The sequence below is a fragment of the Daejeonella sp. genome (genome assembly GCF_030684675.1).
In the GTDB taxonomy this organism is placed as follows: domain Bacteria; phylum Bacteroidota; class Bacteroidia; order Sphingobacteriales; family Sphingobacteriaceae; genus Daejeonella.
In genome coordinates this window covers 1-115,343 of record NZ_JAUXXZ010000042.1, presented here as the reverse complement: position 1 = coordinate 115,343, position 115,343 = coordinate 1, and the positions used below count along the sequence as shown (strand labels likewise).

At 39.3% G+C, this 115,343-nt stretch carries 111 protein-coding genes (1 of these 111 running past the window's edge); 39 read left to right on the top strand and 72 right to left on the bottom strand.

Features of this window, described 5'->3' with window-relative positions; translation table 11 throughout:
* The 3 genes in view from pfkA to Q8M41_RS08840 are tightly spaced (at most 6 nt apart) and all read right to left on the bottom strand, a layout consistent with a single transcriptional unit that may run on beyond the window.
* A protein-coding gene (gene pfkA, locus Q8M41_RS08850) for a 6-phosphofructokinase (protein WP_305364895.1) crosses the window boundary here: on the bottom strand, nucleotides 1–843 show its 5' portion. It extends 141 nt beyond the left edge of the window; the window shows 843 of its 984 coding nt (coding positions 1–843); its start codon is at nucleotides 841–843; the stop codon falls past the left edge of the window.
* A 5-nt stretch (nucleotides 844–848) separates the two neighbouring features.
* A complete protein-coding gene (locus Q8M41_RS08845) occupies nucleotides 849–2,888 on the bottom strand; it encodes a thioredoxin family protein (protein WP_305364894.1) in 2,040 nt (679 codons plus the stop codon).
* 6 nt (nucleotides 2,889–2,894) lie between these two features.
* On the bottom strand, nucleotides 2,895–3,662 hold the full coding sequence (locus tag Q8M41_RS08840; RefSeq protein WP_305364893.1) for a biotin--[acetyl-CoA-carboxylase] ligase: 768 nt from the start codon (nucleotides 3,660–3,662) through the stop codon (nucleotides 2,895–2,897).
* A gap of 41 nt (nucleotides 3,663–3,703) precedes the next feature.
* On the opposite strand from Q8M41_RS08840, the gene rsfS reads away from it, so the two are divergent.
* From rsfS to Q8M41_RS08825, 3 genes are all read left to right on the top strand, one after another.
* Nucleotides 3,704–4,078 carry a ribosome silencing factor gene (gene rsfS / locus Q8M41_RS08835; protein WP_305364892.1) on the top strand — a complete coding sequence of 125 codons (375 nt, stop codon included), beginning with the start codon at nucleotides 3,704–3,706 and terminating at the stop codon, nucleotides 4,076–4,078.
* 46 nt (nucleotides 4,079–4,124) lie between these two features.
* Nucleotides 4,125–6,221 carry an ATP-dependent zinc metalloprotease FtsH gene (gene ftsH / locus Q8M41_RS08830; protein WP_305364891.1) on the top strand — a complete coding sequence of 699 codons (2,097 nt, stop codon included), beginning with the start codon at nucleotides 4,125–4,127 and terminating at the stop codon, nucleotides 6,219–6,221.
* Between the two features lie 80 nt (nucleotides 6,222–6,301).
* Nucleotides 6,302–6,937 carry a lactate utilization protein gene (locus Q8M41_RS08825; protein ID WP_305364890.1) on the top strand — a complete coding sequence of 212 codons (636 nt, stop codon included), beginning with the start codon at nucleotides 6,302–6,304 and terminating at the stop codon, nucleotides 6,935–6,937.
* 30 nt (nucleotides 6,938–6,967) lie between these two features.
* On the opposite strand, the gene Q8M41_RS08820 is transcribed toward Q8M41_RS08825, so the two are convergent.
* Entirely contained in the window at nucleotides 6,968–7,330 is a 363-nt protein-coding gene (locus tag Q8M41_RS08820) for a carboxypeptidase-like regulatory domain-containing protein (protein WP_305364889.1), read from the bottom strand.
* A gap of 192 nt (nucleotides 7,331–7,522) precedes the next feature.
* Here Q8M41_RS08820 and Q8M41_RS08815 point away from each other — a divergent pair, with 192 nt between their 5' ends.
* From Q8M41_RS08815 to Q8M41_RS08805, 3 genes are all read left to right on the top strand, one after another.
* Nucleotides 7,523–8,110 (top strand): radical SAM protein, encoded by a 588-nt coding sequence (locus Q8M41_RS08815; protein ID WP_305364888.1) that lies wholly within the window; start codon nucleotides 7,523–7,525, stop codon nucleotides 8,108–8,110.
* Nucleotides 8,111–8,205: 95 nt separating this feature from the next.
* Nucleotides 8,206–8,592, top strand: coding sequence for a hypothetical protein (locus Q8M41_RS08810; RefSeq protein ID WP_305364887.1), 387 nt, complete (start codon nucleotides 8,206–8,208; stop codon nucleotides 8,590–8,592).
* Between the two features lie 75 nt (nucleotides 8,593–8,667).
* Nucleotides 8,668–9,744: a 3-oxoacyl-ACP synthase III family protein gene (locus tag Q8M41_RS08805; protein ID WP_305364886.1), complete on the top strand. Its 1,077-nt coding sequence runs from the start codon at nucleotides 8,668–8,670 to the stop codon at nucleotides 9,742–9,744.
* Nucleotides 9,745–9,844: 100 nt separating this feature from the next.
* Here Q8M41_RS08805 and Q8M41_RS08800 read toward each other — a convergent pair whose 3' ends face one another.
* The 4 genes from Q8M41_RS08800 to Q8M41_RS08785 form a co-directional block, all read right to left on the bottom strand.
* Nucleotides 9,845–10,591, bottom strand: coding sequence for a zinc ribbon domain-containing protein (locus tag Q8M41_RS08800; RefSeq protein ID WP_305364885.1), 747 nt, complete (start codon nucleotides 10,589–10,591; stop codon nucleotides 9,845–9,847).
* On the bottom strand, nucleotides 10,591–11,688 hold the full coding sequence (locus Q8M41_RS08795) for a Nif3-like dinuclear metal center hexameric protein (RefSeq protein WP_305364884.1): 1,098 nt from the start codon (nucleotides 11,686–11,688) through the stop codon (nucleotides 10,591–10,593). Before Q8M41_RS08795 ends, Q8M41_RS08800 begins: the two co-directional genes overlap by 1 nt.
* A 126-nt stretch (nucleotides 11,689–11,814) precedes the next feature.
* Complete coding sequence (locus tag Q8M41_RS08790) at nucleotides 11,815–12,195, bottom strand: TM2 domain-containing protein (RefSeq protein WP_305364883.1); 381 nt, start codon at nucleotides 12,193–12,195, stop codon at nucleotides 11,815–11,817.
* A complete protein-coding gene (locus tag Q8M41_RS08785) occupies nucleotides 12,173–12,514 on the bottom strand; it encodes a DUF2752 domain-containing protein (RefSeq protein ID WP_305364882.1) in 342 nt (113 codons plus the stop codon). Before Q8M41_RS08785 ends, Q8M41_RS08790 begins: the two co-directional genes overlap by 23 nt.
* Before the next feature lie 148 nt (nucleotides 12,515–12,662).
* Between Q8M41_RS08785 and mfd the strand changes: the two genes are divergently transcribed.
* Complete coding sequence (gene mfd / locus Q8M41_RS08780; RefSeq protein WP_305364881.1) at nucleotides 12,663–16,028, top strand: transcription-repair coupling factor; 3,366 nt, start codon at nucleotides 12,663–12,665, stop codon at nucleotides 16,026–16,028.
* Here the strand turns inward: mfd and Q8M41_RS08775 are convergent.
* The 3 genes from Q8M41_RS08775 to Q8M41_RS08760 all read right to left on the bottom strand — a co-directional run bounded on the left by Q8M41_RS08775 (nucleotide 16,012) and on the right by Q8M41_RS08760 (nucleotide 19,106).
* Nucleotides 16,012–17,088: an energy transducer TonB gene (locus tag Q8M41_RS08775; RefSeq protein WP_305364880.1), complete on the bottom strand. Its 1,077-nt coding sequence runs from the start codon at nucleotides 17,086–17,088 to the stop codon at nucleotides 16,012–16,014. The two genes, mfd and Q8M41_RS08775, sit on opposite strands and share 17 nt — an antisense overlap.
* Nucleotides 17,089–17,173: 85 nt before the next feature.
* A complete protein-coding gene (locus Q8M41_RS08770) occupies nucleotides 17,174–17,980 on the bottom strand; it encodes a phosphatidate cytidylyltransferase (RefSeq protein WP_305364879.1) in 807 nt (268 codons plus the stop codon).
* Nucleotides 17,981–18,164: 184 nt separating this feature from the next.
* Nucleotides 18,165–19,106: a CPBP family intramembrane glutamic endopeptidase gene (locus tag Q8M41_RS08760; protein ID WP_305364877.1), complete on the bottom strand. Its 942-nt coding sequence runs from the start codon at nucleotides 19,104–19,106 to the stop codon at nucleotides 18,165–18,167.
* 63 nt (nucleotides 19,107–19,169) lie between these two features.
* On the opposite strand from Q8M41_RS08760, the gene dusB reads away from it, so the two are divergent.
* Entirely contained in the window at nucleotides 19,170–20,162 is a 993-nt protein-coding gene (gene dusB, locus Q8M41_RS08755; protein ID WP_305364876.1) for a tRNA dihydrouridine synthase DusB, read from the top strand.
* Between the two features lie 45 nt (nucleotides 20,163–20,207).
* Nucleotides 20,208–20,594, top strand: a complete 387-nt coding sequence (gene apaG / locus Q8M41_RS08750; protein ID WP_305364875.1) for a Co2+/Mg2+ efflux protein ApaG — start codon at nucleotides 20,208–20,210, stop codon at nucleotides 20,592–20,594.
* A 70-nt stretch (nucleotides 20,595–20,664) separates the two neighbouring features.
* Here apaG and Q8M41_RS08745 read toward each other — a convergent pair whose 3' ends face one another.
* Nucleotides 20,665–21,351: a zinc metallopeptidase gene (locus tag Q8M41_RS08745; protein WP_305364874.1), complete on the bottom strand. Its 687-nt coding sequence runs from the start codon at nucleotides 21,349–21,351 to the stop codon at nucleotides 20,665–20,667.
* 76 nt (nucleotides 21,352–21,427) lie between these two features.
* Here Q8M41_RS08745 and Q8M41_RS08740 point away from each other — a divergent pair, with 76 nt between their 5' ends.
* Together Q8M41_RS08740 and rmuC are read left to right on the top strand one after the other, a co-directional pair.
* Complete coding sequence (locus tag Q8M41_RS08740) at nucleotides 21,428–22,564, top strand: FAD-binding oxidoreductase (RefSeq protein ID WP_305364873.1); 1,137 nt, start codon at nucleotides 21,428–21,430, stop codon at nucleotides 22,562–22,564.
* 37 nt (nucleotides 22,565–22,601) lie between these two features.
* Entirely contained in the window at nucleotides 22,602–23,939 is a 1,338-nt protein-coding gene (rmuC, locus tag Q8M41_RS08735) for a DNA recombination protein RmuC (RefSeq protein ID WP_305364872.1), read from the top strand.
* Here the strand turns inward: rmuC and Q8M41_RS08730 are convergent.
* Genes Q8M41_RS08730 through nadA form a run of 6 tightly spaced genes read right to left on the bottom strand, consistent with a single transcriptional unit; the run spans nucleotide 23,936 to nucleotide 29,878 of the window.
* Nucleotides 23,936–24,286, bottom strand: a complete 351-nt coding sequence (locus Q8M41_RS08730) for a DUF6370 family protein (protein ID WP_305364871.1) — start codon at nucleotides 24,284–24,286, stop codon at nucleotides 23,936–23,938. The genes rmuC and Q8M41_RS08730 overlap by 4 nt on opposite strands.
* Nucleotides 24,287–24,308: 22 nt before the next feature.
* Nucleotides 24,309–25,766 carry an alpha-L-fucosidase gene (locus Q8M41_RS08725; protein ID WP_305364870.1) on the bottom strand — a complete coding sequence of 486 codons (1,458 nt, stop codon included), beginning with the start codon at nucleotides 25,764–25,766 and terminating at the stop codon, nucleotides 24,309–24,311.
* Between the two features lie 51 nt (nucleotides 25,767–25,817).
* The gene (gene thiL / locus Q8M41_RS08720) at nucleotides 25,818–26,867 is read right to left on the bottom strand and encodes a thiamine-phosphate kinase (protein ID WP_305364869.1); all 1,050 of its coding nucleotides are present in this window, start codon (nucleotides 26,865–26,867) and stop codon (nucleotides 25,818–25,820) included.
* Nucleotides 26,868–26,922: 55 nt separating this feature from the next.
* A complete protein-coding gene (locus Q8M41_RS08715; protein WP_305364868.1) occupies nucleotides 26,923–27,642 on the bottom strand; it encodes a L,D-transpeptidase in 720 nt (239 codons plus the stop codon).
* 6 nt (nucleotides 27,643–27,648) lie between these two features.
* Nucleotides 27,649–28,884, bottom strand: coding sequence for a dicarboxylate/amino acid:cation symporter (locus Q8M41_RS08710; RefSeq protein ID WP_305364867.1), 1,236 nt, complete (start codon nucleotides 28,882–28,884; stop codon nucleotides 27,649–27,651).
* 1 nt (nucleotide 28,885) lies between these two features.
* On the bottom strand, nucleotides 28,886–29,878 hold the full coding sequence (gene nadA / locus Q8M41_RS08705) for a quinolinate synthase NadA (RefSeq protein WP_305364866.1): 993 nt from the start codon (nucleotides 29,876–29,878) through the stop codon (nucleotides 28,886–28,888).
* Between the two features lie 408 nt (nucleotides 29,879–30,286).
* On the opposite strand from nadA, the gene nadB reads away from it, so the two are divergent.
* Together nadB and Q8M41_RS08695 are read left to right on the top strand one after the other, a co-directional pair.
* The gene (gene nadB, locus Q8M41_RS08700) at nucleotides 30,287–31,876 is read left to right on the top strand and encodes an L-aspartate oxidase (RefSeq protein ID WP_305364865.1); all 1,590 of its coding nucleotides are present in this window, start codon (nucleotides 30,287–30,289) and stop codon (nucleotides 31,874–31,876) included.
* 11 nt (nucleotides 31,877–31,887) lie between these two features.
* Nucleotides 31,888–32,409 (top strand): gamma carbonic anhydrase family protein, encoded by a 522-nt coding sequence (locus tag Q8M41_RS08695; RefSeq protein WP_305364864.1) that lies wholly within the window; start codon nucleotides 31,888–31,890, stop codon nucleotides 32,407–32,409.
* Here the strand turns inward: Q8M41_RS08695 and Q8M41_RS08690 are convergent.
* The 5 genes from Q8M41_RS08690 to Q8M41_RS08670 form a co-directional block, all read right to left on the bottom strand.
* Nucleotides 32,390–34,021 (bottom strand): Ig-like domain-containing domain, encoded by a 1,632-nt coding sequence (locus Q8M41_RS08690; protein WP_305364863.1) that lies wholly within the window; start codon nucleotides 34,019–34,021, stop codon nucleotides 32,390–32,392. The two genes, Q8M41_RS08695 and Q8M41_RS08690, sit on opposite strands and share 20 nt — an antisense overlap.
* A gap of 133 nt (nucleotides 34,022–34,154) precedes the next feature.
* Nucleotides 34,155–36,017 (bottom strand): tRNA uridine-5-carboxymethylaminomethyl(34) synthesis enzyme MnmG, encoded by a 1,863-nt coding sequence (gene mnmG, locus Q8M41_RS08685; RefSeq protein WP_305364862.1) that lies wholly within the window; start codon nucleotides 36,015–36,017, stop codon nucleotides 34,155–34,157.
* 44 nt (nucleotides 36,018–36,061) lie between these two features.
* Nucleotides 36,062–36,319, bottom strand: coding sequence for a hypothetical protein (locus tag Q8M41_RS08680; protein WP_305364861.1), 258 nt, complete (start codon nucleotides 36,317–36,319; stop codon nucleotides 36,062–36,064).
* A 10-nt stretch (nucleotides 36,320–36,329) separates the two neighbouring features.
* Nucleotides 36,330–38,183: an ABC-F family ATP-binding cassette domain-containing protein gene (locus Q8M41_RS08675; RefSeq protein ID WP_305364860.1), complete on the bottom strand. Its 1,854-nt coding sequence runs from the start codon at nucleotides 38,181–38,183 to the stop codon at nucleotides 36,330–36,332.
* Nucleotides 38,180–38,578: a hypothetical protein gene (locus Q8M41_RS08670; RefSeq protein WP_305364859.1), complete on the bottom strand. Its 399-nt coding sequence runs from the start codon at nucleotides 38,576–38,578 to the stop codon at nucleotides 38,180–38,182. The genes Q8M41_RS08675 and Q8M41_RS08670 overlap by 4 nt, the downstream gene beginning before the upstream one ends.
* An 87-nt stretch (nucleotides 38,579–38,665) precedes the next feature.
* On the opposite strand from Q8M41_RS08670, the gene Q8M41_RS08665 reads away from it, so the two are divergent.
* Nucleotides 38,666–39,376: a pirin family protein gene (locus Q8M41_RS08665; protein WP_305364858.1), complete on the top strand. Its 711-nt coding sequence runs from the start codon at nucleotides 38,666–38,668 to the stop codon at nucleotides 39,374–39,376.
* Nucleotides 39,377–39,378: 2 nt separating this feature from the next.
* Here the strand turns inward: Q8M41_RS08665 and ybeY are convergent, their stop codons facing one another.
* From ybeY to Q8M41_RS08635, 6 genes are all read right to left on the bottom strand, one after another.
* Nucleotides 39,379–39,810, bottom strand: a complete 432-nt coding sequence (ybeY, locus tag Q8M41_RS08660) for an rRNA maturation RNase YbeY (protein ID WP_305364857.1) — start codon at nucleotides 39,808–39,810, stop codon at nucleotides 39,379–39,381.
* Nucleotides 39,810–40,241 (bottom strand): ATP-binding protein, encoded by a 432-nt coding sequence (locus Q8M41_RS08655; RefSeq protein WP_305364856.1) that lies wholly within the window; start codon nucleotides 40,239–40,241, stop codon nucleotides 39,810–39,812. The genes ybeY and Q8M41_RS08655 overlap by 1 nt, the downstream gene beginning before the upstream one ends.
* Nucleotides 40,238–43,576 (bottom strand): DUF4175 family protein, encoded by a 3,339-nt coding sequence (locus Q8M41_RS08650; RefSeq protein ID WP_305364855.1) that lies wholly within the window; start codon nucleotides 43,574–43,576, stop codon nucleotides 40,238–40,240. The genes Q8M41_RS08655 and Q8M41_RS08650 overlap by 4 nt, the downstream gene beginning before the upstream one ends.
* Before the next feature lie 109 nt (nucleotides 43,577–43,685).
* Complete coding sequence (locus Q8M41_RS08645) at nucleotides 43,686–44,546, bottom strand: phosphodiester glycosidase family protein (RefSeq protein WP_305364854.1); 861 nt, start codon at nucleotides 44,544–44,546, stop codon at nucleotides 43,686–43,688.
* 90 nt (nucleotides 44,547–44,636) lie between these two features.
* On the bottom strand, nucleotides 44,637–47,144 hold the full coding sequence (locus Q8M41_RS08640) for a zinc-dependent metalloprotease (protein WP_305364853.1): 2,508 nt from the start codon (nucleotides 47,142–47,144) through the stop codon (nucleotides 44,637–44,639).
* Between the two features lie 92 nt (nucleotides 47,145–47,236).
* Nucleotides 47,237–48,487 (bottom strand): aspartyl protease family protein, encoded by a 1,251-nt coding sequence (locus Q8M41_RS08635; protein WP_305364852.1) that lies wholly within the window; start codon nucleotides 48,485–48,487, stop codon nucleotides 47,237–47,239.
* Nucleotides 48,488–48,660: 173 nt separating this feature from the next.
* Here Q8M41_RS08635 and Q8M41_RS08630 point away from each other — a divergent pair, with 173 nt between their 5' ends.
* From Q8M41_RS08630 to Q8M41_RS08620, 3 genes are all read left to right on the top strand, one after another.
* On the top strand, nucleotides 48,661–49,377 hold the full coding sequence (locus tag Q8M41_RS08630) for a D-alanyl-D-alanine carboxypeptidase (protein WP_305364851.1): 717 nt from the start codon (nucleotides 48,661–48,663) through the stop codon (nucleotides 49,375–49,377).
* A 73-nt stretch (nucleotides 49,378–49,450) separates the two neighbouring features.
* Nucleotides 49,451–49,762: a hypothetical protein gene (locus Q8M41_RS08625; RefSeq protein ID WP_305364850.1), complete on the top strand. Its 312-nt coding sequence runs from the start codon at nucleotides 49,451–49,453 to the stop codon at nucleotides 49,760–49,762.
* Between the two features lie 30 nt (nucleotides 49,763–49,792).
* Nucleotides 49,793–50,803 carry an aminotransferase class I/II-fold pyridoxal phosphate-dependent enzyme gene (locus Q8M41_RS08620; RefSeq protein WP_305364849.1) on the top strand — a complete coding sequence of 337 codons (1,011 nt, stop codon included), beginning with the start codon at nucleotides 49,793–49,795 and terminating at the stop codon, nucleotides 50,801–50,803.
* Nucleotides 50,804–50,862: 59 nt separating this feature from the next.
* Here the strand turns inward: Q8M41_RS08620 and Q8M41_RS08615 are convergent, their stop codons facing one another.
* The 4 genes from Q8M41_RS08615 to Q8M41_RS08600 all read right to left on the bottom strand — a co-directional run bounded on the left by Q8M41_RS08615 (nucleotide 50,863) and on the right by Q8M41_RS08600 (nucleotide 54,835).
* On the bottom strand, nucleotides 50,863–51,540 hold the full coding sequence (locus Q8M41_RS08615; RefSeq protein ID WP_305364848.1) for a M15 family metallopeptidase: 678 nt from the start codon (nucleotides 51,538–51,540) through the stop codon (nucleotides 50,863–50,865).
* Nucleotides 51,540–52,751, bottom strand: coding sequence for an alanine dehydrogenase (locus Q8M41_RS08610; RefSeq protein ID WP_305364901.1), 1,212 nt, complete (start codon nucleotides 52,749–52,751; stop codon nucleotides 51,540–51,542). The genes Q8M41_RS08615 and Q8M41_RS08610 overlap by 1 nt, the downstream gene beginning before the upstream one ends.
* A 75-nt stretch (nucleotides 52,752–52,826) precedes the next feature.
* Nucleotides 52,827–53,243, bottom strand: a complete 417-nt coding sequence (gene tsaE, locus Q8M41_RS08605; protein ID WP_305364847.1) for a tRNA (adenosine(37)-N6)-threonylcarbamoyltransferase complex ATPase subunit type 1 TsaE — start codon at nucleotides 53,241–53,243, stop codon at nucleotides 52,827–52,829.
* Between the two features lie 38 nt (nucleotides 53,244–53,281).
* The gene (locus Q8M41_RS08600; protein ID WP_305364846.1) at nucleotides 53,282–54,835 is read right to left on the bottom strand and encodes a bifunctional response regulator/alkaline phosphatase family protein; all 1,554 of its coding nucleotides are present in this window, start codon (nucleotides 54,833–54,835) and stop codon (nucleotides 53,282–53,284) included.
* Between the two features lie 96 nt (nucleotides 54,836–54,931).
* Between Q8M41_RS08600 and Q8M41_RS08595 the strand changes: the two genes are divergently transcribed.
* The 7 genes from Q8M41_RS08595 to Q8M41_RS08565 all read left to right on the top strand — a co-directional run bounded on the left by Q8M41_RS08595 (nucleotide 54,932) and on the right by Q8M41_RS08565 (nucleotide 61,490).
* Nucleotides 54,932–56,167: an HD domain-containing protein gene (locus Q8M41_RS08595; RefSeq protein WP_305364845.1), complete on the top strand. Its 1,236-nt coding sequence runs from the start codon at nucleotides 54,932–54,934 to the stop codon at nucleotides 56,165–56,167.
* 58 nt (nucleotides 56,168–56,225) lie between these two features.
* Nucleotides 56,226–57,263, top strand: a complete 1,038-nt coding sequence (lpxD, locus tag Q8M41_RS08590) for a UDP-3-O-(3-hydroxymyristoyl)glucosamine N-acyltransferase (RefSeq protein WP_305364844.1) — start codon at nucleotides 56,226–56,228, stop codon at nucleotides 57,261–57,263.
* Between the two features lie 30 nt (nucleotides 57,264–57,293).
* On the top strand, nucleotides 57,294–58,706 hold the full coding sequence (locus Q8M41_RS08585) for a bifunctional UDP-3-O-[3-hydroxymyristoyl] N-acetylglucosamine deacetylase/3-hydroxyacyl-ACP dehydratase (protein ID WP_305364900.1): 1,413 nt from the start codon (nucleotides 57,294–57,296) through the stop codon (nucleotides 58,704–58,706).
* On the top strand, nucleotides 58,703–59,488 hold the full coding sequence (gene lpxA / locus Q8M41_RS08580) for an acyl-ACP--UDP-N-acetylglucosamine O-acyltransferase (RefSeq protein ID WP_305364843.1): 786 nt from the start codon (nucleotides 58,703–58,705) through the stop codon (nucleotides 59,486–59,488). Before Q8M41_RS08585 ends, lpxA begins: the two co-directional genes overlap by 4 nt.
* Nucleotides 59,489–59,517: 29 nt before the next feature.
* Nucleotides 59,518–60,138, top strand: coding sequence for an ATP-binding cassette domain-containing protein (locus tag Q8M41_RS08575; protein WP_370870461.1), 621 nt, complete (start codon nucleotides 59,518–59,520; stop codon nucleotides 60,136–60,138).
* 131 nt (nucleotides 60,139–60,269) lie between these two features.
* Nucleotides 60,270–60,830: an elongation factor P gene (efp, locus tag Q8M41_RS08570; protein ID WP_305364842.1), complete on the top strand. Its 561-nt coding sequence runs from the start codon at nucleotides 60,270–60,272 to the stop codon at nucleotides 60,828–60,830.
* 87 nt (nucleotides 60,831–60,917) lie between these two features.
* Nucleotides 60,918–61,490: a 5-formyltetrahydrofolate cyclo-ligase gene (locus Q8M41_RS08565; RefSeq protein ID WP_305364841.1), complete on the top strand. Its 573-nt coding sequence runs from the start codon at nucleotides 60,918–60,920 to the stop codon at nucleotides 61,488–61,490.
* Between the two features lie 246 nt (nucleotides 61,491–61,736).
* Here Q8M41_RS08565 and Q8M41_RS08560 read toward each other — a convergent pair whose 3' ends face one another.
* Genes Q8M41_RS08560 through Q8M41_RS08550 form a run of 3 tightly spaced genes read right to left on the bottom strand, consistent with a single transcriptional unit; the run spans nucleotide 61,737 to nucleotide 63,560 of the window.
* Nucleotides 61,737–62,504, bottom strand: a complete 768-nt coding sequence (locus tag Q8M41_RS08560; protein WP_305364840.1) for an exodeoxyribonuclease III — start codon at nucleotides 62,502–62,504, stop codon at nucleotides 61,737–61,739.
* A gap of 5 nt (nucleotides 62,505–62,509) precedes the next feature.
* Nucleotides 62,510–63,211 (bottom strand): peptidylprolyl isomerase, encoded by a 702-nt coding sequence (locus tag Q8M41_RS08555; RefSeq protein ID WP_305364839.1) that lies wholly within the window; start codon nucleotides 63,209–63,211, stop codon nucleotides 62,510–62,512.
* Between the two features lie 10 nt (nucleotides 63,212–63,221).
* Entirely contained in the window at nucleotides 63,222–63,560 is a 339-nt protein-coding gene (locus Q8M41_RS08550) for a hypothetical protein (RefSeq protein WP_305364838.1), read from the bottom strand.
* Nucleotides 63,561–64,013: 453 nt separating this feature from the next.
* Between Q8M41_RS08550 and Q8M41_RS08545 the strand changes: the two genes are divergently transcribed.
* Nucleotides 64,014–65,042, top strand: a complete 1,029-nt coding sequence (locus Q8M41_RS08545; protein WP_305364837.1) for a Gfo/Idh/MocA family oxidoreductase — start codon at nucleotides 64,014–64,016, stop codon at nucleotides 65,040–65,042.
* 18 nt (nucleotides 65,043–65,060) lie between these two features.
* On the opposite strand, the gene Q8M41_RS08540 is transcribed toward Q8M41_RS08545, so the two are convergent.
* Nucleotides 65,061–65,756: a hypothetical protein gene (locus Q8M41_RS08540; protein ID WP_305364836.1), complete on the bottom strand. Its 696-nt coding sequence runs from the start codon at nucleotides 65,754–65,756 to the stop codon at nucleotides 65,061–65,063.
* Nucleotides 65,757–66,036: 280 nt separating this feature from the next.
* Here Q8M41_RS08540 and Q8M41_RS08535 point away from each other — a divergent pair, with 280 nt between their 5' ends.
* From Q8M41_RS08535 to Q8M41_RS08525, 3 genes are all read left to right on the top strand, one after another.
* Nucleotides 66,037–66,381, top strand: coding sequence for a hypothetical protein (locus Q8M41_RS08535; protein WP_305364835.1), 345 nt, complete (start codon nucleotides 66,037–66,039; stop codon nucleotides 66,379–66,381).
* Nucleotides 66,382–66,464: 83 nt separating this feature from the next.
* A complete protein-coding gene (locus Q8M41_RS08530; RefSeq protein ID WP_305364834.1) occupies nucleotides 66,465–68,774 on the top strand; it encodes a TonB-dependent receptor domain-containing protein in 2,310 nt (769 codons plus the stop codon).
* Between the two features lie 86 nt (nucleotides 68,775–68,860).
* Nucleotides 68,861–70,792, top strand: a complete 1,932-nt coding sequence (locus Q8M41_RS08525) for a CocE/NonD family hydrolase (protein WP_305364833.1) — start codon at nucleotides 68,861–68,863, stop codon at nucleotides 70,790–70,792.
* Between the two features lie 88 nt (nucleotides 70,793–70,880).
* Here Q8M41_RS08525 and Q8M41_RS08520 read toward each other — a convergent pair whose 3' ends face one another.
* From Q8M41_RS08520 to Q8M41_RS08510, 3 genes are read right to left on the bottom strand one after another with little or no spacing between them, the layout of a single operon-like run.
* Nucleotides 70,881–71,432 (bottom strand): YceI family protein, encoded by a 552-nt coding sequence (locus Q8M41_RS08520; protein ID WP_305364832.1) that lies wholly within the window; start codon nucleotides 71,430–71,432, stop codon nucleotides 70,881–70,883.
* Complete coding sequence (locus Q8M41_RS08515; RefSeq protein ID WP_305364831.1) at nucleotides 71,429–72,304, bottom strand: DUF5777 family beta-barrel protein; 876 nt, start codon at nucleotides 72,302–72,304, stop codon at nucleotides 71,429–71,431. The genes Q8M41_RS08520 and Q8M41_RS08515 overlap by 4 nt, the downstream gene beginning before the upstream one ends.
* A 4-nt stretch (nucleotides 72,305–72,308) precedes the next feature.
* Nucleotides 72,309–72,752, bottom strand: a complete 444-nt coding sequence (locus Q8M41_RS08510; RefSeq protein ID WP_305364830.1) for a ubiquinol-cytochrome c reductase iron-sulfur subunit — start codon at nucleotides 72,750–72,752, stop codon at nucleotides 72,309–72,311.
* Between the two features lie 144 nt (nucleotides 72,753–72,896).
* Here Q8M41_RS08510 and Q8M41_RS08505 point away from each other — a divergent pair, with 144 nt between their 5' ends.
* Nucleotides 72,897–73,877 (top strand): alpha/beta fold hydrolase, encoded by a 981-nt coding sequence (locus tag Q8M41_RS08505; RefSeq protein WP_305364829.1) that lies wholly within the window; start codon nucleotides 72,897–72,899, stop codon nucleotides 73,875–73,877.
* Between the two features lie 264 nt (nucleotides 73,878–74,141).
* Here Q8M41_RS08505 and hisS read toward each other — a convergent pair whose 3' ends face one another.
* Genes hisS through fumC form a run of 5 tightly spaced genes read right to left on the bottom strand, consistent with a single transcriptional unit; the run spans nucleotide 74,142 to nucleotide 78,761 of the window.
* Entirely contained in the window at nucleotides 74,142–75,521 is a 1,380-nt protein-coding gene (gene hisS, locus Q8M41_RS08500; RefSeq protein WP_305364828.1) for a histidine--tRNA ligase, read from the bottom strand.
* 28 nt (nucleotides 75,522–75,549) lie between these two features.
* On the bottom strand, nucleotides 75,550–75,993 hold the full coding sequence (locus Q8M41_RS08495) for a low molecular weight protein-tyrosine-phosphatase (RefSeq protein ID WP_305364827.1): 444 nt from the start codon (nucleotides 75,991–75,993) through the stop codon (nucleotides 75,550–75,552).
* 9 nt (nucleotides 75,994–76,002) lie between these two features.
* Nucleotides 76,003–76,800 carry a S1/P1 nuclease gene (locus Q8M41_RS08490; RefSeq protein WP_305364826.1) on the bottom strand — a complete coding sequence of 266 codons (798 nt, stop codon included), beginning with the start codon at nucleotides 76,798–76,800 and terminating at the stop codon, nucleotides 76,003–76,005.
* Nucleotides 76,801–76,806: 6 nt separating this feature from the next.
* A complete protein-coding gene (locus Q8M41_RS08485; protein ID WP_305364825.1) occupies nucleotides 76,807–77,310 on the bottom strand; it encodes a fumarate hydratase in 504 nt (167 codons plus the stop codon).
* A 53-nt stretch (nucleotides 77,311–77,363) separates the two neighbouring features.
* Nucleotides 77,364–78,761 carry a class II fumarate hydratase gene (fumC, locus tag Q8M41_RS08480; protein ID WP_305364824.1) on the bottom strand — a complete coding sequence of 466 codons (1,398 nt, stop codon included), beginning with the start codon at nucleotides 78,759–78,761 and terminating at the stop codon, nucleotides 77,364–77,366.
* Between the two features lie 187 nt (nucleotides 78,762–78,948).
* On the opposite strand from fumC, the gene Q8M41_RS08475 reads away from it, so the two are divergent.
* From Q8M41_RS08475 to Q8M41_RS08465, 3 genes are all read left to right on the top strand, one after another.
* Nucleotides 78,949–80,166, top strand: a complete 1,218-nt coding sequence (locus tag Q8M41_RS08475; RefSeq protein ID WP_305364823.1) for a serine hydrolase — start codon at nucleotides 78,949–78,951, stop codon at nucleotides 80,164–80,166.
* A gap of 87 nt (nucleotides 80,167–80,253) precedes the next feature.
* Entirely contained in the window at nucleotides 80,254–80,652 is a 399-nt protein-coding gene (locus tag Q8M41_RS08470; protein ID WP_305364822.1) for a response regulator, read from the top strand.
* Between the two features lie 14 nt (nucleotides 80,653–80,666).
* Nucleotides 80,667–80,972, top strand: a complete 306-nt coding sequence (locus Q8M41_RS08465; protein WP_305364821.1) for a YbaB/EbfC family nucleoid-associated protein — start codon at nucleotides 80,667–80,669, stop codon at nucleotides 80,970–80,972.
* Nucleotides 80,973–80,995: 23 nt separating this feature from the next.
* Here Q8M41_RS08465 and Q8M41_RS08460 read toward each other — a convergent pair whose 3' ends face one another.
* The 7 genes from Q8M41_RS08460 to trmB form a co-directional block, all read right to left on the bottom strand.
* On the bottom strand, nucleotides 80,996–82,261 hold the full coding sequence (locus tag Q8M41_RS08460) for a glucose-1-phosphate adenylyltransferase (RefSeq protein ID WP_305364820.1): 1,266 nt from the start codon (nucleotides 82,259–82,261) through the stop codon (nucleotides 80,996–80,998).
* A 1-nt stretch (nucleotide 82,262) separates the two neighbouring features.
* Nucleotides 82,263–83,684 carry a glycogen synthase gene (locus tag Q8M41_RS08455; RefSeq protein WP_305364819.1) on the bottom strand — a complete coding sequence of 474 codons (1,422 nt, stop codon included), beginning with the start codon at nucleotides 83,682–83,684 and terminating at the stop codon, nucleotides 82,263–82,265.
* Between the two features lie 120 nt (nucleotides 83,685–83,804).
* Nucleotides 83,805–86,618, bottom strand: a complete 2,814-nt coding sequence (gene polA / locus Q8M41_RS08450; RefSeq protein WP_305364818.1) for a DNA polymerase I — start codon at nucleotides 86,616–86,618, stop codon at nucleotides 83,805–83,807.
* Between the two features lie 37 nt (nucleotides 86,619–86,655).
* Nucleotides 86,656–87,225: a DNA-3-methyladenine glycosylase I gene (locus Q8M41_RS08445; RefSeq protein ID WP_305364817.1), complete on the bottom strand. Its 570-nt coding sequence runs from the start codon at nucleotides 87,223–87,225 to the stop codon at nucleotides 86,656–86,658.
* Between the two features lie 62 nt (nucleotides 87,226–87,287).
* Nucleotides 87,288–87,467, bottom strand: a complete 180-nt coding sequence (locus Q8M41_RS08440; RefSeq protein WP_305364816.1) for a hypothetical protein — start codon at nucleotides 87,465–87,467, stop codon at nucleotides 87,288–87,290.
* A gap of 37 nt (nucleotides 87,468–87,504) precedes the next feature.
* Entirely contained in the window at nucleotides 87,505–87,840 is a 336-nt protein-coding gene (locus Q8M41_RS08435) for an MGMT family protein (protein ID WP_305364815.1), read from the bottom strand.
* Nucleotides 87,841–88,491: a tRNA (guanosine(46)-N7)-methyltransferase TrmB gene (trmB, locus tag Q8M41_RS08430; RefSeq protein ID WP_305364814.1), complete on the bottom strand. Its 651-nt coding sequence runs from the start codon at nucleotides 88,489–88,491 to the stop codon at nucleotides 87,841–87,843.
* 53 nt (nucleotides 88,492–88,544) lie between these two features.
* Here trmB and Q8M41_RS08425 point away from each other — a divergent pair, with 53 nt between their 5' ends.
* The gene (locus Q8M41_RS08425) at nucleotides 88,545–89,474 is read left to right on the top strand and encodes a GDP-L-fucose synthase (protein ID WP_305364813.1); all 930 of its coding nucleotides are present in this window, start codon (nucleotides 88,545–88,547) and stop codon (nucleotides 89,472–89,474) included.
* 32 nt (nucleotides 89,475–89,506) lie between these two features.
* On the opposite strand, the gene Q8M41_RS08420 is transcribed toward Q8M41_RS08425, so the two are convergent.
* From Q8M41_RS08420 to Q8M41_RS08390, 7 genes are all read right to left on the bottom strand, one after another.
* Nucleotides 89,507–89,968, bottom strand: a complete 462-nt coding sequence (locus tag Q8M41_RS08420; RefSeq protein WP_305364812.1) for a hypothetical protein — start codon at nucleotides 89,966–89,968, stop codon at nucleotides 89,507–89,509.
* Complete coding sequence (locus tag Q8M41_RS08415; RefSeq protein WP_305364811.1) at nucleotides 89,946–90,326, bottom strand: phage holin family protein; 381 nt, start codon at nucleotides 90,324–90,326, stop codon at nucleotides 89,946–89,948. The genes Q8M41_RS08420 and Q8M41_RS08415 overlap by 23 nt, the downstream gene beginning before the upstream one ends.
* Before the next feature lie 14 nt (nucleotides 90,327–90,340).
* Nucleotides 90,341–90,658: a YtxH domain-containing protein gene (locus Q8M41_RS08410; RefSeq protein ID WP_305364810.1), complete on the bottom strand. Its 318-nt coding sequence runs from the start codon at nucleotides 90,656–90,658 to the stop codon at nucleotides 90,341–90,343.
* Nucleotides 90,659–90,723: 65 nt separating this feature from the next.
* Nucleotides 90,724–91,767, bottom strand: coding sequence for an AI-2E family transporter (locus tag Q8M41_RS08405; protein WP_305364809.1), 1,044 nt, complete (start codon nucleotides 91,765–91,767; stop codon nucleotides 90,724–90,726).
* A 100-nt stretch (nucleotides 91,768–91,867) separates the two neighbouring features.
* On the bottom strand, nucleotides 91,868–93,271 hold the full coding sequence (locus Q8M41_RS08400; RefSeq protein ID WP_305364808.1) for a sigma-54 dependent transcriptional regulator: 1,404 nt from the start codon (nucleotides 93,269–93,271) through the stop codon (nucleotides 91,868–91,870).
* Nucleotides 93,272–93,379: 108 nt separating this feature from the next.
* Nucleotides 93,380–94,162, bottom strand: coding sequence for an enoyl-CoA hydratase/isomerase family protein (locus Q8M41_RS08395; protein ID WP_305364807.1), 783 nt, complete (start codon nucleotides 94,160–94,162; stop codon nucleotides 93,380–93,382).
* 58 nt (nucleotides 94,163–94,220) lie between these two features.
* The gene (locus Q8M41_RS08390) at nucleotides 94,221–94,640 is read right to left on the bottom strand and encodes a cobalamin B12-binding domain-containing protein (RefSeq protein WP_305364806.1); all 420 of its coding nucleotides are present in this window, start codon (nucleotides 94,638–94,640) and stop codon (nucleotides 94,221–94,223) included.
* A gap of 140 nt (nucleotides 94,641–94,780) precedes the next feature.
* Between Q8M41_RS08390 and Q8M41_RS08385 the strand changes: the two genes are divergently transcribed.
* Entirely contained in the window at nucleotides 94,781–96,451 is a 1,671-nt protein-coding gene (locus Q8M41_RS08385; protein ID WP_305364805.1) for a glutamine--tRNA ligase/YqeY domain fusion protein, read from the top strand.
* A 7-nt stretch (nucleotides 96,452–96,458) separates the two neighbouring features.
* On the opposite strand, the gene Q8M41_RS08380 is transcribed toward Q8M41_RS08385, so the two are convergent.
* From Q8M41_RS08380 to Q8M41_RS08370, 3 genes are all read right to left on the bottom strand, one after another.
* The gene (locus Q8M41_RS08380) at nucleotides 96,459–97,265 is read right to left on the bottom strand and encodes an N-acetylmuramoyl-L-alanine amidase (protein ID WP_305364804.1); all 807 of its coding nucleotides are present in this window, start codon (nucleotides 97,263–97,265) and stop codon (nucleotides 96,459–96,461) included.
* Nucleotides 97,266–97,340: 75 nt separating this feature from the next.
* Nucleotides 97,341–97,787, bottom strand: a complete 447-nt coding sequence (locus Q8M41_RS08375) for an Rrf2 family transcriptional regulator (protein WP_305364803.1) — start codon at nucleotides 97,785–97,787, stop codon at nucleotides 97,341–97,343.
* 6 nt (nucleotides 97,788–97,793) lie between these two features.
* Nucleotides 97,794–98,189, bottom strand: coding sequence for a group III truncated hemoglobin (locus Q8M41_RS08370; RefSeq protein ID WP_305364802.1), 396 nt, complete (start codon nucleotides 98,187–98,189; stop codon nucleotides 97,794–97,796).
* Nucleotides 98,190–98,381: 192 nt separating this feature from the next.
* Between Q8M41_RS08370 and Q8M41_RS08365 the strand changes: the two genes are divergently transcribed.
* On the top strand, nucleotides 98,382–98,678 hold the full coding sequence (locus Q8M41_RS08365; protein WP_305364801.1) for a 2Fe-2S iron-sulfur cluster-binding protein: 297 nt from the start codon (nucleotides 98,382–98,384) through the stop codon (nucleotides 98,676–98,678).
* Between the two features lie 14 nt (nucleotides 98,679–98,692).
* Here Q8M41_RS08365 and Q8M41_RS08360 read toward each other — a convergent pair whose 3' ends face one another.
* A complete protein-coding gene (locus Q8M41_RS08360) occupies nucleotides 98,693–99,496 on the bottom strand; it encodes a DUF4249 domain-containing protein (RefSeq protein WP_305364800.1) in 804 nt (267 codons plus the stop codon).
* Nucleotides 99,497–99,498: 2 nt separating this feature from the next.
* The gene (locus Q8M41_RS08355) at nucleotides 99,499–101,829 is read right to left on the bottom strand and encodes a TonB-dependent receptor (RefSeq protein WP_305364799.1); all 2,331 of its coding nucleotides are present in this window, start codon (nucleotides 101,827–101,829) and stop codon (nucleotides 99,499–99,501) included.
* A gap of 288 nt (nucleotides 101,830–102,117) precedes the next feature.
* Here Q8M41_RS08355 and Q8M41_RS08350 point away from each other — a divergent pair, with 288 nt between their 5' ends.
* Nucleotides 102,118–103,779: a Zn-dependent hydrolase gene (locus Q8M41_RS08350; protein ID WP_305364798.1), complete on the top strand. Its 1,662-nt coding sequence runs from the start codon at nucleotides 102,118–102,120 to the stop codon at nucleotides 103,777–103,779.
* A gap of 19 nt (nucleotides 103,780–103,798) precedes the next feature.
* Here Q8M41_RS08350 and Q8M41_RS08345 read toward each other — a convergent pair whose 3' ends face one another.
* The 5 genes from Q8M41_RS08345 to Q8M41_RS08325 form a co-directional block, all read right to left on the bottom strand.
* Nucleotides 103,799–104,200 (bottom strand): response regulator, encoded by a 402-nt coding sequence (locus Q8M41_RS08345; RefSeq protein ID WP_305364797.1) that lies wholly within the window; start codon nucleotides 104,198–104,200, stop codon nucleotides 103,799–103,801.
* A gap of 1 nt (nucleotide 104,201) precedes the next feature.
* Nucleotides 104,202–105,293 carry a hybrid sensor histidine kinase/response regulator gene (locus Q8M41_RS08340; RefSeq protein WP_305364796.1) on the bottom strand — a complete coding sequence of 364 codons (1,092 nt, stop codon included), beginning with the start codon at nucleotides 105,291–105,293 and terminating at the stop codon, nucleotides 104,202–104,204.
* Nucleotides 105,294–107,441 (bottom strand): 7TM diverse intracellular signaling domain-containing protein, encoded by a 2,148-nt coding sequence (locus Q8M41_RS08335; protein ID WP_305364795.1) that lies wholly within the window; start codon nucleotides 107,439–107,441, stop codon nucleotides 105,294–105,296.
* A 40-nt stretch (nucleotides 107,442–107,481) separates the two neighbouring features.
* Entirely contained in the window at nucleotides 107,482–109,797 is a 2,316-nt protein-coding gene (locus Q8M41_RS08330; protein ID WP_305364794.1) for an Rv1355c family protein, read from the bottom strand.
* Between the two features lie 71 nt (nucleotides 109,798–109,868).
* The gene (locus Q8M41_RS08325; protein ID WP_305364793.1) at nucleotides 109,869–110,678 is read right to left on the bottom strand and encodes a hypothetical protein; all 810 of its coding nucleotides are present in this window, start codon (nucleotides 110,676–110,678) and stop codon (nucleotides 109,869–109,871) included.
* Between the two features lie 157 nt (nucleotides 110,679–110,835).
* Between Q8M41_RS08325 and Q8M41_RS08320 the strand changes: the two genes are divergently transcribed.
* The 3 genes from Q8M41_RS08320 (at nucleotide 110,836) to Q8M41_RS08310 (ending at nucleotide 112,269) form a co-directional block, all read left to right on the top strand.
* On the top strand, nucleotides 110,836–111,300 hold the full coding sequence (locus Q8M41_RS08320; RefSeq protein ID WP_305364792.1) for a response regulator: 465 nt from the start codon (nucleotides 110,836–110,838) through the stop codon (nucleotides 111,298–111,300).
* 250 nt (nucleotides 111,301–111,550) lie between these two features.
* Nucleotides 111,551–111,985, top strand: a complete 435-nt coding sequence (locus Q8M41_RS08315; protein WP_305364791.1) for a hypothetical protein — start codon at nucleotides 111,551–111,553, stop codon at nucleotides 111,983–111,985.
* Between the two features lie 86 nt (nucleotides 111,986–112,071).
* Nucleotides 112,072–112,269 (top strand): hypothetical protein, encoded by a 198-nt coding sequence (locus Q8M41_RS08310; RefSeq protein WP_305364790.1) that lies wholly within the window; start codon nucleotides 112,072–112,074, stop codon nucleotides 112,267–112,269.
* Between the two features lie 65 nt (nucleotides 112,270–112,334).
* Here the strand turns inward: Q8M41_RS08310 and Q8M41_RS08305 are convergent, their stop codons facing one another.
* The 3 genes from Q8M41_RS08305 to Q8M41_RS08295 form a co-directional block, all read right to left on the bottom strand.
* Entirely contained in the window at nucleotides 112,335–113,012 is a 678-nt protein-coding gene (locus tag Q8M41_RS08305) for an MCP four helix bundle domain-containing protein (RefSeq protein WP_305364789.1), read from the bottom strand.
* 92 nt (nucleotides 113,013–113,104) lie between these two features.
* Nucleotides 113,105–113,950: a DUF2911 domain-containing protein gene (locus Q8M41_RS08300; protein WP_305364788.1), complete on the bottom strand. Its 846-nt coding sequence runs from the start codon at nucleotides 113,948–113,950 to the stop codon at nucleotides 113,105–113,107.
* Nucleotides 113,951–114,063: 113 nt separating this feature from the next.
* The gene (locus Q8M41_RS08295; RefSeq protein ID WP_305364787.1) at nucleotides 114,064–115,080 is read right to left on the bottom strand and encodes a S9 family peptidase; all 1,017 of its coding nucleotides are present in this window, start codon (nucleotides 115,078–115,080) and stop codon (nucleotides 114,064–114,066) included.
* Between the last annotated feature and the right edge of the window lie 263 nt (nucleotides 115,081–115,343).

Below are 115,343 nucleotides of genomic sequence, written 5' to 3'. Positions count from 1 at the left end.
TTCAACGGCCGCCACACCCAACCTGCTGGCCAATACCCTGTCCATACATGATGGCGGACCACCCCGCTGAATATGACCGAGGATAGAGACTCTGGTATCTGTTCCCGGAAACTTTTCTTTTACCACCTTTGCTATTTCGAAAGCACCTCCGGCATCGTCACCCTCTGCCACAATGATGATCTTGGAGGATTTATCTTTTCTGCTAGTTTCCAAACGGTTGAGTAATGCTTTGATATCTGTTTTTGTCTCGGGAATCAGAATAGCTTCTGCACCAGTTCCAATACCGCTTCTAAGAGCGATCAAACCGGAGTCACGGCCCATAACCTCCACAATAAACAAACGATCGTGGGACTCCGCAGTATCACGGATCTTATCAACTGCATCAATAACCGTATTTATTGCAGTATCATAACCGATGGTAAAATCTGTTCCGATCAGGTCATTATCGATGGTTCCGGGAAGCCCGATTACAGGTACTTTATACTCATCATAAAATATATTGGCACCGGTAAAGGTTCCGTCGCCTCCAATTGCTACAATAGCATCAACATTATGCTTCTTTAATTGCTCATAAGCTTTCTTTCTACCCTCTGCCGTCCGAAATTCTTCACTTCTGGCAGTCTTTAGTATTGTCCCGCCACGCTGAATAATATTCGCTACCGATTTACGCTCCATCAGATGAAAGTCACCGCTGATCATCCCATCATATCCCCGGTAAATTCCTGTTACTTTAAGATCATAATATAAGCCGGTACGCACTACCGCACGAATTGCGGCATTCATCCCGGGTGAATCACCTCCGGATGTAAAAACTCCAATATTTTTTATGTTCTTTTTATTCATTTCCATCATTTTTGCCCGAAAGCGATTTTACCCTGGTCTAAGAAATTAACGTAATTACTGATATCCAGATTATAAGCCTGCGGTGGAACCAGTACCCTGCCTTCATGATCTGCTATAACATAATAGGGCTGAGAATTGGTTCCAAATCTGGATGCCTGAAAATCGCTCCACTTTTGTCCGATTGTATTTACTTTTTTACCACTGAAGCCCGAAACATACTTTTCAGCTTCCGCAAGTTCTGTTTTATCATCCACATATAAAGATATTAAAACATAGTCCTCTCTGAGCCGGCGGAGTACTTCCTTATCCGGCCATACACTGGCCTCCATTTTTCGACAGTTGGTACAACTCCATCCCGTAAAATCTATCAGGATAGGTTTATTCACGCTTTTTGCATAGGCAAGTCCCTCTTCATAATCATAAAATGCATCCAAACCATGAGGCGCATGAAACAGTCCGGAATATTTTTTTCCGGATGTTCCGGCTGCTGCTGCCGGGACAGTACCCCTGTTTGAGTACAGATCAAATTCCTGGGTCACCTGTGGTGGAAGCCAGGCACTGATCGCCTTTAGAGGTGCTCCCCATAATCCGGGAACCATGTATAAAGTAAACCCAAGAATCAGCATGGAGAAAAACAATCTTGGCAGTGAAAGGAAATTAATCTCATTATCATGCGACAAGCGGATCTTGCCGAGAAGATACAATGCCCACAATCCAAAAACAACGATCCAGATGATCAGGAAAATATCCCGGTTTAAAATACCCCAGTGATAAGCCAGATCTACATTGGACAGGAACTTAAATGCAAGTGCTATCTCAAGAAAACCCAGTGATACCTTAACTGTATTGAGCCAGCCACCAGATTTTGGCATTTCTTTAAGCCAGGATGGAAATATTGCAAAAAGGGTAAAGGGTATAGCTAAGGCGGATGAAAATCCAAGCATACCAATCGCCGGACCCAGATATGAGCCTTTGGAAACTGCATCAACCAATAAAGTTCCTATGATCGGCCCGGTGCATGAAAAAGAAACCAACGCAAGTGTAAAAGCCATAAAGAAAAGACCGACAAATCCATTTTGGTTCGATTTTTCATCCATCTTATTCACAAGGGAAGAAGGAAGGGTAATTTCAAAAGCTCCCAAAAATGAGATTCCGAAAATTACAAGGACAACAAAGAATAATAGGTTAAAAGTTGCACTGCTTGCTGCTTCATTCAAAGCAGAAGCCCCAAAAATCAATGTAATGAGCAAACCCAGCGCTACATAAATAACAATAATGGATAGGCCGTAAATTATTGCACTTTGAATTCCTTTAGCCCTTGAGCCTGATTTCTTGGTAAAAAAAGATACGGTCAGCGGAATCATCGGGTAGATACATGGCATAAAAAATGCCGCAAGTCCACCGATAAACCCGGCTATAAATATAGCCCACAGAGAACCGCTTGATGAGTCGGTATCGGACTGGATTGAATTAGTACTTGCGGGCAGCAAGGTTTTAGATGCAGAGTCAGATGAAACAATTGATGAAGTGCTGTCTGATTCTGGTTCAGAAGCTGTCATTTCGGCTTGTGCAGAACCGGCCTGGATTGCGATTGTGAATTCCACTTCCGCAGGCGGTAAACAACGCTCATCATTGCAAACCATAAATTCAAGTGTGCCTGCAATACTTGTTTTAGGAACAAGCAGACTGACTTTTTGTTTAAATACCACCTGATCTTTATGCCATGCAATTTGCATATTGAAATTCTTGTCAAATGCTGTAACTGCTTTGGGACTTTCAGTAACCTTACCTACCAGTTTATAATCAGAAGAAGGTTGGAATTTGAAGGATGTTGGAATCGGACCACCTTCTTCGATAAACTGGGAATATACATGCCAGCCCTTCTCAATTTTGGCAGTAATAATCAGATTGTATTCCTTATCATTTAATTTTTCGGAGGAGAAGCTCCATTTTACCGGATCATAAATCTTTGCATTTGGATCCGGGAACTGTGCATGGGAAGCAACAGCCAAAAACAGAAAAATTAACCCCAATAGTTTTTTCATATCCTCTTAATTTATAAATTCTATTTCCTTGTTATTAAAATATCGCAATCCCTCGGTTGTTTCAAGAATCAGTTGTCCGATAGCAGTAATTCCCCGAATTTTTCCGCTCTGAATTTGATTGTCAAACCTAAACAGAGCCCATTCATCTTTTAAATATAATTGGCTAAGGTACTCATCCCTAAGCTTATCTGCATTTCCTGCTTTCAATTGTAAATACCTGCCTTCTATTATGCTACAAATTTCGCCCAATAAATGCACTAAGTTGTAATCCTGATGTAAAGCTTGCTTCAAAGAAGTTACATTCTTTAAACCGACAGGAAAATTTTCCTGATTTACATTGAGGCCAATTCCAATTATGGCATGTTTGATGGTATTGCCATGGACAATATTTTCTATCAATATTCCGCCAATTTTTTTATTGCCGATATAGCAGTCATTGGGCCATTTTATGAATGCCCCTCCTGATGTGTACGTACTTAAAAAATCGTTCATAGCAAGGCTGATAGCGATATTTAAGTCGAACTGCCTGTCAATTGCAAGAAAATTAGGATTAAGAAGAATGCTGAAAGTCAGGTTTTTCCCTGCCTCACTTAGCCATGAATTACCCGACTGACCCCGTCCTTCAAGCTGCCTGTCTGCCATTATAACAGTGCCATCAAATAATGGCGTAGATTTTGACAAAGCATTCTTAAGAAAGGTATTTGTTGAGTCTACCTCTTTTAAAGTAATTAGATTTCGACCGATAAATAGTCCTGAAAAAGTATTATTTTGCAATTAAGATGCGTTATTATGATTCAACAAAACTAATTTTTTTAATGGTAAAAAATAAAACTGCACAAGAATCCACTTCAATCTCAGAACTCGTTGTTTTTGGAATACAGGAGAAAAAGGGAAATGAAATAGTCCGTCTTGATCTGAGAAACATCCATAGTTCGGTTGCCGATTATTTTGTTGTATGCCATGCAGAATCAACAACCCAGGTAAAAGCAATTGCCCAAAGTGTTGAGGATGAGATATTTAAGGCCTTGAAACTCGAGCCCTGGAGAAAGGAAGGTTTACAGCAGTCTGACTGGATAATCCTTGACTACATCGATGTAGTAGTTCATATCTTTAAAACAGACAAAAGAGAATTTTACGGAATAGAAGATCTTTGGGGTGATGCAGAAATGAAATCATTTAAAAGTGCCTGATATTCAGTATTTTAATTACGATTATAGCTATATACAAATACTTAAAATGAAAGATAGTAAAACAGATAAAAAGTCTCCTATAAAAAAGATTCCTGGCAAAAAAATTGTTCCCAAAGCACCTAAGTTCAATATCATGTGGCTTTATGCTGTCATCATTCTGGGCCTTTTTGTGGTTCAGTACATGTTCAGCGGTAATAATGCCAAAACAATCAATTACCAGAAATTTGAGAATGAGATGCTCAAACCTGGTGATGTTGAAAAGCTGGTGGCATACAAAAATGGGGACCTTTATAATGTCGATGTTTACATCAAAAAAGATCGTTTAGATCAGAAGAAATATGATGATGTCCGCAATAAAAGCAGTTTCAATGCGACTACTAATGGTCCGCAATATATTTTCACTCAAGCAACCTACGAAAGTTTTGAATCCAAGATAGTAGCAGCTGAGAAGGATCTCCCTGTAAATCAGCGTACACCGATAATTTCAGAATCCAGAGAAAGTCCATGGGCTGGTTGGTTCATGTCATTTATTCTGCCTGTACTTCTATTGGTAGGTTTCTGGGTATTCATCATGAAAAGAATGGGCGGCGGTGCTGGTGGGGGTGCCGGTGGGCAGATCTTTAATATTGGTAAATCTAAAGCGACACTTTTCGATAAGGAATCGCAGGTTACCATTACCTTTAATGATGTTGCCGGACTTGAAGAAGCCAAACAGGAGGTGATGGAGATCGTTGATTTCTTAAAAAATCCTAAAAAATATACTAATCTGGGAGGTAAAATTCCAAAAGGAGCATTACTGATTGGGGCACCGGGTACCGGTAAAACCCTGATGGCTAAAGCTGTTGCGGGTGAGGCACAGGTTCCTTTCTTCTCACTTTCAGGATCAGACTTTGTCGAAATGTTTGTTGGGGTAGGTGCCTCAAGGGTACGTGACCTGTTTAAGCAGGCGAAGGAAAAAGCTCCCTGTATCATCTTTATCGATGAGATTGATGCCATTGGCCGTGCCCGCGGAAAAAACAATATTGTTGGTGGAAATGATGAACGCGAAAATACTCTGAACCAGTTACTGGTTGAAATGGATGGTTTTGGTACTGATAGCGGAATTATTATTCTTGCTGCAACCAACAGACCTGACGTTCTGGATACTGCATTATTGCGCCCCGGACGTTTTGACCGTCAGATTTCAATTGATAAACCAGATCTGGTTGGCCGTGAGCAGATTTTTAAAGTTCACCTGAAACCCCTTAAACTTGCTGAAGGGGTTGACGCCAAGAAGTTATCAGCACAAACTCCCGGATTTGCTGGGGCCGAGATTGCAAACGTATGTAATGAAGCTGCTTTAATTGCGGCGCGCAGGAATAAAGAAGCTGTAGACATGCAGGACTTCCAGGATGCGGTGGATCGTGTGATCGGTGGATTGGAGAAAAAGAACAAAATTATCTCTCCTGAAGAGAAACGGATCGTAGCTTATCATGAAGCAGGACACGCTATTGCAGGGTGGTTCCTTGAACATGCAGATCCATTGGTTAAGGTTTCAATCGTACCCCGGGGAGTGGCTGCCCTTGGATACGCACAATACCTTCCGAAAGAGCAATTTTTATACACCACAGAGCAGTTGCTCGACGGAATGTGTATGACTTTGGGGGGCCGCGTTGCTGAGGATATCGTTTTTAATAAAATATCAACAGGTGCGCAGAACGACCTGGAACGGATTACCAAATTATCTTATGCTATGGTAACAATCTATGGTATGAACGACAAAGTTGGTAATGTTTCGTTCAACGATACTCAGGGTGAGTACCAGTTCAATAAACCTTATTCAGAAAAGACCTCTGAAATTATTGATATCGAGGTTCGAAATCAGATTGACCGGGCTTATCAGCGAACCAAACAATTGTTGACCGATAAACGTGAGGGTTTAGAGAAACTGGCTGAAAAATTGCTCGAAAAGGAAATTCTGTTCCAGTCGGATCTTGAAGAAATTTTGGGTAAACGTCCGTTTGACAATCGCACTACTTATGATGAGTTTGTAAATGGTACTAAAGCAGAAAGTCCGGTAGAGCAGCCAAAAGAAAGTCTTGAACACGAAGGTGTGGTGGATCACAATATGGACCTTCCTGAAAACAGATCATCACAGGATTAAAAATATCAATTCTATAAAATTCCTTTTCAAGGGGAATGAAATGTAAAATTTCATTCCCCTTGTTTAAAAAAGCGTTGTTCATGAAAGAGACAACTTCTAAAGAAAAGATGCTTAAGAAGATCCGGAGGGCTCTTCTCGAGAAACGCGACAATCCATATCCCAATTTAGAAGAGACAGCTCTTTATGAAGAGTATACCGGTCATCTGGATGCCCTTTTCGCCGAGCAATTAACCGCAGTTTCGGGAAATTTCGTGTTCTGCGAAGATGAAATCGAACTTTTCGAAAACCTTTTGCACCTCGCAGAAGAAAAAAACTGGCGCAAAATTTATTGCTGGGAACCAAAACTACAAAAACTGCTAAGTACTTATGAATTTCCCTTCTACAGCACTGACACTGATTTTTTAAATGCCGATGTTGGAATTACAGAATGTGAGTCACTTGTTGCCAGGAATGGGAGTATTATGGTTTCCAACGGAAATGCTGCAGGAAGAAGGTTAAGTATTTACCCTCATGTTCATATTGTAATTGCCTATACCTCTCAGCTGGTGCTCGACCTGAAAGATGGTTTTAAGCTTTTAAGGGAAAAGTATCCTGAAAATCTCCCAAGTATGATCTCAAATATCACGGGTCCCAGCCGAACCGCTGACATCGAAAAGACTCTGGTATTGGGTGCACACGGGCCAAAAGAACTGTACGTGTTTTTGCTGGAAGGTTAAACGGAGACTTAAATCCTATTGCCGGATATTCTATCCAATATTGCTCGTCAATTGAGCACATATTTCCTGGGGACCAGACTCAACTATGGAAACAAGAATTCTTTTGGCAATAAACCCCGGAGAAATAATATCCAAATAATATCTTCCTGCCTGAAGAGCTTTGATGCATACCCTACCCGATTGATCAGAAACAGCAGTTATACTGGCCAAATCAATACTTATAAAGGCCTTATTTAAAGGCTTACCACTATCTGAAGTAACATATAGGTTTAAATCGGATTGAAACCTTTTTGCTGCAACATTGAGGTTGTTAAATGATACCTGAACTGAATCGGAATATTTTGGTAGTTCCTGCTCTATCAAGGTGTCGGAATCGTGATGAATATTTTGCATTTTTTTTAATTACATTAATTAAAAGCAACATTAAATTCCCCATAGGTTTTATAGATATATAAATATACACAATCTGTTTTATGTTACAATTCTGTTACATTTTTTTGATTTTATAAGAAGTTTATTCAGACAAGGCGATACTTGCAGTTAAATAAATACTAAAATTATTAGTATTTTTTGTACTTTAGCATCGTGACACATATTAAAAATAAAGAATATTTTAAAGGAAGGGGAGCTCAGGTAAATACCCATAACCGGTTTTTAAAAACTGAGTATGTAGCTGAACATGAGGAGGGTATAGATGAACTTATGTTGCAAAACAGCGCTACTACTTTATTCGAAGAGCATCCCAAAAACATAGTCAGCAAGTCAAAAAGTCCTGATCTGCCGTTTTTACAATCTATAAACCCATATCAGGGATGCGAACATGGCTGTCTCTATTGTTATGCACGGAATGCCCATGAATATTATGGATTTAGTGCCGGATTAGACTTTGAAAGGAAAATAATTGTCAAACGTAATGCTGCTGAATTATTGGAGACCTTTCTAAACAGAAAGGGCTATTTACCCTCAACCATTATGCTTTCAGGCAATACAGACTGCTATCAACCCATAGAAAGAAAGCTGAAAATCACCCGCTCCCTTCTGGAGGTATTTTTAAAATATAAACATCCGGTAGGCATTATCACAAAAAACAATCTCCTTTTGAGAGATCTTGATATTTTAAAAAACTGGCTGCCAATGATCTTGTACACATTGCCATTAGTCTTAATTCATTAAACGAGGACCTCAGGCAAAAACTTGAACCAAGAACTGTAACGGCCCAAAACCGTCTATCCCTGATTTCAAGTCTTGCTGCTGAAGATATCCCGGTTATGCTTATGTGCGCTCCTGTCATTCCAGGATTGAATAGTGATGAAATACCCCAAATAATCAAATCTGCCGCCCAGGCGGGTGCCTCAGGTGCAGCATTTACTATCGTTCGGCTCAATGGTTCAATCGCTGAGATCTTTAAAGACTGGATCTATAAAACCTATCCCGACAGGGCTGAAAAAGTATTGAATCTGATTGCGCAATGCCATGATGGAAAATTAAATGATAGTCGCTGGGGAAAAAGAATGAGCGGAGATGGCAAGGTGGCCGAAAGTATTCAGCGCCTGTTTAAAATCTCTTTAAATAAATACATGGCCGGCAGAAGTATGCGACCCTATAATTTCAGCCATTTTAGTCCGGCAAATGGAAAACAACTTAATTTATTTTAGGCAAATTTTTATTTTAAAAAGAATACGTACCTTTAATACAGTAAACCAATATAGTATTCAGTATAATTTCTTTTAATGAGAACTAATATCAAGTCTGTTATTATTGGAACCGGTAGTTTCGTACCTTCCAACATCATACCAAACAAAGACTTTTCAGAACACCGCTTTTACGAAAAAAGCGGAGAACCCATTTTAAGGGAAAATTCAGAGGTGATCCAAAAATTTCAGGACATCACAGAAATTGAGGAGCGCCGCTATGCAGATAAAGAACATATGGCTTCTGATCTGGGATATTTTGCAGCTTCAAACGCAATTGAAAGTTCGGGAACAGATCCTGAAACCCTGGATTATATCATTGTCGCACATAATTTCGGAGACATTGCTCCCGGCAGCACAAGAGTTGATGTTTTGCCTACACTGGCATCCAGAATTAAGCATAGACTAGGGATCAAAAATCCGGATTGCGTAGCTTATGACCTGCCTTTCGGTTGCCCGGGATGGCTACAGGGGATGATTCAGGCAGATTATTATATCCGTTCGGGAGATGCAAAACGGGTTCTGGTGATAGGTACGGAAACACTTTCGAGAGTTACCGATCCGCACGACCGTGACAGCATGATTTATGCAGATGGTGCCGGAGCAACGATACTGGAGGGAAGAGGGGGTGTTGCAGAGGGCATTTTGGCACATAAAACACAAACCCATACTTCTGATGAGGCCTATTACCTCTATTCAGGCAAATCCAGTAATCCTGATCTCATATCAGATGATCAGTTTATCAAAATGGATGGCAGGAAGATCTATGAATATGCCTTGAAAAATGTACCTCTGGTAATTCAGCAAACCATGGAAAAATCGGGAACGGGCATTGATGACGTGAAAAAAGTTCTGGTCCATCAGGCAAATGGAAAAATGGATGAAGCGATTCTTAAAAGACTCTTTAAACTTTATGGAATAAGAGAAGCTCCAATGGATGTTATGCCTATGACCATTGCTAAATTTGGGAACAGTTCAGTAGCTACAGTACCAACCCTGCTTGATATGATACTAAAAAATAAGCTTGAAGGACATCAGATCAAAAAAGGCGATCGGGTTGTATTCGCATCTGTAGGATCAGGAATGAATATTAACGCAATGGTCTATAATTTTTAATTTCCCCATTTTTCGTTCGGGCGAATTAACACAAATCGAAATTTAAGACAAAAAAAAAACGACCAGTCAATACTGGTCGTTTTTTTTACTTTTTAGGAATTTAAGCTACCGGAGTTTCTTCCAATGCAAAACCTTCATCTACAAGGATTCGTCCGCAATGCTCGCACACAATAATGCGCTTACGCTGACGGATATCCAATTGTCTTTGTGGTGGAATCTGATTAAAACAACCTGAACATGAATCGCGTTGTATGGTTACAACAGCAAGGCCATTCTTAGCATTGCTTCTTAAACGGTTATAAGCAATCAATAAACGCTCATCAATATGTTTTTCAGCATCCTGAGCCTTAACAAGAATACCTGCCTCATCTTTTTCAGTTTCAGCAGTAATTGTATCTAATTCAGCTTTTTTAAGTTCGAGATCTTTTTTGCGCTCAGTAATGTTAGCTAAAGCACTCTCATAAACTTCAGTTTTATTCTGAATCTCAAAAGAATATTCTTTGATCTTTTTCTCTGATACCTGAATCTCTAATCCCTGAATTTCAATCTCTTTTGAGATTGCATCGTATTCACGATTGTTCTTAACATCGTTAAGCTGAGTTTCGTATTTTTTGGTAGCTGCTAAAGCCTCTTTAATCAGATTCTTGCGGGTTACGATTGAATCTTCCAACTCATCAAGATCTGCTTTGATTTTCTGTATACGGGTTTCTAAACCTGCAACTTCATCTTCGAGGTCGGCAACCTCCATTGGAAGTTCACCTCTTGTCTGACGGATCTTGTCGATCTGCGTGTGCAAAGTCTGAAGTTCGAATAATGCCTTTAATTTCTCTTCTACTGATTGTTCCATTAAATCAAATAATTTATGGGGTTTGTGTTCTGTGATGTTAAACGGAGGGCAAAGTTACTAAATTTTTCTGTAATTAATTCCAACAATAATTCCTGCGTAAACTGCTCACTCTCAAAATGTCCAACATCCGCAATAATAAGTTTTCCTTCTGCATCAAAAAACTCATGGTATTTAAAGTCGCCAGTGATGAAAATATCAGCTCCGGCCTTTAGCGCATGAGACAATAGAAAACTTCCTGAACCACCACAAACAGCCACTCTGCGAATCTTTTTTGACCTTAACGCCGTGTGTCGGATGACTTTGGCACCCAGTCTTTCCTTCACGAAATTTAAAAACTCCAGTTCATCAGAATCGCTCTCGAGATTACCTATCATGCCGGATCCTACCTGCAGATGGCTATTGCTAAGCGGATAAAGATCATAGGCCACTTCCTCGTATGGATGTGTTTCAATAAGTGCCGCGAGAATTTTCTGTTCCAGATATACCGGATATATGGTCTCTATTCTGATCTCAGATTCATGATGCTGTTTACCAGGCACTCCAACAAATGGACTGGCACCTTCAGTAGCGTTAAAAGTGCCTGTGCCACTTACATTATAACTGCATTCCGAATAATTACCAATATTGCCAGCCCCGGCCCTGAACATGGCCACTCTTACTTCCTCAGCATGGGCTTCCGGACAGAAGGTAACCAACTTCCTTAGGGAATCCTCCCTGGATTTTAAAATAACAGGATTCTTTATTCCAAGTTTATCACAAATCTTTTTGTTTACTCCAATAGATACATGATCCAGATTGGTATGGATGGCATACAAAGAAATATCATGCTTTATAGCTTTCATCACTACCCTTTCCACATAAGTTTTACCATTAAACTTTTTCAAGCCCTTGAAAACAATGGGATGATGTGAGATAATCAGGTTTAACCCGTGCTGAATCGCTTCGTCAACAACTGATTCTGTACAATCTAATGAAATAAGGGCACCGGATATTTCCTTATCAGGATAGCCAACGATCAGGCCCGAATTATCATAATCTTCCTGATAGGCAAGCGGGGCAAGCGTTTCGAGAAAAGATGTAATTTCTCTTAATTTCATAAACAAAGATACCCTATAAGTTTTGAGTGTAGAAATACGGAGCTGTGTATCACCAAATTAATCCATGGCCCGACCGTAGGGCCTGAATTCATCCGAAATTAACACATTAACAGAAGAAACCTGTGTTTATGAGGGGTTCTCGGCACCCTGATTACTCATAATTTTTACAAGCTGAGCACTTTCATATGCCGCTTTCCGGTTAAACTCAAGGGTAATGGACTTATGATTGACGATATCAACAATGGTTCCTATAAAACATAATCCAAGGGTCAGAAAATAAAGAATACCCATTCCCATCTGCCCGGTAATAAAACGCTGAATACCCGCAACACCTAGAAAACCAAGCAGGGTAAATAAAAGTATTTCCTGGGGATCTTTTCGCCTGTCTGAATAGAACATGACGAAATTTTGAGCCTGGCGTGGGTTCATACCGGCAATTACCTGTTTCAGATAAGAATACTCCTCAAGGCTCATGCCCTTGAGGTTAATAAGCGGATCGTTTTCCATAATTAGTACGGGTTAGTAATCTTAAATTTAAAAGGAATATTTTTAATAATTGCAATATCCGGTAAAACAGAATGAGAAAAGCCGGAATTCCAAACCAGTGATGTTCAATCGATAAGCGAAATTCTCCATGTAATAAAAATCGGATAGAACGACCCAATCCGCATCCCGGACACCATTTAAAACCCAGATTGTCTAATGGGCATAAACTGGAATGTGCAGACCCGGAAACCGTGAAAGCCAAAAATAAAATAGCACTAATCCAGGCTATTAACTCCAATGGCAGACCCATCATTAACCGAAAAAACTGGTTTCTATTCATTAAACTGCTGAAAAATGCCCTGATAATTCTGCTTTGGGTTAAATAAATATAGTTTAAATTCTTTTTTCAACATACGAATTACTCCGTTTTTGCTGCCTTGATAGATTTTTACTGCACCAAAACGTATATTTGCAATGAAAACCAGTGCGTGAATATTCGGGATATTATAAATCAGTATAAATCGGACCCCCGGATTGCCATTCTGGCAGAAACCCTCAATAAAGGGAAAAAAGGGCGGGTTCATTTAAGAGGTCTGGTCGGATCAAGTGATTCGGTCCTTGCCTTAGCTTTGTATTTTCTGCTGCACAGACATATGATCTTTGTGCTTCCCGAACGCGAAGAAGCAGCATATTTTCTCAGTGATCTTGAGAATCTTCTCGAAAAAGAAATACTTTTTTTTCCATCCTCCTTCAGAAAATCCTTTGAATTTACCCTTGTCGACAGCAGTAATGTTCTGCAGCGGGCTGAAGTATTGAACGAACTCAATCATTCTGCCGAATACGGAAAAATTATCGTTACCTATCCGGAAGCATTAGCCGAAAAGGTAATTGATCGCTCTGCTCTCGAAAAAAACACCCTCGAAATTGCCGTAGGAAATAAGTTAAGCATTGATTTTATCAATGAATTTCTAATTGAATATGATTTTGAGCGGGTAGATTTTGTTTATGAACCAGGACAATTTTCTATTCGGGGTGGAATTGTAGATATTTTCTCTTTCTCACATGATCTTCCCTACCGGATCGAGTTCTTTGCTGATTACATTGAAAGTATCCGAACCTTTGAAATTGAAGATCAGTTATCTGTTGAACAGGTTAAAAGCATCACTGTAGTGCCCAATGTACAATCGAAATTCCTGACCGATCACAATATTTCCCTGCTTGAATACATCGATCAGGATACCATTATTTGGTTTAAAGATGTAGAGTTTACCTTCGATGTAGTTAAAGGCGGCTATAAAAAAGCTGTTGAATACTGGAAAGCACTTTCTTCTGAAGATAAGCAGCAAAATCCGCATTGGATCGATCCTAAATTTAATTTCACAGATGAAAAAATGCTTGCTGATCAGCTTCGTGATTTTGATATTCTGGAATTTGGTAAACAGTTCTACTATCAGGCTGATGAGACGATTCATTTTGATATCAAACCCCAGCCATCCTTTAACAAGGATTTCAGCCTGTTGATTCATAATTTTAAAGAAAACGAGAAATCAGGTCTTGAAAACCTCATATTCACCGATTCGACTAAACAGATCGAGCGTCTGTACAGCATTTTTGAGGATCTGAATGCCGGCGTAAAATTTAGTCCGGTTCACCTTTCTCTCAGAGAAGGATTTATTGATTATGCCCAAAAACTTGTCTGCTATACTGATCATCAGATCTTTGACCGTTACTATAAATATAAATTAAAGAAGGGCTATATCCGCAATCAGGCAATCACCCTCAAGGAATTGCGCGAGTTAAAGCCCGGAGATTTCATTACTCATATCGACCATGGGATCGGGAAATATGCGGGTCTTGAAAAGGTGGATGTTAATGACAGATCACAAGAAATGATCCGCCTGGTTTATGCTGATAATGACCTGCTTTATGTCAATATCAACTCCCTGAATCGCATCTCCAAGTACTCCGGTAAAGAGGGTACTGTACCCAAAATGAATAAACTCGGCACAGATACCTGGGAGAAGCTGAAAAAAACAACTAAAAAAAAAGTTAAAGATATTGCCCGCGACCTGATTAAGCTCTATGCGATCAGAAAGGCACAAACCGGAACAGCATTTACACCCGATACCTATTTACAAACCGAACTTGAGGCCTCATTTATTTATGAGGATACACCCGATCAGGTTAAAGCCACTGCCGATGTAAAAAAAGACATGGAATCGGCACATCCTATGGACCGGCTGGTTTGCGGAGATGTTGGTTTTGGTAAAACAGAGATAGCAATCCGGGCTGCTTTTAAGGCGGTAACCGACAGCAAGCAGGTGGCTATTTTGGTACCAACAACCATTCTGGCATTGCAGCATTTTAAAACGTTTCAATCCCGCCTGGCAGATTTTCCCTGCACAATTGATTATATAAACCGGTTTAAATCAGCAAAACAGATCAAAGAGTCTCTTCAAAAACTCGCTGAAGGTAAGATTGATATTATCATTGGTACCCACCGTATCGTGAGTAAAGATGTAAAATTTAAAGACCTCGGACTGCTGATTATTGATGAAGAGCAAAAATTTGGTGTCAGTGTGAAAGAGAAATTGAAGCAGTTCAGGGCAAATGTGGATACCCTCACACTAACAGCCACTCCGATTCCAAGAACCCTGCATTTTTCGCTGATGGGTGCCAGGGATCTGAGCATTATCAGCACCCCGCCTCCAAACCGCCAGCCTGTATTAACAGAGCTGCATGTGTTCAATGAAAAACTGATCAAAGAAGCGGTGGAGTATGAAATAGACCGGGGCGGACAGGTATTCTTTATTCATAACCGCGTGCAGGATTTGATGCAGCTGGGTGGATTAATTAACACCCTGGTTCCAAAAGCCAGAATTGGTATCGCACACGGGCAATTGGAAGGGGATGCATTGGAAGATGTGATGCTCAAATTCGTCGGGGGTGATTACGATGTACTTGTTGCCACGACAATCATTGAGGCTGGGCTGGATATTGCGAACGCAAATACCATTCTGATCAATCATGCCCATATGTTTGGATTGAGTGATCTGCATCAAATGCGCGGACGTGTTGGCCGTTCGAATAAAAAAGCATTCTGCTATTTATTAAGTCCGCCGCTATCCACCCTAACTAACGAAGCCAGAAAACGCCTGAGTGCAATCGAAGAGTTCTCTGATCTGGGAAGTGGTTTTAACGTTGCCATGCGTGATCTGGATATCCGCGGAAGCGGTAATCTCCTGGGTGCCGAACAAAGCGGATTCATTGCAGAAATCGGCTTTGAGATGTATCATAAAATTCTGGATGAAGCCATTCAGGAATTGAAGGATGATGAGTTTAAAAATCTGTTCAGCGATGAGAAACCAAGGCCATTCATTTCTTTTACTCATGTGGATACCGATTTGGAAGTGATGATTCCGGATGAATATGTGACCAATATTGCTGAACGATATAATTTATATACCGAGCTTTCAAACATAGAGAACGAAATGGCTCTAGATGATTTCAGGCAAAAACTTGCAGATCGTTTTGGACCCGTTCCACAGCAGGTAATTGAACTCATCAATACCTGGCGCCTGCAATATCTGGGAAAAATGATTGGCTTTGAAAAAATCACTTTCAAAAAAGGGGTGCTAAGGGGGTATTTTATCGCTAACAAACAATCGCCTTACTTTGAAACCGTACAATTTGGACGAGTCCTTGAATTTTTACAGGCTCATCCCCGGATAAGTAACCTGAAAGAGGTTAAAAATACCCTTAGATTAGCCATTGAGCATGTTTCTACCCTGGATACGGCCATAGAATTGCTTCAGGAACTGGCTGGAGAAGATGCTGCTAATTCCCCAGCATAAAGGTTATTGGCAGAACATAGGAAGTTCTTACTGGTTTTCCGTTTGCCATACCCGGCCTCCATGCCGGAGAGGACCTAAGTACACGAATCGCTTCCTCATCACATCCTCCTCCTATACCCCTTACCACCTTAAAATCAGCAAGACTACCGTTCTTTTCTACAATAAAGCCAATATAGACTTTACCCTGAATTTTGTTTTGGCGGGCCCCTGCGGGGTAACGTAATCTGGATCCAAGATATTTGCCCAAAGCTGCTTGTCCACCCTGAAATTCTGGTGCAAGCTCAACACTGGCCAGATCGTAAAGCTTTCCTTCATAGCGCGCTTCAGAGTTAGGATTTTCAAGTGGCTCAGGTAAGGGTTCTGCAATTTTTTCAGGTACGGTTGATGCCTGACTATAGTCAATTTCATTATTGATTATACTATCGGGATAAGAATTAAGCGATGTCACAACAAGATTCTTAATTTCTGCTTCCCTGAGTGACATGATTTTTCCTTCCTCATTCACCGCCAATTCAAATTTTATATCGCCCGACACTTCAGCATTACGGGAAGGCTGCACATAACTTACTTTTGCCCAATAGCTTGCAAGCAGTTCATTATTATTGCGATCATAATCAAGGCTCGAAACAATCCAGGTAAGGTTGTAGTTCCGAAGATCAGACATTCGTTTTGCATGAACTTCCTTCAGGCGCTTGTAAGTAAGATTATGGTAATTATAATAGGTTCTGGTAATTGGCGAAAAATAGCTTGGGGGATCAAAATATCCCTTCCTTTGGTCATTATAAAAAGCTTCAATAAACTTAATCAGTGAACTACGGACCTGCTCATCACTCATGCTTGAGTTCTCGACCAGAACATCCGAATTGTTGTCGTCAATAACAGTCACAACCTCCTCCCTTTTACTTGAAAAAAAGGAACTGGCGTCATCTACATAAAGTGTAAGATAACCCATGACCAATATTATTATACCAAGCCCAATGGCCATGTATCTCAATGAGCGGTCTTTTATTACTTCGTTTTCAGACATGGAGTCATGCTGTGTGTTATTCTCTCTTTCCAATTAATACTATTTATACTTCATATTAATAAAAATCGTTCCAATAATTTACCGGGCCCACAATCAGAGCTGGTGTTTATAAACGGGATCAGAAAATCTTTACGAAAGTCAAATATACGAATACGAGAGGAGCGGCAAGTAATAATCCGTCAAAACGATCGAGCAGACCGCCATGGCCGGGTAAAAAGGATCCGGAATCCTTTGTCGAAAGGCTTCTTTTCAGCATTGATTCAGAAAGATCACCCAAAGTGCCTGAACTTACAATGATTACTGAGACAATAAGCCATTGGAACAACGAAAGCTCGGTAAAATAAATACTTAAAACAAAACCCGATAGCAAGCTGCACAACAGACCTCCTGCAAAGCCTTCCCAGCTCTTTTTGGGAGAATGTCTTTCAAACAATCTGTTCTTGCCCAAAGTGATACCAAAAAGATAAGCTCCGGTATCACTAGCCCAGAGCATGATCAGAAAAGCAAGTGGTAAATGCCAGGAATAATCACCATCCATAAAACCCAGAGCATAGAAAAAGCAAAAAGGAAGTGCTGCAAATATTACCCCGAATATGGTATAAGCAATGTTGTGAAAAGGATTCTTCAGATCCCGGTAAAGTTCGGCGATTATTACTAAAACAATAAAAGGAACACAAATGAGAAGCACCTCTGACGGTGCATCATGCAGAAAATATAAACTGAGCGGTACATAAATGCTAATCACCAGAATCCAGCCCCATAAGCTTTGTGGTTTCAGACCATCAGCACGCACCAGTTTATAAAACTCTTCGGTACTTAGCAAGCTAAGCAGCAGGAAAAAGACGGTAAAAGCATAAGCACCCAGAAGAAGTGAAGCAAGCATCACTGCCACAAAGAAAAATGCTGTTATTGCTCTTGTTTTCATTTACAACTCATTTTTTACTATGATCTCTAGTGCCTTCTGAAAACCATCCTCATGAATATAAACCTCAACCTCCCCAATACGGTAGGGAAAGCCCTGTTTGTTAATTATTATTGCCTCAATCTCGTGGTCAACCAAGACCTGCCTTACAATTTCTGATTTAAAAAAATCAGCTGATGTATAAATTTTAACCCATCCCGCTTCCATCCAGACTTTCCCTGTTAATTTCGTTTAATTTTCGTGTATACCTGTAAAAATATCGGATCGATATAATAAATAAAATAAAACTGATGCTGATCTGAACCGGACTTGAGGGTTCAGTTTCAAACATTTTATCGATTGAAAGTCCCTGCTGCTGATACCAGTATGCCGTAAAAACCGCCAGAGCATTATTCAGAAAATGTCCAAGAATTGGAAGCCATAGACTGCCGCTCCAAACCAGAAGGTAACCGAACAATGCACCCAGAAACATTCTTGGAAAAAATCCATAGAACTGGAAATGTATCGAACTAAAAATAATTGCAGTCAGCCAGATAGCAACATGATGATTTCCGAACCAACGGGCGAAAATCTGCTGAAACCCGCCTCTGAAGATCAGCTCCTCCCCAAAAGCAGGAATAATTGCAAGCATGAGTAAATTTACCAAAAGAGCAGGAATAGAGTTCATCACAATGAGCCGTTTTGTCATCAGCTCCATTTTCAATTCCTGTTGTAACATCCATGCCTCTAACTCTTTAAGGAAATATGGGAGTTTCATTCCCTTATTCAGTTGCATGGTATATTCAAGTGCAGGACTTGCAGAAAACATAATCACAATGGTCAGCAAAGCCAGATAGGCCGGAACCGGTATAATTTTAAGGTATCCAAGCCAGTCCTTGTTTTGAAGTTTAGCGTAAATAAGGGCAGGTATGATAAACATTCCAATAGATGAAATGATCTGGACCATTTTGATCAGATCGAGGCTGATCAGATCTCCTGCGGCTAGCTGAGACATAGCCCCTACGCCGTAAATTGAAGTGCCAATTGCGAAAGCAATACCAGTAAAAACCACTGCCCCGGCAAAAATAAGCAGGAGTAAAAGGATCAATGAGCCGAAAGGATTACGTTCTACTGACGCGGATTTGAACATGCTTATATATTATTCGTAATTTTGCAGTTTAGAATTGAGAAATACAAGGTTGAAAGATAGCTAATGTCTGTTAAGATTGGAAATATAGATTTAGGGGAATTCCCGCTTTTGCTGGCACCTATGGAAGATGTAAGCGATCCTCCATTCCGTTTCGTTTGTAAGCAAAATGGGGTGGATATGATGTACACTGAGTTTATTTCTTCAGAGGGTCTGATACGTGATGCAGCCAAAAGCAGGGCAAAACTCGATATATTCGAATATGAGCGCCCTATTGGGATACAGATTTTCGGTAGTGAGATAGAGAGTATGAGAGAAGCAACCCGGATTGCAACCTTAGCAAAACCGGATCTAATCGATATAAATTATGGCTGCCCGGTAAAAAACGTAGCCTGCCGTGGTGCCGGAGCAAGTTTATTGCAGGATATTGATAGGATGGTCGAAATGACAAAAGCCGTTGTGGGTGCAACCCATCTTCCGGTTACTGTTAAAACACGCCTTGGATGGGATGACAACACCAAAAATGTTTATGAAGTTGCTGAGCGTCTTCAGGATATCGGTATTCAGGCACTAACCATTCATGGCCGCACCCGTGCCCAAATGTATAAAGGTGAAGCCGACTGGACACTGATCCGGGAGATCAAAAGAAACCCAAGAATCAAAATACCGATCTTTGGAAACGGGGATGTCAATTCCATTGAAAAAGCAGCCAACTGGCGGATGGAATATGAAGTTGATGGTATCATGATCGGCAGGGCAGCTATTGGCTATCCCTGGATATTCAGGGAAATAAAACACTTTTTTAAGACCGGGGAACATTTACCTGAACCGACGATTACTGAAAGAGTAGAGGTTTGCAAAACCCATCTTGATAAATCCATTGCCTGGAAGGGATCCAGGGTCGGCATTTTTGAAATGAGAAGGCATTATTCTAATTATTTTAAGGGTATCCCTGACTTTAAGGAATATCGAATGAAACTGGTCTCATTGGAAAATATTGACCATATTCATGAAGTTCTGCAGGAAATTAATGAACGTTTCCAGACAGAAATGGCTTGATTATTGGGTTTATTTTTATATTGCCTTCTATTAAAATTAATAATTATGGTAACCAAGATTACTGATGGGGTCAAAATATCGGTAGAAACCATTTACCAACCCGAATATTCTAATCCTGCAAATGAACATTTTATGTTCGCATACCGGGTAAATATTGAAAATATGACAGAGAACAGTGTTCAACTGCTAAATCGTCACTGGAATATTTTTGATTCAAACGGCACCAAAAGAGAGGTGGAAGGAGAAGGAGTGGTTGGTTTGCAGCCAATAATCGAGCCTGGCGACAATCATGAATACGTATCCGGATGTAATTTGAAGACCGATATGGGCAGCATGAAAGGATCTTATGAAATGAAAAGAATTGTTGACGGACGTAAATTCCGTGTCAATATTCCTGAATTTTACCTGATTGCACCCTATAAAATGAATTAAGCCCTAATCAGATAAGTAATAAAAAGCCCCTTTATGAATTCATAAAGGGGCTTTATTATTTAAAACAATACTATTCCCTTCTTCCCATTAACATACTGGCATAATAAACCAATGTTGCCAATGAGCCTAATGCAGCTACAACATAAGTCATGGCTGCCCACCAAAGAGCATCTTTTGCCTGATCATTCTCAAGGCTGGTTTGCATGATACCACGATTGCTTTGCAGCCAGGCTAATGCCCTATTACTTGCATCAAATTCAACCGGAAGGGTAATGAAAGCAAACAAGGTTACTACCGCAAGAGCCACTACACCAATCGCAAGAACGGTGATGTCTCCAGAAAAAATAAGAAGCATCACACCAATCATCAATGCCCACTGTGTAATCTTTGACGCAACATTAACCGCCGGAACTACAGAAGACCTGAACTTCAGCCAGGTGTATGCCTTTGCATGCTGAACAGCATGGCCACACTCATGTGCTGCAACTGCTGCTGCCGCGACACTGCGTCCATGATATACTTCCGGACTCAGGTTTACAGTCCGGTCTGCCGGATTATAGTGATCTGATAGCTGACCCTCTGCAGAAATAATCTGAACATCATATATTCCGTTATCCTTTAACATCTTATCAGCTATGTCTTTTCCGCTCATCGCTGAACCAAGAGGCATTTCGGAGTATTGTTTAAATTTGCTTTTAAAACGCCATTGGACAGCAAAACTAACTACCGCAATGACAATCATTAAAATTAATCCCATAGTTTGTATTTTCTATAAACTTATTCAATAACCATTCCGAATAAAAATAATCACAAATAATTTACCTTTAGATTATATGTCCAATCTTTTTTCTTACTGGGAACAGAAATCATTCTTATCCGGCTTTGATGTGATCATTATTGGCAGCGGAATCGTTGGTTTAAGTGCAGCCCTGTATCTAAAATTGAAGCAGCCTTCTCTAAAGATTGGAATCCTGGAATCGGGTTTTCTGCCTGCCGGTGCAAGCACAAAAAATGCGGGTTTTGCATGCTTTGGAAGCATTTCTGAGCTGGTAAATGAGCTCGAATCAAAGCCAGAAAGTGAGGTTCTGGAAATGATTGATATGCGCTGGAGGGGCCTGGAAAAACTCAGAAACAATCTCGGGGATTCTGCTATTTGTTTTGAACAAAATGGCGGTTATGAAGTATTTAAAGAAAGTGAAGCTGATCTGGCAAATCACTGTATTGATAAGATATCCTGGTTTAATACATTTCTGAAACCGGTCATTGGAAAACATGACATTTATGCAGTTTCCTCTGATAAAATTGCAGCGTTTGGTATGAACGGTATAAGTAATATCATAAAAAACAAATACGAAGGACAAATCGATACGGGCAAAATGATGATCGCCTTGCTTTCAAGGGTTCAGGGCCTTGGTGTAACTGTTTTTAACAATTGTCAGGTTCAAAAAATTGAAGGTGGTTCAAGCGATAAGATTATCATTAGCAATCAAGGTAGTTTTAAAGCAAAATCTGTCATTCTCGCGACCAATGCCTTCATCAAAGATCTGGTTCCTGAGCTCGATGTAATTCCCGGAAGAGGGCAGGTACTAATCACAGAGCCAATAAAACAGCTGAAAATAAAAGGTACGTTTCATTACAACAGGGGTTATACTTATTTCAGAAATATTGATGGAAGGATACTTCTGGGCGGCGGACGTAACCTTGATTTTAAAGGAGAAGAAACCACAGAACCCGGTGTCACTTCCGGAATTCAGAATGAGCTCGAAAAACTATTGTATGAGACCATAATCCCTGGACAAAAACCAAAAATTGAATACCGTTGGAGCGGGGTAATGGGTTTTGGTAAGGATTTGAAGCCTATAGTAAAAGAAATTTCGCCAGGACTGTTTTGCGCCGTCCGCTGTAATGGAATGGGCGTGGCAATGGGAAGCCTTTTGGCTGAGCAGGTCGCAGATCTTGTTGAGATTTAACCCGGGTTCTCTTTCGTATCTTCGATAAATTAAAGAAATGGAAATCTACATTCTGCCGGCAGCGGCTATAATTATTGTTGTTCTATTCATTCTCTTACGTGCAAAACCAAAATCAGGTATTACTGTTCAGGAGGACTTCGACCGTCTCAAAACTGAGAATGAACAATTAAAAATCAGTTTGGCAAAGGCAGAGGAGCGGGCTGAGAATCTAAGAACAGAAAAGGACTATTTAAAAAAAGAGTTGAATGCAGAGCGTGAAAAACTATCTGAAGCCCTGCGTTCCCTCGAAAGTTCACGCGCTTATTTACAGGCTCAACAGGAAAAAATAGAAGAGCAAAAGTCTGAGATCAAAAACAATCAGGAAAAATTCAACAAAGATTTTGAGCTGATTGCTTCCCGGATTCTGGAAGAAAAGAGCGTAAAATTTACTGAACATAGTCGCGCAAATCTAGATCTGATAATTAAACCTCTCCGTGAAAATCTTAAAACCTTCGAAGATAAAGTAGACAAGGTTTACAAAGCCGAGTCGGATGAGCGGAATATCCTACGGGGACATATCAATCAGCTCATCGAACAATCCAACCTGATGAATCAGGAAACCAAAAATCTTACCAGGGCTCTTAAGGGAGATAGTAAAAAGCAGGGAAACTGGGGTGAACTAATTCTGGAAAGGGTTTTGGAACGTTCAGGACTTGTAAAAGATCAGGAATACCGCATCCAGGCTTCTCATCAATCTTCAGATGGCAGTCGCTTCCAGCCCGATGTAGTGATCGATCTGCCGGACGATAAACACCTGATCATTGATGCAAAAGTTTCCCTTACTGCTTATGAGCGGCTCGTAAACTGTGAAAGTGATGAAGACCGTAATTTGTTCACTAAACAGCATATTAGCTCCATTCGAAATCATATTATTGAGCTTTCATCCAAAAATTATAGTGAACTGTATAAAATCAATTCCCCTGATTTTGTAATGCTTTTTATTCCAATTGAGTCCAGTTTCAGTATCGCGGTACAGCATGATGCTGAGCTATTTAATTTTGCCTGGGAGAAGCATGTGGTCATTGTAAGCCCATCTACTTTACTTGCAACATTGCGCACCATTGCAAGTATGTGGAAGCAAGAACGGCAGAACCGTAATGTTATGGAAATAGCCCGCCTGAGCGGTGAAATGTACGATAAGTTCATTGGCTTTATGGCTGATATGGAAGGTATCGGCAAAAACATCAAACAAAGCCAGGATGCTTATGACAAAGCGATCAATAAATTATCCAGCGGTAGGGGAAACCTGAGCACGACGGCAGAGAAGATTAAAAAACTAGGCGCCAGAACCGGCAAAAAACTCGATCAGAAATTTATCAGTGAAGACGACGATTAATTGTTTTTTGTCGTTTCGGGTATGAGCTTAAAATAAGTTGCAACGAATCGATTATTAACAATACTTCCCTTTATCTCAGCTTTTCTGATCTTTTCGCAAAAACCGTCCTTTGCGTGGGCATCACCATGGTCATCAATCTTAGTTCCATCCACAAAATAAGATTTTCCATTAATCCGGACAGCCAGATCACAGCTCTTACCCTCCATCTTAAACTGACATTGCCCGCAGGAGGCTTCGACGATTTGAACACCCCTTTCTTTTGTGGTTTTGTAAGCTGCTTTACTGTTTTGTGCAAGTGCTGTACTGAATGCACTGCAGGTAAATAGAATTAAAAATATGTTTTTCATCTCTTTAGACAGTTAGGTTTAATCAATAGATCTCAACACTTGAGATTAATGGGCAAGCCTTGGAATCATTGATATTTACCCTGATTCTCGAAGTATTGACAGGATCTATCCTCAATATTCTTTTATATCCTATCGTTGTTGCTGCGGCAACTTTTTGCCAGGTACCATCTTTCCAGATATCGACAGTAAATGCCTTTACTCTTTGCCCCAGACGAATATATTCTTGCAATACGATATACTTAACTGTTGCTGTTTTACCCAGATCAATTTCAAAGCTACCGATATTCAAATCATCATCGGTAGTCCAATAAGTGTCTTTTTTTTCGTCCGTAATCATTTTACCTGCATAAATAGGAGAATTTGATCGGGTGGAGCTGGTTTTTACCCTGGCCTTTTTAGCAATATTGAAAGCAAACTCAGTATCCAGTAACTTTTTATATCCCTTCAGGGATTCAATATCCTTTTCATGGAAAAGTCCGCGCTGATCGGGCGGAATATTGAGTAAAAGTGTCGAACCACGGCCAACCGAACTCAGATAGATCTCGAACAATTGCTCTGCGGTTTTTACTTTGGAATCTTCATTGGCATGATAAAACCATCCCGGACGGATTGATACATCCACCTCTGCCGGCACCCATTTATCCCCATCTGCCGAACCTGAATTTAAGATGTCCGATATCCCTGGTTTACCTGCATGCAAGGTATCTGTAGATATGGTATTCCAGTTAGTTTCACCCGCCAGTCCACGTTCATTACCTACCCATCTTACACCCGGTCCGGCATCACTAAAAAAGATCACATTGGGCTGAATATTACGAACTATATCCAGAGTTTTTGGCCAGTCGTAATAACTAACCGCGTTTATTTTGCGGATTTCGCGTGAACCCCCATAATATCCATCACCCCCATTGGCACCATCAAACCACATTTCGAAAACGGGACCATAATTGCTAAACAATTCGCTAAGCTGATTTCGGTAATAATCCAGATAAGCCGGCTTTCCATATTCCGGGTGATTTCTATCCCATGGAGAGAGATAAACCCCAAATTTTAGTCCGTATTTTTTTGCAGCCTCCGCTGTTTCCTTTACAAGATCCCCTTTACCATTCTTATAAGGACTGTTTTTTATCGAATGTTCTGTGTATTTACTTGGCCAGAGACAAAAGCCATCATGATGCTTTGTAGTCAGAATCAGCGTTTTAAAACCGGTTTCTTTCAGGACTTTGGCCCATTGCCGGGTATCAAGAGCTGTTGGATTAAATATCGATTCCTTTTCGTCGCCATAACCCCATTCCAGACCGGTAAAAGTATTGGATGTAAAATGCACAAATGCATTAGTCTCCATCTCGTGCCACTGCATCTGCTCCTCTGTGGGCAAAGGGAAAACAGGGGCTGGTGCATCAACATTTTTGTTTTGAGCATTTAGCACCGTTGAAAAAATGAGAAGAAATAAAATGAGCTTACTTGTTCTTAGAATCATTTTTGCAATAATTACCTAAATATAAAAATTCTCAGCCTTCTGCCCGGGAAATCATTCCTGGTTTCCCTTTAAAGAATTCCATCCCTGTGCTTTGATTGGATGAACCTTCTCTGATTTTGAAATCAGGTTACAGCCTGCCGAAGCTTCTGTCATGTGTCCGATGATTGAGATATCCGGATTATTCCTGATCTTTTCGAAATCCGACTGTTTGATGGTAAAGAGCAATTCGTAATCTTCACCTCCGTTTAATGCACACACAGTTGGGTCGATTCCAAAATCACGGGCTGTATCGTAGGTCATTGGGTCAATCGGGATCTTTTCTTCATACAAATTACAGCCCTTATCCGATTGCTTGCAGATGTGCAAAATCTCAGAAGCAAGGCCATCCGAAATATCGATCATCGCTGTTGGTTTGATCTTCATCTGTTTCAAAGCCTCAACTATATCTTTTCGGGCTTCTGGCTTCAGCTGCCGTTCAACAATATAATCCTTTCCTTCCAGGTCGGGTTGTATATTGGGGTTTTCAAGAAAAATACCCTTTTCGCGCTCCAATAACTGCAGACCGATATAAGCACCGCCAAGATCCCCCGAAACACATAAAAGATCTCCCTCATTTGCACCACTTCTGTAGCATATGTCCTTTTCATCAGCATAACCAATGCTGGTTACACTAATCACAAGGCCCTGTTTTGATGAAGTGGTGTCACCTCCGGCAAGGTCTACACCAAATTTTTCACAGGCAATACTGATTCCCTGATACAATTCTTCGACAGCTTCAAGCGGAAATTTGCTCGATAAGCCGATAGAAACTGTTACCTGGGTAGCAGTTCCATTCATCGCATAAATGTCGCTTAGGTTGACCTGAATTGCCTTGTATCCTAAATGCTTTAATGGAGTATAAGAAAGATCGAAGTGGATTCCCTCGAGTAAGAGATCTGTAGATATTAGGGTTTTCTTTCCTTCAAAACTAAGTACAGCAGCATCATCTCCTATAGCCTTTACTGTACTCTCGTTTTTTATATCAAAATTTTTCGTCAAATGATCGATAAGGCCAAATTCACCCAATTGCTCAATCTCTGTGCGTCCTTTATTTTCAAACATATTTAGCTTTTAAAATACAAAGGTGCTAATTTTTTAAAGAAGCGCAGTTTAAGGCTTATGGTAATTTATACATGCCTTTTAACTTGCTGTACTCAGATTGTGGCACCTGAACCAGGATCGGGTTCTTCCTTTTGTCAAGAAAATCAATCAGTTTTAAAATATCAGACTCCTTCATCGCAGTACAACCAGCCGTTGGCTTATTACTTCCGCTCCAGATATGCATAAAAATACAAGATCCCATATTGGGTATAGCAGGCTTCACATTATAATCCACAAAAATTCCAAACTTATACACATCGCTTTTCATACGCATAGTTTCGGCTGAATTCCAGTCCTTTTTGACTGTATCTGACTTAACTATCTGATTATAATATGCTGATTTTGAATCATCTATACAAAAAGTCCGATCATCAACTTTCATAGAATTCATTTCAGAACGAATATCCTCATAGCCAAACAAACCACTCAGATGAAATATCCCTGCTGGTGAGTTTCCATCACCCTCTTTTTTTAATTTTCCCCTGTTCAGTTCTGCTTTGTGCAAACCTTTTCCCCAGGCCATCCCACTCCTGCCTGTAACAATTGGGATTTTTGTAAAAACGGGCACCCAGCGATTTCCTTTATATTTATAAACAGACATCTTACCCTCAATCTTATTCCAGGAATTTGTAGTTACCACGATCAGTTGCCCGGTATTAAATCTGGTATTCAGATCTATCGGCTGTTCGTGGAAAAAAGAAAAAATGAAAAGGTATAATGAAAAAATAAAATTCATGGCAATTTAAATAGCAGTTTTAAGCCAGTTTTTTCCTTCTGTAAACCTGGTCACCAGCATAGCCGAAACAGTATCACCTGTAGCATTTAAAACGGTAGCCATGGGATCTACAAGAGTGCCTATTATCATTACAACAGGTAACATTTCAACAGGAAATCCATAAACGGTCATTACCAGAATTTCTCCTATGTAACCCCCATTTGGAATTCCACCCTCTACCATACTTACAATGATAGTTATACCCAGAGCCATCAAGATGGTGCCCGGATCCATAAAATCCTTCCCCATTATCGCAAATACGGCTGCAATTTTTATTATTGAAGAAACACTTGACCCATCTTTATGAAGCGGGGCTCCAAGAGGAATAACCAGGTTACTGATATGCTCGGGTATCTTCATCGCCCGGGCAGCAGCAAGGTTAGCCGGAATTGTTGCGACACTACTACAAGTACTTACTGCTGTAAATGTTGGAACGATATTATTCTTCCAGAAAATTTTGACTCCCGGAATTCCGCCGGCTATGAAAGCATAAAGAGTAAAGAATACAATGAAATAAAAGGTGCAAAAACCATAATATATGGCCATAGAGTGACCATAAGTTCCAAATAGCTGAGGACCAAAGACACCTACCTGGTATGCAAAATAAGCCCCTAATCCAATAGGTGCAAGCTTCATTATCATGATCAGGAATTGCTTCATAACCTCATCGCCTGCTATCAGAAATTTCTTAAAAGGCTCGGCCACTTCGCCAGATCTTGAGGTTGCAAATCCAATAAACAGGGAAAATATAATGAATGCCAGCATACTCTTTCGGGATAATAAGTCCGAAAATTCATTGACTGTTAATAAACTGGTTGCCTGCTCACCAAAACTTGCTGTATGTACCTCTTCTACTACGTTTGCTGCAGTTTCAATATTCTGTGGAAGAGGAAATATCCAAACTGTGAAAATTGTTAGTATGGCCGATATAAGCACTGTTCCCAAAAATACAAGGATCATAACCATCATAACCTTACCCATTTTTTTTGAACGGTCAATATTGGCTATTGAGGATGCTATCGCGAAAAAAATAAGGGGTATTACTGCTGTAAAAAGGAGGTTTAAAAATATATCCCCAATGGGTTTAATAACTTCAACCTGCTTGCCTAAAAACATACCCAAAAAGGTTCCAATCGTTATACCAAGAAGTAGCCTGATGATACTGGCATAGTTCTTTAAAAAACCCGATGTACCTTCATTCATTTTATAAACCTAGTTTGGCAGAAATTTCTAGCATACGTTCAATGGGTAACTGAGCTCTTTTTATAATTTCTGCTGGAACCGTAACTTCCGGCAGACCATTCTTTATACACAAGTAAAGCTTCTCAAGTGTATTTCTTTTCATATGCGGACAATCATTGCATGCGCATGAATTATCAGGCGGAGCCGGAATAAATATTTTATCCGGATTAGCCTTTTCCATCTGATGGATAATACCACTTTCAGTAGCCACAATAAACTCCTTAGCCGGATTATTTATAGTGTACTTCAACAAACCGGTAGTAGATCCTATAAAATCAGCCATCTTTAAAATAGCTTCTTCACATTCAGGATGTGCAATAAATTTAGCTTCCGGATGTCTGTTTTTTAATTTTAAAATACGCTGCTGTGAAAAAATTTCATGAACCATACATGCCCCGTTCCATAAAACTAAATCCCTGCCAGTTTTCTTGGCTACCCAGGCGCCTAAATTTTTATCCGGTCCAAAAATAATTTTCTGATCTTTAGGTAAGCTTTCCACAATTTGTACTGCATTTGAGGAAGTACAAACTATATCGCTCATCGCTTTTAACTCAGCAGTACAATTTACATAGGTTATTACTAAATGATCTGGATACTTCTCTTTAAACTTTGCAAATAATTTTGGCGGACAACTATCTGATAATGAACATCCTGCTTTTAAATCAGGCAATAATACTTTTTTTGACGGAGATAATATTTTTGCTGTTTCGGCCATAAAATGAACACCGGCAAATACAATTACATCTGCGTCTGTTTTAGCTGCCTGCTGTGATAAACCCAAACTGTCTCCAATAAAATCTGCAATATCCTGGATGTCAGGCTCCTGATAATAATGCGCTAAAATAACTGCATTTTTTTCCTTTTTCAGTCTGTTAATTTCAGTAAAAAGATCAAGAGTCGGATCTATTGGCTCATCAATAAAACCTTTAATATTTAATTCTTCTAAGGTATCCATTTATCAACTATTCAATAATTATAATTTATATTATAGATAAGAATCTTATTGTTTATTAGAGTGTTGGTATTGTGAGTAATAAACTAAATATTCTATCGTCTTATTTATTTTTAATTAATTATCCACAAATTCTAAACATATTTTTTGTTTAATTAATTGATTATTAAGGTATTTACTTTTACGAGTATTTTTTAGAAATTTTATTTGTTTGTTTTTTGCTTCTTGTAAAAAGTGGAATACTCTTTATATTTTGCTCATAACTAATTCAAAAATAAGGTAAATTCGGCTTATTAGAAGTATTTATGAGTCTGTTTGTAAAATAATCAACCAGTAATAGTACTAAATTAACATCTTTGAGGAGCTTGTTAACATGTTTATTAATATTCAATATTCCATAATTTTTCATGCATGAAAAATGTTGATTTTTTAGTGATAGGATCCGGGATTGCAGGATTAAGTTTTGCATTAAAAGCTGCCAAATACGGTAAGGTTCTGATAGTTACAAAAGCTAATGAGGATGAATCCAATACTAAATATGCGCAGGGTGGTGTTGCTGTTGTTGTGGATAAAGAGGAAGATTCATTTGAAAAGCATATTGATGATACATTAATTGCCGGCGATGGACTGTGTGACCGGAACATAGTTGAGATTGTTGTTAAAGAGGGACCTGCACGTATTGATGAAATTATTAGGTACGGTACCCATTTTGATAAAACAAACAAAGGAATATTTGACCTTGCTAAAGAAGGTGGCCATTCTGAAAGTCGGGTTCTTCACTATAAGGATATAACCGGTTTTGAAATTGAAAGAGCACTGCTTGCCCAAATCCATAGTGACCCTAATATTGAGATTTTAACACATTTTTTCGCAGTTGAATTAATAACTCAACATCATATTGGCGAATTAGTTGGTAGAAAATCAGATAATATTGAATGCTACGGGATTTATGCGCTTGATACCTCAACTAATAAAGTTGAAAAGTTTTTATCGAGGGTGACTTTAATGGCTTCCGGCGGTGCTGGTCATATTTATGCTACAACTACAAATCCTGTTATCGCAACCGGCGATGGAATTGCCATGGCTTATCGTGCTAAGGCAAAAGTGAGAAATATGGAATTTATTCAATTCCATCCTACGGCTTTATATAATCCCGGAGAATATCCTTCGTTTTTAATATCTGAGGCTGTTCGTGGTTTTGGCGGTGTGCTTAAAACGAAGAATGGCGAGGAGTTTATGCAGAATTATGATGAACGCGGTTCTTTAGCTCCGCGTGATATTGTAGCGAGAGCTATCGATGCTGAAATGAAAAAATCAGGTGATGATTTTGTTTATCTTGACATCAGACATCGCGAAAAGGCTGATATTTTATCCCATTTCCCTAATATTTACGCAAAATGTTTGAGCATCGGTCTGGATATGACTCGTGATCTAATTCCTGTTACCCCTGCAGCTCATTATATGTGTGGTGGTATACTTGTTGACGAGGATGGTAAGTCCTCTATTCACAGGCTCTATGCCTGTGGAGAGTGTACCTCAACCGGCCTGCATGGAGCAAACAGACTGGCGTCTAATTCTTTGCTCGAAGCTCCCGTTTTTGCTCACAGAATTTATGAAGATGCGATCAAAGTATTTAAGAATTATGAAATTCCTGATAGTATACCTGAATGGGACGAAACAGATACCAAACTTTCAAATGAAGACATTCTGGTAACTCACAATCTTCGCGAAACCCAAAAGGTTATGAGTGATTATGTTGGAATTGTAAGATCTGATTTCCGACTGGAAAGAGCCATGCGACGTTTAGGCTTGTTGTATGAAGAAACCGAAAGTTTTTACAAGAAGACAACACTGTCTGTTAAATTATGTGAGCTTCGAAATGTTATTCAGAATGCTTACATCGTTATAAAATCAGCAATGTTACGAAAAGAGAGCAGGGGGCTTCATTATACAACTGACTATAAGCCCCATGCGCTTGATCCACATGATACTGTTTTTTAATATATTTTTTTATGGCCCTTATTCTACCGGTTAAGAATGTCTTTCCTGAAATTGGGACTAATTGTTTCCTTGCAGAGAACAGTACTATAGTTGGTGATGTTGTTATAGGTAATAATTGCTCCATTTGGTTTAATGCTGTAATCAGGGGGGATGTTAATTATATCAGGATTGGTAATAATACCAATATCCAGGACGGGGCTGTAATACATTGTACCTATCAGAAGGCAGCTACTGAAATAGGCAACAATGTTTCAATAGGCCATAACGCGCTCGTTCATGGTTGCACATTGTATGATCATGTGCTCATCGGAATGGGTGCCATTGTGATGGATCATGCTATTGTTAATGAGTATTGTATAATTGCTGCCGGAGCTATCGTTCTTGAGAATACTGTTTGCGAAGCAGGGTATTTGTATGCGGGCATACCCGCCAGAAAGATTAAGCCTCTGACAGATCAGCAAATAGAAATGCTTAATAAGCTCCCTGAAAACTATAAATTATATTCCACGTGGTTTATTGAGGATCCGGAATAACTACATTTTCCTCTAAATCCCAGTTAGGTCTAAGAGAGATTGTTTTGTCAAAGTTCCAGGTTTTTTCGGGTTGTCTTCCTTCCTTAACATTTCCGGTATCCCATTCCCCATTAGCATTATCATCATAAATAACACGGATTAAATATTTGGCAGTAGGGTATCTTATATAGTTCAGCAAGGTGTTCTTTTTAATCGAATTTTGTTTAAGGATATCTTTCCGTTCGTTTAACCATTGAACCAGATAGGTTTTTGTCGTGTCGGGAACACTAACGTTTATGGATATACTTCCATAATTGTCGTCAACATCCAACTCAAATTTCTTGGAATAAACCTTTGATTTAGTACTCAAAACATCCGTAAAGGCATTCTCCGCCAGTTTCAAAATATATTGTTTTTTTATCTTCCATGGATATTTTAAGCTATAGGTTCTAAGTGAGTTAGGATCTTTGATTATCTGATAACCTTTAGCTGGTATGGAGTCTTCGAGAAGCGTGATTTCTGCTTCCTGATAGGACTGAATAGGGGAAGAAAATTTCAGTATTAATTCTGAACCTGGTCTGATTTTGCTTCCTGATAGGTTGTCGGATGCAACGAGGGATTTGACATAGGTATCTCTTTTATTTCTTCTGAGTGTGACAGTGTCAAGTGCTTTTCCCGCTGAGTTAACTACAACATCGATTGAATCAAAACTTAGTTCTGGCAACCATACTGTTGCCGAATCCCGGGTCAAGCTGAATTCAACTGTCTTACTTTGATCGATGCTTGCCGGTTCAATTATGCTTATCGTTGGCTCAATTATAGGTCTGTTAAAGGTCAAATTAATTCTCCCATCTCCCTCGATTCTACGATCCTTTACCATAAAAACAGTGGGATATTCTTTGAATACCTGCAAAACAATTCCACTGGTATCTTTTGTTAGTTTGAGGGGATTTTGCATAAAGCCAATCTCTTCGTTTTGACCGTTGTATATTCTATCTCCACCTTGCTCGAGCAAGGCATATAGTTTGTAGGTATCTTCTCGTAGATTGGATAATTTGAATGTACCAGCTGTGTCAGTTATATTGAATACGCTCGCTTTCTTTTTTCCGAATAGCGAATCCTGACCAAGAGGTAAAATGAAGACGGTAACATCTTTCAGTTTTTCCTTGGTTAGAGAGTTGATTACTCTCCCGGATATGGAAAGAGAATCAATTTCATTTCCTGTTGAGAAAACGTAGGAGTAATTTTTCAGAATATTACTCTCGTTGACATCTGCTATTGCCTTACCAAAATTTATTGAATAAGTTGTGTTTGCTTCAAGTTCCTGTTTAAATTCGATTTCCAGATTTTCCTTTTTTACTCGGAATCCTGGAGGAATGTCCATGGCTGGTGAGATACTAATTTCAGTATACTCATTACTTAATTTTACAAATTCATTAAACTCTATTTCAACTTTTTTTGCAGTAAAATTTTTTGTGTAATTTTTTGGAAGCTCGCTGACTATTCCCGGTGGTATACTGTCCTTTGGTCCGCCTGTTGGCGATTGCATACTTGCACAGCCCGATACAAAAGTCGCTAGCCAAAACAGGACGATCGATGTATAAGAAACTACCCTCTTTTTATTATTTGCCATTTATAAGCCTTATAGACGATTTTCAGTGTTTTTGGATTAGTATTATTAACTAAGGCGAGATAGTTACGTATATCATATTATTTAAAGCCAACCAAATTAGTATCTAATAATCTGATAATGAGATACTTAATAATTATCTGGCCATATGGACTATTAGAACTGAAATATCTGAGGGTGAAACTCCTGAAATACGGGAAGCTTGCCCCAGAGTTCGCGGTTTTATTTTCATCAGTTTTTCCCTTGCTTCTTTTGACAATGAAACGAGGTCAAGATAATTAAATTCATGGTTGATTGTCTGATCTTCCATTCGTTTCATTTTGTCAACTATCTCGAGTTCCTTTTCAAAATAGCTTTCGTATTTCACTTTTATTTCTGCCTGTTCAACGGTTTCCTTGTCATATTTATTTAGTAATTCATTGAACACAGTATCTGTTTTTTTAAGATTTTCAAATCCTATTTGAGGTCTGCTTATCAGTTGGAACATTTTTACGTTTTGGGAAATACCCGGTGTTCCCTGTTCTTCAAGGATTGCATTTACCGCCTCGGGTCCAATTGAAGTAGTTTTTAAGTAGCTAACCAGATGATCGGCATTTTCTATTTTCCTTTTTACTTTATCAAGCCGTTCATCTGAGATTAAGCCTAAACTGTGACCTATTGGACTTAATCTGATATCGGCATTGTCCTGTCTTAGTAGTAATCTATGCTCGGCCCTTGAGGTAAACATACGATAAGGTTCGTCGGTGCCTTTTGTGACAAGGTCGTCTATTAATACACCGATATACGATTCAGCTCTTTTTAGAATTAGTTCTTCCTTGTTATTTATTTTTAGGTGAGCATTAATTCCAGCCATAAAGCCCTGGCAGGCTGCCTCTTCATATCCTGTAGTTCCATTTATCTGTCCGGCAAAATATAGATTGTCTATATTTTTTGTCTCAAGAGTAAGTCCCAATTGTGTAGGCGGAAAGAAGTCATATTCAATTGCATAGCCTGGTCTGAACATTTTTGCTTTTTCGAAACCCGGAATCTTCGTTAATGCCCTGTATTGTACGTCCTCGGGTAGCGAAGTTGAAAAACCATTTACATAGATCTCTACAGTATTCCATCCCTCAGGTTCTACAAAGATTTGGTGCCTGTCGCGTTCAGCAAAGCGATTGATTTTGTCTTCTATCGACGGACAGTAGCGTGGTCCTAATCCTTTTATACGGCCCGTAAACATTGGAGACTTTTCAAAGCCTTCTTTAAGCGTTTCATGTACTTCAGAATTTGTATAGGTTATCCAGCAGCACTTTTGCTCTTTTGATAAAACCACATCGGTATAGGAGAATCTTCCACGATCAGGATCGCCCCATTGTTCTTCCATCTTTGAATAGTCCAGTGAACGTCCGTCTACCCGGGGAGGAGTTCCGGTCTTCATTCTGCCAGCTTCAAATCCTAATTCAACCAGCTGTTCTGTTATTCCTGTTGCTGATTTCTCTCCTGTTCTACCTCCTCCAAATTTCTTTTCACCTATATGGATTATCCCATTCAGGAATGTTCCATTTGTCAATACAACTGCTTCTGATCTTATTTTTAGGCCAAGAGATGTCCTTACACCACATACTTTATTATTTTCTATTAGTAGAGAAGTGGCTGTATCCTGCCAAAAATCAACATTGGGTGTGCGTTCTAATGCTAACCTCCATTCTTCTGCGAAGCGTTTTCTGTCGTTTTGTGCCCTCGGGCTCCACATGGCTGGTCCTTTAGAGCTGTTTAGCATGCGGAACTGTAATGTAGTTTTGTCCGTGATTATTCCAGAGTATCCACCCATTGCATCAATCTCGCGAACAATTTGTCCTTTGGCAACACCACCCATTGCCGGATTACAACTCATTTGGGCTATTGTTTCCATGTTCATGGTAATTAATAGAACCCTGGAACCCAGATTAGCTGCTGCCGCTGCTGCTTCGCAACCTGCATGCCCGGCACCTACCACTATTATATCGTATTTATCAAACATTTTTTATGATGTTCCACGTGGAACTATTGAGTTTGTAAAAATAATCATAACTTTTTAATAATTGTTCCACGTGGAACATTCTTAAAAAGAGAGATGATAGCTGCTATCGCCCAAACACCATTAAGAAAAACAAATGGGTAAAATTGTATGAGATAGGAAGAATACCCACACAATGCTGCCCCTGTACAATTTAGGGCGCTGTACCATTTGCTCTCTGTCGGCATCAATTTCTTTAAATTGAGATAAAATGCGATAAGCAGCAAGCTTACTCCTGCGGATGCCAATAGATCTGATGTACTCATATTCATTTTTTTATTCCGATAATTCCAGCCAACGAAATGTTTGCTCATCAATCTTGTCTTTAATATCCTTTATTTTGGTGGCGATATCGGTTAGTTTATTGTGATCAGTTATTCCTGAATTTAGTTCGGATGTAAGGGCTTCTGTCTGTTGCTCCAGTTCTTTTATACTTATTTCAAATTCAGAACGCTCTTTCTTTTCCTTAAAACTTAGTTTTCTTTTTGTAGTCTCAGAATGGGGGGCTATTAGTACAGCTTTATTTTCAGGTTTTGCTGGCTTTTTTGGCTCTTCTTGCTCAAGTCTGTAATCAGTATAGTTACCAGAGTAGATTTGTACATTACCATCACCTTCAAAAATAAAGAGCTGATCGGTTAAACGATCGATTAAATACCTGTCGTGTGATACCAGCATTAGAATCCCGGGAAAATTAAGTAAGAAATCCTCCAGAACATTTAATGTATCAATATCCAAATCGTTTGTTGGCTCATCCAGTATCAGATAATTAGGGTTCTTCATCAAAACCCGCATAAGCTGAAGTCGTTTCTTTTCACCACCGCTTAATTTATTTACCATACCATATTGCTTTGCCGGTGGAAAGAGAAAGTGGGTTAGAACCTGGCTTGCGGTCAGATTTTTTCCATCAGCCATCGTTATATATTCTGCAATATTCTTGACCACATCTATTACACGCTCATCATCTTTAAACTCAAGTCCACCCTGTCTGTAATAGCCAAACACGGTTGTTTCTCCCACATTAACCTTACCGCTGTCCGGCTTTAGGGCTCCTGTAATAATATTTAGCAGCGTAGATTTCCCTGTTCCATTCTTGCCGGCTACTCCAATTCTGTCGCCTTTTTTAAAGATGTAGCTGAAATCACAAATTATGGGTTTGCCATTAAATGATTTACCTACATGCTCCAGTTCCAGGATCTTATTTCCCTGTCTGGAAACGTTGACACTTAATTCAAGAGATGATTTAACATTTCTGCCCTTGGTTTTTTCTTCAAGGTCATAAAAGGAGTCGATCCTTGATTTTGATTTAGTAGTTCTGGCCTTTGGCTGACGACGCATCCATTCCAGTTCTTTTTTCAGCAGATTCGTGTTTTTACTGAAAGTAGCATCTTCAGCAGCATTTTGTTCGGCTTTCTTCTCCAGATAATAGCTGTAATTTCCGTTAAAGTTTTGAATTTTACCTCTGTCAAGTTCGATAATCCGGGTAGAAACATTATCCAGAAAGTACCTGTCGTGTGTTACCAGCAGTATTGTTTTTTGCCCACTGGTCATATAGCTTTCCAGCCATTCTATTGTTTCAATATCCAGGTGGTTGGTTGGTTCATCCAGAATATAAACATCAGGGTCGTCGATCAGTAGTTTAGCAAGTGCCAGACGCTTTCTTTGTCCTCCCGAAAGAGTAACAATTTTTTGTTCCAGATGTTGTATTCCCATCCTGCCCAGAATTGTTTTTATTTCATATTCATACTCCCAGGCATTTGCATTACTTAATTCATCCATCAGTCTGTTCAGGAGTTTTTCATCATGAACTTCCTGATTTACAGCCTCTTCGTACTGACGAATCAATTGCTGACGCTCATTTCCAATAGAATATATGAAGTCGCTGATTGTTTCCTGATTGCTGAATTGAGGGTCCTGTTCGAGGTAACCTATCCGCAGATCCCGTTCTGTTACAACTTTACCAAGACTTGCTTGTAGAATACCCGAAAGTATTCTAAGTAATGTTGATTTGCCTGTTCCGTTAATGCCAACCAGTGCTACCCGATCGCCTTTGTTAAGACCGAAATAAAGGTCTTTAAATAACCAGTTATCGTTAAATGAATGTCCTAATTGTTCTGTAGATAAAATGCTCACGCTAATTCTTGTATTTGTATGGAAGGATATATAAAAGTTCCCTTAAGTTCTTTTAATGATTGATTAAGCATTGTCCGCGCAACGATTTCTGCCTTGGTGCTGCGGAATTTTTTTAATGGGTATTCAAAATCTATTTTTCTGTATAGACCGGAATCAGGAGTCGCAGTTTTTGTAGTCCCAAGACAGCTATACATAATATCACCCTTGATATCAGTAGAACAATGCTCTAATTCATCAAAATTAACGATCAATTCCTGAACTTTAGGAATAGAAATGTTCAGTGGCTTTCTAAGCACCAATAATATCCTGGATATTTCAGTGGATTCGATTAGTGCAGAGAGTAAGTGACTGCCAATAAGTCCGCTTGCCCCAACTAAAATGACTTGATATGGCATTAATTTGTCTTATTAATCCGCAAAGGTACGCATTACTAAGTTTGGAATTAATATTGTGTGTTTAAACAAGTAATTTAAATCAAAAACATGAAAAAGATTATTCATCGCGCAGCAGATCGTGGAATTCAGGATCATGGCTGGTTGAAAGCAGCTCATTCATTTAGTTTTGCCCAATTTCAGGATCCTTCAAAGGTTCATTTTGGCTTGTTAAGAGTGTTGAACGACGATATTATTGCAGCGGGAATGGGGTTTGGGACCCATGGTCACGACAATATGGAAATTGTAACCATCCCTTTAAAAGGAGTACTGGCCCACAAGGATAGTCTGGGTTCTGAGGGTAATATCACTTATGGTGAAGTACAAGTCATGTCAGCAGGAAGCGGAATCCGTCATTCGGAGTTTAATGGTTCTTCTACTGAGGAAGCGGGTTTGCTCCAAATCTGGGTATTTCCAAAGGAGCGTAATATTCAACCCCGTTACGACCAGATGAGGTATGACCTTGAGAAAGCAAACAATTCATTTCTGACACTTGTTTCGCCACATGAGGGAGAGAATGTCATGTTGATCAATCAGGATGCATTCTTTAGTCTGGGTACGTTTGATAGTGGTAAAACGGCTTATTATAACATACAGCATCCGGGAAACGGTGCTTATGTATTTGTGATTGACGGTCAGGCAGAATTGGAAGGCGAACTTTTAAATACTCGTGATGCGATGGGTGTTTACGACACCGGAAAATTAGAATTCAAGTTCAGTGAAAATTCCAGAGTATTGATCATCGAGGTTCCGATGCAATAAACTCAAAAGGCTCTCTTTGACAGATAGAGATCTTCTTTTTCTGTCATGAGAGCTTTTGCAGACTTACCTTTATCCGGATATCCAAGGAGGTGGAGTGTTCCATGGATCATTACCCTGTGAAGCTCGTCTATTTCATTTATATTCAGTTCTTTGGCGTTTTCCCTGATCCTGTCCAGGCTGATAAAAATATCTCCGACGATTTCCTGCTTAATATCGCTATTATCGAAAGTAATGATATCTGTATAGGTATCGTGATTCAAATATTGCTGATTGATACTCAGGAGGTAGGCATCACTGCAGAAAATAAAATTTAAAAGCCTGAGCCGATGATTTTCGGCAATAATTGTATTCCTGATCCAGGTTCTGACCAGTCCCCTTTGTTTTATGTTAAAGGATATGTCTTCAGTAAAGAAATTAATAGGTATTTGGCCCATTAAATTTTAAAATGGAGTTCGAGCTCGTTACCCTTAGAATTAAAGATACACTGATCAGCAAGCTTTTTGATAATGAATACCCCTCTGCCAGTTAAATTTTCAATGTTTTCAGGAGCGGTTGGATCAGGCAGATTATTAAAATCAAAGCCATCACCTTCATCAGATATTGTAAAAATAAGTCGCTTATCTTCGATAACCTCGAGGTTGATGTATACCTTTTTTTCTAAGCTTTCGCGATTTCCGTGAACAATTGCATTGATCACAGCCTCACTCAGGCAGGTAAGCACATTTGCATAAAGCTCATCGCTAAAACCATATTTTGCACTCAGCTTATCTATGAAGTTTTCAACGATGGTAATACTGTCAATCCTGGAAGGTAATTGCAGAGTATACAATGAAGTATTATCTGAAAATTCTGTCTGCTTACTCATTTATCCCCCGAATTTAAAAATTTAAAATAGTCCCTCACTTTTATTTTGTAAAATGAATTCAATGAAGGGGTCACGGTTTTTAGCAAATCGATTTCCTTTTGCTTGATTTTCTGGAATTCCTGCAAAATAATTGAATTAACAGGTGGTGGTGCAATGCCCTCTTTACTTTCTCTTTTCTGATCCTGTTCGCGTTCCCGATCGGCCTTTTCTGCGTCAAGTAGTTTACTGAGAATTTCCTGTTGTCGGCTTAGTGTTTCCTGTTGTATTCGTTTGTTTACGAGATCTGTTTCAGTTTGTTCCATCTCTTTCATTAATTTATCCAGATTCCCCAAAGCACCCTTTCCATCCTTATTTTCCATTTTATTGATCTCTTGCATCGCCTGTCTTATCATTTGTTGCTCTCGTGCCATTTTCGCCAACTGTTCGCTCATTTCCCCGCTACTTTTGCCCTGTTGTCCGCTTTTCTGCTGACCCTGTTTTTGCATATCTTCCCTTGCTTTTTGCATGTTTTTATTCAATTGTTCCTGCATTTTACTAAGCTGTGAAAGATTCTGTTTTTGTTTACCCTTTCCCCCTGGTTTGCCATTCTGCTGCGCTTGTTGTAATTGCTCCAGGGCTTCATTTAACATTAAAGCAAGGTTATTGATAGAAGTCATAGCAAATTGCTGGTTGCGGTTTGCTTCGGCTGTACGTCGCTCACCAAGACTTTCTATGGCTCTTCCGACATTAAAATTTATTGCCTGAATTTCTTTGTTCACAACGGATTGAATCTGAGGAACCTTTTTACTCAGAGAGTACAGGCTATCCTCAATCATTTTCAGATTTATCTGAATGTCTTTCTGTTTTTGGCTCTGTATAGTATAGTTCGGATCACTTGTATTAGTTTGTCGTACTGTTTGCATCGTTTTTTCCTGATCAAAAGAGCTTGTAATGAGATTGTCCAGAATTTCGCGAAGGCTTTTTACATTAACTTCGCTTTCCTTTTCCTCAGATTCCTGTTGCATACTCTGCAAATCTTTTGTCAGCTTTTTTATATCTGCAGCAGCTTTCTTTTGGCTTTCTGAAGCTTTCTTCTGATCTTTCTTCTCCAGATTTTCAGTGCTTTTTTGTTGTTCCTTGTCTATTTCCTGCTTGGCCTTTTCCTGATTTTCAAAATTATTCTTTTGTTCAAGCTTTTCATTTTTTTGTTCCAGCTCACTGAGCTCTTCTTTCAATTCTTTGAAATCTTCTTGAAGCAGTTTTTGTTCATCTTTTAATTCCTCAAGTTCTGCCTTTTTATCCTGTGATTTTTCACTCAGTTCTTCCTGATCCCTGGCCAGTTCACTCAGTTTTTCTATCGTATTGGTAAGTTTTTGATCGAATTCAAGCTGTTTGTAAAGTTCTAAAATGCGGTCAAGCTCTTTTTGTAGTGATTTATTGTCCATCTGCATTTTAGACAGCTCTTCCTGGGTTAAGTTTTTATTGTTTTTTTCAAGAAGCTTTTCGATATTCTTTAAAATTTCGCGCGTCTTTTCATCCAGGACATTATTGAAGAGCTCCTCAATTTGTTTTTGTTTTTCAAGAATCTGTTCATTTTCTTCCTGCTGTTCAGCTAAATTTTGCTTGTTCTCCTTTTGGATCTCTTTGACTAATTCGTCAATCTCCTTTTGTTTCTGAAGAAGGTTTTCGATTTGCTTTCTTTCTTCAAATGAGAGACTTTTCTTATTCAGAAGTTCCTGGTTCAATCTTTTTGTATCTTTCTCAAGCTGAGCAGATTTTTTGATCGCCTGTTCCATCTTTTTCTTAATCTGTACGGAGTTTGCCTCCAGTTTTTTCTCTAACTCCGCTTCAGAGGGTAATTTCAGAGTTTTTATAGATGATTTAACAGATTTTGGGTCATTAACTCCGTCATTATCAAATAGTTCAAAATAATATTCAATTTGCTCTCCAGGTTTTGCAAGCGCTTCGTTAACATCCCATATATAGAAGAAATTACTCTGAAGAGCATTTTTATCAAATTTTACAGACCTGATCTCTGATTTTTCACCCTTTTTCGTTTTTTCAGAAAGCACCCTGTAATTGAAATTCAGTTTTGAAAAACCATGATCATCACTGGCTTGTCCAACAAAATAAATCAGCCTGGAATTAACAGAATCAGCCCGCTCGTTCACATCAATTATAGGAAGAAGATCGGGTATCACCCTTAATTCATAAGAAACACCGTCTGATTCAGGAACTTCGGAATTCAGGGGTCTGATACTGTAGGACAGGTTTTTTAAGGCCTTAAAACTAAAGTTAAACAGGTTTTCTCCGGATTCCTTTAAAAGAAAACTTTTTTTGTCCATAACCATATCAATCTGGTCGGAGTTTTGTGCTCTGAATTTCCAACGGATACGTGAACCTTCCGGAACCGTTAAGTCACCGGTGTTTTCGAGCTTTTCATTGCTTTTATTGATGTATGCAGGATATTCAATTAATACATCAAAATCAAGAAGTGTAGGTCGGGCCTTTACTTCAAGTACATAATCTTCTGAGCGGAATTCACCAGCCTTCAATATTATCTTTTTGTTTTTCTGCAGGTTTCTGAAAGTGTATTTAAATCTGATGATATTATCCTTTTCAAGTTTAAAGGTATTAAGTCCGTCTTCAAGGTAAATTTCATCAGGGATTTCATTACCTGTAAGTTTTACCAACAGAGTAAAATCACTTCCCTGTACAACAGAGAGTTGCTCATTTATAATTTCAAAACTGAATGGAGCCTTTTTAACGAATCGTTTATTATGATTTATCAATCGCTCTGTGCTTTCACTGAGAATAGAGGGTGCTGCAAAGAAAACAATTATGATGATTGCTAAAGGGGCTAACAGGTATTTTAAATATTTTCGGTTTTCATTAATATGAATCGCAGAAGTAAATGGAACTGGTCTTAGTTCGGCAACCTTTTGATTAATACTGGCATCAATAAGGCTGCGCTGTTCAGGGTTAAGTTCAGATAGCTTTTTTAATTGCAAAGTATTTAGCAATTTGTCTTTTACAGGTGTAAAATGTCTGCCAATTATCGCAGAAGCCTGCTCATGGCTGATTGTATTTCCAAGCCTGAAATAAGCTAATAGAGGAAGTATGATATAGGCAGCAAGAACGAAGGTGTTGCCTGTTATGAATGTATAGAAAAGAATACTTCTTATTATTGGATCAAAATGACCCCAATACTCTGCAAATGTGAAAATTAAGTAGGCAGCAAGGAAAGACGAAGCCAAAAATATGGAACCCTTTACGACTTTATTCAGGTAATACTTTCGTATAAAACCATCAATTTTATTGATAAGATAGACATAGTTATCTTCGGACCTGTTCATATCTAATAATTCATCCTGATAGTTTACATGAATTTAACGAAAAATAAATATAATTGGTGTAATTCAGAGAACTGGCTACATAATTAACAGATATGTGACCATTTTGAGATTATTTTTTCTTCAAAAGCACCACATTTGCAACCTTTCGCTCACCTTCGTGATCCCATTTTCTATTATCGGTAGGGAAATTGACAACCCCTGTTTCCATATAATTATTTATCCATAATGTGGTTGATCCACCCCCGTCCAAATTAATCGCATCAGCGGCATTTAACCAGCGCATCAGCTTTGTCAGTTCGAATAGGCTCATGCCTGCAGAATTTTCATTCCGTCCATCTACTGTGATTAACAGAACCCGCTTGTTTTTTGTTATGGCTACAGCGGTTCGGGGATGTCTGGTTTTATTGAATGTATTTGCTGTATCCAATTTTTCAACTGTCTGATGCAGGATCAGGAGTGGCCCGCTTACCATAATATCTTCAGCCTCAATAGATTGTTCCCAGTCATATTTCCCATTCCATTTTGCAATACTCAACTTACCTTCATTGAACACAAGTGCCGATTCCTGATGTCCCGCCCTATTCCCACTCTTTCCGAGACGGTTTTCATTGATTACAAGGCCATTTGCACGGATATAATCTACTGAGCCTCCATTTGCAATATCAAAGAAAGTCCCGTTTAATGCTGCCAGGGCATTATTTTGTTTGCCAAAATCACTGGTCTTCTGAAGTATTTTGGGATCATAGCCCAGATCAAAAAAGAGGCTTCCTTTTTGTTTTATCTCCAGAATACTTATGTTCTGATTGGAATTAAAGAGTGATTTATTGAACCAGAAAGTCTTTAAACGAACTCCGGATGCTATTTTCTCTTTCTTCCAATCGGCTTTTAGCACAACCAGAGAATCAGATTGGGCAAATATTCCACCAGTAATAAATAGCAGTAATAATGCGGTAATTGAAAAGATTTTCATAGGATGATAATTGCTCTAATTTACCAAAACTCATTAAATAAAAAGCCCCGGTCAAATAATTTGCCAGGGCTTTTATGTGAAAAGCAATTGTTATTTTTTAGGATCCAAAGCTTCAGCGATACGAACCAGTACATCATCAAGATGTGCTCTTAATACCGGGTTTGAATACTTAGGTAATGCTGATTTAACCTGCACTGACAGTAATTTAAGTTCTTGTCTGGCCATCGGACGGATATCTGATTGTGAAACATCAATCTGTGGTCCGGCAAAAGCTGCAAATTGCGGAGGTACCGGAGTTTCATTTTCATTCAGAAGGTATGACATCCTTTCGATATAGGCACGCTGCAAATTACGGCGATAAGTATCTAAATTGGCTCCGGTTTTCAATTCTGACCAAATGCCATTACGCAGATCTGCAAATAATTCATCCATCGGATATGAATTAACCCCATTTTTAACAGAATTATCAATAACCCGGTTCAGACGTCCAAAATCAAGAATTCCGTTCAGGACCCCTACTTGCGTTCTTCTTAAACGGTCAACAATTCCTGCATTATCAAATTTGTTAAGCACATTCTGATCAAGCATCCAGCCCGGTGTCATAAAGGCTTGTTCGTTTATGAATTTTACGGCTTCCTTTTGTTTTGCCTTAACTACATGAGTGTAAACCGGGCCCTTTTGTTCATAGGTTTTATCATCTTCATAGATGCCACCAATATTTGAACGTACATGACCCATATAACGATTCCACTGGCTTAGTACTTCACCATAGAGTTCTTTCAGGTTATCGTATGGCTTACCTTCTTCATAGGTCCATTTTTCAATATTTGGTAAAATACGTTTCAGATTGGCAATTCCATATTTAGAAGCTTTCATAGCATCATCACCAAGATCTTCGGATTGAGCACGCGGATCGATCGGGTTTCCTGTTTGCTGACCGTAGAAATAAACAGGGTTTCCGGCTCTTTCTATGGTCCATTTGTTCAATGTTTTTGCTTCTTCTTCAGGTGTTTGGTTATCAAACCAGGTATATCCCCATTTAACAGCCCATTTATCATAGTCTCCAATTCCCGGATATAACACAACTCCTTCATCTCCTGGCTGGGCTATATAGTTAAATCGTGCATAATCCATGATTGATGGTGCTGTTCCGCCCTTTCTTTTGGTGAAAGATGGTGAACGCAGGGAATCGACGGGATATGCTACACTTGATCCGAAATTATGAGGAAGTCCAAGGGTGTGTCCAACCTCATGGGAAGATACAAAACGTACCAGCTGACCCATAACTTCATCCCTGAATTTAGGACTGCGGGCTTCAGGGTTGATGGCCGCGGTTTGAACAAAGAACCAGTTCCGAACCAGGTTCATAACATTATGATACCAGCCTATATCTGATTCCATAATCTCTCCGGAACGGGGATCAGAAATATGCGGACCGTAGGCATTGGCAATATTCGAAGCAAAATAACGGATCACAGAATAGCGTGCATCTTCAGGCGACCAGTCGGGATCGTTTAGTGGAGCTTCCATTGCAGTGATTGCATTTTTAAATCCTGCTTCTTCAAATGCTGCATTCCAGTCTTTTACTCCCGCGATCAGATAGGGTCTCCATTTAGCAGGTGTAGCCGGATCGATATAATAAATGATTTGCTTTTTAGGTTCTACCAATTCACCACGCTTGTAAGCAGCCGGATCTTTGGGTTCCAGTTTCCAGCGGTGAATATAGCGTGTAACCTGTGCTTTTTGCTCATCCAGGCCGTAATCTGTCTGGCTTTGCCCGAAAAATCCAACCCGGTCATCAGAAAACCGGGGTTTATAAGGCACTTTTGGTAATAAGAGCATTGAATTGTGAATCTCGACAGTGATTGAGCCAATCGATTTATCTCCGGGAGGATCTGTAGCACGATATGTTTTTAGTGAACGAACCTCAATATTAATTGGGAAGGATTTGATCGTATCGATAAAAGTACGGGTATCGTCCATGGTTGTTATTTTATACTGAGTACGTATCGACTGTGGCAAACCAAGGGATTGAACGTCTTTTGCATACAGATCAGTTACATCAATAACCACCGAATTGGAATCTTTGTTGATAGCCTTGATATCAAATGAAGATAAAACGGCATCCAGATTTGAATTTTTAACAGCCTCAAACATCTCTGTTTTTTTGTCTGCAATATTGCGGTAAGAAGGAATCCGGATCATTACCTGTTTATCTCTTCTTTGCCATTTCCAGATCTGTTCGTTCAGTTCTTCACCGCCATAAGTTCCATCGATTGTCGGAGTTTTTGCGTAACGGGTAACAACAAGCATTTCACGGTTGAATAGAGAGTCGGGTATCTCATAGAAATATTTTCCATCAAGCTTGTGAACCTTGAATAATCCATTATCGGTTTTTGCTTTATCAGTGATGACTTCTTTATAAGGTCTGATAACGGTTTTGGGAGGTGTTGCAGTTACCGGAGCTGCCGGTTTGGCCGGCTCAGTAACCGGAGCAGCAGGTTTGTTGCGATCCTGTGCCTGAACATAATCCAGTCCGGATACAAAAATCAGTGCCGTTATCGCGGCAAACTGCAAGTTGCGAAAGTTTATTGTCATAGAATTTTATATAATGGTTAGGTTATAAGGAATTTACAAATCTATTGATTGAAGTGAATAAGTATAATTTTTTTACACTTTTTGATAATAAATTAAATTCGCTTATTCAGGGTTAATATCACCCTCTCCTTACTTTTACCATCTTTTGATAAAACATCTATTACAAAATTTCGCCCGTTTCGCGACCTGAACATAGTATCTATTTCCGATAATGACATTTCTGACACTGGTTTAAAGTTAATGGCAAGAATTTCATCTCCCTGGATAAGACCAGCTTGTTCGGCCGGAGATGAGGGTTCAACTCGGGTAATAATGAGTCGTTCATAATTTTCACCGGCTGAACCAATTTCCATTCCGGCCATATCATGTTCAAAAGCTTCCTTTAAGGTTGTAAGAGGTTTAATGTACATGGCTCCCCTGTTGTAATCAAATACAACGTTAAATCGCTTAATGATTGCTAGACCCATATTTCCGTTTCTGTTTATTGAAAACACCCTTGAAGCAGCATCTTCATAATCGGGAAATGCCGCAATAACATTACTGAGTGTATATTTTCCTAATTGCAGAGATGATATCCTTCCAATATAACCATCAATCGGCCCGGTTAAACCTACTCCAAGGTTGCCCCGTATACGTTCATCCGGCAATTCAAATGGAACCCCGTCCATTGTTTCCAGCGAAACAGGATGACCGGCACCAGTATCAATGATGAGTTTTACAGGAAGCTTTTTGCCTGATTTCAGTTGAATATTGGTATTAATGTAAGGCTTTCGTTCCTCTATACTAAGCGGAATCCGGCTACCCTTTCTTGGGATATAAGCCCTTTCGGGTTGAAGAACAGTGATTGTGCTTGTTAAAAAATTTAGCCTGACGACAAAACTCTGGAAAAACTCATAACCGATCAGACCATGTATGGGAATGCCTACATAGTTTGATAATTCAAAAATATCCTTTTTAAGAATTGCCGCCGGAATATTTTTTGCAATCGTATTTCCTATTCGAAGATCAACAGAAGGTGCAATGAATGCACTTATTTTTTCGCCTTCCCCAAAACCGGTAATATAGATGCTTCTAAGATTTTGAAAAGATACAGAGTCAATTAATTTTGGATCAGATATCAGAACCAGACCTACCCCTGTATCCAGAATGAAGTTGAATGGCCCCTTTCCGTTAATATGAAGCGGGATAACCATCTGGTTTTTTATCATCCTGAATGCCAGGGTTTCCCTTTTTCTATTTCCGCTGAACTCGAATTTTTGGGCAAAAACATTTCCGGCAAATAGAATAATAATTGCTATTGCATAGAAAATCCTGTACAATGAAAATCCTTTCTTTGAAGTCAAATTGTTTTTGAGACTCAATTATCCATAACAAGTTACGTCATAATATAATATTCAGAGTTCTATTTTTAAAGATCTTATATACCAAAGACTGCATAGCATTCCATAATTCTTTTCTATTTTTAAAAAATTAAGCGTTCTGTCTCCGATGTCCTGCCGGATTTTAAATTATTCTGATGAAAACAAAGCAATTATTATTAATTATCCTATCTTTTCTGGCCATAGAAGCTGCTTTTTCCAAATCGATACCTCCACGAAAAATTCTTAAAATGCTCAGGAGTTCGGAGATACTGAATGATCATTTTACAGGCTTTTCGCTTTATGATCTCAGCAAGAGGAAAATGATTAGCGGGCTAAATGACGACAAATATTTTACTCCTGCCTCGAACACTAAACTATTTACTTTTTATGCTGGTTTGAAGCTTTTAAAGGATTCTATTGCCGGACTACAATATGTTGAACGCGGCGATTCCTTAATCTTCTGGGGCACAGCAGATCCCTCCTTTCTTGATCCTCAATTTAAGGAGCAGCGGGTATTGCAAAAACTCAATGCCACAGGAAAGAAGATTTATCGGGCAAAAGGCATGTTTACCGGGGATTTTTATGGTGTAGGCTGGACTTATGATGAGTTAGGGGATCAGGACCGTCTTTTTAACCTCTTACCCCAGGGTGGAAAAACAGGAACATTGAAAAATCTTTTTAAAGCAGATAAACCCTATGTTTTTGCTAAAACAGGAAGTCTCTCTAACAATCATAATTTGAGCGGTTATCTGATCACAGCTTCAGGTAAAAAGCTGATTTTTTCATTCATGAATAATAATTTTACCAGACCGACGGCAGAAATACGCTCTGAGATGGAAAAGCTGATTACACAGATTTATAAAAACTATTGATCGGTTTTAATAGATTTAGCAATTAGTTAAGGGCCTCAATGCATGTTAACCTATCAAAACAAAAATCAGAATTATGAACAAAATTAAGATCGGGCTTATCGTATTTCTGGCTGTAGTTGCATTAAGCTGCAGAACTGATGCACCGGATTTTCGTGGTATTGCAGAACTTGTAAAAACAAAACATAGTGGGCATAAAGTTTTAATTGTTGGGCATTCGAATACTTTACTGGAATTGTTGGAGGCTTTTGGTGTTTCCCGACCCCTTGCTGCGCTTAGCGATGATGATTATGATTTTTTCTTTGAGCTAAGAATTGATCCAAAAGGGAAGGGAGAGCTCAAAACATTGCATTACGGAAAGACACATCGCAGCAGTATAATGAAATAGGCAGGTCTATTCATAAGGTTAAAAAGGAGAATGAAGAAAGGAACGGGCTTAAGCCTATTTTTTGGTGGTACAGCCTATCTGGGGATGCCTCATAACCATGCTTTCAAAAAACTTGTTTTTGAAGGTATTGAGATCTACGGAATAAACCATGGGGCATCCAGAAATAATAATATCACTCTGGATATTTTTTCCATTGCTGAAAATGAAGCTGCCAGGCGGTTTGGAGCTGAAGATTCGATCTTTTTGTCGAGCGGATACCTTGCTGCTCAACTTCTTGTTCAGCAATATTATGAAACCCATCTGTTAATTTATGCTCCTGATACCCATCCGGCACTCTGGATTGGAAGACCCAAAGCACCACGGATAAAATTTCAGGAATGGGCAGAGAAGACTATAGATCTGATCAATAAATCTGATCAACCTGTAATGATTATCAGCAATTCGCTGAACAATCTGATACCGGAAATCTATAATTTCGATTGGTTAAAACGTATTGATCCCCTTAAAGAGCTTATCTTGTTGATAGATGATTCACATGGAATTGGAATTACCGGAGATCAGGGAGAGGGTATTTTCAGCAGACTACCACAATTACCCAATATCGAGACCCTCGTAATAGCATCGATGGCCAAAGCACTGGGTTTTGATGCGGGTCTGATTCTTGGAAATTCTTCAGGTATAAAGAACCTGAGAAATTCACCTGTTTATGTTGGCAGTTCACCACCATCACCCGGCATGCTTTATGCTTTTGTTCATGCAGAGGCGATTTATACACATGAACTTCATAATTTACGAAGGAGTTTAAGGCTATTTACTGATCTGCTGGAATCGACTCAAAAGCTTTTTTTTATCAATGATTTTCCGGTTTTTCTGCTTCTGGATGATGAAATCGCAGTTGATCTCTTAAAAAATGGTATTAACATATCATCTTTTCCTTATCCGGATCCCAGGGGTAAATCAATTCACCGGATCGTGATCAACAGTATTCATGAGGTGGAAGAGCTTGAAATTCTCGCAAAGCGGATAAACGGGGTCTATTGATTCCAAAGGAACAGGAAACTAACAGTCCATTTTCTTGATTCAACTATTATCCTGAGGATTTACAGGTCTTCAAACGGAATATCCATCAATTCATAGTTCTTCCAGCCGATAAAATCAAAATGCCACCATTCATTATTCAGCACTCTGAATCCATGCTTTTCCATTGTGTTGCGAAGTAATTCACGGTTCTCAATGACATTGGCAGGGAGGTCCATAAAATCTGATGCTGCTTCGGCAGCGAAGCTGTCGTAGGGGGTAGGCATCTTCAGTTCTTTTCCGGTTTTCAGATCGATTAGGGTGAGATCAATTGCACAACCCCTGTTATGCCGTGATCCATCCTTGGGATTCGCAACAAAACTCTTATCAGAGGCAATTGCAAAGAATTTAACCGTTACACTGTAGGGGCGGTATCCGTCAAATATTTTTAGTCCGAAGCCGGATTTTTTGAGCTCATTTTGAACATTTTTAAGGGCTTCGACGACCGGAAGCCTCGCAAATGCTCTTGCCTGTTTGTAAACTGCCTGTTTAGCAAAATTATTTTTTCCGGCATAACGGATGTCCAGTTTAATATCCGGGATACTTTTTTTGATTTCAATCAGCTGCTTGTTTTTATCCTCTCGTACAGATTTTTTGTAGTCTGCATGCTCATTGATGACCTGTAAACCATAGGGATTGTTAATCTGCGAATAAGCTTCGGAAAATCCGAAAAGGAGAATTAATAATAGCAGTTTTTTCATCAGCGGTTTGAAACAATCAGCAAATCCAGATCTTTCATCGGGATATTAAAGCGGTCGGACAGGTCTTTATTGGTAAGTTTTCCCTGATAAAGGTAGATTGCATTCCGGATGCCGGGTCTTTCCCAAATCAGATTCATTATTCCCCCCATTTCTCCTATGTCGAGTATGATTGGAGTGAAAATATTTGTCAAAGCATAGGTTGCTGTACGTGATACCCTTGATGCTATGTTTGGAACGCAGTAATGGATTACATCGTACTTTCTGAAAGTAGGAACAGTATGATTGGTTACACTTGAGGTTTCAAAACATCCCCCCTGATCAATACTGACATCAATGATCACAGAGTTTGGCTTCATTTTGCTTACGGTTTCCTCCGAAACAATGCAGGGACTTCTTCCGTGATTGGCGCGAATGGCTCCGATAGCAACATCACAACTACAAATGGCTTTTTGTAATACTACAGGCTGAATGACTGAAGTAAAGACACGACTTCCAATATTATTTTGCAGCCGGCGTAACCTGTAAATGGAGCTGTCAAAAACCTTGACCTCGGCACCCAGAGCGATAGCAGTCCGGGCAGCATATTCACCAACGGTACCGGCACCTAAAATAACGATCTCCGTTGGGGGTACACCTGTTATTCCGCCAAGCATTAAGCCCTTACCTTCAAAAACGTTGCTCAGGTATTCGGCAGCAATAAGGACTGAAGTTGCTCCCACAATTTCACTCATTGCCCTGACCACGCTGAGTACATTTCCTTCATCACGGAGGTACTCAAAGGAGAGTGCGGTAATATTCTTTTTCATCAGAGACTTCAGAAAATCGGCTTTCATGGTCGACATCTGAAGGGCGGAGAAAAGAACCTGCCCCATCTTCATCATTTCTACTTCATCCTCTGTGGGAGGTGCTATTTTGATGATCAGATCAGCTTTGTAAATTTCCTTTTTATCATAAACGATCTGAGCTCCCTGTTCACTGTAATGATTATCAGTAAAGTTGGCAGCCAGACCGGCTCCGGCTTCAATTACTACCTCATGTCCATGCTGGACTAATAAACCAACAGATAAAGGCGTTAATGCGATCCTGTTTTCCTGAAAAGAGGTCTCTTTGGGTATGCCGATATAGAGGTTGTTCTTTTTGTTTCTAAGCTCCAACATCGCCTCCTGCGGTTGCATCATGGCTTGTTTTGCAATGTCAGATAATTCACTCATCATGCGGGTTCTAATAAGGGAAATGAAGGTACGAAATTTTTAAAACAGGAAGGGCTTAATTCAGAATAATTCAGTTTAAACCTTGTTTACATAGATATTGCGCAATCCGCTTTCGCCTTCAGATATCATTATTTTGATGTAGTTTTGAGGCCAAAGGTCGGAGATGTTTTGCGGCCATTCGATAAAACAATGTTCTCCTGATGCAAGATATTCTTCAAATCCTATGTCGAATGCTTCATTCTGGGATTTAATGCGAAAAAAATCAAAATGATAAATTTTTCCCCCGGGGTAGACATATTCATTCACTATTGAATAGGTAGGGCTGCTTGCTGTTTCTTTCATGCCAAGGACAAAGCATAATGCTTTGATCAGAGTTGTTTTTCCTGCACCCATGTCGCCCTCAAACAGAAAGACTTTTTCTTTTTCTGCAAACTTTAGCAGTTCAGATGCTGCCTCATGTAATTCCCCTTCGTTATTGACCCGGATGTTCATTAGATCGAATTATAAAGCGATAAAATTGTTATACTAGACTATTTAGGACTGTAGGTAACGTATGGGACAATCATTTCTTCCATGGAAATGCCCCCATGCTGGAATGTTTCGTTAAAATAATTAACAAAATGGTTGTAATTGTTGGGGTAAACAAAAAAACTATCTTCTTTTGCAAAAATAAAGCTCGAACTCATGTGAAGTTTTGGAAGCATTGCCTCATGTGGATTTTTGACATGAAACACATCTTTTGAATTGAAATCGAGATTTTTACCTTGTTTATATCTCAAATTTGAATTGGTATTACGGTCGCCAATCACTTTACTCGGATGCTTTACCCGGATCGTGCCGTGATCAGTAGTAATAATCAGTTTTATTTTTTTCTGGGAAAGCTTTTTTAAAGCATCCAGCAGAGGTGAGTGCTCGAACCAGGATAGGGTTAAAGAGCGGTATGCTGCTTCGTCGTTTGCAAGTTCCCGTATCATCGCCATATCGGTTCTTGCATGAGAAAGCATATCAACGAAATTATAGACGATAACATTCAGATCATTACCCATTAAATTGTTCAGGTTTTCACTAATGTTTTTTCCTTGTTCAAAGGTTAGAATCTTATTATAGGAAAATTTGCAGTCCTTACGCATGACTCGTTGAATCTGCTCAGCAAGAAATTTTTCTTCGAAAAGATTTTTACCCCCCTCATCCTCATCATTCTGCCACATTTTGGGAAAATGCCGCTCCATTTCCAAGGGCATAAATCCTGAAAAAATCGCGTTCCTGGCATATTGAGTTGCAGTGGGTAAGATGCTGTAATAACTATCTTCTTCTTCGATGCGGTAATAATCCATCAAAAGAGAATTGATCATTTTCCACTGATCATATCTCAAATTATCAATGAGGATGAAGAAAGTCGGTTTTTTAGGCTCTAACGATGGAAAAACCTTTTTAACAAAAAGTTGATTTGAGGTAATTGGCCCATCCTCCGGATTTTTAAGCCATTTCAGATAGTTTTTTTCAATAAATTTTGAGAATTGAACATTGGCCTCTGATTTCTGCACAGTCAGGATCTCATGCATACCATCATCTTCTAGTTTCTCAAGAGATAATTCCCAGTACACCAATTTTTTATAAACATCTACCCACTCTGAAAAGCTTAGATTTTCATTCAGTGTCATTCCCAGGGTTCTGAAATCCTGTCGATAGGCCATAGATGTTTTCTCACTGACCAGACGTTTATTATCAATAAGTTTTTTTATTGTGAGTAAGATCTGTTTTGGATTTACCGGCTTGATCAGATAATCATCTATTTTAAATCCAATTGCATCCTCCATCATATACTCTTCCTCATTTTTAGTGATGAGTACGATTGGAATATCAGGATCTATTGTTTTAATTCTGGCCAGAGTCTCCAATCCGGTAAGACCCGGCATATTTTCGTCAAGGAATACCAGATCGAAGTTTTCTTTTTTGAAACAATCCAGAGCATCATTACCATTGGTCACAGTTTTAATCCTGTAGCCTTTTTCATTCAGAAATAATATATGTGGTTTTAGCAGGTCGATTTCATCGTCGGCCCACAATATGGTTGTTTCCTGCATTTCAATGTAAAATTAATAATTAATAGGTCATCGAACTTATTTATACATTCAATTGTCATTAAAAATAACAATTTTTGTGCCGTAAGGCTCCCGATCTTGAATAAGAAGAAAATAATTAATGATCCAGTTTACGGATTCATCACGATTCCATCAGAACTGGTGTATGATTTGATTCAGCACCCCTATGTTCAGCGCTTACGCTATATCAAACAACTGGGTATGACTCACCTGGTTTACCCTGGTGCTTTACACACTCGTTTTCATCATGCACTTGGTGCAATGCATCTGATGAGTCTGGCAATTGAAACGATTAAAAGTAAAGGACAGGCAATTTCTTATGAAGAGGAGGAGGCGGTGATGATCGCCATTTTACTTCACGATATCGGCCATGGACCCTTTTCTCATGCCCTGGAGCACACCATTGTTGATGGGGTATCACATGAGCATATCACGGCACTTTTGATGAATAATCTGAATCGGGAGTTTGATGGTAAGCTTACCATGGCTCTTGAAATATTCAACAACCGCTATCCAAAGACTTTTTTACATCAGCTGGTCTCAGGGCAACTGGATATTGATCGCCTGGATTACCTGAACCGGGATAGTTTTTTTACCGGAGTTTCGGAAGGGGTAATCAGCTTTGACAGGATCATAAAAATGCTGGATGTTATTGATGATCAGTTAGTTGTTGAAGAAAAGGGAATTTATTCTATAGAGAAATTTTTAATTGCCCGCAGACTAATGTACTGGCAGGTATACCTTCATAAGACGGTCATTGCTGCTGAGCAAATGCTTGTAAAGATTTTGGAAAGGGCAAAAGAACTATCACTTGAGGGAAGGAATTTATTTGCCAGTCCCTGTTTTTCCTATTTTTTGAAGAATTCAGTAAGCCGGGAAGAATTCAGAAACGACCCCCGAAATCTAGAAAGATTTACCAAACTAGATGATAATGATATATTTACATCGATAAAGGTTTGGGCTGATGATGAGGATCTTATCCTTTCAACACTTTGTAATCACCTGATCAGCAGAAACCTTTATAAAGTGGAGATCAGTAATGAGCCACCACCAGTGGAATGGATAAATGAACTGGCCGATAGAGTTACTGATGAATTCGAGGTTTCTGACGATGACACCTCGTATTTCGTATTTACTGATACAATAAAGAATAACGCCTACCATGTTGGAGACGGGAGTATTAACATTTTGATGAAAAATGGATCTATACAGGATATTACCAAAGCATCAGATAATTCTAATCTGGAAGCATTGGCAAAAACTGTACAGAAGTATATACTCTGTTATGTTAAGGAAATAAGGGATGTCAATTAATAAACATGCGAATAAGTTCAAAATTTGTTCGTTAACATATAAGCTATAAATTTGCCCGATGCAACTAACTGCACATCAGATTGGAATTTTACTTGAAGGTACTGTAGAAGGTAATCCTGAGGTGACAGTAAATCAGCTTGCAAAAATAGAAGATGCAAAGCTGGGTTCTTTGTCTTTTCTTGCAAATTCTAAGTACGAGCAATTTGTTTATGGCTCAGGAGCGTCGATCATTATTGTAAATGATGAATTTGTACCTTCCCAGCCCATTAAGGCAACTTTAATCAGAGTAAAAAATGCTTACAGTGCATTTTCGGTTTTGCTTGAAAAATACGATGAACTCTTAAAATCGAATAAAACCGGTATAGAAGAACCCAGTTTTATTCATCCAAGTGCTGAGATAGGTAAAGATGTTTACATTGCTGCACTTGCATATATTGGCCCGAATGTTAAGATTGGGGACGGTAGTAAGATTTATCCGAATGCCTATCTGGCAGATAATGTAGTTGTTGGTAAGAATGTAACTTTGTATTCTGGTGTTAAGGTGTACTTTAATTGTATCATTGGTGATAATTCAATTATTCATTCCGGTGCGATTATCGGAAGTGACGGTTTTGGCTTTGCGAACGGCGGTGAAGGTGTTTATCGAAAGGTAAGCCAGATCGGAAACGTTATCATTGAGGAAAACGTAGAAATAGGATCAAATACAACCATAGACCGGGCAACAATGGGATCAACCATTATCCGCAAGGGTGTAAAGCTGGATAACCTGATTCAGATTGCTCATAATGTGGAAATTGGTGCAAATACGGTAATTGCGGCACAAACGGGAGTATCAGGAAGTACCAAAATTGGTGAAAACTGCGTTATTGGCGGACAGGTAGGAATGGTTGGACACATAAGTATAGCCAATGGCAGTAATATCGGGGCAAAATCAGCGGTTAATAATTCTATAAAAGAAGAGAATATGAGCTGGAACGGATTCCCAATGATGACTTATCGGAATTCATTGAAATCGCAGGTCATAATAAAGCGCTTACCCGAGCTGGAAAAGCGAATTGAAGAACTTGAAAACATAATAAAAGACCGTTTAAAGTGATCAGTATTCGGACTGATGAATATCAATACGATGAATGTAAAACAAAGAACAATTAAATCAGAAGTTTCTGTGACAGGTGTCGGCTTACATACCGGCAAGGTGGCAAGGATGACATTTAAGCCTGCTCCCGAAAACCATGGTTATAAATTTAAAAGAATTGACCTTCCGGGAACACCGGTCATTGATGCTGATGTTGATAATGTGACCGATACCTCAAGGGGAACTACCTTAACACAGAATGGAGCAAGTGTAAATACTGTTGAGCACGTTTTGGCCAGTCTGGTGGGTACAGAAGTTGATAACATTTTGATGGAGCTCGACGGACCAGAGATTCCAATTATGGATGGAAGCTCCATACAATTCGTTGATGCACTTGAGAATGTAGGATTTGTTAATCAGGAAGCCGACCGGGAGTATTACAGTATTCCTCATAATATTCATTATTCTGAACCTGATCGAAAGGTAGAGATGGTTGCTATGCCCCTGGATGATTATCGCTTCACCTGCATGATCGATTATAACTCACCGGTTTTGGGCAGTCAGCATGCAGCAATAACAACACTTTCAGAATTTAAAAAGGAAATTGCATCTTGTCGTACATTTTGTTTCCTCCATGAACTTGAAATGTTATTGAAACATGATCTGATTAAGGGTGGTGATTTGAATAATGCGATTGTGGTCGTAGATAAACAGGTAAGTAAGGAAGAGTTAAAGAATCTTGCCAAACTTTTTAACCGCGATGATATTGATGTTGCCAGAGAAGGTATTCTGAATAATATTGAATTGCGTTATCAGAATGAGCCGGCACGTCATAAGCTTTTGGATATGATTGGTGATCTGGCATTAGTTGGTGTTCCACTGAAGGGCCATATCATGGCTGCAAGACCGGGACATGCCGCAAATATTGCTTTTGCCAAGAAGATTAAATCCCAGATTAAAAAAGAAAGGTCAAAAAAGAATGTACAGGTTTATGACCCAAGTGTTCCACCATTGTATGATGTGGTTCAGATCATGAACATTTTGCCTCACAGACAGCCCTTTTTGTTTATTGACAAGATTCTCGAACTTTCAAAAACACACGTTGTTGGAGTGAAAAATGTTACCATGAATGAAGAATTCTTCAAAGGGCATTTTCCGGGTGCACCGGTGCTTCCGGGAGTAATTCAGATCGAAGCGATGGCGCAAACGGGAGGAATTCTGGTACTTAGTACTGTTCCTGATCCACGAAATTACCTGACCTATTTCTTAAAGATTGATCGGGTTAGATTCCGCGCTCAAGTTTTACCGGGAGATACTATTGTATTCCGCTGCGATTTAATGGAACCAATCAGAAGAGGTATTTGCCAGATGAAAGGTGTTGGAATGGTAGGTGAAAAGATTGTGGTTGAGGCAGAAATGATGGCACAAATAATCAGAGTTAAAGAAAGCGAAGCAAGCGTATGATCCAGCCTTTAGCATATATTCACCCACAGGCCAAGATTGCCGAAACCGTTGTTATAGAACCTTTTGTTACCATCTACAAGGATGTAGTTATTGGTGAAGGTACCTGGATTGGATCAAATGTTACCATTATGGATGGTGCCCGTATCGGGAAAAACTGCCGTATATTTCCGGGAGCTGTTGTTTCGGCACCTCCCCAGGATATGAAATATAAAGGGGAAGCTTCTACAGTTACTATCGGAGATAATACGATTATCAGGGAATGTGTAACCCTGAACAGGGGTACAGCGCTCGACAAGAATACAACAACTATTGGGTCAAACTGTCTTTTGATGGCTTATGTTCACATTGCTCACGATTGTGTTATCGGAAACAATGTTATCATTGCAAACTCAGTACAACTGGCCGGACATATTGAAGTGCAGGACTATGCTTTTATTGGCGGAGCCTCTGCTGTTCACCAGTTTGTTTCAATTGGTGCGCATTCGATTATATCAGGTGGTTCTCTAGTGCGTAAAGATGTGCCTCCCTATACCAAGGCTGGCCGTGAGCCACTGGCTTATGTTGGAATAAACTCAGTCGGTTTACGCCGCAGAGGCTTTACTTCCGAGCAGATTAATGAGATCCAGGATATTTACAGGACCATATTCCTGAAAAAATACAATATTTCCAGAGCCCTGGATATTATAGAAACCGAGCGTGAAGCTACTGAGATCCGGGATGAGATCATTGATTTTATCCGAAACTCTAACCGCGGTGTTATGAAGGGTTTTGGTAATTCCTAAACCCTGAGATCCCTGAGGGATTTGTAATTATGATGAAGATAAACCTTGAACACATTGGCCGCCGGTTTAATCGCGAATGGATTTTCAGGGATGTAAATTATGTTTTTGAAAGTGGCAGCTCCTATGCCATTCTGGGTGCCAACGGTGCTGGAAAATCTACAATGTTACAGGTTATTTCGGGTAGTCTGAGCAGCTCAGAGGGAACAATTTCTTATACAATGGGAGGTGTTTTGCTCAACCCGGAAAATGTTTTTGAGCATTTATCTATGGCTGCACCCTATCTTGAACTCATCGAAGAGCTTACGCTAAGGGAGCTTATTGATTTTCATTTTCGCTTTAAGAAATATCGATCCGGGCTTGACCGTGATCTATTGATTGAACTGATGGGTCTGAAACGCTCTGAGCATAAAGCGATAAAGTATTTTTCTTCGGGGATGAAACAGCGGGTAAAACTTGCGCTGGCTTTTTGTTCTGATACGGATATGATTCTTCTGGATGAACCAGCCTCAAATCTCGATCAGCAGGGCCTAGAATGGTACCTATCGCTTGTTGAAAAATATTCTGCAGACCGGATTCTCATCATTTGCTCTAATCAAATACAGGAGTATAGTTTTTGTAAAAAGCAACTGAATGTAGCAGATTATAAATGAAACGCTGCTTTTTCTTAATCCCTTACCGAAAGCATTGGATGATCCCTTGCCCTGTCTCTTAACCCCAGAGGCAATTATTGGAAAATTAATAAAATGCCCCTATCTTTGCGGCTCGAAATCAGTAAAATCTTATGGCAAAAGCTTCAGAAATTAAATCAGGAAATATATTACGTTATAATGGCGAATTGGTAACTGTGGATGAAATCATTCACCGTACACCAGGTAAAGGGGGGGCTTTTTACATCGGAAAGCTACGGAATATAAAAACGGGTAAAATTGTTGAGGCCAGGATGGGAACAGATGAGCAGGTTGAAATTTGCCGGGTTGAAACCAGTGATTACCAGTATCTCTATGAAGAAGGGGATTATTTTGTGGTGATGGACAATACAACTTTTGAGCAATTTAGTATTGAAAAAACCTTATTTGGAAACGCAGCTAAATTTCTGAAAGAAGGAATGAATGTGATTGTTTCTTTTGAAAGCGAAGAGCCAATAATGGCACAGGCACCTACCAGTGTAGAGCTTGAAATTACTTACACTGAGCCGGCAGTAAAAGGGGATACCTCTACTAATGCTTTAAAAAGTGCTACAGTTGAAACAGGAATTGAGATTCGGGTGCCTCTTTTTGTTAACCAGGGAGATAGGGTAAGGGTAGATACACGTACAGGAGAATACATCGAAAGAGTAAAATAGTTTTTAGTTTTTTTGAAAGGTCTTTTCTTCATGGAAAGACCTTTTTTTTGAACGAAATTTCGAAGGAATTGTTTTTACATTCGTGTTGTGGATAAAGCTACACTTCGGAAATTATTTCTGGAAAAGCGTCAGAACCTTACGCGTTCAGAGTACTGGATGCTGACTGATGCCTTAATGGATCAGGTTAAGCTCCTTAACTGGTCTGAGTATCGTATGGTTCATGTTTTCATGCCTATTCGAAAAATGAACGAGCTTGATACCTTCTCTATTCTAAACTACTTCAAGGAAAATTTTCCGGAATTAAAGATTGTCATACCCAGGACCGATTTTAAAAATCTGAAAATTGAAAACGTGCTTTATGACCATGAATACACCATTTTAGGCAGAAATAAATTTGATATCCCGGAACCTATCCATGGAAAGATTATTCCAGCCGATCAGATCGATCTGGTATTTGTTCCTCTTTTGGCATTCGATAAGCTGGGTAACCGCGCAGGATATGGAAAGGGTTTTTATGACCGTTTTCTCATGACCTGCAGACCTGATGTAAAGAAGATCGGATTATCGTACTTCGACCCTGTTGAAGAGATTTATGATCTGAATGAGTTTGACATTAAAATGGATGCCTGTATTTGCCCGGATAGGATTTGGGAGTTTTGATTCGACAAATACCGGATTTTGATGTTATTACATCTAATGATAGGGTTTATTATGCTTCTTTGCGGGTATTGAGGGTTCTTTCTTTGGAAATGCGCTGATGTGGAGCTTTTTAAAGCAAGCCCCGCTTTTTGCTTATACTCCACAGGCCTTGATCACAGGCCGGTATCCGCTTCAATCGGGTTTATGTACATCAGACAGAATTCTTAAACTTTGATCCATTCCGCATTATATCACTCTTGTTAAAAATTATATATCCAACTCCAAAAGAACCGGACAGTGATCAGAATGTCTGGCTTCAGGAAGAATGGCTGCCCGTTTCAGTTTATCCCTTAATTTTTCTGAAACCAGATTATAATCGATTCGCCAGCCCAGATTTTTAGCCCTGGCATTTGCTCTGAAACTCCACCAGGTATAATTATGTGGTTCATTGTTGAAATGCCTGAAAGAGTCAATATAGCCTGAATTGATAAAATCTTCCATCCATTCACGTTCTGCCGGCAGAAAGCCAGAAGAGTTTGCATTGGATTTTGGATTGTGGATATCGATTGGTCTATGGCAAATATTATAATCACCCGAAATCACGAGGTTTGGGATTTCAAGTTTAATTTTATCGGAATAGTCCCTGAAATCTTCCAGAAAACGGTATTTGAAATCCTGACGCTCTTCGCCGCTAGAGCCGGAAGGAAAATAGGTGCTCATCACAGAAATTTCTTCAAAATCCGCTCTTAGAATGCGTCCTTCACGGTCATAATCATCCATTCCGGAGCTGTATTCTACATGTTTTGGACTAATTTTAGTGAAAATGGCTGTACCGCTATACCCCTTTTTTTCCGCCGGATTCCAGTAATGTTCATAGCCCATTTGCTCGAGCAGGAGTAAGTCTGTAAGCTGATCGGGGGTGGCTTTTATTTCCTGCAAACAAACCACATCCGGATTTGCGGCTTTTAACCACTCCAGCCAGTTCTTGCTTAAAGCCGAACGGATTCCATTGACATTGTAAGTAATAATCTTCATAGAAATTAAAGTGTGTTGTGTTTTAAATTCAGTTTCTTTTCGATTTTTCTTGCTTCTCCTTTTTTGAGTACACTTATCATCATCGAAACATCATCAAGGGGGCGGTCAGATGGTCCTGTTTTAAACTCTGCGATTGCATCGACCATTTCGATACCGCTGACTACTTCGCCATAAACGGTGTAGTTCTGATCCAGATGTGGTGTTCCGCCAAGCTCTTTGTACACCCTGCGCTGCGATTCGGGAATGATACGGCCATTCATTCTTTTAATTTGTACATCATCAAGTGTGGCATCGGTCCATTTCTTACCCTGAACGATATAAAACTGACTGGCACTGGATTCTTTTTGCGGATTATTATCCCTCGCTGCTGCCAGGACTCCTTTTTTATGGAAAAGACTGTCTCTAAACTCGGCTTCCACCCGGTATTTCAAGTCACCCTCACCCAATGCCTGACCCGGTTTTGCTGTTTTTGAATCCGGGTCACCGCCCTGAATCATAAATTCTTTGATCACCCGGTGGAAAAGGGTACCGTTATAAAAACCCTCTTTGCTCAGTTTCATAAAATTATCCCTGTGTTTAGGAGTTTGGTTGTATAGCATGATGATGCATTCACCTTTACTGGTTTTGATCTTTACAAAATCATGTTTGGGTTTAGCGAAAACTGAGCTGGCGCAAAATATCAGTAAGAAAACAGATAGTTTTTTCATTTCTCAAGGATTAGATACTATCAAAATAGGTGATGATCAAAGATCGCATAATCATTTCCTGTTCCAGAAGGGTATAGGCAGGGATAGGCTTAATTAGTTTCCAGTGTGGCCAACCATCCTGATCGAGGCCTTCGAGTTCATAAAAACCCAACTCACTGAATAAACGGCAGTTTGCAATATGCATTAATTCTTCTTTCTGTCGTTTGCTGAATTTTGCCGGACCTTTGCCGAGTTCCTGAACACCGATCAGAAATAGCATGACCTTCATATCGGGAAGGTCTGTATCAAAATCTTTAGCTATCTGCGCTTGTAGTACTTTCCATTTGGCGTTTATTTCTGCTGGGGTCATGTACAAAAGTCCGTAAAAAAATGGAATATCTGACTTGAGAAGTTATCCTAGGGGTGGAATATTGATTTCTTTATCCTAATTTTCCGTAATGAAAGCTATCCATAAAATGTAAATATGGGAATTCTAGATGAAATGGAATTTGTCATTGCGATCAGCCCTTTGCTGAGAAGCAATCTTACTAATAATGAGATTGCTTCGTCGTACCTCCTCGCAAAGACATTCTACTTCAGTGATTGCTAAATTTCCCTGTGGTCGCTGTTATCACCGACCACGTAATATTATGGAATTTGTCATTGCGATCAGCCCTTTGCTGAGAAGCAATCTTACTAATAATGAGATTGCTTCGTCGTACCTCCTCGCAAAGACATTCTACTTCAGTTATTGCTAAATTTCCCATTGGTCGGCGTTATTACCGACTACGTGTTATTTTCACCTCAAATACTATATTTGTTCATGCAAAAACCAATCGTTACTGCTTTGCTGGCTTATGGAATGTCGGGAAAGCTATTTCACGGACCATTCGTTCATGTTCACCCGGGCTTTCATTTTAAAGGGGTGCTGGAGCACAACACCAAAAAGGTAAATGCCGATTATCCGGATGTTAAAAGTTATAATACCCTTGATGAGGTATTGAATGATCCTGAAATTGAACTGGTTATTGTTAATACCCCAAGTAATACGCACGTAGATTATTCCAGAAGGGCATTGATGGCTGGAAAAGATATTCTGGTTGAAAAGCCTTTTGCACCGACAATGGCTGAGGCAAAGGAAATCTTTGATCTGGGAAGAAAACTGAACCGCAAGGTGATGGTTTACCAGAACAGAAGGTTTTCGAGCGATTTTGAAGTTACCCGGGATACGATAAACAGTGGAAAACTCGGACAGATCATTGAGATGCATTTGCGTTATGACCGCTACAGGGCAGAAATCGGTCCGAAAGTCTTTAAAGAAACCCCAATTCCGGCTGCAGGCATTGTATATGATCTGGCTGCACATTTGCTTGATCAGGCAATATGTATTCTTGGAGAACCACTTTCTTATCGAAAAATAACTGGTGTTTATCGTAAGAACTCGCTTGTGGATGATTATGGACATATTCAATTAAGCTATCCAAATCAACTGAATGTATTTATAACCACAAGCCTCCTAGTTGCCGATCCCCAGCCGGGTATTATCATTCATGGTACAAAAGGCTCATTTGTAAAGGCATTCTGCGATAAGCAGGAAGATCAGCTGATCGCAGGAATGAAGCCCGGTGATCCCGGATTCGGAAATGAGGATGCAGGTAAAGAAGGCCGTCTGACATTGATGAGCGAACAGGGTGAAAAAACCGTTGAATTGGTTCCATCTGCTGTTGGAAAATATATGGATCTCTTCGAATCAGTGGTTCAGACTATTAGAAATAATGCAGAGTTTCCGGTTAAAGAATCTGAGGTGATGATCCAGATCGGTATACTGGAAAGTGAACCGGATAAAGTTTAAGAGGATCGCTGAGGAGCATTATAGTCCGCTTACTTGGTGATATACAGCTTTGATGAAGTAAATAACAAATATAATCCCTAACCACCAACTTCCTTTCTTCGTTTGACTGTCGATATTTTGATTTTGCTGATTTATGAAGAAGGAATAACTATAAGCTATAAAAACAATAGCTGCACAAACAGCAATAATTATTTTGTCCCTGGAGATGTATACCCCAACAAATGAACACAATACCAAAATGATTCCCAGGTCCTCAAATTGAATTCCTGTCTTTTTTGAAATCTGCATTATCCTTGATAACACATTTTCCAACCTTTCAAAGTCTTCTATTAGGGATGGAACCTCTATTGTATTTCCCCGTGAATTGCCCTTTATGCTGTAGCTCCCATTTCGATTTTTAATAATTCTGCTGATATCTGAGGTTTTAATAATGATATCCGGTGTGTCATACTGTTCTCGTTTAATCGATTCACTATCAATGGTTAAAATATAGCTGTCATATAGTATTATTTGCTGATTTACAGCTTTATTGTACCCCGAAATTGTCACAAACAGCAAAATTGTAATTATGATAAGTAGTACATAAATGTTAGGATTTTTAAAGTAGCCGTAGGAAAAACCACCCAGAAAAAACAATGATAGAACTAATACTTTTATAAGTATAGCCTTTCTAACTTCTTTAATACTGTCCTTTCTAATTTCGAATTGGTACATAGGTATCTTTCTTTTTTAATTGGAATTAAGCCTAAATGAGATTGTTCCAGACTATGAGTAGTAAAATTGAGTATGGTTAGTATTAATTATCATATCTGAATTTACTATTTAAATCGAAAAGCTGAATATTATTTTGGATGCAAAATTGAATTTACTTGAATGCAAGAAAAATTGCAGAAAATACCATTTTATGAGATGTAATAATAAAAATGTTACACCCTCCCTTTGCCCGAATTTTGAAATATTTTCTTTTTTTCTTAAATTTGAACCGAAGACTGTAATGAAAGCATTTAGAAAGACATTTGGATTAAGCTTCTCGGTAATTTTATTACTGAGTTTTTCCACTGTGCTTCTTCCATTGGATTTCTTCCACAACCACGCTCCAATTTCGGTTTCCAAAGGATCTGAACAGCTTAATTCCAGCAGTACCCAAAAGGTAAATATTCAAAGCAAAGCCGATTATTGCTGGGTTTGTGCCGTTCATATTGATAAAACCTTCACTAAGACTTCTTTCTATGAAAAGATCAGATTATCTCCAATGATGTCTGTTTTTCTGAATAATGAAGCTACCTCCTATTTTGTTGAACAACTCCTCTCTACCCTAAGAGGTCCCCCTACGGAATAATTTTTTCATTCCTTTTCTAATTGTGATGCAGCGTTTATCCGTCTGCTGGTCTATTCCGTTTATTTAATTCTAATTCCATAGAAATGAAATCTATTATTTTATATATTTTATTGTTATTCACTTTTTCAAATTCTTACGCAAATTTAGCCTCAATCGAAGGACGGGTAATAGATGGGCAATCTAAAGAAACCCTTCCGGGAGCACTCGTTACAATTCCGGACCTTAAGATCTCTGTGGTGACAGATGCATCGGGTCAGTTCAAATTCAACAATATCCCCGAAAAGGGGCGTTTTCTTGTTGAAGTTCGCTACATCGGCTATAGTACATTGATTCAAACCATAGATTTTTCACTTAAGGCTAATCTTGAATTCGCCCTATTCTCCAGCGTGATTGAGGCGAAAGAGGTGGTCATTACCGGAACCGCTTTTAGTACCGACAACCGGAAAAACAGTACGGCGGTATCTTCAGTTACTAAGGATCAGTTGATTAACCGACCATCAGGTAACCTGATTGATGCGATCGCCAAGGTTCCCGGAGTTTCACAGGTTACTACAGGCGGGGGTATTTCGAAGCCGGTAATCCGGGGATTGAGTTACAACCGGGTAGTTACCCTGGTTGATGGAGCCAAGCAGGAAGGTCAGCAATGGGGAGATGAGCATGGTATGGAAGTAGATCAGTACAGTGCAGAGCGTGTTGAAGTATTGCGTGGTGCAGCCAGTTTGTTATACGGCTCGGATGCACTGGGTGGGGTAATTAATGTATTAGAGCCATTGCCCTCTCCTGAAGGACAGGTAAGGGCTGAAGTTTTGACCAGCTATCAAAGTAATAACGGCCTCAGCGGAAGCTCTGCGATGCTACAGGGGAATAGCAATGGATTTATCTGGCGTGCCAGGGCTTCCTTAAAAAGCGCTTATAGCTATGATGCTCCAGGTGGAAGAATAGCCAATACAGGATTTAATGAAACAAATTTCAGCGGTCAGCTCGGATTTAACAAGAAATGGGGTTATGCACATTTAAACCTATCCAGTTTCCAAAACAATATCGGATTGCCTGACTTTTCGAGGAATGCGGATGGCATGTTCGAAGATAAGAATGGTTCAGTTTTAACAGATAAGCAGTTAAAGGATCGCACTTTGTTTCTTCCTTTTCAGGACATAAGACATTATAAGGTTGCGATGAACAGTCATGTTTTGCTGGGTAGCGGGAGATTGCGAACCATTCTGGCTTATCAGAATAACCAGAGAAGAGAACTTGAAGAAGATCGGATAAACCCATCCCTCTTTTTTGACCTAAAGACCTACAGCTCTGATTTTAAATACTATTTCAATGAAGCTAATGGCTGGGAGCCGGTGATCGGATTGTCTGCTTCAGCACAGAATAATGAGAACAGAGCAGAGGAATTACTGATTCCTGATTATAAATCCGGAGAATTAGGTCTTTTTGCTTATGCCAAAAAATCCTGGGAGAGCAGCACCTTTAATTTGGGTGCCCGATTTGATTACCGTAAAATCACTGGTGATCAGATGGAGGAAGATGGTAATCCAAAGTTCAATAATTTCACAAACAGTTTTTCCAATGTTAGTGGAGCTTTAGGTTTCACAAAAGAGTTCAATGAGTATTTTAATTTTAAAGCCAATCTTGGATCAGCATTTCGCTCACCTAATATAGCTGAGCTGAGTTCTGATGGAGTTCATGAGGGAACCTTCAGGTATGAGGTTGGAAATAATGACCTTAATCCTGAGAATAGTTATTATGGTGATTTTGCTTTCGAATTTAATAATAATGTGATTAGTGCCAGCTTGGGAGCTTTCAACAATCATATTGATAATTATATCTACAACAGGCAGATTGGAAATGAAACTATAGTGGTTGATAATGAAACACTTCCGGTTTATCGCTTTGTACAAGATAATGCAAATTTATCGGGGATTGAAGCCAGTCTGACACTTCATCCGGCCGAAGTCATTCATTTTGAAAACAGCTTCTCTTATACCCGTGGAGTAAATAGGGCAACGGACAAGGCTCTTCCATTTATTCCTGCAGCGGTCTTGAGGAATGAGATCAGACTAGAACCTGAGTTTAAAGGAGGTTTGAAGAGTACTTACTTTTCAATAGCATTTGATAATGTTTTCAAACAAAGCAGAGTGGATAATTTTGAAACACCAACAGGGGCGTACTCATTGGTTAATCTTGCAATGGGAACAACCTTAATGCTTAATAAACAACCATTGAGAATTAATGTTTCCGCAAACAATTTGTTTAATAAAGCCTATTACGATCATTTGAGCAGATTTAAACCTGGTCGTTTAGATGAGGCTGACTTGAATGCCGGGTATTATAATCAGGGACGTAATTTATCTGTCGGACTTTACCTTCCTTTTGTTTTTAAATAGATAAAAAGTTCATTTTCAGAGTTTTTAGGGTTGGAATCCTGAACTTATTTATCCATATTTATCTAAGGTTATTAAAGATAAAAAACATGAACAAGTTAAAGTTTTTACTTCTGACAGTTTTTCTCTCGGGGGCTATCAGCACTCAGGGACAGACTAGCAAGACATTGGGCACCGGAAATCAATTTAATAATTATTCAGGTGCTTCCATCAACCAAAATTACATGTATACAAGTAATGCGCTTATTTCCGAAATGGTTAGCAGTGCCGATCCTGCAATAAGGAATGATATTCCTGAATTGCTACGCAAACCTGTGAATAACGAAATTAAAATAGAGCGTTACAGGACCATTACGATGCGTGATGGAGTAAAATTATATGCTGACGTATACCTGCCGGCAGCACCCGGGAAATACCCAACCATTGTTATTCGTACCTGTTATGGTGTACAGCGTGACGGTGGCCATCAGGATAAGATCAGGTTTGCTCAGGAGGGTTATGCTGTTGTTTTCGCAGACATTAGGGGCCGCTACGAGAGTGAGGGCAACTGGGATCCTTTTCGTGATGAATCTAAAGACGGCTATGATGTGATCGAGTGGGCAGCAGCTCAGCCCTTTTCAAATGGTAAGGTTGCTACGCAGGGTGGAAGTTACCTTGGTCATAACCAATGGGCAGCAATGAGTGCAAGTCCTCCGCATCTGGTAGCAGCATTTCCCGGGGTAGCCTCAACCAATATCTATGCTAACTGGTTAACCATGGGCGGAGCTTTCCGTTTAAGTTTTAATTATGGCTGGGGCGTTGTTCGTATGCCTAACCGGATTATGCTACCTCAATACTGGCATACTGAAGCTTACACTCCCGAAGAATTGAAATATGAAAATATTTTATGGCATCTGCCATTAAAGGATGGTGACTTGAAAAGTGCTGGTTATGCGGTTAAGCATTACCGTGACTGGATTAACCATGAGAGTTATGATGATTACTGGAAGTCGATCAGTGATGAGGAGAATTTTTCTAAAATGAATGTTCCGGCTCATACCTATGGAGGTTGGTTTGATATCTTCTTAATGGGCACTATTAATGGTTATATCGGGATGAGGAATAAGGCAGCAACTCCTGCAGCACGTGCCGCTGCCCGAATGATCATTGGTCCATGGGGACATGGTCCCTCACAATCATTTGGAACTGTAGACTTTGGGGCTACAGCCAACATGAAGATGTTCAACAGGGAATTGCAATTTTACGATTACCATTTGAAAGGAATCAAAAATGGTTTGGATCTTGAAGATCCTGTGCAATTGTTCTACATGGGTATCAATAAATGGCGCAGTGAAAAGGATTATCCGATTCCGGGAACTCAGTACAAAAACCTGTATCTGAGTAGTAGCGGAAATGCAAATTCTGTCCGGGGTGATGGAATATTAAGTTTTGAGGCTCCTAAAAAGGCAGCAAGTGATAAATTTACGTATGATCCAAAGACACCAATCATGACCTTGGGTGGAAATAATTGTTGTGGAACACCAACCCAGGCCGGCCCATATGATCAGCGCCCGCTGGAGCGCAGGGAAGATGTGTTGGTCTACACTTCAGAATTTCTGAAAAGCCCGGTAACAATTGCTGGTCCGATGAAAATGAAGTTATTCGCCGCAACCGATGGACCGGATACAGACTGGATGATTAAACTGGTAGATGTTTATCCTGATGGTAGGGCAATGCCTATCTCAGAAGGTATTTTGAGAGCCAGATTCCGTGAAGGATTAGATAAGATCAAGTTACTTACACCTAATCAGGTGTATGAATACGAAATTGAAATGACAGGTACTGCGAATGTATTTTTACCAGGTCATCGTATTCGGGTAGACATTACTTCAAGTAATTTCCCTCAGTTTGACCGCAACCCAAACACAGGTGATCCGTTTGGCAGCAGCGACCGTATTCGGGTAGCTCAACAAACCATTCATCATGGAGGTGCGCGTTTAAGCAGTATTGTGCTTCCGACTGTTCGCCCGCTTGATAACTAGGTTTTGTTCAAATATTCAAAAAAAGCCAGTCATTCGACTGGCTTTTTTGATTGTAATTGGTTAGTAAAGGTTCTTTAATACAGGATCGCTATTTTGTATATGGTGAATAACTGATATTCGCTTTTACTTCAATCTTCTCTGCTATTTTTTTAAATACCAGTTTCGGAATCTCAATTTTATGGTCAATCAGCATCACCTCAAACAGTGTTTCAAGTAGCAATGACTTTTCACCTACAGTTAATTTTCCACTCAGTTTCCTGTCCTGATCAACACCGTGAATATTCAATATCCCGCTTGCACTTACTGAGTAGACTCCCGCTTTGCTCAAATCCAATTCTTCATTGATCTTACCTTTGAAAGTAGCATATGGATATTTTTCACTTTCCATATAGTTTTCATTAAAATGTTGCTGCATCAGCTTGTTTTTAAATTGAAATTGTGATACAGGAATGCGAACAACAAGCTCCCGGTTTGATAGATTGATGATTGAATTAGCACGTGTATTTTTCGCTTCAATATCCTCAAGCGGAGCTTTAGAGAAAAAGCTAAACTCAGTTTTATTACTGCTATAAAGTTTATTTTGTGCTGAAGCAAAATTAAAAATCAGAATAAAGGCCGTTAATATCAAATAGTGCTTCATGGTTTCGCTCTACTTTTTTTCTCAAACGAAAATGTTCTTGAAATGTTAAAGCCAAAGTGGATATCCCCGCTTCCCCAACTCCCATCAGTTTCTGTAATGAACTGTCTTTCAGTCATTCCGAAAGAATTGGTAAAAAGTAATTGAAATACATGTCCTCCGGTTTCAAGATCAAAGCTAAAAGATAGATTATTCTTATAGTTATCATCAATCTGGTTTGGAAGCACATAATTATATTCTCCGTTCAGGGAAGTTCGTTTGGTCAATTTCATTCTTCCACCAATTCCTGTCGCGATGACCGTTTTATTGTCTGTGAAAATATCTGCTCTGTTTCTATGAATCAGTGTCGGACTCAGCTGCAATGAAAGAGCCTCGCTGAATTTTCTGGCAATCAGGAACTGGGCTGTATAACTGCTCCTGTCAGATCCAGAAAGTTGGGGTGTGGTTTTTTGGGTGCATATTGCATATCCTCCAAATAGTGTGACAGAAACGGGCGTACTTCCTGAACCTGAAGTTTGTCTGAGCAGTTTATACTTGGCGAAGTAATCAAATGTCTTCTGAAATGAGCTTCTTCCAAGTCCTATCATAAAGCGGTCATTGATTCCATATTCCAATCCAAGACGGTTTGTTGCGGCATCTAGTCCGAAGAATTCTTCAAAACCACGGTTTATGCGATCAAAACGATGGGAAATAATGAAATCCATATTGTTCTTGCCGACAGTTTCAACAGAGTGTCCGTTAATAATTCGGGTAGCCTTGAAGGTAGCTGTCCTGACAAAAACTTCATTGCTATCTGAAACAAGTTTCATAAGATCTTCCTGAGCGAAGGCAGAGAATGGAAGCAATAAATAGAACAAGAGGAAAGACTTTCTCATAAGATCAGGCTTCAAAAATCCTTAAAGAACTTCCGGTTAAAGTAGTGCTGTATTTTTTTAGAGCTGAAGTCGCCGGTCCTTGAACTCTTGCACCATTTGAATCAAATACAGACCCATGAGCAGCATCGGTTAATGAACATGGGAAATTATTACTTCCTGAGTTATATGTTACCGGGTTTCCCTGATGAGTGCAAACAGAGGAAAGAGCAATGTAGCTTGAGCCATTTTTAGCAATGATTACACTATTCATTATTGTCCAGCCTTTCGAGCTCATATCCGCATTTGAGCTTACATCAAGAGTAAAGTCTAACTTGCCACCGGGTGTTGGTGTTGGAGTAACCGGATCGGGTGAGCCCGTTTCGCTTTTACCACATGCGCCGAGGCATGAACTGATAACTATTGAACCTGCGCTCAGGCCAAGTGCTGCAAGAAAGTCTTTACGTTCCATAATAGTTTTGTGTTATAGGTTTCTAATTGTTTAAATTTCGATTAGTATTGATTTACAGCATATACGGCAGAAAAATCTAATTGGTTTATCCGATGAAAATTTTATCCCGATAAATTGAAAACCTTTATTTTTAAATTATTGATTATGAGAAAGTTATGTCTTTTTTTTCTTTTGCTAGCCTCATCCTACGCATTTGCCCAACAGATTCAAAACCTGTCAATTACGCTTGAAAATGTGGACTATCCATTTCCGGTGAAGTTTTTGCCGCTGAATATTGAAGGCCAGGATGTACGGATGGCATATATGGATATTAAGCCGGATAATCCAAACGGAAAAGCCTTAATGCTTTTTCATGGGAAAAATTTTGGAGGGTATTACTGGACAAATGTGATCAAAGCACTTAGTGCAAAGGGTTACCGGGTACTGGTTCCTGATCAGATAGGTTTTGGAAAATCATCCAAGCCATTCATAAATTATAGTTTCCACCGGCTTGCTGCCTTAAACAGGCAGCTTTTAGACAGTTTGGGAATTCAGAAGGCTGTTTTGATGGGGCATTCTATGGGTGGAATGCTTGCAAGTCGCTTTGCATTGCTTTATCCGGAAAGAACAGCACAACTGATCCTTGAAAACCCGATTGGATTGGAGGATTACCGCCGTTTTGTACCCAATGCAAGTCCGGAAGCTATGTATCAGGCTGAACTTAAGACCACTCCAGAAAGTGTGAAGCGATATTATCAAACATCCTACTTCGTAAAGTGGAAGCCTGAGTATGATGAGCTGGTTCGTATAGCTTCGGGAGTGAATGGAAGTTCTGAATTTCCCCGTTATGCAAAGGTATCGGCTTTAACTGCGCAGATGATTTATGAACAGCCGGTTGTATATGAATTTCCATTGCTCAAGGTGCCGGTATTGCTTTTGATTGGCATCCAGGATAAAACTATTGTGGGCAAAGCGAGACTTAAGCCCGAAGATCAAGCGAAATATGGGCTTTATAATCAGTTGGGCAAAGAAACTGCAGCAAAAATTCCGGGATCTGTGTTAATCGAGTTTAGTAATTCAGGGCATATTCCGCATTTGGAGATACCGGAAGAGTTTTTGAGGGCATTGGGTGAGAATATCAAATAGCTCAGATTTGCGAAATCGCCTGGGCAAGCGGAAAGTAGATTTCGTCAATCCCACACCAAAATAGCGGCAGTTCTGCAAGTCATATCGAATTTCAGATATTGCGGGTTTTAAACCCGTTTTATCTGGAGTACGGGATGCGCAGGCTAACATCCCGAACAGCGGAAAATAGATTTCGTATTCGCAGACTGTTACAGGTGACTGACGAATTTATCTTTCATGGCGCTCAGGTAAATTCGCAAGTCTGAATTTCCCGATTTGTAATTCTTAGGATAAAGAAGCAATGATTTGGTCAGTAGTAATTTTTTGCTGCTCTCCACTTTTCATGTTCTTAAGACTGAGTAGTCCCGTTTCCATTTCTTCACTTCCTATCAGGATAACAAAAGGAATTTTTTTATCGTCTGCATAGCTCATCTGTTTTTTCAGTTTGGCCGAGGATGGATAGATTTCAGCACTGATTCCAGCGTTTCTTAATTGCTGAAGCAGGGGAAGTGCATAGCTTTCGGCTGCAGAATCAAAATTACTGATGAGTACCTTTGTACTTTCCGAAGCACTTTCAGGAAAAAGCTTTAACTCCTCAAGTACATCATAAATGCGGTCGGCGCCAAATGAGATTCCTACCCCGGTCAGGTCACTGAGCCCGAACATTCCTGTAAGGTCGTCATAACGTCCTCCACCTCCGATACTGCCCATTGCCACTTCATTGGTTTTTACTTCGAAGATGGCTCCGGTGTAGTAGTTGAGTCCGCGGGCGAGGGTAATGTCAAGTTCAAGAGGTATGAGGTATGAGTTATGAGGTATGAGTTGATTGATGTAGCTAAATATGGTTTCAATTTCGGAAATTCCTTTCAGACCTGTTTCGGAGGTCGAAAGGACAGTACGCAGGTTGTTCAGTTTCTCTTCGTTTGATCCGCTTAAGGAAATGATAGGCCTAAGCACTTCGATATCTGATTCGGTAAAACCGCGTTCGATCAGTTCTTTGGTCACTCCCTCAAAGCCGATCTTATCAAGTTTATCGATCGCAACAGTCATGTCAATGATTAGCTCAGGTTTTCCAATAATCTCGGCTATGCCGGATATTATTTTACGGTTATTGATCTTGATAGTAAAATCTTTCAGGTCTAGTTTGCTCAATGCTTCATGGTAGATCAATACGAATTCTGCTTCATTGATCAGACTTTCAGAGCCAACTACATCTGCATCACATTGGTAAAATTCACGATATCTTCCTTTCTGAGGCCTGTCGGCACGCCATACGGGTTGGATTTGGAAGCGTTTAAACGGGAATGAGATCTCATTACGGTGCATCACAACATAGCGGGCAAATGGAACGGTAAGGTCGTAACGCAGGGCTTTTTCACTTATCTCTGAAGTTAGGATTTGTGAGTTACGTGCCTCAAGTTTATCTGTGGGTACATTGGATAAGAAATCGCCGGAATTCAGAACTTTAAAGATCAGTTTATCTCCTTCATCGCCATATTTTCCGGTAAGGGTAGAGAGATTTTCCATAGTTGGAGTCTGGATTTCCTGATAACCATATTTTTTAAATACCGCACTGATGGTATTGAAAATATGATTGCGTTTTACCATTTCACTTGCTGAAAAATCGCGGGTTCCTTTCGGGATGGATGGTTTGATGATTGCCATGGTGTAAAGGTACAAAAAGACCTTAAGCTTAAATAGTGGAAGCGAATTCCTCTATTAATTCTTTGCAGCGTTTTTCTATTATTTGATAGATCGGGTCAAACTGATCATCATCATGATAAGGGTCAGGGACAATGCTATCTTTGAGGAAGAGACTGATTTTGTTATGTTCTTCTTCATTTCTGGCCAGAGCTTTCACATCGTTCAGGTTATTATAATCCATTACCAGGATCTGGTCAAACCTTTCAAAATCGCTGGTATCAAATTTTCTACAGCTTTGTCCGCTGATATCCAGACCATATTTTTTTGCGATTGCAATGGAGCGGCTATCTGGCTGCTGCCCAACATGCCAACCCCCGGTTCCTGCTGAATCAATTTCCCAGTTTAAACCTTTTTGCCTAACCAGGTGTTCCAAAATGCCATGTGCTAATGGAGAACGGCAAATATTGCCAAGACATACCATTAAAATCTTCATAAATTGAACTTAAGCTGAAAAAATACTGTTTAGTAAGGCCGCAAGATGAATTCCCCCTTTAAGCATTTGCTGGTTCGCGATTTCGATATTATCATAAATATAGCGGTAGCTCAATTTATCACCATTATTCACCTTTGCATATAGTTTCTCACTGATGCGGTAGGAATCTTTAACCCATTGTGCTGCATCCTGTGATTGCAGCGAATGCAATTGATTTTTATCAATAAAATTAATGGAACGCGAATATTCTGTATAGCTAAGTTCTTGTGAATCAATTAGATCTGAATCCCATACACGGTGCAGGTTAGTATTTTGTCCGAACCAGGTTAACTGAATTCGATTACCTCCAAGATCTTCAAAACGGCCGGTATGCATTGGCTGATGGAGGTCGCCCACCAAATGTATGAGCAAACGCAAGTACATTACCTTCTTATCCTGTTCAAGATTCTTATTTTTTAATTCTGCACTCAGAAAAAGAATTTTAGTGTAGGCATCTGTAACGGTATCGCGTTTTAACGCGAAATCAAGCTGCTCTTCGTTCAATCCGGCAGGCAGATTAATATAATGCCAGTTATTAAGGTAATTATAAGAAGGTTCAGATTTAATAAAATCTGCCCAATTACTGGCCATTGCAAGGTTTTCATTTCCCAGTATTAGTTTTATTTCACGGCTTGCTTTCCTGTTCAGATAGCTCTCTGCGATCTGACCCACTACCCTGTGTCCAAGGAGTCCCCAGGCCATAGCCTGAACGGGCAGATAGAGTAGCACAAAGACCAGAAATACTTTCTTTAGGGAATTAAGTTTCATAATAAATTAGTTTAGTGGTTTCTGAATACAGATCGTTTTTTCTTTAAGGGATAGTTTAATATTCTGATGCTGTTTTAAGCTTTCAAGATATAAACTATCGCCTGTATTTTTTCGGATAATAAATGCCGGAAGATATTGACCAACGCGGTAACATCCTGAGATTTTTTGCTTAAAATTTGGTTTTGTAAAAGTTGTTGTCAGCATCAGGGTATCCCCATTGCTGAGGTAGGTTCCTTTTGCGTATTCGGTCCAGCTTCCATTATTAAAACAGGAGTCGGGGTAAGTATTTACTTTAGCGAAAGTTTTTATCGTTAGATAAACAGAATCACACGAGAAGCGAAATTGATGCCTGGAATATTGCAGCAGTTCATCCTGGTAGTCAACGCTATCTTCTTCCCATATTCCCTGAATACTTTCTGTGCCCTTACCCTGAAGATTAGGATTGAATTTGCAGGAGGCTGAAGCCAGCAGTAATAAGGCAAAAAAGAAAATACGGGCGTTTTTTACCATTTTGAATTTATAAACACCTCTCCCGGGCCAATGGCGAAGGAGAGAGATACTAATTATTTTAATCCGCCAATCATATCTTCAGGACGGACCCATTGATCAAATTGTTCGTTAGTCAGTAAACCAAGACCAATGGCAGCTTCACGCAGTGACTTGTTTTCTTTAAGGGCTTTTTTAGCAATTTTGGCAGCATTTTCATAACCAATATGAGGATTAAGTGCTGTCACAAGCATCAAAGAGTTTTCAAGGTGTTTCTTGATACCTTCATAATTAGGCTCTATTCCTGCCACACAATTATTGGTGAAAGATACGCAGGCATCTCCGATTAAGCGTGCCGACTGAAGGAAATTAGCGGCCATCACCGGTTTAAAAACATTCAGCTCGTAATGACCATTTGAACCTCCGATACTAATTGTAACATCATTACCCATAACCTGTGCTGCAACCATGGTTACCGCTTCATTTTGGGTTGGGTTTACTTTTCCGGGCATGATGGAGGAACCGGGCTCATTGTCAGGAATATGAATCTCCCCAATACCTGAACGTGGGCCTGAGGCCAGCATCCGGATATCGTTTGCAATTTTCATCAGTGAAACAGCGATTTGCTTTAATGCACCATGAGTTTCAACGATTGCATCATGCGCAGCCAATGCTTCAAATTTATTCTCGGCAGTGATGAAGGGCAAGCCGGTAAATTGGGCTATGTAAGCGGCAACACTAACATCATATCCTTTTGGGGTATTGATGCCTGTACCAACGGCAGTTCCGCCCAATGCCAGTTCTGATAGATGATCTAAAGTATTTCTTAAGGCTTTTAATCCGTGATTTAATTGCGAAACATAACCCGAAAATTCCTGTCCTAGTGTTAGTGGAGTAGCATCCATCAGGTGGGTACGGCCAATCTTAACCACCGCTTTAAATTTTTCGGCTTTAAGATGAAGAGCATCACGAAGCTTTTCTATGCCTGGAATAGTGGTTTCGATAACCATTTTATAGGCTGCAATATGCATAGCCGTAGGATAGGTATCATTTGAAGACTGCGACTTATTTACATCGTCATTTGGGTGTACAAAGGTTTTTCCTTCACCCAGTTTGTTTCCCTGAAGAACATGAGCCCGGTTCGCGATAACCTCATTTACATTCATGTTCGACTGGGTACCAGAGCCAGTCTGCCAAATCACCAGAGGAAATTCTGAGGAGAGTTTACCTTCCAATATTTCATCGCAAACCTTTGCAATCAGATCGCGTTTCTCTGGTGCTAAAATACCGCTGTCGGTATTGGTATATGCAGCCGCTTTTTTCAGATAGGCGAAAGCATCAATTATTTCCTTTGGCATTGAGGCTTCGGGACCGATCTTAAAATTATTTCTTGAACGCTCGGTTTGGGCACCCCAGTATTTATCTGTGGGCACTTTAACTTCGCCCATAGTATCGTGTTCTACTCTGTAAGTCATTGGAACAGGTTTTTTGTTATGCTGCAAATTTAGATTTTTTTACCTTGAATCTGGGGCAAAAATTTAGATTTTACGATCTAAATTGTAACAATCTGAACAATTTATACCACGGTGTTTATAACTCTTTTATTAGCCTTTTTATAATATTTTCTAATTTTCAGCATTAAATCTATACCAAATACATTTCATGATCAATTATCTCCGTAACAGCTTAGTATTGTTTGTCCTTTTCATATTAGTACAAGCCTGTAGTTCAGATCCTTCAGAAACAAGAAAGAATAAAATTCTTAAAAAAGAAGTGCCGGATAGTGTTGTTCTTTTTTATGATCCCAGAAAAGCTGATAAACGAATAGATGAAATTGTAACGAATCTTCACAGGAAATCAGGATTTAATGGCAATGTACTGGTAGCTAAGAACGGAAAGATTATTTATGAAAGAGCTATTGGCTGGGCGGATCACCTTCATCGCGATAGTTTAAAGATCAATTCAGTTTTTGAGCTTGCCTCAGTCTCCAAACCATTTACTTCTACTGCTATTATGATGCTTGTTGAAGATGGTAAATTAAAGCTAAATCAGAATGTCAAGGAGTTTTATCCTGATTTTCCTTACGATAGTATAACGGTTGAGCTTCTTTTAACCCACAAATCGGGTATGATGAATTATGTTTATTTCGTAGACGATCTTTGGAAAGCGCAAAAGAAAGATGAGCGTCCGGGAATTACTAATCAGGATGTAATGAAGTTAATCGCCGAACATAAGCCTAATCCATACTCCAAACCTAACAGAAGGTTCCATTACAATAATTCTAATTACATGGTTCTGGCTGCGATTATTGAAAAGGTAAGCGGCCAAAAATATTCTCAATTTATGGCTGAGAATATCTTTAAACCACTTGGGATGAAGAATACCGCAGTGTATTCTAAGGCTGAGTTTGACAAGATTCCTGTGGATGTGGTTGGACATGACCGTAACTGGCGCCGCTCGGTAGCACAAAATTTTCTTGATGGACCAGTTGGCGATAAAGGAATATACAGCACCATTCATGACCTCTATTTATTTGACAGGGCTATGAGGAAAGCCAAATTATTGAAACCCGAGACCATGGATTCGGTTTATTCTCCTCATAATGTGATGCAAAGAGGGCATTTTAATTATGGTTATGGCTGGCGGACCTTTGAGAATGGCAAAAATAAAGTTGTATATCATACCGGCTGGTGGCATGGTTTCAGGAATATTTATTTAAGGCAGGTGAATAAAGATATTACGATTATCTTATTAACTAATCTTACAAACGGAAGTTTATTGAAACTTGATGAACTTTATAAGGTTGCGGGTATGCCAATCGTAAGAAGAAGTGCCTATTCAGGAAATGGACAAAGTTCAGTTTCTGATGATGAGGATTAGTTCACAAATTCTCTTTGAATAAATTCTTTTAATCAAAGAAATCAGAAGATCATTTTTTTTGCCTGTAAATATGGTTAACTTGCCTAAATGGATTTGAAGAGCAGAGTTTTTATTATTGATGATGATCCGATTCATCAGCGTATAGCTCAGATCATGATATCAAAGCATAATCTGTTCGATGAGTATTTCAGTTATACAGATGCTCAAAAAGCACTTGATTTTTTAGAGGAGAACAAAAAAAATGAGGAAACACTCCCGGATGTCATTCTTCTTGACCTGAATATGCCGGTACTTGATGGATGGGACTTTCTCGAGACTTTTGAAACACTTATTAAAGAGTTCAAAAAAAATATCCGGGTTTTTATTGTTTCCTCTTCGGTTGATGAAAAAGATGTACTTCGTTCAAAATCATATGTCGCTGTTAAGGGTTTTATTTCCAAGCCTTTGTCTCCGGATATCATCAGGTCAATTATAGAGACTAATTAAATTTCGATTAATTTATGTTTGATAAATTACTACAGGCGCAGCAAAAGGCCGAGGAAATAAAGAAACGATTAGATTTAATTTCTGTTTCTGCAGAAGTTGAAGGGGGTAAAATCAGAATTACTTCAACCGCCAATAAGCACATATCAGCGATTTCAATTGATCCTGAGTTTTTACGATCAGCTGATCATGAAGAATTGGAAGAATTGCTCGCAGCAGCAGTAAACAAGGTCTTAGCACAGGCAGATAATGTAAGCCAAACAGAAATGCAGGCAGTTACCCGTGACATGATGGGAGGCCTCGGCAATTTGTTCGGGAAATAGTATTATCTGTTTATTCTCCCTTTTCAGATTACTGTTCCATTAGGAATTACGGCTAATTTTTTGACGACTACAATACCGTCTTTAATGGTATGAGTTTTAAAATCCCCATTTTCGAGATGATTGCCTCCATTAATTCTGACATCATCGCCAATGAAACAATTTTTATCAATGATAGCATTCTTAATGTAGCATCTTTCGCCAATACCCATAACAGGTCGTTTGGATTGCGCAGCATCTTCCAGTTCATGCAGGGTTTGGTATCGGTCTCCTCCCATCACATAACTGTTGACGATAGTTGTTCCGGTACCGATACGGGTCCTGATTCCGATAACTGAGCGTTCTATCCTGCTTGCATTAATGATACATCCATCAGAGATTATGGTTTTTTCTAATGTTGTTCCTGATATTTTTGATGGAGGCAACATTCTGGCTCTGGAATAGATAGGCCTTTTATCGAAAAGATTAAATTCGGGAATATCATCCGTCAATCCAATATTTGCATCGAAGAAAGAGTGAATATTACCGATATCGGTCCAATAACCCTCAAACTTGTAACTGAGTACTTTATGATCCCCAATTGACTGAGGAATGATTTCCTTACCAAAATCAGTTCTTGTATTATTCTCGAGTAAATCAAAAAGTAATTTTTTATTGAACAGGTAAATACCCATTGATGCCAGATATTCCTTTCCCTTTTTTTTCAGTACATCTCCAACATCTGATTTCCATTCAGGTAGTAATTCCTTCTTTGGTTTTTCAATAAATGAGGTAATGAGGTTATTTTCATCAGCTTTCAGGATACCAAAATCACTTGCATCTTTGCCATTTACAGGAATTGTTGCAATACTGATCTCTGCTCCGCTCATTTCGTGATTTCTGACCATTTCTCCAAAATCCATCTGATACAACTGGTCTCCTGACAGAATCAGCACATAATCACAATTATGTTGTACAATATGACCAAGACTCTGCCTGACGGCATCTGCAGTGCCCTGAAACCAGGTACTATTACCCGGTGTTTGTTCGGCAGCGAGAATATCCACAAATGCTTCACTGAAAAAACTAAAATGATAGGTATTTTTAATATGCTTATTTAAGGAAGCAGAATTAAATTGAGTTAGTACAAAAATTCGCTCAATCCCCGAATTCAGGCAATTTGAAATTGGAATATCCACCAATCGGTATTTCCCAGCAATTGGAACTGCCGGTTTTGAACGGGTATCAGTCAAAGGATATAAGCGGGAACCTTGTCCACCACCCAGGACAACAGATATTACTTTAGAATTCATTTCAATCATTGCTCAAGCTTTTATAAAGGTTAATATATTCTTCTGCCGACTTATCCCATGAAAAATCAAGTGACATTAATTTTTTTCTTATTATAGTCATTCTTTCAGGATCTTCGTAAACTTCACAGGCTCTTCCGATCACAGTTTTTATGCTTTGTATACTCAGCTCATCAAAACTAAAGCCATAACCTCCTGCCTCTTTTAAATCAATCACAGTGTCTTTTAAACCACCTGTTTTATGAACAACAGGTATGGTTCCATATCGCATCGCATAAAGCTGGTTTAATCCGCATGGCTCCACTCTTGATGGCATGATCAAGAAGTCAGCACCAGCATAGATTCGATGCGAAAGCATTTCATCATATCCGATAAAAACCCCATATTGTTTTTTATATTTTATAGAGAGATCTTTTAATTCCTTTTCAGTTTTCGGATCTCCTGAACCTAAAATAAGAAAATTTAGTTTTCCTTTATAGGTTTCCAGGCAGGATGCAATAGCTTCCGAAAGCAGATCCGCTCCTTTCTCACCTACCAGCCGTCCGATAAATACAACCAGTGGTTTTGTACTAGTCAAACCAAACTCTTTACAAAGTTGTTTTTTATTTTCTTTCTTACCAGCATTAACGCTTTCAACTGAATAGGTTTTGAAGATCATTGGATCAGTCTCCGAATTCCAAACCAGGGTGTCTATCCCATTAATTATTCCAGATCCTTTGGCTTCTTCCATCTGAAACAATTTTTCAAGACCATTCGAATTGATTGATAGTTCTTTCAGGTAGCTTGGAGAAACCGTGGTAAATTTCCAACAGCACTTTACTGAGGCTGCCAGGGAATTAATACAGTTCCCCCAGTCCAGAAGACCGGCTTTGCTCAGGTCGAAGGCAGGTAAGAAAGAAATTTTATCCCAACCAAACCAGCCCTGGTACTGTCCGTTATGTATCGTGCAAACAGTCGGAATCGAGGCCAGATTGCTATATGCAATGGTATGAGAAACCAGAAAAGGAATTAGTCCGGTATGGTGATCATGACAATGAATAATATCAGGCTTTTCATCAGCTTTGCTGATCCAATCCAGAAATGAAAGTTGAAAACTAATAAATTGCTCAATTTCATCAGGATAGCAATATATTTCTCTGCGATCAAGGAGTCCGGGTATTTGAATCAGATATAAATCAAAACCAAGTGTTCTGTTCCTTTCTTTGAGAACAGTGTATTCAAAAATTTTAGTTCCTAATATTCCCTTTGATTTGAATATAAGATCAAAAGTGTGTTCCTGAACAAATTTCCGATCGTAATAGGGCAATACCACTGAGGCATTTATTCCTGCTTCACAAAGGTATTTAGGCAGCGCACCAACCACATCCCCAAGTCCGCCGACTTTGGCAACCGGGTAGCATTCTGCGCTGAGGTGCATGACATTCATAAACGAATATTGAAAACTGAATTTAAGAAATGTAAACTACAAAACTTAATATGTTAATCTTATTGGAAAAAGATAACAAAATATCAGCCGATATTCAAATTCGGCACAACTGCGATTTTATTAATGAGCTTCCAGCCAGTTTCGGCCTTCACCAACCTCAACCAGAATTGGAACCTCCATTTTAATCGCATTTTTCATTCGCTCGGTAATGATCCCTTTCATGATCTCGGTTTCATTAATCAGTACATCAAACACCAATTCATCATGTACCTGCATCGTCATTTTCGAACCCAGTTTATGATCTTTGATATCCTGATGAATCCTGATCATCGCAATCTTGATCATGTCTGCTGCCGATCCCTGAATGGGTGCATTAATCGCATTTCGCTCCGCAAAGCCCCTAACAGTCTGATTGGCTGAATTAATATCCCTGAGGTATCGTCTTCTACCCATAATAGTTTCCACGTACCCATTTTCACGTGCAAAGTTCATGGTATCATTCATATACTTCTTAATATTGGGGTAGGTATTGAAATAATTTTCAATAATTTCTGCTGCTTCCTTTCTGGGGATACCGAGATTTTGTGATAGCCCAAAAGCTGACTGTCCATAGATGATTCCAAAGTTTACGGCTTTTGCATTCCTTCTTTGGGTTGAGTTTACTTCTTCCAGCGCAATTCCATACACTTTAGCGGCTGTTGCAGTATGAATATCCAGTCCGTTTACAAAAGCTTCCATCATATTCTCATCCTTACTGATCTCGGCAATGATCCTCAGTTCGATCTGGGAATAATCTGCTGATAATAAAACATGTTCGTTGTCTCGCGGAATAAAGGCTTTTCGGACCTCCCTGCCACGCTCTGTTCGAATGGGAATATTCTGAAGATTTGGGTTGTTTGAACTCAGACGGCCCGTTGATGCAACTGCCTGATTATAAGAGGTATGTATGCGGCCCGTTTTCGGGTTGACCATCTGAGGTAAGGCATCAACATAAGTGGATTTCAGCTTTTGTAATTGTCTGAAATCAAGAATGTCAGCTACAATATCACTTTTATTGGCCAGCCTCAGGAGAACATCTTCGCCGGTCTGATACTGTCCGGTCTTGGTTTTTTTTGCCTGCGGATCAAGCTGAAGTTTATCAAACAGAACCTCACCAAGTTGTTTTGGTGAGGCGATATTGAATTTTACACCGGCCTTTTCATAAATTGTTTTTTCGAAAGACCGGATATCAGTTTCAAGTGTTTTAGAAAATTCTACCAGTGCTTCCTGATCGATTTTTACTCCTTCACGTTCAATATCTGCAAGAACATAGATCAGGGGATTCTCAATATCTTCAGCGAGCTTCCAGGCATTGACAGATTTGAGGATGGGTTCGAATACAGTCTTCAACTGAAGGGTGATATCAGCATCTTCTGCTGCATATTCTTTTACCTTTTCTATGTCAGCATCCCTCATATTTCCCTGATTCTTACCTTTCTCACCAATCAGTGTGCTTATACTCACAGGACTGTAATTCAGGTAATTTTCAGCAAGTAGATCCATGTTATGACGCGAATCGGGATCAATCAGATAATGTGCAAGCATGGTATCGAAAAGTTCACCCTGCATATCGATATCATACCATTTAAGAACCAGGATATCATATTTTATATTTTGGCCTATCTTAGAGATAAGAGGGTTCTCCAAAACTGATTTAAATTCAGTTACAATGGTTCTGCATTCATTCTGGTCTGCCGGAAGCGGAACATACCATGCTTCACCTTGTTTAACACTGAATGAAAGTCCAACAAGTTCGCAATTGTTGGCATCAAGTCCGGTGGTTTCAGTATCAAAACAGAAGAAGCTATGGTCATTGAGTAAGCGAAGGAGGCTGCTTCTTTTCTCTGCATTATCCACCAGTTGATAATTATGATCGGTATTGCTGATGTTTTTGAAGCTTAATGGCATTTGAGGAAGGCTTATTTCTTCCCTTTTATTTGAATCAGCAGGTTCCTTTACCTCATGATTTCCAAACAGATCCATTTGTCCGGAAGAAGGGCTGGATTTTACATCAGCAATGCTGAATTCATCACCAAAAACTCTTTTTCCAAGTGTACGAAACTCCAGTTCTGCGAAAAGGGGTTCCAGGACATCCCGATTTGGTTCATCAACGTGCAAAGCATCCACATCAAGATCTACTGGTGCATTCAGCATGATGGTAGCAAGTTTTTTTGAGATCAGACCCTGTTCAGCGAAATTTTCAACATTTTCCCGAAGTTTGCCCTTCAGTTCATGACTATTGCTGATAATATTTTCGATTGAACCGTATTGTTTGATCAGTTGTTTTGCGGTTTTTTCACCAATTCCCGGAATCCCAGGGATATTATCTACTGCATCACCCCATAAGCCCAAAATATCGATTACCTGTTCAACATGATCAATTTCCCATTTTTCAAGAATTTCTTTTACACCCTGAATTTCCATTCCATTACCCATTCGGGCAGGTTTGTAAATGAAAATGTTTTCGGAAACAAGTTGCCCGAAATCTTTATCGGGGGTCATGCAGTAAACTGTAAATCCTTCGATTTCTGCTTTTTTGGCCAAAGTGCCTATCAGGTCATCGGCCTCGTATCCATCAGAAAATATAACCGGGATGTTAAATCCCTCAATCAGGCGGATGATATATGGAATTGCTGTCGAAAGATCCTCGGGCATTGCCTGACGGTGAGCTTTATACGCTGTAAAATCAGTATGCCTTTCAGTAGGTGCATCGGTATCAAATACCACGGCCATATGACTGGGATTTTCTTTCTTAAGAACTTCCAGCAACGTATTTGTGAACCCCATTATGGCTGATGTATTCAGACCACCGGATGTGAACCTCGGATTTTTACTCAATGCAAAATGGGCTCTGTAAATCAGGGCGAATGCATCTAGGAGAAATAGCTTTTTCATTATCAGTATTGAATTTCGGGAATATTCCCTCTAAAATTTATCTGGCTATGCAGCCTTCAATATGGTCGTTTACCATTCCTGTTGCCTGCATATGCGCGTAACAAATAGTTGTTCCAAAGAATTTGAAGCCCCGCTTTTTCATATCTGCACTGATGCGGTCTGAAAGTTCAGTTCTGGGCTGCAAGTCCTTGTGGCTGTTTAATTTATTTATAATTGGTTTTTTATCTGGTAGAAATCCCCAGATATAATTGGAAAAGGAACCGAATTCTTCCTGAATTCCCAGAAATAATTTGGCATTGCTTATTGCAGCATTAATCTTTAACCGGTTTCGAATAATTCCCTCATCCTGTAATAAGCGTTCTACATCCTCTTGGCTGAAAGCGGCAACTTTAAGGGCATCAAAATTTGCGAATGCTTTCCGGTAATTTTCGCGCTTCCGCAGGATAGTAATCCAGCTGAGACCTGCCTGTGCACTCTCGAGAATTAAAAATTCGAATAAAGTCTGATCATCATAAACGGGTTTGCCCCATTCTTCATCATGATATCTGACGTAAAGAGGGTCGGTGCCACACCAGGCACATCTGACAATATTTTGATCTTGATTCAAAGTTTGGGTTATTTAAAGATAAATACAAGGCCTTCATTAATTTAAACAAAATACGATATGGCTCACGATAAATTACTATTGAGTTCTTCCCAATATTCGAGAGCTCTCCGGTAATGAGGAATAACAATAGAACCTCCTACCAGATTTGCAATCATAAAGATCTCATTCATTTCAGCAGTATCCATAATCCGTTCATTCATCCGGGTACGGTAGCTGTTGAATTCATCGATCATTTTTCCCATAATTTTATGCAATTATATTTTGCAGGCTTTTCGGTTTTTAGAGTTCAAGTTCAATAGCGGGATCCCAGAATAGATTTTTGAAATCAACAATTTTGTCATTATTCACTTTAACCCCTTCGTTTTCAAGTAATTGCTGCATCATGTCTGCTGAGCCGAAATGAAATTTACCGGTGAGCAAACCATTTCTGTTCACTACCCGCTGGGCAGGCACTGGCGGAAAGGTCGTATGTGCAGCATTCATTGCATAGCCGACCATTCTTGATGAGCCTCTTGTTCCAAGATAAGAGGCTATTGCACCATAAGAACTTACCCTTCCTTTCGGTATGAGTCTTACAACCTGGTAGACCTGATCATAGAAACTAAGCTTGTCCATTTACTCAAAACTAAACTTCAGGTAATTTATATTCTTGTCATTTGCAAGATACTTTTTCTCATAATAGGTTTTGATTGAAAGTATATCATCCGCAAAAGGGGATTTGTAAAGGTCGGCAGTACTAATATGTGTAACAAGACCGAGCTCTTTTATTTTTGCAAGAGTAAAGATATATAAAAGGTCGCTATCTGTTTTTAAATGTATCGGACCACCTTTTTTGAGAACCTTTTTGTACATATCCAGGAAACGGCTTGAAGTCAGGCGTTTTTTCTCCCGGCTAATCTGTGGCTGAGGATCCGGGAAAGTGATCCAAATCTCAGAAACCTCGGTTTCAGAGAAATAATCCAGCAGATTTTCGATCTGAATTCTGAGGAAGGCAACGTTTGGGATATTTTCTTCAATAGCGGTTTTTGCACCCCTCCAGATTCGGTTTCCCTTATAGTCTATTCCAATAAAATTGATTTCAGGATACAGTCGGGCAAGGTTTACTGTGTACTCACCTTTACCACATCCCAGTTCGAGAATCAGGGGATTATTGTTCTTAAAATGATGTTCAGCCCAGTAGCCCTTTAATACCTTTCCATCTTCAAGCTCTATGACATTTTCAAAAGCTGTGATTTCTGCAAAGCGACGAAGTTTATCCTTACCCATTTCTAATCTAAAATGCCAGTAAAAATAGTTCTATCTTTGCATACTCTATAATAATGGATAAAACATCTAAAATATATATTGCAGGCCATCGTGGAATGGTGGGTTCTGCCATTTTTAGAAAACTCGAAAAGGAAGGTTATTCCAATCTTGTGACACGAACTTCATCTGAATTGGATTTGAGAGACCAGCCTGCTGTAAGAGACTTTTTCCATAAAGAAAAACCGGATTATGTATTTCTTGCGGCAGCCAGGGTTGGGGGTATAATTGCTAATAATACATTCAGGGCCGATTTTTTATTTGAGAATCTGTCTATACAGAATAATGTAATCCATCAATCCTATCTGAACGGAGTAAAAAAGCTAATGTTTCTGGGCTCAAGCTGTATTTATCCTAAACATGCACCGCAACCACTCAGGGAAGAATATTTATTGACCGGATTACTTGAAACGACAAATGAGCCATATGCGATAGCAAAAATTGCAGGTATTAAGATGTGTGAAGCTTATCGTTCTCAGTATGGATGTAATTTTATATCTGTAATGCCTACCAATCTGTACGGTTTTAATGATAACTATCATCCACAGAATTCACATGTTTTGCCGGCTCTGATTCGAAAATTTCATGAGGCAAAACTAAATTCTGCAGAACATGTCACTATTTTAGGAACCGGAAGTCCAAGGCGTGAGTTTCTGTTTTCTGATGACCTGGCAAACGCATGTTATTATCTGATGCAGAACTATGATGAGCCGGGTATGATTAATGTTGGGACAGGCGAGGACATTACTATTCAAGATCTGGCTTTGTTAATTCAAAAAGTAATTGGTTTTGAGGGTGACTTGGTTTTTGATCCTTCCAAGCCTGATGGTACTCCCCGTAAACTTTTAGATGTTTCAAAGCTACACAGCAAAGGCTGGAAGCATGAGATTGATTTGGAACAGGGTATCAGGATGGTTTACGATGATTTCATAAAGAATTACGCATAAAAAACCTCCCGAATAAGATTGGGAGGTTCTTTCTAATAAGTTTCACTATCCGGTGGAATTCCATAATCATCAATTCCAGGCTCCTGTTTTTTCTTTCGTTTAGTTGATTTAATCCATTCCGAAAGTTTATTTATCAGATCGGTTACAACATCCTTGTTTACTGTTTTCGCAGTATTCTGGGAAAGTAATTCGACCACTGATTTTAGTAGAAATCCTGATTTCGGGAATATAAATTTATTCATTACTACCGGCAAACCAATTCGAAAAATACTGGTTACCCAGTCCTGCTGCAAACTGCCAGGTTCATTTCTGTTTGGCTTAAACATTGGACTAACCCAATCGTTAACTTTACTGAATAGCATAAGAGGTACACGAAACCTGCTGGCAATTCTGTCAGTTTCAAATTTCAATTCACCCTCTATCTCAGAACGTACAGTTCTTAAACGAAGAATCTCGGTCCGTAGATCGTCACTATTTTGAATCCTTGTTCTCATGTTGTTCTTCATTTCTATCCTTGAAAAATTTTTCAATCACTAAATTAATGATCCGCTTCTCCAAATATTTCTCTTTGATGGAATTCAAAATTACGGCTCCAAGTAAATAAATACCTGCTACGATTAAGAAACCGCCATAAGTGTTATTTAAAACTTCGGATAAATAGAATCCGAGGGCAAGGCTGCCGAATAAACAAGCAAGAACTGTAAGTACCAGAACCAGGCCATCAGTAAGTAAACCGGCAAACAATTGCGATCCCTTATCCACAGCACTGAGCACAGATAGCTCTGTTCGAACATGAATATATTCTTTAATTTTCTCAATGATATTTTGTGGATCAACCTCCTGTTCTTCCATGACCGTAGAAAAATTTAAGAATTTTTAACCTTATTATACGTACGTTCTGCATCATCAGCTGCATTGCCTACAGTTACTTTCGCCTGGGTATAATCATCTTCTGCTGACCTTATTTTTGTACGGATATTCTCAACAACTTTTTCTTTGAATTCAGTCAGGTTTTCAATTTCTTCAGCGGCACGGTCTTTAATACTATCTCCAAGATTTTTTAAGGAATCACTTAGTTTATCACGGGTGTCTGATCCTTTTTCCGGCGCGAATAATATTCCTAAAGCTGCTCCTGCGGCCATCCCGGCAAGCAGTGCAAATAAAATTTTCGAGTTGTCTTTCATTATTTATAGTTTAATATTAGGTATAAATGGTTTGTTTTTACAATTATTTCAGTATGCCATTAAAATCATTCATTCCCTCCTGATCTCAGTTTTTCAAGTCTTTCTGTTGCCAGCTTACTCGTTTCATAAATCCGGATAGTTAGCATAAAGTACGATAATAATAACGGTCCGAATACCAGACCTAGTATACCAAAGATGGGTATACCAATAATCACGCCAACTACTGTTATGATTGGATGCGTATTTGAGATCCCCTTTGCAATTATTAAACGCAAAACATTATCAATATTGGTTATTACAATAAAACCAAATAGCAGGATTCCCCAGCCAGCGGTATCATTTCCATTGGCTAACTCAATTATTGCCGCCGGTACAAATACAAGGGGCGCTCCAATAGCTGGAAGAAAACAGAGAAATGTGGCTATTACTCCCCAAAAGATGGGATCACTGATTCCAAACAGAAAGAATGAAATACTAAGAAGGGAGCCCTGAACTATGGCAATATAACCTTGTCCCAGAACATTAGAATAAGTGTTTTTCTTTAATTCTTCTGCGAATTTCAAAGCATTCTGTTCACGGAAAGGAGCGTATTTAAGCAATCCTGCTTCAAATTCCTTCTTTTGAACCATCATAAAATAAAGCAGAAAATACATAATTACCAGTCCGAGAACAATGTTAAAAGCACCACTAATCAGTGAAGGGAATAATTCTGCAGCAAACTGACTAAGTTTTGCCATTGCTTTATCCAGGAGATGCGGTTGGTCTAATTTAGAACCAATGAAATCGTCAATTCTTTGCATAATGACCATCATTCGCATTGGATCAGCCTGAAATTCTGTAATCTTATCGATAACCATCAGGCTGAGCATTAAGAACGGAAGCACTATTACCAGAAGTGAAAGAAGAATCATGAGAGTTGCAGCTATCCGATCTTTTACCTTATATTTTTCAACCAGTAAATTATAGACCGGAAGGAGAAGGGTATAAAGTACAATGGTACTTAGTAAGGTACCGGCTATTGTTCTTAGGCTATATAATACGAAACACCCTAAAATGATGAGGATGGCAAGGACTATGTCATTTCTTTGCTTATAGCTGTATATCGACATATTCTTTTTCTGCTGAATGTCCCTAAATTGGGGTCTTTAAAATAATAAAACCCGCCTGGTCCTGAAGCGGGTTTATCTGATTTCTCCTTTTGTTTGGTATTTAGTCCAGATTGATCGCTTTCATTTTATTATAAAGTGTCTTTCGGTCTATATTCAAAATTTTAGCGGCCTTTGTCTTATTGAAATTCACTTCTTTCAAAACATTCAGAATGGTTTCATATTCAGCTTCCATTGCCGCATTTTTAAGGTCATGCTTGTTTGGATTAACAGCAACATTAGAGCCAAAACTACTTTCAAGCGCAGAAGCTTTTGCAAATGTTGAGATTTCAAGTGGCAAAGCCTTGAGCTGTATTTCATTTCCTTCAGTGATCAGGGTTGCGCGTCGAATCACATTTTTTAACTCTCGTACATTTCCTGGCCAGTTATAAGTCATCATACAGTCTATCACTTCTGAAGAGAAGCCAGTGACGTTTCTGTTTAATTCAGCATTGGCCTCTTTTAAGAAATGTTCGGCAAAAAGCTGGATGTCTTTACCACGATCGCGCAATGGAGGTATGGTGATATTAAATTCATTGAAACGATGGAATAAGTCTTCCCGGAAGCGGCCTTTTTGAATCGCATCACTCAGGTTTTCATTCGTGGCAACCAGGATACGTACATCGAGATCGATTTCCTTAGTACTTCCAATTCGTTTTACTTTGCGTTCCTGAACAGTTCTTAACAATGCTGCCTGAATCTCATAAGAAAGATTCCCAACCTCATCCAGGAAGAGTGTTCCTCCGTTGGCCATTTCAAAATGACCTATTTTGGTATACATTGCACCTGTAAATGACCCTTTTTCATGACCGAAAAACTCACTTCCTGCGAGATCCTTTGTCAGGGAACCACAGTCCATCGCAATAAATGGTTTATCTTTTCTGGGACTATTAAAATGAATGCTTTTTGCAACCGATTCCTTACCTGTACCGCTCTCACCATTAAGTATTACACTGTAATTGGTTGGAGCTACCAGTTTGATTTGTTTCAGTAATTCAAGAGAAGCCGGACTTTTCCCGGCAACAAATTCTTCAGGAATTACGCTTCCACTATTTTCCCTGCGCTTTTCTGCCTCTGGTTCTTTCGATTCAGTTTGATTAATTATTTTTTGAGCCTCAAGTGCTTTATTGATGGTATTTAGTATTTCATCCGGGTAAAGCGGTTTGGAGATGTAGTCAAAGGCCCCCATTTTAATTAATTCAACAGCCAGTTTTATATCAGAATAACCCGTAATGATAATCACTCCGGTATTGGGATAGGAAGTTTTGATCTTTTTTAACATCTCCCTTCCATCGGTGTCCTCGAGTCGAAAATCACAAAGAACCAGATCAAATTCCTCCTTTGTCATTAACTCCAACGCACTGATTCCGTTGGTACTTGTTTTTACTTCGAATCCATTTCTGGTCAGGAATTTTGATAAAAGAATGCCAATGTTTATTTCGTCATCGATTATTAATATTTTATTCATGGGTATATAGGTAAACCGAGAGGCTGATAACTAGATGATTATGTTGCTAATTTAAGCATTTTATTAATAATTGGGAAATATTTTCTACACTTTTTAATAGTAGTTTTCTTACCGGCCTGTAAATTCAGCCTTTCTTTTACCCAAAAATGCAGCTACTCCTTCCCTGAAATCTTCTGATCCGAAGCAATTTGAGAACTCTGAAATCTCCGTTTCATAGCCATTGATACCATCTGCTGAAGCTGCATTAATCGCTCTGATGGCACAGCCTACTGCAAATGGGGAGCGGGTCATTATCTTTTTCATGAGTTCAGCGGCCTTTGTCAGAAGATCGTCTGCTTCAAAAACATGGTTTACAAGTCCGGTTCTGTATGCATCTTCCGCATTGATCATATCTGCTGTCATGATCATTTCCATGGCTCTTCCCTTACCAATAAGTTCGGTCAATCTTTGTGTGCCACCATAGCCTGGTATAAGCCCTAAACTTACTTCAGGAAGTCCCATTTTAGCTCCGGATGCTGCCACCCTGATATGACAAGCCATCGCAAGTTCAAGACCACCACCTAATGCAAAGCCGTTTATAGCAGCAATTACCGGTTTTGAATGGTTTTGAATAACATCAAATACCTTAATTTGTCCTTCGCGGGCAAGTTCCCTTCCTTCGTCGGCATTAAAGTCAGCAAATTCAGAAATATCTGCCCCAGCAACAAAGGCCTTTTGTCCGGCCCCGGTTATTATCAGTCCCCCAACTTCATCATCATGGACTGAACCTGTAATTACATCATGAAGTTCGGCCAGAGTGGCTTTATTAAGTGCATTAAGTTTGCTTTCGCGATTGATTGTTATATATAAAATTCGTTCACGATTTTCGATGAGCAGGTTGGAATAGTTCATTATTCAAGAAATTATAATTAGGGCTGATCTTCGCCCGGTTTTTATTAAGAATTTGGGATTAGAACTTTCTGTTCTCTGACACCCATTTTTTGATGAAAGACACTATCTCACCGGTATTTGTACCGGGTTGAAAGAGTTTACCCACCCCCAGATCATGAAGGGTTTTCATGTCATCGTCAGGTATTATTCCTCCACCAGTAACAAGAACGTCTGTCAGACCTTTTTCTTTCATAAAGTGAATTATTTTTGGAAAAACAGTCATGTGGGCACCCGAAAGAATTGAAACGCCAATGGCATCCACATCCTCCTGCAGGGCGGTATTAACAACCATTTCTGGTGTCTGACGGAGTCCGGTATAAATCACCTCCATTCCTGCATCCCGAAGAGAGCTAGCAATTATTTTTGCACCACGGTCATGACCATCCAGTCCGACTTTGGCAACCAGTACCCGAATGGGGCGATTTAGGGATTCTGTCATAATTGATATTATGTAAAAGTAAGAAGAAAATTGAATTGTATACCTCATTTCGTTTATGGAACAGATTGGAATTGTCCTGAAAACGAATAAGCTGTCCCCGCAAATAAATTTTGTTATTTTTGCAGCCTCGAAATCTGGTTATGAGTGAAGAAAGATCATTAAATTTTTTAGAAGAGATCATTGAAGATGATATTCGGAATGGCAAAAACGGTGGTCGTGTTCTGACACGTTTTCCTCCTGAGCCAAACGGCTATTTGCATATCGGGCATGCTAAATCAATTTGCCTGAACTTCGGTATCGCAGCGAAATATAATGGTAAAACCAACCTCAGGTTTGATGATACCAACCCTACAACCGAAGATGTTGAATATGTCGACAGCATTAAGAAAGATATTCAATGGCTTGGTTTTAAATGGGATAAAGAGTTGTACTCATCAGATTATTTTGATCAGTTATATGATTTTGCCCTCGAACTAGTCAAAAAGGGATTGGCTTATGTGGAAGACGGATCGGCTGAGGAAATTGCCGCCGCCAAAGGGACACCCACTGAACCAGGAAAGCCTACGCCATCCCGCAGCAGGAGCATTGAAGAAAATCTACAGCTTTTCAGAGGTATGAAGGAGGGGAAATACCCTGATGGAGCCAGGGTGTTACGTGCTAAAATTGATCTTGCTTCACCCAATATGCATCTTCGCGACCCGCTGATGTATCGTATAAAACATGCCCATCATCACCGTACAGGTGATCAATGGTGTATATACCCAATGTATGATTTTGCCCACGGGCAGTCTGATTCGCTTGAAGAAATCACCCATTCTATATGTACTCTTGAATTTGTTCCGCATCGCCCGCTTTATGAATGGTTTATCCATAAGTTAAATAATTTTCCTTCTAAGCAATATGAGTTTGCCCGTCTGAATATGAATTATACAGTGATGAGCAAAAGAAAGTTGCTTCAACTGGTTAATGAAAATCATGTAAGTGGTTGGGATGATCCAAGGATGCCGACTATCAGTGGCTTGCGCCGCCGTGGTTATACTCCACTTTCAATTCGCAATTTTAGTGAACGTATTGGTATAGCCCGACGTGAAAATCTCATAGACCTGAGTTTACTTGAATTCTGTATCCGTGAGGATCTGAACAAAAGTGCCTGGCGAAGGATGGTGGTACTTGAACCATTAAAACTTGTGATCAGTAATTATCCGGAAGGAAAGACCGAATTAATGGAGGGTGAAAATAATCCTGAGATGGAAGGTGGCGATGGATTCCGTCACATTCCGTTTAGTTCTGAGCTATGGATTGAGCGGGATGACTTTATGGAAGAGCCCACTAAAAAATACTTCCGGCTGGGTCCAGGCCTAATGGTGCGTCTGAAGCATGCTTACATTGTTCGTTGTGATAGTTTTGTAAAGGATGAAAGCGGTAATGTTTCGGAAGTTCATTGTACTTATATTCCTGAATCAAGGAGCGGGACTGATACCAGTGGGATTCATGTTAAGGGAACAATTCACTGGGTTTGTGCCAAAGCAGCACAAACAGCAGAAATACGATTGTATGATCGATTGTTCAGGGTAGAAGATCCTTCCAATGAAGACGGTAATTTCAAAGACTACATTAACCCGGATAGTTTAACGGTGATCAGCAATGCTTTTATTGAGCCTGATCTGATGAATCCTGAGGCGGACCGGGGTTACCAGTTCATTCGCAAAGGGTACTTTAGCCTGGACAGTGATTCAACACCAGGTAGACCGGTATTTAACCGGACAGTTACATTAAAAGATACCTGGGCAAAAGAATCTCAAAAATCCTGATCTTAAACTATAAGTATTTTTTATACAGATTGAAGAGAATTTGTTTTTCCTCTTCATTAAGAATACCTGTCAATTCTTTCTGCACAAAGTGAAGTTGGAATGATTTAATAGCGTTTTCCGGATTTTTGATGTCATATCCAATGATTCTGAGTGCTTCGATCGGGTTGAACGATTCTGGAACTGAATCTGTCAACACCTGATCCTGCCAGAGCCCATATCCATTTTCTGCTAGCTTTTTCCATGGGAAAGTAATATTGGGATCAACTTTTCTGCCAGGTGCTATGTCTGAGTGTCCGATGAAATTTGCAGCCGGAATAGTATGTGTTTTCTTGAGGTTGGCCAGAACAGTTAAAAGGCCATTGATTTGCGCTTCTGAGAATGGCTCAAAGCCATTATTATCGAGTTCTATTCCTATAGATGAAGAATTAATATCAGTCAGATTCCCCCATTTTGCTGCTCCTCCATGCCATGCCCTTAAATAATCATTCAGCATTTGATAAATCACGCCATCCCTACCGATCACATAATGGGCGCTCACCTGAGTTTTTGGTGTAATGAATGTTTTTAAGGTCTGCTCAGTGGAATTTTGGGCAGTATGGTGAATGATCACATAATTTGGTTTTCTGAGCCCAAAATTGGTTGTTCCTACAAAGTCCTGGCCTGTAGGATTCACCGGTGTAGCTCTGATTGTTTTACTCAGTTCTTTTGTTTGATTTTTATAGGCCTTGTTCGTTGGCCCGTATGGTCCTGAAGAACATGATATTGCAGTGAGGGTCAGTCCGCAGAAAAATAGCTGTATGAATTTTTGTAGCATTGCTTAAGGAAATTAAATCCTGCAATTTACAAAATTATAATTCGGTAAAATCTTGTTTTGCTCGCCTGAAAATCCTTAATTTTTTAAGACCAGGTTATTGATGAATGAGCTACCCTCATTTACCTGCAGTGCCAAATGGCGAATGCTTGTTTGCTGAAATGCATTTTGAAGGGCATCTCTGGCTATTTTGTATTGATCATGCATGGGGCATGGGTGTGAAGCTGAGCATTGTTTCAGACCAAGCCCGCATTCTTTGAATACCGACATACCATCAATCGCATTCACAATATTTATAACTGGCTGTTCCAGTTGAAATTCTTCAATGAAGAAACCACCATAAGGTCCCTTCAATGAGGTTATGATGCGGTGCTTATTAAGCTCCTGTAATATTTTTGCCGTAAATGCCTCTGGTGCATCAACTTCGCAGGCTATTTGTTTGACATTAAGCTTAATACCATCATTACGCCTGGATGCGATAAAAATAGCTGCGCGTATTCCGTATTGACAAGCTTTTGAAATCATTGATTATCAGAATATTGGCCTGGTAGAATTTTGTTTGATCTGTTCAATTTTATGCATGAACATACTTGCCATTATGCCTGCCCTTGTTTTGGCATCTTCAGCCACAGATCCTTCAAAATGTGTATTAACCGTTTCGTTGAATAGGTTCATCCATCGTTCGAAATGCTCTTCGCCAAGTTCCATCGTTGCGTGTTTGATGAATGGATTACCATTGTACCCTTTTACACCGAATAATGCTGCATTCCAGAAAGTATACATCTTTTCAAGATGCGGTTCCCAATGTGTTGAAAGTCTGAAATTAAATATAGGTGCCAGTAATTCGTCTTCACGAACCTTCTGGTAGAACACATCAACCATAATTTTGATATCATCTATTCCCTTTATATCTGTCTTTTGGCTCATAATATCTTTATTATTAGACAAATATATGGCATTTTTTATAAAAGATAAAACCATCTTTTATAAAATTTATTTACCTTCGGAGATAATCTTCACATAAGCATAAACCCTGATTACGAAATCGATCAGTAGCAGCAAAATTTGGACAAAACTCCATTTATAAAATAAATGCCTCAGCCTTTTAATAAAATATGTTTGACTGTATTCTATTCATCTGAGGAATATAAAATACAAACCTATGCCGGTGAGTACAGGGATTTGAAATGCCTTATAGAAGACAGATTATTTACAGATGATTTTGGGCAATGCGGTGGAATGGGAAGATGTGGTACTTGTATCGTTAGAATTGAAGGGTTTGAAAAAGCTTCCGGATTTATGAGAAATGAGGCAACAACACTGCTCAGGTTGGCTCCAGGAATCGATGATATCCGACTGGCCTGTCAGATTCCTGTTGACGATAGACTCTCAAATGTGATAATCACAGTAATGTGATATCATTGATATCCCTATTTTAGAACAACAGATTTAGTCGATTTTGTACAGGCATTAAAAATACCCAATGCTCTATTACTGAAATTAGATTCCGGGTTTGCCGGAGCCACCGGGGGGCCGCCGTTTCCGCCTATCTGGCTGAGGGCAAAGAAGTATTTGAATACGTTCCGGTCAATAGATTGCATTTCTATATCCACAATATCTCCCGATTTTATATCGTCGTCACCATCATAGATGATAACATCAGAAACTGTGTTTCCGTCATTGAAGCGATCCTCAAAAACAAGATCACCCTGAAGTTTCCCATTGACCCTTAAAATGTAGCGGTACTGGTTTTGAATTTTTGGAGGATCATTATAATAAACCGTAGGATAGATATTTGAATTTCCAAAGAATGAAAGGGTTTTGAATCCAATGGAATCCGGAATTACCGGAGAGGGCATGGTTGATTTTGCAGAATAAGTTTTCCCTTCAACAAGAACATCCAGGGTATAAGTGAGACCTGGTGTCCCTCTCAAACGAGGGCTTCTGTAAATCCCTTCGGTTACTTCCGTAAAGGATACTGACAGGCCTGCAGAAGATTTTAATGTAACCTGTGCCCCTTTTACCCCTTTGAAGCTTGCTGATTGGTGAAATGGAATTGTTTTCGATATTCTTACAAAATGGTTTTCACTTTGATTACTGACGGTTCCTTCAATAACAATCAAAGGATCGGCATTTTTTAACTCAAGATCGATCACCTTTTCGCAAGAAGAAAGGAGTACTATACTATTAATCAGGCAAAAGATTAGTCTTAAATTCTGAGTATACTTTTTCATGATTAAAATTTGAAATTCCAGGTAATTGAAGGAATAATTCCGAACAGTGTTGTACGCACAGCCTGAGTTCTGGTTGGATTATCCAGGTCATCCCTGAAATCTATGGAGTAAGCATTTTTTCGGTTATACAAATTATAAATGCCAAATGACCAGCTCGACTGTAATTTCCTGCCGGGTTTACCTTCGAGGGTAGCCGACAGATCCAGACGATGATAGTTAGGCATTCTGTCAGAATTACGTTCAGGATAATAATAAACTGTTTTATTGTTTAGCTGATATTTACCTGCCGGAAAAGTAACTGCATTCCCGGTATTAAATACAAAGGTTGATGAAAAAGTCCATCTTTCAGTAGCTTTATAAATACCAACCAAAGAGAGGTCATGGGTGCGATCCTGTTTGGCATTGAACCATTTACCCAGATCAATATCATTAAACTTACGCTCAGTTTTTGAGAGTGTATATCCTACCCAACCATTTAATTTGCCAAATCGTTTTTTAAGAAATAGTTCTATACCAAAGGCCCTTCCACCACCAAAAAGAAGTTCAGACTCAACATTGGTATTGCCCCTCAGATCAGTACCGCTTCTGTAATCTATCTGATTCTGCATCTGTTTGAAATAAAGCTCTGTAGAAAATTCATAATTATCATTATTGAAGTTTCTGAAATATCCCAGGGCTATCTGATCAGCGATTTCAGGTTTGACATTATTACTGCTCATGATGTATAAATCAGTTGGGGAACTGGCTGTTGAATTCGACATCAGATGCAGATTCTGAGTATTGCGGGTATAGGAACTTTTTAATGATGAAAATTCATTCAACTGGTAGCTTGCAGAAATACGGGGTTCAAGATTAAAATACGACTTTACCAGCTGACCGGAAGTATAGGCTTTGGATGAAGTTGTTATTCCATTCTTGTCATAGGTAGGAAAAACACCCGGCCCAAAAAGATAGAATGAGCTTGCTCTTAATCCATAAACCAAATTAAACTTATCGTTGACTTCCCATTCATCAGAAATATAGGCTGCTATTTCATTTCCCTTACGTTTTTCAATGGTTACTTCGTTTACACTTGATGTGGCGCTTGCGGTAATATTTCCTGGTGCAATGGTATGATGGATCAAATCGAGTCCAAAACGGATATTGTGGCTATTATTTAAAGCCAGCTGAAAGTCCTGCTTTAAATTCATATCCCTGATGGAGGAATTCACCCGGAAGTTGTTCTCCTCCAGAAAGTTCTCGATCACATAATTATAATTGCTGTAAATCAGGGAAGTATTTGAAAATAAGCGATTGCTGAATAAATGATTCCATCGAAGTGTTGAAGTCGCATTACCCCAGTCGAAGCCAAAAGTTTCACTCAGCCCCAGTTCATCGCGGCCAAAATATCCCGAAAGATAAAGAGTATTCTTATCGTCTATCTGGTAGTTGACCTTTGCATTGAGATCATAGAAATAGAGAGTATTTTTATTGATGGAACTATCTTTTGAAAGAGCTAGAAAAGCATCGGCATAAGTTCTGCGGCCACTGATCATGAAAGAGCTTTTGTCTTTAATCAGCGGGCCTTCAACTTTTAATCGGGATGATATAAGTCCAATTCCTCCTTCGGCGGTAAACTCCTTCTTATTTCCATCATTCATTCTAATGTCGAGTACAGAAGAAAGTCTTCCGCCATATTGCGCAGGCATCCCTCCTTTAAAAACGCTAACATCCTTAATTGCATCAGAGTTGAAAGTAGAAAAGAAGCCAAGTAAGTGCGAAGCATTGTAAACGGGTGCCTCATCAAGCAGAATCAGATTCTGGTCGGTCGAACCTCCACGAACATAAAATCCGCTGTTTCCTTCACCTGCCGATTTTATCCCCGGAAGCAGTTGCAGGGTTTTCAGAACATCGCGCTCTCCGAAAAGAACCGGAACATTCCTGATTTCACTTAGATTAATCTTAGCAACACCCATCTGAGCATTGACAATATTGTCATTCCTTTTTTCAGAACTGATCACAATCTCTTCCAGAATATTATCAGGGACCATATTCAGGTCGAGCCTGAGATCTGAATTGATGCTGACCTTCCTGTTTATGGACCTGTAGCCAATATAACTAACGCTCAGAGTATATTCACCCGGAATAAGTTTATAGGAGTAGAAACCATAGGCATTAGTGCTGGTGCCGGATTGGCTTGTTGCGGTAAATTTGAGTGTGACTCCAATCAGGGTTTCACCTGAAAGGGAATCTTTCACGAGCCCGTTTATAGTATAGTTATCCTGAGCATTTACACTGAACGAACAGAAGAAAAGCAGAAAACCAAACAGCAGCACATTTTTCGAAAAGGGCATCAATCAAATTTATAGGATAAAGAAAGTAATAATGTATATGTACGATATTTCGGCAAATCTAATCACTTTATTTCTCTAATTATTAGTCGATTGTAAGCCGAAAGTAAGATAATTGGAATTGATTAGCTTGAGTTGAAATTCAATTACTAATCCTTGAATTGATGCTCTGGACCTGCCGGTTTAACCGTCAAATAGTGAAGAATACTTATGCAAGGGCACAGAAATTCAGCTTTTAGAACCCCACACCATATTTTTACTATATTTATTCTTCCTTAAACTAATCCGAAAATGAAATTTAATTTAAAAGAGACCCTGATTTTGGGGTCAATGGCATTAATCTTTATTTCTTCCTGTTCAAACAATTCAGATAAACAGATTTCGAAGGAAAATGACAGTTTAAAGGCTTATGTGGCAGAAAGGCTTCCGATTTATGCTAAGGTGAGACTCACTACAGATATTGAAAAACTTAGCGAGAATGAACGCAAAGTTTTACCACTGCTAATCAGGGCAGCTGAGATAATGGATGAACTTTTTTGGATGCAGAGTTATCCGCAGCGGGATAGTTTGATGTTGGCTGTGAAAGATGAGAAGACCAGAGAATTTATTAAGATCAACTACGGTCCCTGGGATCGTTTGAATGACAATAAGCCTTTTGTAAATGGAATAGGGGATAAACCATTAGGTTCAGGCTTTTATCCTGTCGATATGACCCGTGAAGAGTTAGAGAAATCAGATGTTTCTGATAAAAAGGGTTTGTATTCCATGATACGTAGAAATGAGTCAGGAAAACTGATATCCATTCCCTACAGTGTTTATTTTAAGGATGAACTTAAAAAGGCTGCTGATTTGCTTTTACAGGCAGCTCAGATCACAGAGGAGATTCAGCTAAAAAAATATCTGACCTTAAGAGCAGAGGCTTTTCTTACTGATAATTATATGCCTAGTGACTTTGCCTGGATGGATATGACCAATAGCGGACTTGATATCATCATTGGCCCGATAGAGAATTATGAAGATGGATTATTCAATGCCCGTGCTGCTTTTGAGAGCTATGTACTGGTAAAAGACAAGGAGTGGAGCAAACGTCTCGAAAAGTACGTAGCCATGTTGCCTGAACTTCAAAGGGGACTTCCTGTTGATGCAGCCTATAAAAAGGAATCCCCGGGAACCTCTTCACAACTTGCAGCATTTGATGTGGTATATTATGCCGGTGATGGTAATTCAGGTGGAAAGACTATTGCTGTTAACCTTCCGAATGATGAAATGATCCAGCAGAAAAAGGGAACCAGGCGTTCACAATTAAAGAACGCGATGCGGGCGAAGTTCGATAAGATCATGCTGCCTATAGCGGCTGAACTAATTGATGAAAGTCAGCAAAGTCACCTTAGTTTTGATGCTTTTTTTGCCAATGTAATGTTCCATGAGGTTGCTCACGGACTGGGGATCAAATCTACAATAAATGGCAAAGGCTTTGTAAGGGAGGCACTGCAGGAGCAGTATTCATGGCTGGAAGAAGGAAAAGCTGATATTCTGGGACTTTATATGGTAAATAGTTTGCTGAAGAAGGGTGAACTTGAAGGGGATATTAAAGAATATTATACCACCTTCATGGCCGGTATCCTACGTTCGGTTCGATTTGGTGCCGGTGAAGCACATGGAAAAGCCAATATGCTTTGTTTTAATTTCTTCAATAAAAAGGGTGCATTTGAGAGAACAGCAAAGGGCCGGTACAAAGTAAATTATGAAAAATTTGAGTTGGCGATGAATGATTTGAGCAGAGAAATACTAACACTTCAGGGAAATGGCGACAAGGCTGCTGTTGAAAAGGTTCAGAAGGAAATGGCGCTTGTTCAGAATGATCTCCAATCAGATCTCGATCGGCTTAGTAAAAAGGGAATACCGGTAGATGTAATTTTTGAGCAGGGACTGAGTGTACTGGGTTTAAAATAATTTTGAATCAATACAGAAATCAGACCTGTTCAATCATTTGGGCAACAGTGTCTTTAGAAATGGGCTTACTGTAAAAACGAATGATAGAAGGATAATTTTCAAGTCTGTTCTTATCATTCTCATTGATTGAAGAGCTGAATAAGAAAATTGCAAATTTTGACTGAATCTCTTTAGGGAGCTGTTCAAATACCTCTACAAATTGAAAACCATTCATTACAGGCATTTGAATATCCAGAATAATTATAGTGATGATTGAATCATCTCCAATAAGCCCATTTTTTATTGCTTCATAAGCCTCTGTTGCCTCCATGTAAGATTTTACACTGGAGTACGTTCCCGAATTCTGTATGATCTTTTCGGCTATAAAACAGTCCAGCCGACTGTCATCAATTATAATAAAGTTTGGAATCTGAGCCGACATCTCATTTATTTTGAACCAGAACCTTAAAATGTGTTCCCTTATTTACTTCTGAATCTACGGTAATTTTTCCATTTAATTTAGTTACTGCAGCTTTTACATTATATAATCCAAATCCCGAACCAACATCTTGTGTACTTGCCCTAAAGAACATATTGAAAATGTCACCAAGATAATTTTCGGCGATACCTACACCATTATCGATAACATCAATTACGGCATAACCATTTTCAACCAGTATATTCAGATCAACGATTTTATTCTTATTATCTTTTTTCTGATATTTAAAAGCGTTAGACAAAAGATTATTCAGAATAAGTTTAACAGATAAAATATCACCCCTGAAAGTTTCTTTTTGTATGATTTTCGTGTTGAAAGTGACGTCACTCATCAGGTATGTAAAATTGAAGATTTTAATTTGCTCATCAACTAATTCATTGAAATCGATCTCTTTAATTTCAAGATCTCCTCTATTCAAATTATAATAATCGTGAATACTTTGAATAAAGTCATCCAGATTTCTGACTGAATCCTTCATCATCATCAGCATTTTTCTGATCTCGGTAATATCATCCATATGCTGAGCGGCTTCAATGGCACCAAGAACACTCAATAGCGGCCCCCTCATATCATGAGTCACGCTGTATGAAAATTTATCAAGCTCATTATAAGCCCGTTGTAGTTCTTCGTTCTTTACAGCGAGCAGTGAATTTGAGACATAAAATTTATTGGCTTCATTGATAGCACCAAGAATATCATCATCTGCCCAGGGTTTTTTTACATATCTAAAGACATTACCGAGGTTTATGGAGTCGATTACTGAATCGATATCGGTATAGCCCGTTAGCAATATCCTGATTGGTTTAGGATAACGGCTTCTGATCTCTTCAAAAAACTGAACCCCGGTTTTTCCGGGCATTCGCTGATCGCAAAAGATAACCCTGATATCCGGATGAGAACTCAAATGCTGCATTGCATCAGTCGCATTCACGGCAATCATGATATTATAATTCATCCTGAATGATGCCTTAAAACCAGTTAGGTTGTTAATCTCATCATCAACATAAAGAATTTTTATTTTTTCCTGTTTTTCCACTTAAATTTCTGCTGTAAGATCGAGAATTATTGGCAATTCCAGAATAAATTCTGTTCCAAGGCCCGGAGTACTGTTAACCTGTATTTCGCCCTGATGTCTTTTGATTGTATTGTAAGCAATTGACATTCCAAGACCAGTTCCTTCGCCTACATCTTTTGTGGTAAAAAAGGGTTCAAAGATCTTTTTCTTTGTGATCTCATCCATTCCAATACCGTTATCTTCTATTTTAACGAATATGCTTTTCTCATTATTGCTGGTACTTATCTTCAAAATACCACCCTGTTCATCGCCAAACTTCTTATCAATTGCATAAATCGCATTTGAAATAATATTCAGAAATACCTGATTGAGTTTACCCGGGTAACATTCAATCATTGGAATATCACTGTATACTTTTTCCAGCTTAATTTTGTTACTCAACAAGTTATTTATCACAATTAATGTTGAGTCAAGCCCATCATTTATATTGGCTTTCTTCAGGTCGTCCTCATCCAATCGGGAGAAAACCCTCAATCCTTTTACAATTTCAGAAGTTCTGGAAGCTCCTTCGTGTATCCCTTTAAGCAGTTGTGATATTTCCAGTTTTAAATAATCATAATCAAGTTCCTCTTTTTGCTCCTCAATTTGTTTTTTCTTTTCTTCGACCGAGAGATCAGATAAACCTATTTTTTCCATTTCCTCAATAAAGTCGATTAATGTATCAACATCCCGGTTAAGAGGTGTTATGTTGGATGTAACGAAGTTAATAGGATTATTTATTTCATGAGCAATACCCGCTGTTAACTGTCCAAGTGATGCCATTTTTTCTGCTTCTACCAATTGTCCTTCTGCTTCTTTCAGATCAATGAGTGTCTGGCTAAGGTCTGAATTCGCCTGACTGAGTTCCTGGGTACGTTCATTTACTTTGGTTTCAAGGATTACATTTTGCTCCCGGATGATCCGTTCGTTTTCCTTCAATGCCACTAATGTCTCTTCCTGTGATCTTTCCTTTTCACGTTTAAAGGTATTAATCTTGTCGGCAAGAGCAAATGCCAATACGACCACATTTAATGCAATACCACCTTCTTTGGTATAGTTACTAAAGTCATTGTATGGGATCACTCCAATATTTCGAAGTACAAATAATAATAAACCCGTAAAAAATATACTGAAAGCAAGTAAGAATAAAATCGCCGGACGATACCCTTTTAATGATAGTGAAATCGTCACAGTGAAAGTAAGCAATACAGTGGTTACCGCTGCAATATCAATTGCCCTGTAACTTGCCTGATCATAGCCCAGTAAGCGTAACACTATTGCCGCGCTGTAAATAAATATGGAAACATAGGTTGCTTTATGAAGTTTAGGGGTATTCTCCCTTGTTTGCAGGAAGTGCATCATAAATAGGTTTCCCGTCACACCGGCTAGTCCGGCAAACAGAATAATGCTGAGATGGTTTAATCCGGGAGAATCAGATAGAATGAAGCGATAGGTGTATCCGCTAAGGGTTACCTGTGTGAGCCCGACAAATAAACTGTAAAAGACATAATAAAAATAACTGGAGTCCCTAACCGAAAGCCAGATAAAGAAATTATAGACAACCATGACCAAAATCAGACCAATGAAAATTCCCCAGGCCAGGTCATTCGTAACCAATTTCTCAGCCATGGTTTTTGCTGATCCAAGAATCAGTGGGAGGATCATCTGCTCTGAACTTTTTACCCGTAAGTAATACACAGAAGTCGCTCCTTTGGCAAGATTAATATCGAAAATGAAATTCTGGTGTTTATATTTCCTTTTGGAGAATGCCTCATCATAACTTAATTTCTGGACACTTCTATCTGCCATTGAATAGAACTCACAGGTACTAAGCATCGGGTATTCGAGTGCAAGTAAGATTTGCTCCTGATCGCTTTCATTTTTTATGCTGAACCTGATCCAGAAATCAGACCGGCTTAACTGAAGGTTAGGAATAGGAACATCTGAGAGTACAAAAGCATCTGAATCGACAACTTCTTTTATGCTTAAGCTATTTGTTTTGTCTTCTAGAATAGATACATGATTACCAATAACCAGGTTACCACCCTTAAAAATGACTACTTCCTGGGCGGAAGCCATCATTGAACAGAGCAGGGGTAAAATTAGAAGGATCCAGTAGTACTTCTTCATTCTTAATATTTCAAAGCTGAATAATCCATTGTTCATTTAGCTATTCGTCAAAACTCAGAATATCTTTAACAGGCAAGCGATGAGCTTTTAATACGGGCTCTTTCGCTATGGCTATCTTTGTAAGAAATACCTCCGCATCGTTATTCCCGGTGCCGGCAATTTTATTAAAAGCTTCTCTTAAATACTGAAGCTCTTTGATATTTTTTTCATCGAGTCCCTCACCTTCACCATGCAAAATACGCGAAAAAAGGTAGAGCGGAGAAATTACCGGATGAATAGCCAGATTGAGGTTTGTAGCCTCAAGCCAGAATCTTTCCATAGAACGCCCGCCTTCAAAGAAATTTTTCAGATCATATCCCGGGATGCTGATCATACATAGTGCCGATGCTGTTGATACGGTACGCATTGCAAGCATACCAAGTGCATTGCCTCCTCCAAACTGCTTTACGGCATCGATCACTTTTTCACTTTTAATCACTCCCATCGCTGCCATCAATGAATTTCCAAGCTCCAGAGTTCGGATATCTATGCCGGTTAGTGTTTTTTCTGCATCCTCCGGAGTCCAGCGCATTTCACGATGAACAAAATCGTAATGTCCTTCAGGATGAAGCAATCGCATACGGTCACAGGCTCCGATAATCCGGGCCATACTCCTCATATCATTTTCATCAGTAAAGAACCTGACTTTTGCACCCGGTATAGATTCAGCCAATGTTGCCAGCCTTGTATAAATATCAACTGATATTTCGCCCTTTGGAGCTATAATCCTATTAGTATGGCGTTTGAAAATTGCCTGATCCAATGGCTTCAAAAGATCACTAAGCGAGTTTGGATTTAGTTTTCTGAATCTGATTGTGGCAACTAGTTTTTCTGAAGATTCGTCAGGAAAGAATGAATAATAAGGTTCAATTCCTAAGCTAAGGGCATGGACATACAGGTTTTCATAAGCCGCTCCAAAGGTAATGAAGGAGGCTGTTTTCTGAAAATCACCAAATGAATGAGATCTGAACTCATCATGAAAAAGGAATAAAGTACCTTTTCTATAGTACCATTTCCAGGGCTGGTCGTTTCCTGTTGAGGGGGCCGCTGTCGCTGCCGCTACTATGCTGCTGATACTTTCTTTATCGGGGTAAATATCATCAGGCATTAATGGTAGAAGCACTCTCGAGGCAATTTTTTCCAGTTCTTCAACCGTTAATGGCTTGAAAGGGTTCAGTCTTGTTACCGGTTTATCATCTGAATGTTTTTCTTTATCGGCAATGAGTTCTTCCAAATCGATATAATAACGTCCTGAGTCATGATATTGATCCAAAAGAATCCGCCGGCTGACATCTGCCCCTACTGCGCCTCCAAGAGCAACTGAACTAGCAAGCTGAGGCCAGGTATTGATCGTTTGTTCAACTTCTATCATTGATGCTTTAGCTCTCAGGGAGATGTTTTCAACTCCAAGCATTTGCAGCATCACCGGTATTTTATCTTCGGTACTTAGATTTTTAATGTTTTGTGGATCAACATTTTCAATGGTTCCATGCAGTAAAGGTCGGTTTGGTTCCAGATCAAAGCGTTCAACATCAAGCATACCGCGGTCGCTGGTATCCATAATAACCGGAATTCGAAGTTCCCTCGCCTTGAAACGAGCCAGTATTTTTATATCCAGACCATCACATTCATCAACCAAAAGATCTAATTTCCCGTTATCGCTGAAGAAACTATCCATGTTTTCTTCGTTCAATCCGTTAAAGAAGCAGATGACTTTAAGGAAAGGATCCATTTCAGCGATTTCTCTTGCTGTGATTACCACCTTTGGTATTCCAAGATTGTGAACACCCGAGCGGATCCGGTTCAGATTACTTAATTCAAGTGTATCGAAATCAGTAAGACGGAGTTCCCCAAAACCACGCTCCATGGCTAGTGTTAAAGCAATTGACTGACCCACAGACAAGCCAATGATACCAATGCGCTTCGTACTTAATATTTCCTGCTCTTTTAAGGTTATTTTATACTGATTTCGGTTACTTCTTACCCTGATAAATTCTTCCTCATCCAGCATATGAACCAAACGCCTGCTCCATGGATAATATACCCATACCCCATAAGAATGGATATCCCGGCCTCCTAAATGCTTTTGTATTAACTCAGGATATTCCTCAGGTTTTATGCGCACTGCCGGATTTTTCATTTTAACCAGTTCCTGCAACTGACCATAAATTTCATCATGAAAAAAGGACACCTGATTCTCAATCAACTGATCGAGGGCTATTTTTTCTAATGGGTCAGTTATTCTGAGAAATACGGGTTTATAAACAAGCTGCATCTGTCCGGATGCTTTTATCAGCTCAGAAAGCCTGGTATTCATAGGTTAGATTAGGTTAATGTAATAATGTTTAATGTACCAAAATACCAGATATTGACAAATTTTAAATCGATTTACAGTAAATTGATGTTTTGCTCATCAATGCTTTTGGTAGATGTTAATTTCTTAGCATTTGCAATAGTTGCCTGTAAATCCCATTTATCCATATTGGGTATTTCGATATCGTAGTGGATTTCAATTTTCTTATTTCGGAGCTCTTCAATACGTACACATTTTAGATTTTCACGCAATGAAATGATGGCTTCCTTGTTCTCATCATCTGCCGCACTCAGGTTCTTCAGATCTCTCAGAATTAAGACAGTAGCAACAAGATCGAGTTTTGGGTAATAAAAAGTGCCATTATTTCCTATTCCATATTCAATTTCATAGCCTACACTCTGAGCCATCTTTACAGTATATGGAGCACATAGACCAAATAATGAATCAAGACCGATTTGCCTGGACATAGCTACCCCAACTCTTGTCAGAAATATACTGCCAATGCCATAGCCGGCGATTTCCCTTGAATTCCACAGTCCGCAACCCTCTCCGGTACCTTTCTGGGCATACTGCCATACCAGTTCATAAATGGAAGGATCGAGTGCTCCGGTAGCCTGCTCAATAGGAAGCGGCTCAGATCCCCCCGCCACGTGTATCCTGGCACCTCCGTAGACATTTTGCTTATCCAGTGATTCCACAATCATAACGAATGCAGCAGGATTATCCATCCACTCATTATTGGATGAGGTTACTTTTTCAACTCCGATGCTCGTTAAAACCCGCTTATGACCCTCCACAAACAACTCACATGATCTGCGATCATCAATTGCCCTAAAAGCTCTTAATCTGACTACCGGATTGCCATTGTTAAATTCTATTTCCATTTTAAGGTGGTATATTCAGCATTATCCTTCAGAAGAATGCTTATATTCTTATTTGATAATTTCAACAAAAAAATGTTACGAAGTATAATTTACTTGATAAATGGTAAGCTTTTTATTATTTATACTTATTTTTGCTAAAATTTTAATGTTGTAACAAATGTCTGATAAAAAGATCGATATACTGTATGTTGATGACGAAGAAAATAACCTTGTTTCTTTCAAGGCTACTTTCCGGCTTAAATATAATGTATTGATTGCTTCAAGTGCAGATGATGCAATTAAAATTCTGGAGACCAAACCGGTTGAAATTATCATTACTGATCAGCGTATGCCTAATATGACAGGAATAGAATTCCTGGAAAAGATCATTGAAAAGTACCCTGATCCTGTCCGAATCCTCCTTACCGGTTATGCCGATATGAATGCGGTTATTGATGCGGTAAATAAAGGTAAAATATACCATTACCTCAGTAAGCCCTGGAGTGAGCAGGAGCTTAATGAAACCATAAAAAAGGCTTTTGAAGTTTATCAAGCAAATAAAGAGATCAAGGAAATGAACAGTAAACTGGCTGTTTCCAATGATCAGCTTGAATTCTTACTTCGTCAGAAATTGCTTTCCTAAATCCCCGGAATTCCCATTTCCAATTACGAGTTAACAATTACGAATTACGGATTCCTTGTTATCGATTTCCTATTTCCTATTTCCCATTTCCTATTTCCCATTCGCTATTCCCATTCCACGGTAAAATAATCAATTTCCGTTTTCACCGATATTTTCCCCTTTTTCACCGAGTTCTCAGCCTTACCTGCCTAATTCCTATAGGCTGGCTCTGATATCCGCTATACATTTGAAGAAAAAAAACGAAACTATTATGAAAACAATACTTAACACACTAATCGCATTATTTATCCTTTTTCTGAATACCGAATCGTTCTCAAATGTAAAGCACATGGACGATCACTCAGCAAAATGTACACACTCCTTTATACCGGTATCACCACGTGATTGGACGCCAAATGAACTTGATGTTCCTGAGAACTTAAAATTTGTAAAAGCTAAATCGGCTTTAATACCGGTAGCTGAATTTGTTTGGGGAAATCCTGATGCAGAAGCTCCGGCAGAATTAGCTAAAGATTACAGAACCTTTTATGTACCAGTTCCTGCAAAGGTTTGGGAAGAGGCTGCGATAAATGAAGTACCTGAAAGCCTGGGTCTCATCAAAGCAAAGTTTGCGCTGGTACCGGTACCTGCACGGACATGGGATGCTATCATTATCTCCGCTGATGAAATAAGCGAATTGAAGTAAAATCTAAGTAATATAATTCATCCGGAAGTAGCATTTAACTTAAGCCCAACGTCTTAAATATAATTGCTTTCAATTATTTAAAAAAAATGAAAACTGTATTATTTGAAATTCCAACCATGACCCGAATGCACAAGCAGCAGGTGGTATCTGACTCCATCAAAAAGCTTGGGATCACTCATGTCATAACAGAAAGAGGAAGAGCTGAGGTTACCTGCCCTGATACGCTGCTAAAAGTTGAGATCATCAGGGCTATTGAAGATGCGGGACACGTAGTGAGGTATTAACTATTAAATGAGATTTGAGTTTATTATTACTGAATCTTAAAATCAAATCACCTCCCTCTCAGCAATTAATTCAAGTTAAATTTCTCCTGCTTAAGCACAACTTGTTTGTCTGTAAGGATCAGGATCATAATAATCAGCCCCAGAATAATTGCAATTATAATCTGAAGTCTGGAAATAAAGTCGGAACTCAACTGGCTCTTGACTGATTCAGCCAGCAATTCTTTACCTATTTCAGATTGAACCTTTGTCAGTTCGATCAAATCCTTATCCATTTCATCATAAAGTTGTACCGTAGTATTCAGGTAAAGAGTTTTTGCCAGCTCCTTATTCTCTGAAGCAGCATTGATCAGCAGCAATTCATCCCTTTCAAAAGTTTTAAGGTTTTTTTTGAGATTTTGAAGATGATTGGTTTCGGCCTTAACCAGATGAGTATTCTCATACTTACTGATCAGTGAATCCAATTGTTTATTTGAAGAACTTAGGGCAATACTAATTTCCTTCTGACTAATCTTTCCGGTAAACAGGAAAGTTACCAGCTTATTGCGTTTGGTATGAATATGACTTGAAATAGCGTATAGATCAACCGCCGGAATTAGTCTGTCCTCATAAATCGAGTTAAATGATTTAGAGATTGCGCTCACATTGTATGACTCCATCAAACTAAATAAGATGACAAAGAGCATCATGATAGCCAGCACGATGGCTAACCGGATTTTGCGTTGTATTGCGAAAGCCCATTTCATAGTTCAGAGGAATAAATGGATTGATAATCAGACAGTTTATTAATCATAAAGCCTTCACAAGGAAGGCTTTATGATTTAAATAAGATTAATAACTAGCGACCACCGGCATCAGCCAGAATCTTTCCATTCAGGCGGATGTATTCAGCATTGTTCATTGCTTTGGCAGCTTCAATTCCGGCTTTGGCAGTTTGCGCAGCACCGGCTTTATCTCCCATTTTTAACTGAATACGGGCTTTCTGATATTTGAACCAGGGTGCTTTCTGATCTCCAGCTTCTGCTATGCTAATCCATTCCAATGCCTTGGTCAGATCTTTGCCATTCTCAAAATAATATACTGCCGCCGGATAATATGGTTTTTTCTCTCCTTTCATAGCCTCGTCAATTCCGGCCATTACTTTCGAATCAACATCTGTTGTCATATTTACCGGGACTCTGATATTACCCCATATTAAATCAAGCCTTGCTGTTGAGGTTGTTACATCGTTAAAGGTGATTGTGAAGGTTTCTACTTTTTCTTTCAGTTTGGCAGTTTTAACTTTAAAACGTAAAACATCTTCTGATTGTTTATAACTGTAGGCACCCCACTGTTTGGTTTCCTTATTCAAAATTATAGTCCACTCATCTTTACCTGGGATTGTAAACAATGCGTATTCGCCAGCAGCTACCGCATTTCCTTCGAGTGTAACCGCATCGCTGAAGCTTATTACTGTAGCATCATTGGCACCTGTACGCCATACTTCTCCATATGGTGCAAGGTCGGCCGAAATACTTCTTCCCTTGATATTGGGCCGTGAATATTTAACAGTTACTTTTCCCATTCCGAATTCCTGGATAAGGGTTTGAGAACTGCTCGACTGTGGCATGCGAAGCTGAGCATCAGCATTCAGGGTGATTAAACTGCAGATTACTGCAGTAAACAGGATTGATATTTTCTTCATAGTTTTAATGGTTAGTTTAATTTTTAAAATACCGAAGATATTGGAATATTGAGAGTTAATTGTGTAAAAAATGTAAAAACATCTTTTTATAAATGAGTCAGAAATCAATCAGCCTACTCTCTTATCAGTTCATTAAAGGCATATTCAGTAAGCATTTCATGATTTCCCTCAAAAATGGTCAGACCTAAATTGCCGGATTGTTTTTTCAGAAATACCTTTCTGCCTGCAATACTTCCGAATTCGCCAAGGGCCTTTCTGTGTTCCAGTAAGTTAAGCTTCTCAGAATTACTTACATAAATGGAACTATCACTTACCAGCTTATCTTTTAATACTTTATTGTAAAAATTGATCGAATGAGTAATTGGTACACTGCCCTGAATTCCATCATAAACACCGGCATAGATTTGAAATTCAGTCGTGTTCAATTTTTCAACAGGGGTTTTCCAATAAATGGGAGATTTCTTAATCGCAATTTCCATGTTCAGGCTGTCCTTAGAACTTGTGCAATCCAATATGTTTTGTGCATATTTTGTACCCATGATTTTGCTTTGAGCATACCAGGCAGGCAGATCAGAAATCGGAACCCAGGCAGAAAAGCGTCTGATTAAATGTCTTGATTTCATAAAAGTTGCCAAAGTTGCATAACCACCACCGCTGGAACCGATCACATATATTCTGGAGAGATCTACGTTGGAATTTTTGATCGCATAGTCGATCGTATCATCAATATCAGCCAAAGCCAGATCGCTGCAGCAAGCGTCTTTTGTCCAGTTTACCCCTCTGAAATCCGGATGGATATAGTTCAGGTCTTTTGTTTTTGAGAGTGCTGCCAGTTCATCTTTCTGTTCATAATTGCCGCTCCAGCTATGCAGACTCACCACTAATGGCTTAGGCGCAGAAGCATTAGATTTAAAGAAATAGGCCTTTTGTAAAGAATTATCCAGTGTCGATTGTATATCAACAACTTTAAAATCGGTATCCCAATTGCTTTGGCGGGTATCATCAAAGGGGGTGAAGGTATCGGTGAATGGTTTTTTCAGGGTATTCCATATCGTTTCGTTCTGGCTGATGAAGATTCCTGCCGCAAGGCCAAGGATTAAGATCAGGATGTATGAAGCCGGTTTTTTCATGTTCAATTTATTTGCAAATCTTGAATTGTAGGGTTTGTTAAGTGCAAATAAATTTAAACCTTTTTTGGATATACCCGAGGGTGATAAACACATGTCAGGTTTTATATGGAGTGTAATTAGGAAATTTAATCAAAAGAATTCCTCGAAGCTCTGCTTCGGGGTTCTGGCCTAATCTTATATTTGTTTTATGAGTGAACATATTCATAAACGTCATAATAAGAATTTGCTGTTGTACCATTTGGTTTGTCCGATAAAATATAGGA

Bases quoted from the DNA above. Each gene is read 5' to 3' on its own strand.
- Q8M41_RS08845 (WP_305364894.1), bottom strand. From the start codon at position 2,888: ATGAAAAAACTATTGGGGTTAATTTTTCTGTTTTTGGCTGTTGCTTCC.
- rsfS (WP_305364892.1), top strand. From the start codon at position 3,704: ATGGTAAAAAATAAAACTGCACAAGAATCCACTTCAATCTCAGAACTC.
- ftsH (WP_305364891.1), top strand. From the start codon at position 4,125: ATGAAAGATAGTAAAACAGATAAAAAGTCTCCTATAAAAAAGATTCCT.
- Q8M41_RS08825 (WP_305364890.1), top strand. From the start codon at position 6,302: ATGAAAGAGACAACTTCTAAAGAAAAGATGCTTAAGAAGATCCGGAGG.
- Q8M41_RS08820 (WP_305364889.1), bottom strand. From the start codon at position 7,330: ATGCAAAATATTCATCACGATTCCGACACCTTGATAGAGCAGGAACTA.
- Q8M41_RS08810 (WP_305364887.1), top strand. From the start codon at position 8,206: ATGCTTATGTGCGCTCCTGTCATTCCAGGATTGAATAGTGATGAAATA.
- Q8M41_RS08805 (WP_305364886.1), top strand. From the start codon at position 8,668: ATGAGAACTAATATCAAGTCTGTTATTATTGGAACCGGTAGTTTCGTA.
- Q8M41_RS08800 (WP_305364885.1), bottom strand. From the start codon at position 10,591: ATGGAACAATCAGTAGAAGAGAAATTAAAGGCATTATTCGAACTTCAG.
- Q8M41_RS08795 (WP_305364884.1), bottom strand. From the start codon at position 11,688: ATGAAATTAAGAGAAATTACATCTTTTCTCGAAACGCTTGCCCCGCTT.
- Q8M41_RS08790 (WP_305364883.1), bottom strand. From the start codon at position 12,195: ATGGAAAACGATCCGCTTATTAACCTCAAGGGCATGAGCCTTGAGGAG.
- Q8M41_RS08785 (WP_305364882.1), bottom strand. From the start codon at position 12,514: ATGAATAGAAACCAGTTTTTTCGGTTAATGATGGGTCTGCCATTGGAG.
- Q8M41_RS08770 (WP_305364879.1), bottom strand. From the start codon at position 17,980: ATGAAAACAAGAGCAATAACAGCATTTTTCTTTGTGGCAGTGATGCTT.
- Q8M41_RS08760 (WP_305364877.1), bottom strand. From the start codon at position 19,106: ATGTTCAAATCCGCGTCAGTAGAACGTAATCCTTTCGGCTCATTGATC.
- dusB (WP_305364876.1), top strand. From the start codon at position 19,170: ATGTCTGTTAAGATTGGAAATATAGATTTAGGGGAATTCCCGCTTTTG.
- apaG (WP_305364875.1), top strand. From the start codon at position 20,208: ATGGTAACCAAGATTACTGATGGGGTCAAAATATCGGTAGAAACCATT.
- Q8M41_RS08745 (WP_305364874.1), bottom strand. From the start codon at position 21,351: ATGGGATTAATTTTAATGATTGTCATTGCGGTAGTTAGTTTTGCTGTC.
- Q8M41_RS08740 (WP_305364873.1), top strand. From the start codon at position 21,428: ATGTCCAATCTTTTTTCTTACTGGGAACAGAAATCATTCTTATCCGGC.
- rmuC (WP_305364872.1), top strand. From the start codon at position 22,602: ATGGAAATCTACATTCTGCCGGCAGCGGCTATAATTATTGTTGTTCTA.
- Q8M41_RS08730 (WP_305364871.1), bottom strand. From the start codon at position 24,286: ATGAAAAACATATTTTTAATTCTATTTACCTGCAGTGCATTCAGTACA.
- Q8M41_RS08725 (WP_305364870.1), bottom strand. From the start codon at position 25,766: ATGATTCTAAGAACAAGTAAGCTCATTTTATTTCTTCTCATTTTTTCA.
- thiL (WP_305364869.1), bottom strand. From the start codon at position 26,867: ATGTTTGAAAATAAAGGACGCACAGAGATTGAGCAATTGGGTGAATTT.
- Q8M41_RS08715 (WP_305364868.1), bottom strand. From the start codon at position 27,642: ATGAATTTTATTTTTTCATTATACCTTTTCATTTTTTCTTTTTTCCAC.
- Q8M41_RS08710 (WP_305364867.1), bottom strand. From the start codon at position 28,884: ATGAATGAAGGTACATCGGGTTTTTTAAAGAACTATGCCAGTATCATC.
- nadA (WP_305364866.1), bottom strand. From the start codon at position 29,878: ATGGATACCTTAGAAGAATTAAATATTAAAGGTTTTATTGATGAGCCA.
- nadB (WP_305364865.1), top strand. From the start codon at position 30,287: ATGAAAAATGTTGATTTTTTAGTGATAGGATCCGGGATTGCAGGATTA.
- Q8M41_RS08695 (WP_305364864.1), top strand. From the start codon at position 31,888: ATGGCCCTTATTCTACCGGTTAAGAATGTCTTTCCTGAAATTGGGACT.
- Q8M41_RS08690 (WP_305364863.1), bottom strand. From the start codon at position 34,021: ATGGCAAATAATAAAAAGAGGGTAGTTTCTTATACATCGATCGTCCTG.
- mnmG (WP_305364862.1), bottom strand. From the start codon at position 36,017: ATGTTTGATAAATACGATATAATAGTGGTAGGTGCCGGGCATGCAGGT.
- Q8M41_RS08680 (WP_305364861.1), bottom strand. From the start codon at position 36,319: ATGAGTACATCAGATCTATTGGCATCCGCAGGAGTAAGCTTGCTGCTT.
- Q8M41_RS08670 (WP_305364859.1), bottom strand. From the start codon at position 38,578: ATGCCATATCAAGTCATTTTAGTTGGGGCAAGCGGACTTATTGGCAGT.
- Q8M41_RS08665 (WP_305364858.1), top strand. From the start codon at position 38,666: ATGAAAAAGATTATTCATCGCGCAGCAGATCGTGGAATTCAGGATCAT.
- ybeY (WP_305364857.1), bottom strand. From the start codon at position 39,810: ATGGGCCAAATACCTATTAATTTCTTTACTGAAGACATATCCTTTAAC.
- Q8M41_RS08655 (WP_305364856.1), bottom strand. From the start codon at position 40,241: ATGAGTAAGCAGACAGAATTTTCAGATAATACTTCATTGTATACTCTG.
- Q8M41_RS08650 (WP_305364855.1), bottom strand. From the start codon at position 43,576: ATGAACAGGTCCGAAGATAACTATGTCTATCTTATCAATAAAATTGAT.
- Q8M41_RS08645 (WP_305364854.1), bottom strand. From the start codon at position 44,546: ATGAAAATCTTTTCAATTACCGCATTATTACTGCTATTTATTACTGGT.
- Q8M41_RS08640 (WP_305364853.1), bottom strand. From the start codon at position 47,144: ATGACAATAAACTTTCGCAACTTGCAGTTTGCCGCGATAACGGCACTG.
- Q8M41_RS08630 (WP_305364851.1), top strand. From the start codon at position 48,661: ATGAAAACAAAGCAATTATTATTAATTATCCTATCTTTTCTGGCCATA.
- Q8M41_RS08625 (WP_305364850.1), top strand. From the start codon at position 49,451: ATGAACAAAATTAAGATCGGGCTTATCGTATTTCTGGCTGTAGTTGCA.
- Q8M41_RS08620 (WP_305364849.1), top strand. From the start codon at position 49,793: ATGAAGAAAGGAACGGGCTTAAGCCTATTTTTTGGTGGTACAGCCTAT.
- Q8M41_RS08615 (WP_305364848.1), bottom strand. From the start codon at position 51,540: ATGAAAAAACTGCTATTATTAATTCTCCTTTTCGGATTTTCCGAAGCT.
- Q8M41_RS08610 (WP_305364901.1), bottom strand. From the start codon at position 52,751: ATGAGTGAATTATCTGACATTGCAAAACAAGCCATGATGCAACCGCAG.
- tsaE (WP_305364847.1), bottom strand. From the start codon at position 53,243: ATGAACATCCGGGTCAATAACGAAGGGGAATTACATGAGGCAGCATCT.
- Q8M41_RS08600 (WP_305364846.1), bottom strand. From the start codon at position 54,835: ATGCAGGAAACAACCATATTGTGGGCCGACGATGAAATCGACCTGCTA.
- lpxD (WP_305364844.1), top strand. From the start codon at position 56,226: ATGCAACTAACTGCACATCAGATTGGAATTTTACTTGAAGGTACTGTA.
- Q8M41_RS08585 (WP_305364900.1), top strand. From the start codon at position 57,294: ATGAATGTAAAACAAAGAACAATTAAATCAGAAGTTTCTGTGACAGGT.
- lpxA (WP_305364843.1), top strand. From the start codon at position 58,703: ATGATCCAGCCTTTAGCATATATTCACCCACAGGCCAAGATTGCCGAA.
- Q8M41_RS08575 (WP_370870461.1), top strand. From the start codon at position 59,518: ATGATGAAGATAAACCTTGAACACATTGGCCGCCGGTTTAATCGCGAA.
- efp (WP_305364842.1), top strand. From the start codon at position 60,270: ATGGCAAAAGCTTCAGAAATTAAATCAGGAAATATATTACGTTATAAT.
- Q8M41_RS08560 (WP_305364840.1), bottom strand. From the start codon at position 62,504: ATGAAGATTATTACTTACAATGTCAATGGAATCCGTTCGGCTTTAAGC.
- Q8M41_RS08555 (WP_305364839.1), bottom strand. From the start codon at position 63,211: ATGAAAAAACTATCTGTTTTCTTACTGATATTTTGCGCCAGCTCAGTT.
- Q8M41_RS08550 (WP_305364838.1), bottom strand. From the start codon at position 63,560: ATGACCCCAGCAGAAATAAACGCCAAATGGAAAGTACTACAAGCGCAG.
- Q8M41_RS08545 (WP_305364837.1), top strand. From the start codon at position 64,014: ATGCAAAAACCAATCGTTACTGCTTTGCTGGCTTATGGAATGTCGGGA.
- Q8M41_RS08540 (WP_305364836.1), bottom strand. From the start codon at position 65,756: ATGTACCAATTCGAAATTAGAAAGGACAGTATTAAAGAAGTTAGAAAG.
- Q8M41_RS08535 (WP_305364835.1), top strand. From the start codon at position 66,037: ATGAAAGCATTTAGAAAGACATTTGGATTAAGCTTCTCGGTAATTTTA.
- Q8M41_RS08530 (WP_305364834.1), top strand. From the start codon at position 66,465: ATGAAATCTATTATTTTATATATTTTATTGTTATTCACTTTTTCAAAT.
- Q8M41_RS08525 (WP_305364833.1), top strand. From the start codon at position 68,861: ATGAACAAGTTAAAGTTTTTACTTCTGACAGTTTTTCTCTCGGGGGCT.
- Q8M41_RS08520 (WP_305364832.1), bottom strand. From the start codon at position 71,432: ATGAAGCACTATTTGATATTAACGGCCTTTATTCTGATTTTTAATTTT.
- Q8M41_RS08515 (WP_305364831.1), bottom strand. From the start codon at position 72,304: ATGAGAAAGTCTTTCCTCTTGTTCTATTTATTGCTTCCATTCTCTGCC.
- Q8M41_RS08510 (WP_305364830.1), bottom strand. From the start codon at position 72,752: ATGGAACGTAAAGACTTTCTTGCAGCACTTGGCCTGAGCGCAGGTTCA.
- Q8M41_RS08505 (WP_305364829.1), top strand. From the start codon at position 72,897: ATGAGAAAGTTATGTCTTTTTTTTCTTTTGCTAGCCTCATCCTACGCA.
- hisS (WP_305364828.1), bottom strand. From the start codon at position 75,521: ATGGCAATCATCAAACCATCCATCCCGAAAGGAACCCGCGATTTTTCA.
- Q8M41_RS08495 (WP_305364827.1), bottom strand. From the start codon at position 75,993: ATGAAGATTTTAATGGTATGTCTTGGCAATATTTGCCGTTCTCCATTA.
- Q8M41_RS08490 (WP_305364826.1), bottom strand. From the start codon at position 76,800: ATGAAACTTAATTCCCTAAAGAAAGTATTTCTGGTCTTTGTGCTACTC.
- Q8M41_RS08485 (WP_305364825.1), bottom strand. From the start codon at position 77,310: ATGGTAAAAAACGCCCGTATTTTCTTTTTTGCCTTATTACTGCTGGCT.
- fumC (WP_305364824.1), bottom strand. From the start codon at position 78,761: ATGACTTACAGAGTAGAACACGATACTATGGGCGAAGTTAAAGTGCCC.
- Q8M41_RS08475 (WP_305364823.1), top strand. From the start codon at position 78,949: ATGATCAATTATCTCCGTAACAGCTTAGTATTGTTTGTCCTTTTCATA.
- Q8M41_RS08470 (WP_305364822.1), top strand. From the start codon at position 80,254: ATGGATTTGAAGAGCAGAGTTTTTATTATTGATGATGATCCGATTCAT.
- Q8M41_RS08465 (WP_305364821.1), top strand. From the start codon at position 80,667: ATGTTTGATAAATTACTACAGGCGCAGCAAAAGGCCGAGGAAATAAAG.
- Q8M41_RS08460 (WP_305364820.1), bottom strand. From the start codon at position 82,261: ATGAATTCTAAAGTAATATCTGTTGTCCTGGGTGGTGGACAAGGTTCC.
- Q8M41_RS08455 (WP_305364819.1), bottom strand. From the start codon at position 83,684: ATGAATGTCATGCACCTCAGCGCAGAATGCTACCCGGTTGCCAAAGTC.
- polA (WP_305364818.1), bottom strand. From the start codon at position 86,618: ATGAAAAAGCTATTTCTCCTAGATGCATTCGCCCTGATTTACAGAGCC.
- Q8M41_RS08440 (WP_305364816.1), bottom strand. From the start codon at position 87,467: ATGGGAAAAATGATCGATGAATTCAACAGCTACCGTACCCGGATGAAT.
- Q8M41_RS08435 (WP_305364815.1), bottom strand. From the start codon at position 87,840: ATGGACAAGCTTAGTTTCTATGATCAGGTCTACCAGGTTGTAAGACTC.
- trmB (WP_305364814.1), bottom strand. From the start codon at position 88,491: ATGGGTAAGGATAAACTTCGTCGCTTTGCAGAAATCACAGCTTTTGAA.
- Q8M41_RS08425 (WP_305364813.1), top strand. From the start codon at position 88,545: ATGGATAAAACATCTAAAATATATATTGCAGGCCATCGTGGAATGGTG.
- Q8M41_RS08420 (WP_305364812.1), bottom strand. From the start codon at position 89,968: ATGAGAACAAGGATTCAAAATAGTGACGATCTACGGACCGAGATTCTT.
- Q8M41_RS08415 (WP_305364811.1), bottom strand. From the start codon at position 90,326: ATGGAAGAACAGGAGGTTGATCCACAAAATATCATTGAGAAAATTAAA.
- Q8M41_RS08410 (WP_305364810.1), bottom strand. From the start codon at position 90,658: ATGAAAGACAACTCGAAAATTTTATTTGCACTGCTTGCCGGGATGGCC.
- Q8M41_RS08405 (WP_305364809.1), bottom strand. From the start codon at position 91,767: ATGTCGATATACAGCTATAAGCAAAGAAATGACATAGTCCTTGCCATC.
- Q8M41_RS08400 (WP_305364808.1), bottom strand. From the start codon at position 93,271: ATGAATAAAATATTAATAATCGATGACGAAATAAACATTGGCATTCTT.
- Q8M41_RS08395 (WP_305364807.1), bottom strand. From the start codon at position 94,162: ATGAACTATTCCAACCTGCTCATCGAAAATCGTGAACGAATTTTATAT.
- Q8M41_RS08390 (WP_305364806.1), bottom strand. From the start codon at position 94,640: ATGACAGAATCCCTAAATCGCCCCATTCGGGTACTGGTTGCCAAAGTC.
- Q8M41_RS08385 (WP_305364805.1), top strand. From the start codon at position 94,781: ATGAGTGAAGAAAGATCATTAAATTTTTTAGAAGAGATCATTGAAGAT.
- Q8M41_RS08380 (WP_305364804.1), bottom strand. From the start codon at position 97,265: ATGCTACAAAAATTCATACAGCTATTTTTCTGCGGACTGACCCTCACT.
- Q8M41_RS08375 (WP_305364803.1), bottom strand. From the start codon at position 97,787: ATGATTTCAAAAGCTTGTCAATACGGAATACGCGCAGCTATTTTTATC.
- Q8M41_RS08370 (WP_305364802.1), bottom strand. From the start codon at position 98,189: ATGAGCCAAAAGACAGATATAAAGGGAATAGATGATATCAAAATTATG.
- Q8M41_RS08360 (WP_305364800.1), bottom strand. From the start codon at position 99,496: ATGAAAAAGTATACTCAGAATTTAAGACTAATCTTTTGCCTGATTAAT.
- Q8M41_RS08355 (WP_305364799.1), bottom strand. From the start codon at position 101,829: ATGCCCTTTTCGAAAAATGTGCTGCTGTTTGGTTTTCTGCTTTTCTTC.
- Q8M41_RS08350 (WP_305364798.1), top strand. From the start codon at position 102,118: ATGAAATTTAATTTAAAAGAGACCCTGATTTTGGGGTCAATGGCATTA.
- Q8M41_RS08345 (WP_305364797.1), bottom strand. From the start codon at position 104,200: ATGTCGGCTCAGATTCCAAACTTTATTATAATTGATGACAGTCGGCTG.
- Q8M41_RS08335 (WP_305364795.1), bottom strand. From the start codon at position 107,441: ATGAAGAAGTACTACTGGATCCTTCTAATTTTACCCCTGCTCTGTTCA.
- Q8M41_RS08330 (WP_305364794.1), bottom strand. From the start codon at position 109,797: ATGAATACCAGGCTTTCTGAGCTGATAAAAGCATCCGGACAGATGCAG.
- Q8M41_RS08325 (WP_305364793.1), bottom strand. From the start codon at position 110,678: ATGGAAATAGAATTTAACAATGGCAATCCGGTAGTCAGATTAAGAGCT.
- Q8M41_RS08320 (WP_305364792.1), top strand. From the start codon at position 110,836: ATGTCTGATAAAAAGATCGATATACTGTATGTTGATGACGAAGAAAAT.
- Q8M41_RS08315 (WP_305364791.1), top strand. From the start codon at position 111,551: ATGAAAACAATACTTAACACACTAATCGCATTATTTATCCTTTTTCTG.
- Q8M41_RS08310 (WP_305364790.1), top strand. From the start codon at position 112,072: ATGAAAACTGTATTATTTGAAATTCCAACCATGACCCGAATGCACAAG.
- Q8M41_RS08305 (WP_305364789.1), bottom strand. From the start codon at position 113,012: ATGAAATGGGCTTTCGCAATACAACGCAAAATCCGGTTAGCCATCGTG.
- Q8M41_RS08300 (WP_305364788.1), bottom strand. From the start codon at position 113,950: ATGAAGAAAATATCAATCCTGTTTACTGCAGTAATCTGCAGTTTAATC.
- Q8M41_RS08295 (WP_305364787.1), bottom strand. From the start codon at position 115,080: ATGAAAAAACCGGCTTCATACATCCTGATCTTAATCCTTGGCCTTGCG.